Below are 115,343 nucleotides of genomic sequence, written 5' to 3' on the forward strand. Positions count from 1 at the left end.
GTGCCGGTCTGCGGGAGTTCAAAACTTCCGCCGAGTGCCAGATACAGATCAACGCGACGGCTCAGGCGTTCGCTCTGCAGCGTCAGCAACGCAACTTCCGCTGCGTGCACGGCCAGCTGACGCTGGTTGACCGCACGCAGGTCGGACTTGCCAACCCGGTAGGCAGTCTGTTCCAAACGCAGCGCTTCGCGGCTCGATGCCTCGGATACCTTGAGGATGCGTTCGCGTTCACCGAGGATCCGCTCGGAACTGAGCGCACCCTCGACTTCGCCCAGTGCGGTAAGCGCACGACGGGCGTAGTCGGCCACGGCCTGCTTCTGCTCGGCCGTGCGCAGCTCCACCTGGCCGGTGAGCGCCCCACCGCTGTACACCGGTACGGCGGCCGTACCGGTGATGCTGGATATGGTTTGTTCCAGGCCGCTGCGTGTTTCCAGCACCTCATTGCTGAGACGGCCATAGCCGGCGGACAGCGAAAGCGAAGGGAGCATCGCAGCCTTGGCTTCGCCAACCTTGTCGAAAGCGGCCGCCACACGGCGTTCGGCAGCCAGCATGTCGAGCCGACGATTGAGTACATCCATCGGAATGCCCGCCGGAACCGGGGCAGGCACGGCCGGCAGCGTCGCCGACGCCAGCATGCTGGCACTTGGGTATCGGCCAAGCAGCAGCTCGAGCGCACGCAGGGATTGAAGGTGTGCAAGTTCGATCTGTTGCCGGGCATTCTGGTAATCGCTGAGGCTGGCCCGCGCTGTGACCACATCACTTTCACCGCTGATGCCGATGCGACGCCGCTGCTCGGCCAGCTCGACCAGGGTCTGCGCTGCTGCGACCATCTCATCAGCCAGCGCCTGTTGTTGCCGGGTCTCGCTGGCGAGGAACCAGGCACGTGTGACCGCAGCGGCCAGTGACTGTTGCGCGTAGCGGAAATCGGCATCGCTCGCATCACGCGCGGCCATTGCTGCGTTGCGTCCGTAGCGCAGGCGGCCCCACAGGTCCACTTCCCAGGACATACGCAGCATCGCGCCGCTGAGCAGCGGCACGAGGTCGGCCACTGGCTTGGAGCCCGAGCGGCCCAGTATCCCGATGCTGGGCTTGAGCTGCGCCTGTGCGATGTCCAGCTGGGCGTTGGCCTGATCAAGACGCGCTGCGGCGATCTGCAGGTCGGGATTGTTGGCCAGCGCTTCGTGTACCAGCTGCGTGAGGGCAGGGTCATTGAAGCTGGTCAGCCAGCCGTCCACGACGTCTGCCGTACTGGCAGCGTCGCCCCAGCCAGCCGGAATGGTTGCATGGCCCAAAGCCTGTGCCTGCACCTGGGTACCCGTTGGCTCGGGCAGCACCGCGCAACCGGTCAGAGCGGTAAGCAGGCAGGCAGCAAGCGTGCGCGATGCGAGCTGGAACGAAGGTCGTAGTTGAATGTGCATTGTGGGCTCAGTGCAGTTTCAGGACGAGCCAGTCGAGCTTCGAACCGACGCGGATCATCACTTTGCGGACCATGTGAAGCAGCTTGCCGTGTTCGGTGTAAACGGCGCCCTGTCCCTGCGCTCCCATGGCCAGGAATGCATCCTTGTCCTTGCCGGCAGGGCGCAGGCGCACGGCGATGCGGCCGGTCGGGATGGGCTGTGCGCCAGGCTGCGGGACCATGCCACTGATCGGCATCTGCCCGGTGCCGGTCGCCCAGACAATGGAATCGACCTCGCACTTGATGATGCGGTTGGGATGCGTCTTCAGTGCGATTTCTGCTTCATTGCCGGGCTCGATGTTGCCGAGCTCGTTCTGCGCATACATGGCCAACACCCATTGTTCGTGTTCGACGAAACTCATCACCGGGGTGAGGGGCAGATTTGCTGCGTAGGACCCTTCGCGCAGCTGCAGATTGACGACCGTGCCATCGGATGGGGCGCGCACCGTGGTCTGATCGAGCTGCCAGCGGGCCTGCACGATCTGGGCCTGGAGCTGCTCCAGCGCGGCACGGGCCTGGGCTACTTCGGAGAGCTCGCCGTCGCTGGTGCGTGCCGACAGCTTCTGCTGTACCTGGGCCATCTGGGCCGAGGCCGAGACGAGTTCCGAGCGCAGGCTCGCCGCTTCGGCTTGTGCCTGCTCGTGGTCGAACTTCGGGCCGGCGCCGGTCTGCGCCAGCTCGCCAGTCTGGCGTTCGCGCAGTTCGGCAAGCCTTTGCCGCGAAGCCATCGCCGCATGCGCCGAGCGTGCCGACTTCAGCTGTTCACCGAGCTCGCGCTGGTAGGCCTGCGCACTGTCCAGCTTGGCGGAGAGCTCAGGCACTTTTGCTTCCAGTGCGGACAGCTCCTGCTGATACTGCACCGGGTCGATGCGGAACAGGACGTCGCCCTTCTTCACCGGGCGATTGGCTTCGACCGGAACTTCGATCACGCGTCCAGCCACGCGCGGGACGATCTGCACGACATAGTTGACGACGCGCACATCGGATGAAGAAGGGGCCACCACGTTGAGAATCAGGATCATCGCGGCCATGGCAAAGACCGGTAGAGAGATCACGATGATCTGCGTGACGAAGTTCCACGCTAGCAACTTGAACTTGAAGAAGATCAGCCAGACGAAGAACGAGTAGATGAGAAGAAGGATGATTTCCATTGCGTCACTCCCCGGCGTGGCCGGTGGTCTTGTCGTTGGTGGAATGCGTCGCGCCACCGGCCACGGCCAGTGCCATTTCCAACGACTGGATACGGCGTTTGAGCGCCTCGACGTCGGCCGGGGAATGTGGTTCCTCCACCGCCTGCGAGGCAGCTGCGCGGGCCGACTGATGATGGTGTTCGATGCCCGCGTCATGCAGTGGCGTGAGCGCCTCGCCGTGTTCGGGATGATCGGAGACGTCAGTGCCGTACGCGAACTTGTGGAAGACAGGTTTGGTATAGGCCCAGAGCCAGGCCAGCGGCCATAGCAGGCCACCGAAGAACAGCGACAGCAGGCACAGCACCTTGATGGCGGCAAGCTGAGGGTGGCGGCGCTCTTCGGCGATCTTCTCCGGCAGGATGTGGACAAGCCAGAAGACCGTGACCAGCACCACCGGGACAATGAACAATGCGAACCACGAAATCACGTTGGCGGCAGTGTCGAGGGTTTCGCCGCTGAGGAACGACGCATGCGCGGGAAAAGGTAGTGCCGCCGCACACGCCAGCATGGGCGCCAGCGTTGTTCGCAGCACGTGATTGAGTCGCCGATACCAGCAGTTGTGTTTCATCATCGAGGAATGGTCCGTGGTGTCATTCATGAGGACGTGCCTCCATTGCGGCGATAATTGCGCCGATCAGTACTTCATCGTTGACGGGCTTGGCGAGAAAGCTTGAAGCACCGTTCTGCAGTGCCTGCCTCCGGTTCGCAGCCGTGTCATCTCCGGTCAGAACGACCACCGGAAGAGGTGATGGGGTGTTGGCCAGCGACATCAGGACATCGAAGCCACTGTGGCCCTGCAGGTGCAGGTCGAGCACGAGGCAGTCCGGCCAGGCTTCGGTGCCCTGACGGAGGAATTCGATGCCCGAGCCGTATGTGCGCACGCCAAACCCGGCCGCCCGCAGCAGCCGCTGCAAGGCGACCCGGATGCCATCCTGGTCGTCCACGACGGCAATCAAGGGAGGGGGCGGGGTCGGGCGCATCGGCGGCATCTTAGGGAGCCGGGGCCGCCCCGCAAATTGGCCCTTGGGCCTACGTCCAGGGTCTGCGGCAGAAACTGAATGCGCGCTCCCGGCCGCGTCCGTTCGTCCTTGGGGATGCCCGCGATTCACCAGCCGATGTGCTAAAACCACCGCGAACGAAGACGGGGCAGGGGCTCAATGAATTGGATGCAACTCACCTGGCCCATGCTTGCGAGTGCAAGCCTGATCGTCGCCATCGCGCATGTGGTGATCTGGATTGCAAGGCCTTCACAGAAAGTGCACCTCGCCCTTTCACTCGCCGCCGCATCCGTGGCCGCATTGGCGTTGCTTGAACTCGCTGCCTACAGGTCGCTGGCGCCAGCTGAGCTGGCGTCGTATCTGCGTTGGATGCATCTGGCCATCGCGGTGATGGTGCTGTCCTTGCTGTACGTTCTGCATCATTGGTTCGGCTATGGATCCACGCGCATCGTTGTGGTGGCTGCTGTGCTCCGCCTGGTGGCGCTCGTACTGAACTTCACGGTCGGCGACAACCTCAACTTTCTGGCCGTGACGGAGGTTGGACGGTCCGTATGGCTGGGCGTCCCCATCTCGCACCCGATTGGCGAGACCAATCCGTCGGTACTGGCCGGACAGATCAGCAATGCCCTGGTTCTGGTCTATGTCGGCCAGACCATCGTGCGTGCGCTTCGGACGCCCTCAACGGAGAGCAGGGCCGCGTTGATCGTGGCCGGGAGTTGGTTTCTGTTGATCGCCATCATGGTTGCGTCGACGCTGCTGATGGTCTTCGGCTTGCCTCGGCCCCCATTGATCGCGGCCATGGGTTTTCTGCTGGTGGTGGTGACCACCAGCTATTGCCTGGTCAGTGAACTCATCCGTTCCCAGCGGATGGTGATGGAGCTGCAGGCGAGCGAGCTGAGCCGGTTGCGCTCGGAGCAGGAAGTGGCAACGGAGCGGGCCAGCCTTGCGCATCTATCGCGCGTCACAACGCTGGGTGAGTTGTCCGGCTCGTTGGTGCACGAGCTCAACCAGCCGTTGACCGCCATCCTGAGCAACGCGCAGGCCGCGCAGCGGATATTGCGGCGCGACCCGCAGGATATAGCCGAGATTCACGAGATCCTGGTCGACATCATCGACAATGACCGGCGCGCTGGCGAAGTGATTGGACGCATGCGCGGCTTTCTCAGGAAGGAAGCCTATGAGCATGCGCCGTTGGCCATCAACGAGATCGTGAGCGATTGCGTACGGATGATGCGAAGCGAGCTTCACGACCAGCGCGTGACGGTGCACCTCGATCTCGCCCCCGACCTTGCTCCTTGCCTGGGTGATCGTGTCCAGCTGCAGCAGGTGGTGGTGAACCTGATAATGAACGCTTGTGAGTCCATGCAGTCATCTGAACAAGGTCATGTTGTAAGCATCCGTACCCGTGCTTCACCGGATGGGGTGCTCACGGAAGTCATCGATGCCGGTGCGGGAATTCCCGAGGAGATGCTCGAACGGATATTCGCGCCGTTTGAAACCACCAAGGCGACGGGAATGGGGATGGGACTGGCCGTATGTCGCACCATCATCCGTGGGCATGGCGGCTCCATCCAGGCCGAGAACGTCGCACCACATGGCGCACGGTTCTTCTTCAATCTTCCGCAACATGGGTGAACGCATGGGATCTACCGTCTATGTCGTGGATGACGACCCGGATGTCTGCAAGGCGCTGAACCGCCTGCTGGCCAGTGAAGGGTTCATCGTGTCGGTGAGCCATTCCACGCAGGAGTTCCTGGGGTCCTATGACTCCACGGTACCGGCATGCATCATTCTTGATCTGTCCATGCCTGGTATGTCGGGGTTGGAGCTGCAGGCGCAGTTGCAGGCCAATGATGTCAGCTGCCCCGTGATCTTCCTCACTGGCTATGGCGATATCCCCAGCAGCGTGCGTGCGATGAAGGCCGGTGCGTTGGACTTCCTGACCAAACCTGTGGACGCCGACGCATTGCTTGAAGCGGTGAGGCAGGCGGTAGCCGTTGATGAAGCCATCCACCGCAGCGCCATGCAGAGCAAGGATGCACGCACCCTTTTTGACACGCTTACGCCGCGTGAGCGGGAGGTGGTCCCTTATTTGCTCACCGGGCGCCTCAACAAACAGATCGCAGCAGATCTGGGCGTTGCCGAGAAAACCATCAAGGTCCACCGCTCACGCGTGATGCAGAAGTTGGGCGTGCGCACGCCGATAGAATTGCTGGCCTTCCTGGAGCGATCCGGGCTTCAGAAAAAGTAGGGATGTCAGCGGCAGATTGAACCTCATGGAGCTTGGTTCCTGGCCGTGGGGTTTCTGGGACTCGTCGGCGTTTCAACGGCGGGTAGTTGCCGATCAGGCCATTGCCCGGGAACGGATCAGCCCCCTCCCAGCGCTGCAGCCGTCAGTGCATGCTCCAGCCTCTCAGGCGATGCTTGCGCTGTCCTTGGGTGAACGGTGCCCTTTGAACTGCGGCCGCACCCTGCTATCAATCACCAGCGCCGGACAGGGGCAGGCATTCCTATCGCAGCGCATGTGGCACCGATCTTCGATTCAGTGTCGGTCGAAACAGCAGGTGCTGTTCCAGGCAGTCTTAGCGGCCAGCTTCCGGGGGGCGGCGGCTGGCAGCAACCTGTTCCGGCATCGCGCGGAGGCACTTGGTGGTCAGACGTCCAACTTCAGCTCTCCACCCTCAATGCCGGTGTGACTGCGCAAGCCCGCTCCGCTCCTCAATTGCGGGAAGGGCAAACGCTGGACGGACTGACCTCAGGGATCTCCTCGTAGGAGAACGTTTCCTTGTTGAACACCAGTTTTATGCGCTGCACGGGGCTGCTCGTATCCCCAGGTGCGGCGCACTCACGGGTCGCGTCCAGGTCAGGCCAGGCAGCCTTCGTGGATTCCGGGGAAGCAACGCTCTTGAAGTCACCCTCGAGCACCTTGATGGAGGTGCCGTCACCACACTGGACGAATCCAAGGTAGTGGACGATGTCGGCATCGCCGTAGTTGCTTCCCAAGTACTTGGCCAACTGATCGGGCAGCCCGTCGCCATTCAGATCCGGCGTGCCGGCGCTGTAGGTCTGAGCCATTGTCAGGTTGTAGATGCAGTCTTCCTCAGCACCCGGTGGGCAGGCGCTGATCAGGCTGTTCTCGTAGTGCTTCAACTCGACAAGATCGTCGACCGGAACGGCAGCGCAGCGCTGCTGGAGCGAAACGGGTGCGGCGGCTGTCGAGCAGCCGATCGTGGACACGGCAAGGAATGCGACGCTCAGTCGGAGTTGATGCAATCTCATGTACTAGATTCCCGTGGTGTCCAGGTGGAAGCTGTTGCGACCATCACGAAGTGAACCCAGCTCGTCGTTGACGACATACCTGCGACCGGCGCGGCCGGCGTAGTTGGGCCAACTGGCAAGCTGGTTCTGTGTGGCGTTGATCGCCGCGGCATCGGTAAGCAGTTGGTTGGTGATGGCGCGCTCATGTGCGTCCGTCCATTGTGCCAACGGTAGTGACCAGTTCAGTCGCGCATTGCCGGCGATGGCGCTGCGTATGGAGTTGGGCACGCTTTGGCCGGTCACATGGCCCGGGCGGAAGATGTGCCAACGCAGCAGAATGGCGGCAGCCTTCTCGGAGGTGCAGATGTCGCCGAGCGTGCCAGTGACCCGTGTCTGCCCCGAGGTGATGTTGACGTTGATGGCACGAACATCGCGCAGGCGCAGGCGCACCATGTCCCACATGGCCGTCTGCACGCTGGACAGGGTTCTTCCGGCCATCGCAAAACGGTGGAACCAATGCCAGGTCTTGAAATAGTCGGCTTCCACGGGCGTGCGATTGACCATGGGCAGCAGGCGGTCGGCGTTGGCCGTCTGCGCAAGGGCTGCCACGGCCTGGTTCGGTTGGGTCTGCTCGTTATGCTGTCGAATCCAGCCTTCGTACTTGCGCGCGGTGCGGTTCCACAGTGTCCCGGCATTGGAAGACACCCATGTGCTGGACGGGAACAGCCCAAAGCTTCCGAAGGCACGGAGATAGTCGGCCTGATTGCTGTGCAGGAGATAGGCAAGGAATCCGGCCAGCTCCCCATTGTCGTAACCGTTCTGCGGCATCAGTCCCATGGTCCAGTGGCACGGGCCGAGGGAAATCAATGCATCGTCATAGGCATTGATGCCGTCGAACATGCCCATGCATTCCATCTCTGCGGTCGCGCGGACCACGCGATAGGTGGAGGCGGTAGCGCCCGTGGTATTGGCGGCGAGCGTGGCCAATGTGTTGCGTGGGCCGATGAGTCGCTCCGGCGTCATCTCCGCTTCGGCCCACGTATGTGTTGGAACCTCGCTTCGGGCGCCACCGTAGGTCATGTAGCTCGCGTAGCCTCCCAGGATCTGGTACGCGTCCTGGCTGCGCGTGGTGGGGTAGGTGTAGTAGCGGCTGAAGTCGCGGCTGAACATGCGGACGTACGCGGTGACGCGCCGTTGTGCGTCGCGGATGACGCCCTGGGTTATCTGGTTGTAGTTCCAGATGTTGATGCCGTTGGTGGCCGGGATTGTCCGCTGCCCGGTCGCCGCGGCAACCTGCCATGCCTCGATGACCACCGGGCAGCGATAGTTGTGCTGCAGCCAGTAGTCGATTGCATCGCGCGTACGCTGATTCACCACGCCGCTGATGGGGCCGGCGTATCTCGAAGCGTTGGCAACCCGGTCCAACGAACCGACGTGGAAGCTTTCGGGTGGATTTGAATTGGGACGAAGCCCCAGGGCCACGACTTCCGGCGTGGTTGTGCCGGCTTGCGGCCGCCAGCCGTGGAGGCGGGGCACATTGACCTGCGCAACATTGGCCATGCCTGCATAGATCTGGAACTCCCGCACTGCCCATTCGGTCGTGCGGCCGAAGTCACCGTCGGCACTGGCGATGAACAGAAAGCCGAGCGTTCGCAGATCGTTCTGCAATTGGCGCACATGCTGCGGTATCGCTACGGTTGCGCCGCCGCGATTCTGGGGCGTCTGTGCATTCGCGGCTGATGGTGGGCGTGGATTGTTTGTCCCACCCCAACGGGGCGCGCGATTGGCGGCCGGGCTTCCGTCGTTGTCTCCCCGCTGGAGATCGTGATTGCCGTATAGCATGTTGCATCCATCCTAGATGTCGTGTTCGTTCCCCAATGCACTCAGGCCGTCGAGGCTTGGGGTATCAACACCCGCGACGTCTGCTGCACGGTGAAAGCGTTGCAATGCCATACGGCTCATCGGGCCGAAGTCGCCATCGATGGCGCCATGGTAGAAGCCGAGATTCTTGAGCTTGGATTGAAGGCCAACATGCTCGGTGGTGGGCTTCTGGGCGGCCAGGTCGAGGGCCCACTCCCAGGGATGGTTCTCGGCGCCGAACGCGAACACCTTCAGGGTGCCCTTCTTCACGCCATCAGGCATGGGGTGGTTGAGGGAACCGTCCGAGCCGATCACTCCCTCGAAGGTTTCCCCGCCCAGCTCTAGTTGATAAGGCTTGCCGGCCAGGGCGGCGAGCTCGAACTGTTGCCCCACGCGGATGCCGAACTGTTGCAGCGGCAGGGTTGTTCCCTTCGGCAGGTGTTCCGGGATGGCGGGATTCGTCTGCGGCCCCATGAAGGGATGCTGGCTCGCCTTGACCTTGAACTCGCCTGGGCAACTGAAGGTGATGTCGCCGCCTTCCAAGGTAATCGCGCTGCTGCCGGCCTGCAGCACCACCTTGCTCTGGGCGAGCACGTCGATGCGCTTGTCGGTGGCAGTCACCGTGAGCGCCTGCTCGGCGAGCAGCTCCAGTTCGCCGTCATTGGCCTGCAGGCTGACCGGCCCTTGCGCGGCGATGACCCGCAATGGACCGGCCTGCGAGAACAGGGAAACATTGCCGCCGGATACCGAGGTCAATGTTTCGCCGGCGGAGGCATGCAGGTCCTGTTGGACGGTCAGCTCCAGGTTCTGGCCAGCGAAGGCCACGGCACTGGCCGGCGTGGTCCAGGCGACGTGATGCGGTGCTTCGGCCAGCAGGACCGGCTTGCCGAAGCGTTCGACCGGTGTGTCGCCGGGGGTGCGGCCGTCATCGGGCTTGAATGCCGATTGGCCGTTGACCTCGCCCTGGTAGCGGCCCTGTTGCTCGGGATCGATCAGTTCGCGCAGCTTGCCGGTCTGCTGCCAGGCACTGAGGCCGGGCACCTGCTGCTGGCCCAGCGTCTGCTGCATGGCCTCCAGGCTGCGCTCGGCGCCCTTGAGCTGGGAAACGACGCTGGCGTTTTCCATCACGGTGTTGGCCGCGCGCTCCTGCGCGCTTGCCGACAGCAGCATGCCTTCGGCAGCGTGGACATTGCCCCAGCCGGTGGTGGCCAGCTCGAACCCTTCACCGCGCAGGTTTCCGCGTGAAGTGTTCTGGTGTTCGATCAGGTAGCCAAGCTCCAGGCGGCTGTCAGCCAGCGAGCTGTGCAAGCGGGTACGCAGCTGCCCGGGGGTGTCGTCGATGACCCATTGCTGGCTGCCCCCGCCGTCATGCGAGGTGGTGTGCAGGCCACTCAGCACACCAGGATGCTTGGCGTCCTCGTCCACACCGCCACCGAAGGGTGGGGCGACATCACCGTTGTACAGCTGGCCGGTAACGCGCGGCTGGTCGATGTCGCCGTGAAGGAATTCAACGAGCACCTCGCTGCCGATGCGGGGCAGGAAGGCGGTGCCCCAGTTGGGGCCGGCAACCCATTCGGCAACAGGGATCCAACTGCCGGTGGTCTGGTCGCCCGGCGCATGCCCGGGCTGTGCACTACCCGTATCGCTGAAGCCTCCGCTGTTCGGTTGGGCGCCGCGCTGCCATCCAAACTGCACACGCACCTGGTGCTCGCGATTGGGGCTGAGCGCCGCATCTGCCACGCCGACGACGCGGGCTGATTGTGGCCCGTGCAGGGTAGGGCGGTCCTGCGGCAGTGCGCGGACCGGAACCTGTGCATCGGTCGCCAGAAACTGGTTGCGATAGCTGCCGCGCTCAAGTTCAGTGCCTCCGAGCAGCTCGGAGATGCCGTGATCCAGATTGTTGACGGCCGCGTGCCGCACCGACAGCAGATGGAAGGATTGCCCTTCGTGCTGCGGATGCTGGGTCAACGTCAGGCAGTTTCCTGCCGCAAGACGACGCTCGCTGCCGGCGCCGCTGAACAGCTGCTGCGGCACGCGCAGCGCATCCAGTCGAGCCTGCGCTTCATCCTCGGCCCACTGGGCTTCATTGAAGCGGCCCGCACGGGGCTGCACATACACTTCCAGTGGCGGCAGGTCACCTGCCTCGGCCTGCAGCTGCGCGGCAACGGCGGCTAGCTTCTCGCTGTGCCAACTCGAGGTTGTGCTGATGTTGGGGACGAGCTGCCGCCGCTCCGAGAACTGCGTGATGCCATCGGTGGCTTCGGTGGCATGCGTGCGATGAAACCGGATGGACCCAAGGTCGGTAAGCTCGCTGGTCGGTTCGTAGACCACCAGCTGGTGGTTGCCGTCGCCGTCCTGCGCTTGCTCGATGCGCCACGCCAGGCCGGCCTCGGAGAGCAGTCGGGTGATGAACTCCCAATCGGTTTCGCGGTACTGCGTGGTGATGGCACGACTGGGCAGCGCGGCCTTTACGTCGAAGCGGTAGGCCGCTTGTGGGTAGTCGGCGAAGATGGCCTCGCAGATCGCGCGCGTATCCGCGTTCTGGATGATCACCGCGTTGCGGCGAAGCTCCAGCAGGGCAGTCCAAGGCTCCATCACAAGCCGGTAGCGTGCCAGCCCGCCATCGCTGCCCAGCAAAGCGGCCGAGGTGCACAGGCCATGCCATTGGCGGGCCGCGCCGCTGGCCTGGCTGAGTTGCAGCGTGAAGGCCTGCTCCAGCCACGGATCGGTCTCAAGCGAGGCGTCGGTGGCCAGGCAGTCGATCAGGAAACGGGTACGGCCACAGACACTTTCCTCGCCCTCGAACCGCTCCACCACCAGTGCATCCGGCAGGCCTTGCAGACGGATCAGGCGATCGTGATGGGAGAGCCTGGAAAGCGATGCAAGGTGTGTGGAGCTTTGGATATCCATATCGACAGGCTCATGGGAGAGTGATCGTGATGTGGGCGGTGCGCTCGGGCATCTGCACCACGTCGTTGTACGCGGCGAGCTGCTTGCCGGTTTCATGCCCCATGTAGAAGCGCAGGCCGAAGAAGGCAAGTACACCGAAACACCCGACGAAAACGGCGGGCAGCCACAGCGGAATCACGCGGCGCAACTGGTGCCGGACGCTGTCCGGCGGCAGTGCATGCGGTGCGAAGCCGTGGCGCTTTCCCTTCAGGTAGACGATCTCATCGCCCAGGCGTGCGGTGAGATAGCCAAGCTTCTCGGTGCCTTCCAGCCGGTACTTGCCCTCGAAGCCCATCAACAGGCAGTAGTGGTAGACCTCCAGCGAAGGCAGGCGTGGTGCGCCCTGGCGTCGCAGTTCTTCCAAACGGTCGAAGAAGTGCTCACCAGCCAGGTGCTCGCCGAATAACCGCAACTGCAGCGGATTGCGCTCCCATACTTCATGCAGTGCCGACGGCTGGGACAAGATGGCTTCGTCGACCGCGGCGCAGAAGGCGTACTTGCCCGCGTAGACGTCCTCGGAAGAAATGCCCATGCGCATGGCGTTGCGTTCAACGCCATCGAGGAACTTCTGCACGGTCTGCACGAACGACTCGGCATCGTTCGGAAGCTGCCCGCGCTTGAGCAGCAACAACAGGTAGAAGCCGTCGGACATCAGGTCCAGCAGGCTTTGCGGTGTGGTGGCGCTGGGCGTCGCGTTGGCCATCGTGCCATTCGACGTAAGCGACGGCATCGGGCCCGGAGTCGGGGGAAGTTGCGAATTCATCATGAGGTCACCGCGACAAGTTCCATCTTCAGGTCAGTGATGCCGGCCGGCACATAGATCATCAACGACTGTGCCTTCAACATGCGCTCGTACAGTGCGCCGCGTGTATCCAGTTCGAAGTAATGGCTGCCCGGGCGCACAGGGATGGCTGCCGGGACCTGCGCTGCGTGCACCAGCTTCACGCCGGGCAGCGCTGACAGCACGCACTTTTCGACATCGTCGGGCGCACCGACCTTGAAACGCACCGGCACGCTCTGGATGAGTTCCTGCGCGGGCAGGGCGGAAGACACCGAGAGATAGAAGGATGCGTTGCCGTCGATGCGCTGCGAATCCAGCCGGCCAAGGTGATAGGACGGCTTCACTTCGCTCAGTGCGATCTTGAAGTAACGCGTGGAGATGACCGTATCCAGCAGGGCACGGACGATATCGAGCACCCTTCTGAAGGATTCTTCGGGCTGGTCGTGGCGGTACGCCGGCAGGTCGTTCAGCTGGTAGGCGTTGGAGAAGGTGAGCAGTGCGCCCGCCAAGCGCAGCAACTCCTGGTACAGGCGCTCGGGATGCAGCTGCGGATGATGCAGCAGGTGTGCCAGCGCACTGGACGACGAATTGATGGTGTGCAGCAGCCAGAACGAAGCGATGTCGCCGGAGCGGAACTCGATGATGTTCTGCGATGTCTGCCGATGCAGGCCGTACAGCGCATCGACCTTGGCCTGCAGGGCATCAAGCACCGAGCGCAGTTCACGGTGCAGATAGGGCGATGCCTGGACCTGCGCGCACGGCGGGATGAAATCATCATCCAGCTCGAAGCCACCGCTCGACGTGCGCCGTATGCGGGCGACGGCGACCGTGGCATAGGCATCGCGTGGCTGGTCATCGGTGAGCAGCTTCACCGCCTTGCTCAGGTACGCAAGTTCGGCTTCGGCCGCATCAGTGAACAGGTCGCCGGTGACATGGTTCGCCTGGTGATAGCGGGTGAGTATCGTGGCATCGGCGCCACCGCAGTTGTTGCCGTCATCCCGCAGCAAGGGCAGCGCGAGGTGGATGAGCGTGGACTGGATTCCCTGCGGCAACCCCTGCAGTGAAACCGCATCCGGGAGGCTGTCATGGGTAGGCGCGTCGTAGCTTTCGCCGTCTGGAAACACAACGGAAAGGTCAAGTGGGCGCAATGCTCCGCCACTGAGCGCATGTGTGTCGAATCGCACGCGCCTGACGCCCCAGCCGTAGGGGTGAAGTGTGTGCGAAAGGTCCTGCAGGCGTGCCTCGTAATAGGCATCCTGCCGCTGGAAATGCTGGGGGCGTAGAAACAGGCCTTCACCCCAGAGAACTTTGGACATCCTGCTTACGTAAGCCACATTTCAATCCTTGGAAATACCTGTTGAGTCGACGGCTCCGGTCCGTCGAGCGTCGCATGCGAATCCCTGTGCAATTCCTCCCGCCGACCTGGTTATGGCATCCAACGCAGCCATCCACGTGACGCATGGCCATGTCGGTGAACTACGCAGGGATACTAATCGCACGCGCTGGAAAAGTAATGCATCGCACTTTTCTGAATGAAATTCATGGGTGGACCCGTGACGGGAATAATGGGAAGCCGTTCTCCCGTTCAACGTGATGGCGCGCACCGAATGGAAGCAAGGCTATTGGGGTCGCCCGATACACGGGTGAGCAGGGCGGTACTGTCACTGGTCAGCGCACACGCATGAACCCCAATAGTCACACCGTCGTTCGGAAGGTCCTTGGATTTGGCATCAAAAGCAAAACGCCAACGATTTTCCGCAGGGGCGCGGAACAGCGCGACGACGCCAAGCACAGCGGTTCCATCACTCAATTGTTCGGACAACTCCTGTCGGACACCCGGTGTCAGAACGACTTCGTTGGCTGAAAGCAGGTCGGCGCCCAGTGCGGCCTGTTCGCCTGCCTGGTCAAGGAATGCATTGAATGGTGCCTGCTCGAAGCGCTGGCTGCTGCGCAGGTGATAGATCTTCACGACCGCAGCCGTTGCACGTTTGTCATTGGCTGCATTGAGATTGCTCCCTGCATACAGACGCAACGGAACAACAGGAGGTTCTGCTGGTTTCTTCTCGCGTAAGCCGACTGCCTGCAGGGTACTGTCTACCGCTTCACCAATCTTTCCGTTACTGGCACATCCCGATGTTGCCAGTAGAACTATCCCCATGAGGGTGGAGCTTGAAACTACGCGCAGAACATCTTTCATAGGCGTATTCATTATTGTGGTGATAGTGGGTTTATGTGCGCTACGGCACGAAATTGAGCATGCAGTACGACAGTGTCATCACCTGATGTATGTGATGGGGTGTATACGTCAGCAATTTCCGAGTAACTGAAAATCACTATACCGACGCGCGTTGGCGAATGTACACTCCGGCCGCAGGGATTGGATTCCCGTACGTTGTATCGGCGGTTGTCCGGTTCCCTTGAGGAACTTTTTCAACGAGGGATCACGATGGATGTGAAGGCAATAGGAGCGGCCGCATATCGGCCGATGGTGGCAATGGTGTTGTTGGTCGGTCTGGCTGCATGTGCATCCTCACCGAAGAAAACTGTCGCAGTGCCATTCGAAACAGTCATGGCAAATGCGGAAGCACAGGTCGTAACCGCAGGTGCGGATACTTCGATCAAAGCGTTTGAAGATGCAGCCAAGGCGGATCCTACCCGCAAGGAGCCTTGGGTTCGCATCGCCCAGCTGCAGTTCGACCAGGGCAACTACGCACGTGCGATTGTTGCCGCAGAGGAAGTGCTGCAGCGTGATCCCGATGATCTCGTGGCCGACGGTGTGCTCACCGTTGCCGGTTTCCGCGTAGCCAACCAATCGCTGCAGCGACTGCAGGGACGTGGTGCCCTGGCATCGGAAACGGCCCGCAAGGAGGCGCAGACTTTGGCAGACACCCTGCGTGCAACGATGGGTGATGCCGTACTCATAGCTGAAAAGCCCAAGCCGCGTGCACGCAGCTCGGCACGTACGACAGCACGTCGTGCTGGTCCGGCCCCCGCCGCAGCTCAGCCGGCCGCGCAACCGGCAGCACGGCAGACACGCAGCGACAACTCCGATCCCTTTCAGAATATCGGCAACTGAGCCGCCCAGCTCACAGTCAGGAGACACGTATGGCCAAGAAGGACAGTGTTCAGAAGCGGCTGCAGAAGATCCGCCCGCCTCGCGTCCAGCTCACGTATGACGTGGAGAAGGGGGACGCCATCGAACAGAAGGAGCTGCCATTCGTGGTCGGCGTGCTGGGTGACTTCAGCGGCAACCCGGAGCACCCGCTGGCGAAGGTGAAGGATCGCAAGTTTGTCAGCGTCGACCTGGACAACTTCGATGAAGTGATGGAGGGCCAAGCGCCGCGTGCGGTGTTCCGTGTTCCCAACAAGATCAGTGATTCGGGCGGGGAGTTCGGTGTCGAGCTGAAATTCAACTCGATCGATGACTTCCGTCCGGAAGCCGTGGTTGACCAGATCGAGCCGCTGCGCCGCCTGCTGGAATCGCGCACCAAGCTGGCAGACCTGCGCAACAAGTTGGCCGGCAATGAAAAGCTGGAGGACCTGTTGACGGACGTACTCAACAACACCGAGCAGCTCAAGCAGCTCGGCGCGGCCAAGGGGGAGTGATCCATGTCGGTTGAAGCCAGCCAGCTGGGTGCAGCAACAGCGGTTACCGAGGAGGTCGGCCTGCTCGACCAGATCGTCGAGAGGAGCAAGGTCGCCAAGTCGCAGACCGAGCATGAGCGTGCCAAAGACATCATTTCTGCATTGGCGCAGGAAGTGTTGGAGGGTACGGTCGTCGTGTCGGACAACCTCAACCTGACGCTTGACGCGCGTATCGCCGAGATCGACCGGATCATTTCAGAGCAGCTCAGCGCGGTGATGCATGCCAAGGAGTTCCAGCAGCTGGAGAGCAGCTGGCGCGGCCTGCATTACCTGTGCTCGCAGACATCCACCGGCCCGAACATGAAGATCAAGGTCTTCAATGCGCCGAAGAAGGACCTGGTCAAGGACTTCAAGTCCGCGATCGACTTCGACCAGAGCGCACTGTTCAAGAAGGTCTACGAAGAAGAGTTCGGCACCTTTGGTGGTGCGCCCTTCGGCGCGCTGATCGGTGACTACTTCCTCGGCCGCCAGCCGGAGGACATGTACTTCATCGAGCAGATGTCGCACGTGGCCGCAGCGGCGCATGCGCCGTTCATTTCGGCAGCGGACGAGGGCATGTTCGGCCTGGAGTCGTTCACCGACCTGGGCAAGCCGCGCGATCTGGCCAAGGTGTTCGACACCGTCGAGTACGCCAAGTGGAAGTCGTTCCGCGAGAGCGAGGACAGCCGTTACGTCGGCCTGACCATGCCGCGCTTCCTCGGCCGCCTGCCGTACAACCCAAAGGACGGAACCACCGTGGAGGGCTTCAATTTCGTCGAGGAAGTCGAGGCCGCCGACCACAGCAAGTTCCTGTGGTGCAACACCGCCTATGCCATGGGCGCGCGCCTGACCCAGGCGTTCGAGAACTACGGCTGGTGTGCGGCGATCCGTGGCGTGGAAGGCGGTGGCCTGGTCGAGGACCTGCCCACCCACACCTTCCGTACCGACGATGGAGAAGTGGCATTGAAGTGCCCGACCGAAGTGGCCATCACCGACCGCCGCGAGAAGGAGCTGAGCGACCTGGGCTTCATGCCGCTGGTGCATTGCAAGAACACCGATTACGCGGCGTTCTTTGGTGCCCAATCGGCACAGAAGGCCAAGAAGTACAACACCGACTCGGCCAACGCCAACGCGATCCTCTCCGCGCAGCTGCAGTACATCTTCGCGGTTTCGCGTATCGCCCATTACCTCAAGGCGATGATGCGCGAGAAGATCGGCAGCTTTGCCTCGGCCGGCAATGTCGAGGAGTTCCTCAACCGGTGGATCGCCCAGTACGTGTTGCTGGACGACAACGCCAACCAGGAAGCCAAGGCGCAGTTCCCGCTGCGCGAAGCTTCCGTGCAGGTTTCGGAAGTGCCGGGCAAGCCCGGTGTCTACCGCGCGGTGGCCTTCATCAGGCCGCATTTCCAGCTCGATGAGCTGTCTGTTTCGTTGCGTCTGGTTGCCGAGCTTCCGGCATCCGCGAAGAAGGCGTAACGGTTTTGCTGTTGCTGTAGCGTCAGGGGACTCCGGTCCCCGCTATTGCAGTGACGCTTCTATTAGAGGGTAAAGCCCCTTGAATCGCCGGGCCCCCGCCCGGCAACCCAATCTCACGGAAGAACGGAACTTAGGAGACCAGATATGCAGCACGCTTTTCTCTCGATTGACACCATCAAGGGCGAGTCGCACGACGACAAGCACAAGGACTGGATCGAGATCCAGTCGTTCTCGCAGGACCTGTTGCAGCCACGTTCGGCCACCGCGTCGACCTCCGGCGGCTCCACCGCAGCCCGCGTGAACCTGTCACCGATCGAAATCACCAAATCGATCGACCTCGCTTCCACGGCCCTGAACCAGGCCGCCGCCAACGGCACCACCTTCCCGAAGGCCCGCGTGGAGTTCATGCGCGCCGACAAGGACGGCAACGCGATCAATTACTACCTGGTCGAGTTGATGAATGTGCTGGTCCACCGCGTCACCACCACGGTGGACAAGGAGGGCATGCCACAGGAGGTTGTTCAGTTGAGCTTCGGTGCCATCAAGTGGACTTACCAGCAGCAGAAGCCGGAAGGCGGAGTTGGTGGCAAGACCGTGGCACAGTGGAGTGCAACCAAGAACATCCCGAACTACACCGTGTGATGTTGTGTCGCTGCGATGGCGCCTCGTGCGCCATCGCAGTCTGATCCTGCGGGGCCAAGGTTGGCCTTGTCTCGTTGCACCGCTGCCGCACGCACGGATGCCGAACCTGAGTGAATGGACCAATGAAGGGACTCGAACCCAGTCTGCTGGAAAAGCTGTTCGACGATACCCCGAAGCAGTCGGGTGGCGGGCCGGTGTTCAAGTCCGTCTCGCTGGAGCAGTACAAGGAGTCCATCGCACGTGATCTGGAAGGGCTGCTGAACTCCCGCGCCGCATTCCAGGAAAGCGACATGCAGGAGCTTCCCAATTGCCGGCAGTCGCTGTTGACCTACGGTCTTGCCGATTTCTCGGCCATGAGCCTGGCCAATGCCTATGACCGCGCGGCCATCTGCCGCTCGTTGGAGCAGGCCGTTGCGCGTCATGAACGCCGTCTCAAGAACATCAACGTGCAGCTGGATACCGGCAACCAGTTCGCCGGCGGCCTGCACTTCACCATTCATGGCCTGCTTGATCTGGAACCGGCACGCGAGCCGGTCAGCTTCGATGCGATGCTGCAACCTTCGACGCTGCAGTACCAGGTGACGCGCGCGCGTCGCACGCAGGCGGGCTGATGCAGGACCTTTTGCCTTATTACGAACGTGAACTGGCCTATCTGCGTCGATACGGCCGCGAGTTCGCCGAGCGCTACCCGAAGATCGCCGGCCGCCTGCAGTTGTCCCCGGAGGGCAGCCAGGACCCGCATGTCGAGCGCCTGATCGAGGCGTTCGCGCTGCTCAGTGCACGCGTGTCCAAGCGTATCGAGGACGACTACCCGGAGTTCACCGACGCGCTGCTGGACGTGCTGTACCCGCACTACCTGCGCCCGTTCCCGTCCTGCTCGATCGCCCATTTCGACATGGACGGCGTGGCATCAAAGCTCAGTGCGCCGGTCCGTGTCCCGCGGGGCACCGCGCTGCAGAGCCGGCCGGTACGTGGCGTGCCCTGCGACTTCCGCAGTGCGTATGACGTGGTGTTGGCGCCCATCGGCGTGCAGCAGGTGCTGTACCGCGCGGTGGCCGAGGCGCCGATGGCGACGACCCTGCCGGCCGGCGTGGGTGGGCAGATCTCGCTGGGCTTCCAGCTGCTTTCCGACCAGTTGGGGTTCGGTCAACTGGGTACGGACAAGTTGCGCCTGTTCCTGGATGGCGAACCTTCGGTGCGGGCCGCACTGCGTGATGCGCTGATGTATGGCGTGAAAGCAGCCTACGTCGAGTCGGATGGAGATGGCCGCTGGCGTCGCCTGGAAGAGGTGCCGCTCAGCCCGGTGGGCTTTGCCGATGACGAGGCGCTGATTGATTTCCCGGCACGCTCGCACCCCGCGTATCGGCTGCTGACAGAGCTGTTTGCCTACCCCGAGAAGTTTGGCTTCATCGACCTGCACCTGCCGGCGGTAACGGCTGGCGCCAGCCGCCGGTTCACCCTGCATCTGGTGTTGCAGGGCGCGGGCAATGACCGCAGCAACACGATGGTGCTGGAGGAACTGGGCCTCAACAACGTGCGCTTGGGCTGTACCCCCATCGTCAACCTGTTCAAGACCAACGGCGAGCCCATCCGGGTGACGCATCGAACGGTGAACTACCCGGTACTTGCCGATGCCCGTCGCGCGTTTGCGTACGAAGTGCACGCCATCGACTCGGTACACCGCATCCGGCAGACGCCGCAGGGTGAAGTGATCCAGGCGTTCCGGCCATTCTATTCGCTGCACCATGGTGAGGATCCGGAGCGGACCGGGCAGTACTGGGTCGTGCGCCGCGACGAAGACGTTGCCCGGCAGAGCCCCGGTTTCGAGATGGAGATCAGCTTCGTCGACCTGTCCTTCAACCCGGTGCTGCCACAGACCGATACGGTCAGCTTGGAGCTGACCTGCAGCAACCGCGACCTGCCCAACCAGCTGCCTTACGGCGCCGCCGGCGGCGACCTGAGCATGGAAGGGGGCAACCCGGCCCGCTCGATCGGCCTGCTGCGCAAGCCGACCAAGCCGCTGCGTTTCCGCCATGGGCGCAATGCGCAGTGGAGACTGATCTCGCACCTGTCCTTGAACCAGCTGTCGCTGACCGGCAGTGGCCTGCCGGCGCTGAAGGAGATGCTGCGCCTGTACGACCTGTCCGGTTCCAACGTCTCGGCGCGGCAGATCGACGGCATCCTCGGCCTGGAGCAGCACCCGGCTACCACGTGGATGTCGGGCCGACAGTTCGCTTCGGTGGTGCGTGGCCTGGAGATCCGACTGACCATCAATGAAGCCCATTTCGTGGGCACCGGTGTGGCTGCCTTCGCCCAGGTGATGGACCACTTCTTCGCACTGTACGTGCATGCCAATAGTTTCACCCGACTGGTGCTGGTTTCCGGCGACAGCGGGGAGGAGATCGTCCGATGCCCAGCGCGCAGCGGCGAATCGATCCTGGCGTAGCGCAGCAGCTGCTCGCCGAACCCCACCGCTTCCAGTTTTTCCAGGCGGTGCGGTTGCTCGAGCAGGTGTTTCTGCGCCAGGGCGTCACGCCCGGGCAGGCGGTGCCCATGCGGGTGCGCTTCCGCAACACGCTCTCGCTGGGCTTCCCAGCGACCGAGCTGTCCTCGGAAGGCACGGTGGTCTCGCTGAATGGCGAAACGCTGCAGGACGCGCAGGCCATCGAGCAGGCGCTGCACGACGAAACGCTGGGCGAAGTACACCTGACCCCGCAGTTCATGGGCCTGCTGGGTACGGCCGGTGCGTTGCCGCTGCACTACACCGAGACCCTGCAACTGCGTGAGCTGTACCAGCGCGACCGCACCGCGCGTGCGTTCCTGGACATCTTCTCCACGCGCGCGGTGTCGCTGCATTACGCCGCGTGGAAGAAACATCGCCTGGCCTTGCAGTACGAACTGGACCGGCGCGAGCGCTTCCTGCCGCTGGTGCTGTCGTTGCTCGGCATGGGCATGAGCGAACTGCGCGATCGCCTGCATGAAGGGCAGGGTGAAATATTCGACCAGGCCGTGGCCTACTACGCGGGAGCGATTCGACAGCGACCGGTTTCGGCGGCCTTGATGCAGCGTGTGCTGTCCGATTACTTCCAGGTAGCCATCGAACTGGAGCAGTTCGTCGGCGCCTGGTACCACGTTCCAACCGGGCAAGCCACTCGGCTTGGGCAAGCCAATGCCGTGCTGGGCGCCAGCGCGCTGGCCGGTGATCGTGTGTGGCAACGCGATCTTCGAATGCGGCTGCGTATTGGCCCTTTGCGTCGCGACCAGTTCGACGACTTCCTTCCCGGTGGAACTGCGGCCGAAGCACTGGCCAAGTGGCTCTCGCTGCTGACCGGCGGCACGTTGGAGTACGAGGTCAGGCTGGTGTTGCGCGCCGATGACGTACAGGGCAGCGCATTGGGTGAGGCGGGCGGAGCGCGGTTGGGCTGGGACAGCTACATGACTACCCGGCCACAGCAGGCCCCACGCGAGGACACGACGTATGGCATCCATACATTGCAATGACAGTGGGCCGGTGGCTGTGGACCAGCCGGCATCCAAACGAATCCAGCAAGGAGTGCGCGTTTCTGCATGAGCATCAACCTCAAGACCCTGATCAGCAAGTTGGACGACACCTGCCGGCAGGCCGCCGAGCGGGCGGCAAACCTGTGCATGTCGCGTGGCAACTACGAGGTGGACCTGGAGCACCTGTTCCTGGCCCTGCTGGAACAGCCGCAGTGTGACTTCGTGTTGATCGCCAGGCGCAGTGGCATCTCGCCCGAGTCGCTGGAGCGCGACCTCAACGACGAGATCAGCCAGTTCAAGACCGGCAACAGCCGCACGCCGGTGTTTTCGCAGCACATTCCCAAGCTGTTCGAGCATGCCTGGCTGATCGCGTCGCTGGACTCGGAAACCACCCGCATCCGCAGCGGCCACCTGCTGCTGGCGCTGCTGACCGAGCCGGACCTGGCGCAGCTGGCATATCGCGGTTCCAAGCTGTTCGTGCGCTTCAAGCGCGACGAGCTCAAGCACGACTTCGCCACGCTGACCGAGGGCTCGCAGGAGTCCGTGCAGACGATGCGCTTCGCCGATGCCGCTGCACCCGGCGCAGAAGGTGCGGACGCTGTCGATGCCATGCCCGGCGATGCCAAGGGCGGGCTGTCCAAGACGCCGGCGCTGGACCAGTTCACCACCAACCTCACCCAGCGTGCGCGCGAGGGCAAGATCGACCCGGTGATCGGCCGTGATACCGAGATCCGGCAGGTGATCGACATCCTGATGCGTCGCCGCCAGAACAACCCGATCCTCACCGGCGAGGCCGGCGTCGGCAAGACCGCGGTGGTCGAGGGCCTGGCCCGGCGCATCGCCGAAAAGGACGTGCCCGAGGTGTTGCAGGGCGTCGAGCTGCACACGCTGGACATGGGCCTTTTGCAGGCCGGTGCCAGCGTCAAGGGCGAGTTCGAGAACCGCCTGAAGAACGTGATCGACGAGGTCAAGAAGAGCCCGCACCCGATCATCCTGTTCATTGACGAAGCCCACACCATGATCGGTGCCGGCGGCGCCGCCGGGCAGAACGACGCGGCCAACCTGCTCAAGCCGGCATTGGCGCGCGGCGAGCTGCGCACCATCGCCGCCACCACCTGGGGCGAGTACAAGAAGTACTTCGAGAAGGACGCCGCGCTGGCCCGTCGTTTCCAGGTAGTGAAGGTGGAGGAGCCCAGCGAGACGCTTGCCGCCGCGATGCTGCGTGGCATGGTCGGCTTGATGGAGTCGCACTTCGGCATCCGCGTGCTGGACGAGGCCGTGACCGAGGCGGTGCGCCTGTCGCATCGCTACATCAGCGGCCGGCAGCTGCCGGACAAGGCGGTCAGCGTGCTCGACACCGCCTGCGCCAAGGTCGCCCTGGGGCAAAGCGCGACGCCGGCCATCATCGAGGACACCCGCAAGCACCTGGACCGCCTGCAGGCCGAGATCGATGCGCTGCAGCGCGAGACTGCCGGTGGCAACGACCAGCACGGTGAACGACTGGCCGAGCTGCATGCGCAGCAGGCCGAAGCGCAGGCCGTGCTGGCCAACAACGAAGAGCGCCTGGGCCGCGAGCGTGAGTTGGCCGGGCGCATTGCCCAGTTGCGGCAGCAGCTGGAGCAGGCGCCGCCTCAGCCGCAGGGCGAAGCCATCGAGGAAGGCGAGGGCGATGTCGCCGTCGCCAAGCCGGCTAGCAAGCGCAAGGCCGCCAAGCCGGCGCAGTCGCCGCAGCATGCCGAACTGGCGACGCTGCAGGCCGAGCTGAAGCAGCTGCAGGGTGAAACGCCGATGGTACCGCTGCAGGTGGATGGCACCGTGGTGGCGGAGATCGTGTCGGCCTGGACCGGCGTGCCGCTGGGGCGCATGGTCAAGGATGAGATCCGCACCATCCGCTCGCTGGGCAACCTGCTGGTGGAGCGCGTCATTGGCCAGGACCACGCGCTGGATGCCATCGCGCAGCGCGTGCGTACCGCCACCGCCAAGCTGGAAGACCCGAACAAGCCGCGTGGCGTCTTCATGTTCGTGGGCCCGTCCGGCGTGGGCAAGACCGAAACCGCGCTGGCGCTGGCCGACATCCTGTATGGCGGTGAGCGCAAGCTGGTCACCATCAACATGAGCGAGTACCAGGAAGCGCATAGCGTGTCGGGCCTGAAGGGTTCGCCGCCGGGCTACGTGGGCTACGGCGAAGGTGGCGTGCTCACCGAGGCGGTGCGCCGCAACCCCTACAGCGTGGTGCTGCTGGACGAGGTGGAGAAGGCCCACCCGGACGTGCTGGAGATGTTCTTCCAGGTGTTCGACAAGGGCGTGATGGACGATGCCGAAGGCCGCGAGATCGACTTCCGCAACACCCTGATCATCCTCACCTCCAACATCGGCTCCTCGCAGATCATGCAGGCCTGCCTCAACAAGCCGGCCGAGGAGATCCCGGCCGCCGATGCGCTGGCCGAGGCGCTGCGCCCGATCCTGATGCGCAGCTTCAAGCCCGCCTTCCTGGGCCGCCTGAAGGTGGTGCCGTACTACCCGATCAACGACGACGTGCTGGTGAAGATCATCACGTTGAAGCTGGGTCGCATCCGCGACCGTGTCGTGGCCAACCACAAGGCCACTTTCAGCTGGGACGACAGCCTGGTTGAAGCCGTGTTGGCGCGTTGCACCGAGGTGGATTCGGGCGCGCGCAATGTGGACCACATCCTCAACGGCACCCTGTTGCCGGAGATTGCCGAAAGTGTCCTGGCTGCGATGGCGGAAGGAAACCGCATCAACGCCATCAAGGTCACCGCCGGCAAGAAGGGTGATTTCAAGTACAAGGTTTCTTGATTACCAGCAAAGGAGAATGACGATGGAATTCTATGGATTTGACCGCGAAGCCGCCCTCAAGCATTGCGACAGCCTGGAGGTTGGCCTTGCACGTGACCTGGACCGCGTCCGCGCTTGGAACCGGGTGCGCCCGGAACACGTGATCGAACTGCTGGATACCGCTGCACCGGCCGCACGCTGGGAAGCACGCAACGTGGCCGCGCAGATCAGCCGCGGCTCCTGGCGCGTGCACATGGACGCGGCGGTGGTCGGCAAGCCGCAGCTGGTAAGCAACGCGCGCGAGGTGCAGATCACGGCCGGTGGCCGCGACTATCGGCTGAAGATCAGCGAAGGCGTGCGCCTGCAGCTGGAAGAGATCGTCCAGGGCGTGTGACCACTCCCGCGCGCACTGGCCGGTGCCGGCAATGCGCGGGGCAGGGGGATGCACGAATGCAGCGGTAGCGTGAACGAACGCATGCCTGAGGGGGCAGGCACGCGTACTGCAAGGCAGGGAATGACCATGGATCTGGCAAGCAACATACTGGCAGCGCTGGCGGGGCCGGCGCATGCACAACGCTTCCTGCGGCTGCATACCGCGCTGGGAAGCGAGGTGCTAGTGGCTGAAACCCTCGATGGCGTCGAGCAGGTCGATGGCCCGGGCTTCCAATGGACCATCACCGCGTTGTCCACCGATGCCGGGTTGGATCTGGGGCCGCTGGTCGGCCAGGCCGCACTGCTTCAACTGCAACAGGCCGACGGCAACCTGCGCCCGCTGCATGGCCGGATCACCGCCGCCGAGCGCATCGGCAGCAACGGCGGCCTTGCCCGCTACCGCCTGCGCCTGCAGCCATGGCTGGCGTTCCTGTCCCAGCGCGTGGACAGCTACGTATTCCACGACAAGACCATCGTGCAGATCGTGGAGGATGTATTCGCCGACTACGGCGTGTTGGCACCGGCGTGGCGCTGGTCGTTGCGTGATGCCAACCAGTACGCGCGGCGCAGTCTGACCACGCAGTACCAGGAGAGCGACCAGGCCTTCGTGCAACGCCTGCTCGCCGAAGAAGGCATCTATTACTGGTTCGAGCACGAGGGGCAACCTTCGGACGCGGACTTCGGCAAGCACACGCTGGTACTGGCCGACCACGGCCACGACGCCACCGATGCGGGCAGCGTGCGTTTCCATCGGCGCGATGAAAGCGAGCGCAGCGACACCGTGCAGCGCTGGGACGTGGCGCGGCGGTGGCGCACCCACCGCGTGGAGCGCGCGACCTGGGACCATCGCACCCTCGAGCGCCGGCAGGCCAGCGCCGCGGCGGAGAGTGCCAGCGACTTCGGCATCGTCGACCGCGACACCGGCGGTCCTTACGGTTGGCAGGACAATGCGCGCGGGCAACGCCGCGCCCAGCAGCACCTGGATGCGCCGCGCGTCCAGACCCACCAGATCGAAGGCGCCGGCCAGTGGCGGGCGCTCGCACCCGGCACCCGGTTTGGCCTGCAGCAGCATCCGCAGGTGCAGGGTGATGCCCGCTTCTTCTGCCTGTCGGTGCAGCACCAGGCACGCAACAACCTGGACGCCGACGTGTTCGATGCACTGGAGCAGTTGCTTGGGCCTGCGGCCATCGCGGTACCGTCGCTGCCTGCCGCACTGGCCGGCACCGCCCAAGCCGATGCAAGCCGCAGCGTGGAGACCGCCTTCTACGACAACCACTTCGTCGCCGTGCCGGCCGAGGTAAGTTACCGGCCGCAGACAGACGATGGCCATGGCGGGCGCCTGCATCCGCGCCCCACCATCACCGGTACGCTCAGCGCCATCGTGGTCAGTGACGGCGAGCCACTGCTGTCCGACCGTGACCACCGCATCAAGGTGCAGTTCCCGTGGCAGCGTGGTGGCAACGGCAGCAGCGGCCGCGATCATCCGGGGGGTGACAACAATGCCAGTGCCGACGGCAACGCCTGGACCTGGGTGCGGGTGATGACGCCCTGGGCCGGCGACAACTGGGGCGGCGTGGTGTTGCCACGGCGCGGCCAGGAAGTGCTGGTGGCCTTCCTGGAAGGCGACATCGACCGGCCCGTGGTGGTCGGCAGCCTTTACAACGGCCGCGGCCAGCAGGATGCACAGCACAACCAGATCAACGGCGGTGGCGCCAACGCCACCGGCAACGCGGCGGCCTGGTTCGAAGGCAACGACCACGCCGCGGTGTTCACCGGCTTCAAGAGCCAGGCGCTGGCCGAAAGCCAGTCGGGCACCGGCGGCTACCAGCAACTGCGCTTTGACGACACCCCCGGCCAAGGCCGCACCCAGCTGTCCACCACCCAGCATGAAAGTGCGCTCACCTTGGGCCATATCAAAGCGGGGCAGGACAACGTGCGTGGTGCCGAGCGCGGCTTCGGCGCCGAGCTTTCCACCCGCGCCCAGGGCAGCCTGCGTGCCGGCAAGGGCCTGCTACTGACCACCGAGCAGGGTGCACAGCAGCTCTCCGCGTCGCAGGCACTGTCGCAGCTGATGGAAGGCCAGAACCTGTTGAAGTCATTGGCCGACTCGGCGAAGGAGCAGAAGGCGCAGCTGCCCAAAGACCAGGACGAACTACCTGCAGACAGAATGCTGAGCGAGTTGCAGGAGCAGCTCAAGGCGACGCAGGGCGGCAGCAGCGGTGGCGCCATTGCCGGTGGCGGCGGTGAGGCGCCGGGTTGGAGTGCGCCGGCACTGCTGGGCAGCGGCGTGGCAGGCGTGCTCAGCCTGACGCCTGCCGACCAGGCCTGGGTGAGCGGCACGCACACCCTGCTGAGCGCGGGCGTGGCCCTGAACTGGATGACGCAGGGTGCGCTTACCCTGGCCGTCGCCAACGGCCTGGTCGTCTATACCGCTGGCCAGAAGGCACGGGGCGAAAGCCCCAACCAGGAGAGCGGCATCGCGTTGCACGCCGCGCAGGGCAAGGTCAGCGCCAGGGCGCACAAGAACCTGGCCAAGGTGGCCGCCAAGACCGACGTACGCATCGCCAGCACCGAAGCGGACGTGCAGTTGTCCGCACCCACCAAGCACCTGCTGGCCAATGCCGCTGGTGCGTACATCCGGATCGAGGGCGACAACATCGAGCTGGGCGCGCCGGGGAAGATCGAGTTCAGGGCGAGTCAGAGGGAGTGGGTTGGGCCGGCGAGTACAAGCGGCTCTCAATCCATTCCGGAAGCCGAGCTGAAAGCATGCCCCACCAAGGATGATGCGGCGGCAGCATCCGGCGCAGCATTTATTTGAAGACATGGATACAAACAGGAATAACAGGTCTATTCATAGGTTCCTAGCCGAGCGAGCTGCTCACTCAGACGACGGACTCGTCGTGATGCTGGACCGTTTTCTAGGCAACAGCGTTGATCTCGATGTATTCGCGGTTCGCGGCTGCGATTCGGCTGAGGTACGTCTAAGGCATCCTGCGTTCACGGATATCAGTCGTACGCCGCTACTGCTTCGTATAAGGCCAGAAGACTCGGATTTGATCGCTCTCGTCCTCGACTGGGCGATGCGTGAGCAGGCTTACCCATATCGGGAGGCGGCGGTCGGGCTGGCTGTGGCGGGGTGGATGGAGACCAGTGCCCCCCTGGAAACCTTGGTCAGACATCTTGCGGCTGCTATGGAGCAGCGCATTGATACATCCGGTCAACTCAGAGTGTTGCGACTCTCTGACCGGCGCGTACTCGAATACGTATGGGAACTGCTGGACTCCGCTCAGCAGGTTTCGTTGTTGGGACCGATCACTGCATGGCACTTCATTGATCGATGTGATGCGGTTCGGAGCATCGGCTGCACAAGTGCTGATCAAGATGATGGCATTCCTCCTGAGTCCCTGCGGCTTAGCCCTGGACAGTGGCTGCAGTTGGAGCAATGCCAGCAGATCCAGGAGATGGCCCGAGGTTGGAGAGGCATGGTTGACGTGCTTCCCCGGAATTATCTTCACCAGCTACGTGCAGCGCTTGCTGCAGCAAAACGTCTCGGCTTGGTTGCCAATCATGATGTTCAACTATTGGCCGCATACATTCTGCAGATTCATCCCTTGCTTGCCAGCCATCACAGGGTAGTTGAGTTGGTTGGACGCTCGATCGTCGAAGGATCCCCGTTGCAGGATGCTTTGGCTGTGATTCCCGATCCCGAGGGTTGGGAGCAGATAAAGAGCGAGTTGGAGTTAATCAAGCCCCAACAATACGCCTTCGATGCGGCGCACACTTAAGGAAAGCGGAAATGTTCGACGGAAACCAGCCAGTAATGACCTACAGCGCCAAGGCCGTCCAAGCCGCCAGCGCTGCAAGCCGGTGCGGCCAAGGCGGATGTCCGTCTTGTGTGAAAACAGGGCTGCCGATACTTGTGGTTAGGCCAGGAGTGGTTGCCAAGCCGTTTATGTCCAACATTCAGGGGCACCTCTCTCCGTTGCTGCAGGGCATTGGTATGCCCAAGCTCAAGTACCTCGACTACGCCGCGCGCACTTTGCGCGAAGGCTACCTGTACGCCTTCTACGAGACGGCGCATACACCGGAAATCAGGGCGCAAGGCGGTTGGCAGGTGAACCTTGTGGATGAAGGCGGTTATCTGACTCCAGTGCCGCTTTCGCCTATTCCACTGGTCGGGGTTGGTGAAGTGCCGCGGTTCTCGTGTGAGCGTACGGCCGGCTACGCTGCTGCGATGTTGTTTGTTATTCCCGATGCGAAGAACACGGGGAGAGTATGGGTGGCGTTCAGTGAGAGCCCTTGGGCTCCCAAGGTTTTGGAACGCTATGCAAAAGATGAGGGCTTGCGAAACAGGAGAATGGCCTGCATCAACGCTCCAGCAGCGTCATGCCCAGCGTCGCTACCGTTTACTGCAGGTTCTGCAGAGCAACTCATCTACGACTATTCGTACACGACCGTGGCATTGGCCGGCGATGCTGGGCCGTACCCGCGCTGGAGCCCACGCATGGCTAGCGGACTCTCCATGGAGCTGAAACTGCCTGGAACGACGCCTCCCCGGGTGCGTTCTGAAGGTGCGCAGGATGTTGTGGTTGCTGCCAAGGAAATGCTATCCCGAGGGCGCAATCAGTATTCCGAATCTGATCTGCTGATGGTCATGGTTGACGATATTGTAGGCATTGCTCATGAAACGGCGGTGCTGCGTACAACCTACTTCAAGAGTGCAAGTGACTACGTTCTTGGTCGTGCCGACGGAAACGCGGAGAAGGCTGACTGGATGCTCAAGTCGGCCCTGAGCATAGAAGGCTTGATGGGAAGCTTGAGGCAGGCAGGCCAACGTAAGCAGCAGGAATACGACGAGGCGGGGTATTCGCGCTATCACAATACGTCGATGATGTACGACGAGTTTGTGCAACTTCAACAGGGTCAGCAGCTTCCAGCTGAAGCGGAGTTTCTGCCAAGTAGGCGAGTGACGGTCTCTGCAGGCGGTCCATTGGCTTCAGGCTATTCTGCTCTCGACTATTCGGTTCCTGGAAGGGTAGTTCTGCCTTCCCCGGTCAACCAGGCGGAGGAACAGTGCGAAAAGCTCCGTAAGAAGCTTCGTGGACGGGGAGCGAAAGCGGACTATCGGAGTTTTCTCGACGCCTACGAGACGCATGCTCGAAGGGACGCGGAGGGAATTCTGGCAATGGAGGGGGATCATTTCGATTGCCTCGATTGCGCCCCGAGAAAATTCCTGTTCGAGTACGACTTCGACGAAGACGATAAGCTCAGCGGCTTCTTCTATGCGTGCACCGCTGCCCGCGTCCTTCATGGCGGCCATATCACCGGCAACACCGCACAGGAGCAGGGGGAGGCTGGCGCCGGCAATCTGGGGAAGGGCAAAGGCGGGGAGTGGTACGCGCGCTACCTTGGCGATGACCCGACCTTGAAGGAAAACATCCTGTTGAGAGCGTTGCTTGGCAATACCTCGCAGGGCTTCAAGGAGTGGCTCGACAAGCGGGACGGGCACTTCGGCATGATGGGCAACGTTCTCGATAATGTTGAGGAACTTTCGAGGAATCCTGCAGCTGCGGGCTGGGTGAGGTTCGGAGGGAAGCATTCAAATGCATTGCGCATGCTTGCTTCCGGGTACGTGTCCGGGTTGCTGCCGATTGTCGGGGGAGCGGCATGTCTGCTTCAGTTGGCAGGGCGCATGACGCCCGTTGCCCTGGCGCGGATGACGAGTTTGATTTCATTGGTAAGCAATGCCGGTGCCCGCCATGCTGGCGCCACTCTGGTCGGCGTCACCATGCCGCTGTACAAGGCGCTGCGCATATGGCGACGGATGATGATAAATGCGCAGGATGCGGCAATCGCCGCAGGACGTGTTACCGCAGCGAAAGGATCGGCGGTCGTCAATTTCAGCAGCATGCTGAAATCGATTGGCGCGACTGCGGCTGCGGATACGTTGGTTGAGGTCTACATGTGGGTGGATAAGGCTCCGCGTGAGATGGAAGCTTGGGCGCAGGCAAATGCGCTGAAGTCGGTTGCGCTGACAGGAGCCATTCGTCAAGGATCGAGAGCGGCCCAGTACGCCATTCGATTGATGCCAGGCGTAATGAGTGGAGCCTGGACTCAGGCGACCCGCCATATCAACGGGGCCACGCTTGCGCAGCTGACAGGGACAAGCGGAAAGGTATTGGCCAATGGAACGGCGATCATGTCCGGTGGTGCCGGGGTTCTTTCTGTTCTTTCGATAATGAAGAACTATGAGCAGTTTTCCAAGGGAAATGAGGCGGAACGGGCGGAGGCGACAATAGGAATTTTGACCGGTTCCCTTGCGTTCGCCGGCGCTGCATTGACGCTGCAGGAGCAGATATATAAGGCGAAGTCTTATGATCTGCGGGCAGCGAATATGAAAATGCTGGCGGGAAGGTTGGTGGCTACAGCGTCGTTTGTAGATGCCGTGGTCAGCGCCGTCAAATTTTTTCAAGCGAAATCGCGCGGAGACTATGCGGCTTCGGGAGTTTTGGCACTCCAGGCATTTGTGTTGGCCGGCGCCGGCGCCGCGGCATGGGCTGCAGCTGTTGGTTCGTCAGCAACGATCCTTGGAATTGGAATGACGGGCTGGGGCTTGATTTTGGCTCTGGTTGGCGTGGGTTTGACATTTGTCTACTATTATCTAAAAAATTCCCCGCTGGAGGATTGGGGAGCTAGGTCTATATGGGGGGCCAATTCTGGCGGCGGGTTTAAGGGTTTGGCGGATGAGCAGTTGAATTTGAATATGCTGCAGTCCGGCGCTAAGTTTGAGTTCGAGGATAGGCTGTTTACGGATATGAATACTCCTGGTGGTAAAGGGATATTCTCCAATATAACGCCATGGATGGTTCTTAAGAATATACTCGGCGATAAAGATCGCCTGAAGCGAGGAGGGGTTCGTGAGGGCTGGGTTAGGATCACTATGCCCAGTGAACTCAAGAGTACGGTCCGCATTTGCATAGGGGTATATGCAAGAAAGACTTTTAGTAGGCATATGGTGTTGGCCGGGGCATATTTGCCTGGTGATATGCCCTTGGGTGCTCTCATGGATGAGTACCCGGATGTTGTAGATATTCGCGGGGAAGTTATCGACACTGGAATTCAGAAGGATGAAAGCGGAGCTTTCGAGTTGGTGACGGCATACGGAATTCCTAATTTCAGGTACACAGACGCGCACGCAGTTATTTGGTTGCAAGAGATGGATGAAGATGCCGGTAACTTTGCGAAATCTTCGTTCAAGATAAGGTTGACGGACGGCGGGGATTCGTGATGCTCAGAGAGACAACAGTAGCGGTGTGGAAGAGCGCTGAGCCGGAAGTGGTATTTACACCGGAGCTTTTCAAAGAGAACGCTCATGCGCGGCGGACACCATTTCGCGTCCTGCCACCGGATCATAGTGTGTCATTGAGTGTCGATCCGGTTGCTTTTGATGCTGTGCTGCGAGTCCATCCCGATGCATTGGAAGTTGGGACCGTTCGTGGTGAGTACTCGAAAGATATCAAGTGGTCGAAATTTTCAGCGTTCTTTATGTGGGCATTTGGCATTTTTTCGCTCGCAATAATGCTTCTGTCGGTTGGGAGGGGGGGGGAGGTCAACCCTCTTTATGAACTGTACATTGTTGGTCTATTTGGCTTCATGTCATACTTTATGCTTTGCTTTGGTTCCTATTTTTGGCGATCGGCGAAAGTTAATTCTCTGGATGATCCTGTTATGTTCAACAGGAAGTCCAGGCTCGTTTATGTTCTTCCGTATTTGAAGGGGGGCTTCTTTAAGTTCTGGGTGAGCGGCTCTCATGGTGCGCCCGTCTCCTACAGGTGGGATGATCAGATCAGGGCGCGCATCTACAGCTACATCTATTTCCGGGGGGCGAACCTCGCTTCCGAAGGTTTCGAGCTGGGCTTGCTGGCGATCCGCGAGGGAACCGGTAACGAAGTCGAGCACCTGATTCAGCTGGGCGTCCAATCCAATGGCTTCGACAGCACACAGTTGGCGCTGTGGGAGCACATCCGCCAGTACATGGAGGAAGATGGTCCGCCGCTGCAGCCAGGCGACAAGCTGCGCGCAACGGATCTGTCGCGTGTCCCAGAATTTCCACCTGAAATTGTTGCTGCAGCCGGTGGCCCGGCATTGGATCAGGAAGCTATCGATCAACTGGTACAGCAGAAGGCAAGGCCATAGTCAGGCAGGCGGGGCGCATCATCCGTCCGTTCACTGTAATGCAAGGATGCATAGCGGCTTATGCTGGGTTCTTTGGAGGAGAGAGGCAGTGCTGATCGTTGAATATCCCCGGGAATCAGGCGGGGCGACGTCGCTCGCTAATGGATGCGATCCTTAATGCTCAGAGAGACAACAGTAGCGGAATGGAAGAGTGCTGAGCCGGAAGTGGTGTTTTCGTCCGAGCTTTTGAAGAATAATGCTCACGCACGACGCGCCCCATTTCGTATTCTTCCTTCGGATCACGGTGAGTCATTGAACGTCGATCCTGTCGCATTTGATGCTGTACTGAGGGTTCATCCCGATGCTTTGGAGGTGGGTACGATTCGTGGTGAGTATGCTAAAAATGTCATGTGGTCCAAGTTTTCGGCATTTTTCATGTGGGGTGGCGCACTATTTGTTTTCTCATGTGTGCTGTGGCTGAATATTACTTCGAGTTTTTCATTTTCAGGTGCCGCTCTATTTGTTTCGTCTTTGTTCTGTTTTACATCTTATTCTCTTTTTTGCTTTGGTTGCTATTTTTGGCGTCTGGTGAAGTTGAGTTCGCTAGATGATCCGGTAATGTTTAATCGTAGGTTGAGGTTGGTTTATATTCTTCCTTATGTGAAAGGTGGATTCTTTAAGTTCTGGGAGAAGGGCTCGCATGGAACGCCTATCTCCTATAAATGGGATGATCAGATTCGCGCGCGCATCTATAGCTACATCTACTTTCGAGGGGCGAACCTTGCTTCCGAAGGTTTCGAGCTGGGCTTGCTGGCGCTCCGCGAGGGAACCGGCAACGAAGTCGAGCATCTGATCCAGTTGGGTGTCCAATCCAATGGCTTCGATAGCACACAGTTGGCGCTGTGGGAGCACATCCGGCAGTACATGGAGGAAGACGGTCCGCCGCTGCAGGCAGGCGACAAGCTGCGCGCAACGGATCTATCGCGTGTTCCAGAGTTTCCACCTGAGATTGTTGCCGCAGCCGGTGGCCCGGCATTGGATCAGGAAGCTATCGATGAGCTGGTGCGGCAGAAGGCACGGGTATAGTTCGGTGGCTGGCTGCGCGATGAGTGCCTCAACGAATCCAGCTTCCCGACATTACGTCGTTCGCACACCAGTATCGGAAGTTGACAACGTGACTGCGCCGAAGAGCGATCCCAAACAGCACTCATCAGTATCGAAGTCCCTATCCCATCGCTACTCACCTGAGGGGCGTCGCCCAACCATGGCCGGTTTGATTCGAGAGATACACAGAAGGAGCCGTACAATGCGATGTTTCCTGCAGCAGGGTACCGCATGAGTCAGTTCGCAGGCTGGCTTGCCCAGCGATATCGCAACAACCGTACTCTTTCCGAGTATGAGAAGGCTGCCAATGTGCGGCAGTTCAACTCGTCCACCTTTGCACCTCTGGATCAGGGAATCATCGCAATTGACGATGGCTGCATAGAGTATGTCGATCGACATTTTCTCTATCGAGGTTGGGCGGCAATGGGCGGGAGCGTCTTTGTCGCTATGGCGTTGGTATTCATACTCGCTATTTTGCACGCAACGACTTTCCAGGCTCTGCCCGGGCAGCCGCTCGAGTCAGACGTTGTCTACACGATCGGTGGTTTGATCGCGCTGGTGCTTGCGTTCGCGGGTTTCATCTGCTGGAAGCTTCTGGGGCGGGATATCTTCCGATATCAGTACTACCCCATCCGCTTTGATCGGGATGCCAGACAGGTTCACGTATTTGTCGGTGGTCGCGACAAAGCTATTTCGGTGCCGTGGCAGGATGTAAATTTCGTCATCGGCAGAGACAAGCCGATGGGCGCCGGAGAAGGCTTCACATATGACCTCAGGGGTCTGGTGATGCGAGGCGATCAGGTGATCCATACATTCGCGGTCGGCTCGGATAGTGGTCCGAATCCGGCCATCTCGCTCGCGCATTGGGAAATGATCAGGCGTTTCATGGAGGAGGGACGTTCCGCGTTACCGTTTCCGCCGCTGCAGCTATACACGTCGTTGGAGCCCAGCTTTCGGAACGCCTTCATCATTCACGTATCCTCTGGCGGCGAAGGTCGTATTGGGATCGCGCTGCCGATCACATTGCCATGGGCGTTCTTCCGCTTCCTGGCGATGAAGCTATGCCGAAAGCCGATCTGGCCGAAGAGCATCGTCCACCGAGGGACGCCCGCTGGCCCCGCTCTTCGGGCGCCGTTGGTGTACGGCCGGGTCAATCATGCTGGCGGACGGGCCGATGAGATGGAGCGGTTCTGGAAAGAGTCGATCAACGCAGCCAAGGCCCGCAATGAGGAGGTGCGGGAGCAGCTTGAGCGGGCGTCAGCCAGCGCTTGAGGCGAGCACTTCGCGCCTGGCGATTCTAGTTCGAGGGACTGAGCAAGGAAGCGTGGTGTAGAAGGGTTCGACGCGTGGATTCCTATGGGCGGGTGCAATGGACCAGCGACGAGTTACGCAGACCCATGGATGCTCCTCCGATGAGCGCCCGCTTCAGCTCTTGAAGCAATGACCACGTCAAATCGCCATGCGATTGCTCGCGCATGGCCCATTTCGCTGTGTCGAACACGCAGCGCATTGGTCAGAGGATATGTAACCAATAGCGCGGCAACTTCATGCGGGGCCTGCTGGCCCCGCCTTCACATCGCAGGGCAGGCCGGGTCCTTTCCGGTGACGTTGGCGCATACGCGGCGGCGACACTCCAGGCCCTGCATGGTGTTGGCGCCCGGGCAGCGACGCAGCTGTGCCTGGATGCTGGATTCGGTCGAGGCCGACTTCTTGCTGGCGACCTGGTCGAAGGCGGTACGCTCGTCTTCGGCGTGCTGCTGCTGGTCAGCTTCGATCTTTGCGATCAGGTCATCCATGGTGCGCGGCTGCTGTGCTGCCGGCTTGGGCTTCTCGTCTTCCTTGATGATGCCCAGCAACGTCCCCAACAGGTTCTCGTCGCTTTTGTTCTTGGTACCAGCACCGGCAGCGCCTTGCGCACGACGCGCAGGGGTTGCCTGCCTCGTCGCCGGCGCCCCGGTAGCCGGGCCTGCAGGGGCAGCCGCCGTTGAAGCAGTCGAATCGGCTGAGAGCGCGTCCAGTGGATTGCCTTGGGCTGGCGCTGCATCGTCGGCGTTGACGATCATTGCTGCACCATCATTTGGGGACGCAACCGGCGCAACAGGGTGGCCACTGGGCGCATGGCTTTCAGGCGTCAGCGAGTAGTCGTCGCGATCGGTCTGCGTGCCAACACTGATCAGCACCCATGCAAGCAGCGCCGTAGCGACAATCGCAATGCCTGCGATGAGCGGCCATCTTCTGCGTGGGCCAACATGCACCCGCGTGCTCTGCGCACGCGGAGATGCAGGCGCCTGCCTGCCTTCCATGTCAGCCAGGATCCGGCCCGAGTTCGGGGCTTGCGCCTTTGCCTGCTCTCCGCCTGAGAGAAGACTTGGCCGATTGATTCCGCCATTATTCAAGTGCATCCAGCCCTTGGTTTGAGTCGACTTCTGCCGAAGCGAGTGGGTGCATTCTTAGGGGATGCTTTTCGTCGCGTCAACCTATCGGCCTTCATGGAGGAACTAGTGTCAGTAGTTGCCGGTGCAGCCATTGCGGCTTTTCTGTTGGTGGTCGTGGTCTGTTGGGCCTTGCTATTCCCCGATGCAGTGGCCTCATTGCATGAGCGTTTCATCGGCAGACGGACCAACTCCCGCAAAGAAAGAGTTGCATATCAAGGAGACGATGAGAAACCCATCACTAAAACGCCTATTCCGTTTCGTGAGGGCGGCGAGGTAGGGCGTGGATGGTTAGGCCGACATTGGCATGTTTTGACCGTTGCAATTGCATTGTTGGCAGTTCCACCGGTAGTCATTCTGATGACGCGCCAGACGGTCGTGCTGGCGGACTTTCGCGACGATGATCTTTCCCAATCTGGAACGATGGTCGCGCAGTTGTTGCGCGGCGAGCGGCTCACACCACCGCCGCCACCGCCGCCGGAGGTTTTCACTACGCAGGAGGTGCGGCGCCTACACCCGGAGATCGTTACAGCTGATCGCAAATGGGACCAGATCGATCGGGATCTGCAGCAACGCGTGCTTGCCATCTATGAAGTCATGCGTCGGCAATATGGCTACGAGATGGTCCTGATCGAGGGCTACCGAAGCCCGGAGCGGCAGGCGGAGTTGATGGCAGGTGGCAAGGCAACACGCGCCGGAGCCTGGCAAAGCTGCCATCAATATGGACTTGGCGTGGACAGCGCACCGATACGCGATGGCAAGCTGCAGTGGGATATGAACGATGATTGGACCCGGCGTGGGTATTATCTGTACGGTGAGCTGGCGGCACAGGCCGGGCTGGAGTGGGGCGGCAATTGGCGGAGCATCAAGGACTACGTTCACGTAGAGATGTCTGACAGATGCAGGGTCGCTCGTGCTGCCAAGCGCATGGAATTGTCGCAACGAGGGTGATAAGAACCCCTGACTGCTGGTATCGTTTTGGAATGATGGCCCGGGTTGCTGCAGATGCAGCGATGGAAAGACCGGTTCACACAGGATCATGGAGCGTGATGTATGGCACGACCGTTCATAGTTGTCGGTGACAAACTGTCGCACGGCGGGAACGTGGTTTCCGGTGCGGAACAAACCGATATTGCAGGAAAGCCCGTATCACGGGTCGGGGATCGTGCCGTTTGTTCTATGCATGGTTCGACAACCATCGTCAGCGGCGACAGTACCGTCGTGATAGATGGGCAAGCGGCAGCGCGTGAAGGTGATCGCACCGCGTGCGGGGCAACATTGATTTCCTCACAGACCACGACCGGACTGGGTTGAACCGGGCGGTCTCACAGGAGCGCGCATGGAGCAGAGCGACTGATGGCGGGATGGACAGGCAAGGCCGCTTCGGTGGTTCTGGTGTTTCTTGCAACCTGGGGTGGCGCCATCATGTACTGGCGCGGCAGCGGTGCCGTGCCCAGCGGTATGGACATGCTGTTGTATCTCGGCCTGTTGCCTGCCGGCGTGAGCAGCGCAGGCTTCGCGGTGAACGGCCTCGTTCGCCAGGGCGTGGGCAAAGCGCTTGATATGACCAGTGCGAATCCGGCCGAAGCGGCGCCCGCCACTTCGACAGGCGCCGCTCATGCAGAAGCACCGGGTTCCATCGCGGTGTTGGCTGGCGAAATCAATCTTGGCGTGGGAATGGACGCGGCCACATTGCTGGCGACCAGCGTGGCGCCGCCACGCCCGGTGTTGAGCAGCCGTTTTCGTGATGCGCAGAACCTTCCCATTCGCGTGAGTGCGGCCGACGGGCTTGATGAGTTCGACGTGCTTGGTGAGCGTGAGAATGGCATCGATACAACTGCGCGTGAGCGCCGTGCATTGGCATTGCTGGCGCCGGTGCTGGATGAATTGTCCAGCCGTGTAGCCAGCCTGCTTCCGCAGGTCGCGGCCAGCGAGGAAGTGGTGGTAGCCGGCTTGCGGCGCAGTGATGAGCGGCGCCTTGACTGCGTGTTGACCGTTGAACTGCTGCTCGAGCCTGGCTGGTCAGACGCGTTGCTGCACTGGGTGCGCGACTGGCTCACCCATCGGTTGGTGGAGACGGGAATCGATACGCGGCGCTTCGAGGTGAACATCAACCTCGTCAGCGATGGAGTTGATGTCTGGCGGCATGTCCAGCAACTGGCGGGAACGCTTTCGAACACAACGGAACGTTGGCATCTGCTGCTCGCGTGCGGGTCTTCCATTGATCTGGATGTCATCCAATCCTGGCTGGCGAATGGCCAGTTGGCGACCTCGCGAAACCCCGGGGGCAGGGTGCCGGGCGAGGGCGCAGCGGGTGTTCTGTTTGCCAGCCCGGATCTTGCCCAGCAGGATGGCGCGAAGCTCTGGAAGCCGCGAGCGCTTGATGACGGAGGCACGTCTTCGGCACGCGCGGGCGAGCGTCGGCGCCAGCTTGTCGGGGCTGCGGAACAGTGGAAGCAATCGCTGGAACCAGAGGCCACTGCCATCCAGTTCGTTATCCACGACGCAGCTCCTGGTGACGACAGTGTGGTGGACGCGGCGCTGCTGACGGCCGCGTTGAACCCGGATCTGGATTTTGGTGCTGGAAGCCTCGCCCTGGTGGCAAGCGCAGGCGAACTTGGCTCGGTGCTGCCCGTCGTGCAGCTGGCGCTCGCCTTCGAGCAGGTCCGCCGCAGCACGGAACCGGCGTTGGTGTTGGCGGGCAGTGGGTCACTGTCGCGTCTATTGGCTTTGATGAGCGCTTCTTCATCACATCAGGCGGCTGATCTGCCGTCAGTCACTTGAACCTTGGATTCCCCCGCATGAGTTTGAGCAATTTCAGTTATTACCTGCGCGACTACCGGCTATGGATGGTGCTGGGCCTGATCGGTGCCAGCGGACTGGCCTGGTATGGCGAAGCCGAGGCCAGGGAGATCGGGACCTGGGCGGCAATCGCGCTTGCTGCGTTGCTGCTGCTGGCATTGATCATATGGTCGATCAAGCGCCTGTTGGCACGACGCGCAGCCAGGAAAGTGGAGGCGTTGGTCCAGGGCGAGGCCGATCGTGCGGTAGCCAATGCGCAGCCTGCACAACGTGCTGATACGGAGGCTCTGCGCCAGCGGATGCTGGAGGCGGTCAAGCAGATCAAGTCCTCGCGCATGGGGATGCTCAAGGGCAACGCCGCGCTGTATGAGCTGCCCTGGTACGTGATCATCGGCAACCCTGCGGCAGGCAAGAGTTCGGCAATCCTCAACTCGGGGCTGCAGTTCCCCTTCGAGGACAACCGCAGCAACGTCGTGCAGGGCATCGGCGGAACCCGCAACTGCGACTGGTACTTCACGACCAATGGCATCGTGTTGGATACCGCCGGGCGTTACTCGGTGAGCTCTGAAGACCGCATGGAGTGGCTGACCTTCCTGGGGCTGCTGAAGAAGAACCGTCCGCGTGCACCGATCAATGGCGTGATCATCGCCGCCAGCATCGCCGAGCTGTCCGGCGGCAAGCCTGAGTTCGCGATGGAGCTGGCCAAGAATCTGCGTCAGCGCGTGCAGGAAATCACCGAGCAGCTGGAAGTGTTCGCACCGGTGTACGTGTTGTTCACCAAGGCGGACCTGATCGCGGGCTTCAGCGAGTTCTTCCGCAATCTGGATCCCGGTGAGCGCGAACACGTATGGGGCGCCACGTTGCCGTTCGACGCACACCAGCAGACGGACGCGCTTGCAGCATTCGATGCGCACTTCGACGATCTGGCCGAGGGCATGAAGGAGATGAGCCTGACCCACATGGCGATGCAGCGGGGCCGTGAAGTGTCCCCCGGTCTGCTGTCATTGCCACTGGAGTTCGTGGGCATCAAACCGGCGCTGCGAACGTTCATCGCCACGCTGTTCGAGGACAACCCGTATCAGTTCAAGCCGGTGTTCCGTGGCTTCTACTTCAGCAGTGCACTGCAGGAAGGCCGTTCGGTCCACCATGCGTCAGAGCGGGTGGGGCGGCAGTTCGGGCTGCAGCGAGGCTCCAACGAGGACATTGCGCCGACCGGACAGACAGCCTTCTTCCTCAAGGATCTGTTTCGCAAGGTGATCTTCGCCGACCGCGAACTGGTCCGGCAGTACTCCAGCCCACATCAGAACCGTCTGCGTTACGGCGTGTTCCTTGGCGCCGTGGGCGTGCTGGCGCTGGCTCTGGGCATGTGGACCTGGTCGTACACCACCAATGCGCAGCTGGTGGAGAACGCCACCAAGGACCTGCAGCAGGCTGTGCAGGTGCAGAAGGACCGCCTGGACCTGAAATCGCGCATCGATGCCCTGTTGTTGCTGCAGGATCGCATGGAACAGCTGGACCGTTACCGCAAGGAAGGCGGCATCACCACCAGCCTTGGCCTGTATCAGGGCGACGCCATCCGCGAGAAGCTGCTGCGTGAGTACAACCACGGCATGCAGCAGGTGATGCTGGCACCGACGGTGTCCAACCTTGAGAACTACCTGGGCCAGGTGGTCGCCCAACGCGACACGCTCGGCCAGGCGGGCCCGGCGGTAGCCGATGGCGAGGTGCTTTACCAGAACGCCTCGCCGACCAACACCAACGATGCCTACAACGCACTCAAGACCTACCTCATGCTCGGCAATCCGAAGTATGTGGAAAGCGCACACCTGTCGCAGCAGCTGACGTTGTTCTGGCGCAACTGGCTCGATGCCAACCGCGGCCAGATGAGCCGCGAGGAAATGGTGCGTTCGGCCGAGAAGTTGATGACGTTCTACGTGGCGCAGGCAGGCCAGCCAGGCTGGCCGCATGTCCAGAACAAGGTGACGCTGGTATCGGACAGCCGCGAGGCGCTGGGCCGCGTGATGAAGGGCCAACCGGCCATGGAGCGGGTGTTCGCGCAGATCAAGGCGCGCGCCGGCGCGCGTTTTGGCACGGTTACCGTAGACGGGTTGATTGGTGAGGAGCGCAATGGGCGCCTGATCAACGGCAATTACGCCATCTCGGGTGCCTTCACCCGCAAGGCGTGGGAAGACTACGTGCAGGACGCCATCAAGGAAGCGGCCAACACGCAGCTCAGTACCACCGACTGGGTGCTGGGTACCACCGAACAGAGCGATCTTTCCCTTGCTGGCAGCCCGGAGCATGTTTCGCGTGAACTGGTTGGCCTGTACAAGCAGGAATATGCGCGTGAATGGGGCAAGTTCGTGAAGGGCTTGAGTGTTGCCGAATTCACGACTTTCGACCAGGCCGCGGCCAGCATCAACCGGCTGGGTGATGCCAGCACCTCGCCGTTGCGGGCACTGCTGGAGCGCATCAACGAAGAGACGGTGTGGGACAACCCAGCGGCACAGGCGCAGTCGGGCAAGGCCCGCAAGGGCTTCGTTGCCTGGTTCCAACGCACCATCCTGCGCAAGGATCCAGCCGCTGCGGCAGCCGCGCAACCGGTCGGCCCGGTAGGCAAGGCGTTCGAGGGTATCGCGCGACTGACCACCGAGCGTGGTGACCAGCCTGCGGTGATCAAGGTGTACTTCGATGCACTGGGCAAACTGCGGGCCCGCCTCAACGCGATCAAGAGCCAGGGCGACGTCGGTGTTGGCGCGCGCAAGCTGATGCAGGACACCCTGAGCAACGATGGCTCGGACCTGAGCGTTGCACTGGCGCTGGTGGACGAGCAGGTGCTGACCGGACTGGATGATGGTCAGCGCGAAGCGCTGCGTCCGCTGCTGTTGCGCCCGTTGACGCAGACCTTCAGCGCGCTGGTGGCGCCAACGGAAGCGGAGGTCAACAAGACCTGGAAGGCGCAGGTATACGACCCCTTCAAGGCACGCATAGGCCAGCAATACCCGTTCAACCTGAACTCCGACGTGGATGCGGCCGCTAGCGACATCGCCACGATCTTCGGCGCCAGCGGCAGCATCGCCAACTTCAACAAGGAAGCGCTTGGCACGCTGGTCATCCAGCGCGGACCGCTGCTTGAGGCGCGTCGCTGGGCGGGCATGGGCATCAACCTGTCAGCGGAGCTGGTGGCCAACTACGGCAACTGGGTGGGCGGGGCCGCTAGCGGCGCCGCGCAGGACACGACGATCTTCGAGATCCTGCCGTCACCCGCGGCCGGTGCTGTTGAATACACCATCGAGATTGATGGCCAATCCCTGCGCTACCGCAACACGCCGCCACAATGGACCACCATGCAGTATCCGAACGTCGGGCAGATTCCGGGGGTGAAGATATCCGCGGTGACCGGTGACGGGCGAGCCGTGGAGGTGTTCAACGCACCGGGTACCAACGGATTCAAGCGTCTGATGTCCGAAGGCAAGTACGAGCGCATGGATGATTCCAGCCGCATCACCTGGGAGAACGATGGCGTAGCGGTGACGGTTGAAATGCGCATCGTTCGCCGTGCGGGCGCCGGTTCCGATGGCGGCGATTGGCAGCGCGGCCAGCAGTTGCCCGAGACAGTGGCCGGTGGTGCACCGGTAGCGCAGCAACCGCAGGCGCAGCCGGCGGTCTCGGCCGCCGCACAACAGGGAGGTGTGCAATGAATCGAGCGGTGAACGCCGGGGTGTCGTACTTCGGCAAGGTGCCTTCGCGCGGCGATTTCGTGCGTACCAGCGACAACCATCAGCTGCTCGGGTGGCTGGACCGCTGGGCCGGCGAAAGCCTGGAGCTGTTGAGCCAGCACCCCGACTGGAAGCAGCGTTACGACGCAGCGCCGGATATCCACTACGCTTTCCTCGGCTCCCGCAGCAAGGCAGTGCTGTGTGGGCACCTGCTGGCCAGCCGTGATGCCTCCCAACGCCGCTTCCCCTTGCTGTCGGTCGTTCGTCTCGACGCCACGGATCCGTTGCCGTTCATCGGGCGCAGCCCCTTGGCCATGTCCAATGCATGGTCGGGCCTGGCGCGTCTGGCACGCCAGGCGTACCAGGACACCGATGCAACCGATGCCCTGTCGCGCTTGGGTGATGCGCGTTTCAGCATCAGCACCGAGGCCGACGATTACAACGGCAGCTTCCAGGACTTCATGGAAGGCTGCACGGTGGGCGAGCTTGAGCAGCGCCTGCGCGACGCTGGCCATGGCGACGTGTCGTTGAAACACATGCTGCCAGCGATGGGCATGCTGCTGCAGCCGGTGCTCAGTGGTGGCGATGTGCACATCGACAAGGCTCTGGTGCTGCCGCTCGTCAGGGATGCCGTTTACCGGCCACTGATCGCCGCATTCTGGCTGGACATGATTTCCAGTTTCGTGGCACGTGGGGATTTCGAACTGTCGGTGTTGCTGCGCAACGACGCCACGCCGTCGATGGTGGTCGGCTTCAACGGTGCTGACCGGCAGGTGCTGCGTGCGGTGCTGGACCCGGCCGACGACAGCGGCTTCCTGATCCATCTCAAGCATGCCGATTGGGTGGAGGAGTACCTCGGCAGCGACTACAACCTCAATCGGCTTGGCAGCTTCCTGGATCGCGATGATCTGGCGCTGGCTACCGCACGCAAGCTGTTCGGCGAGACTTTCCTGGGAACATGATGATGGCTTTCTTCAGAAAAACCGGCATGACGATGTTCCTGCTGCTCGCGGCTGCTCCGGCGCTGGCGCAGAACACGGCTTCGTCAGCAGCAGCGGGCGAGCGTCCGGTCGTCATTGAAGGCGTGGTGCCGGACCAGGCCACCAAGGCGAAGCTGCTGACCAACCTGCGGGCCGTCTACGGCGCGGATCGCGTGGTCGACCGCGTCCAGGTGGAGAGCATCGCAACTCCGCCGAACTGGGGCGATTACGTCGCCGGCATGATCAATCCGGGGCTGAAGCGCGTTTCACCTGGGAAGCTCGAGGTGAACGGCCAAGCCGTGCGGATCAGCGGCGAGGTGGGCAACGAAGCACTGCGGCAGCAGGTGGTCAGCGACCTTAGCCTGGCCAGCAACACCTCGTACACGGTGACCAACGGCCTGAAGGTGGGCTCACAACAGAGCGTGCTCGACCAGACGCTGGCCAACCGCATCATCGAGTTCCAGAGCGGCAGTGCGAAGCTCACGCCGTTCGGCATGAGCATCCTGGATGAGATGGTGGCCAAGATGGCGCAGATGCCCGACAGCCGTTTCCTGATCATCGGCCACACCGACAACGTGGGGCAGCGGGAATCCAATCTGTCGTTGAGCCACGCGCGTGCGCTGGCAGTGAAGAACTACATGATGGCCAAGGGCATCCCGGCCAGCCACATGGATGTACTCGGCAAGGGGCCGGATGAGCCGGTTGCCGACAACACAAGCAACGACGGCCGCGCCCGCAACCGCCGTATCGAGTTTAAGATCCAGTAACGCCGAAGCGACGGAACGGAGGGCTTAGTAGCCCTCCGTGTCCTGGTTCACGTCCAGCATTTCTTCCATCTGGTCCAGCGTGGACTGGTCCTTGACGACGCGCTTGAGCCAGACGTGCAGCGGCATCTCGCCCCAGCGCGCTGCCTTCTCCGCGAGATAGGCAACCGGGCTGTGTGGCTCGGTGCGGCGGAAGAACTCGGCCACCTGGCGCAGTTGCTGCAGCGCCTCCTTGCGTGAAGCCGGCGCACCGCCAGTGCCGCGCGGCGCATTGCTGGCCGGCGCATCAGACATCGCCATGCTGGCCGCGAAGGGGATGTTATCAGTGGCTGCCACGTCTTGGATTTCGCCGTCGAGCAACATTCCGGCTTCACGCGCAAAACGGTGGGCAGTACGTTGGATGTGATCCAGCTGTTCACGCACCGCGCTGAAGCTGGGGCCGTCCATTCCAAGCCGGTTGTCGACAGCATTCTGCAGTTCGGTCAAGGCCGCGCTGCAATCGGGAAGAGCCTCGAACAACTGCCGATAGAAATCGTGGCTGGTATCACGACGAGCCGCTTCCAACAGGTCCAGCCCGGGGCGACCGTCATCCGGCTCGCCGCTGTTCGCACGTGCATGGGCATGTTCGAAGTCAGCAATGCTGAATCGGCCCTGCGGTGCAGCAACGATGTGGACATTGCGTAGCCATTGCAGCGAGTTGGTCAGCAGCCAGCTCAAGTTGCCAATGCGCTCTTCCTGGTCGCCGTCATAGGCCAGCGGATGCACTTGCTCCCAGTAGCTGTCGCACAACCCGGCGATCGTGCGGTAACCACCGGAAAGGCCGGTGAATCCATTCAACTGGGTGTTGGCTTCACATAACCAGCCGGCCAAACGCAGGTCCTTTGTGCGGGACTGCAGCAGGTCGGTGCAGTCGCGCAATACGCCTTGCCAGTCAGCGTATTTGATGTCCGTCTGCCATGCGCCCTGATCCAAAGTGGGATCGTCGGCACGTCGTTTTTCGATGATGCGGTCAAATTCAGCGGAGAACGAAAGGTCTTCGCCTGTAGGCGCGTTGTCCGAAATCGGGGCCAGCAGGGCTTCCTGATCCAGCATGGCAAATCTCACTAGGGGTTGTCCGGCGATTCTAGCGTGGTGCAATGCATCCGGTGTTCATCGGGTGCGCGCTTGTTATTTCATCGCGTGATTAATGCGAACAGCTTTCTGTTCACCCATTCATCCGGCTGGCGTGCCCGTGAAGCCGAGTGGACATTTGCGGTAATGGTTTTCTGGTAAGTTCCAGTTCTGGAAAATCGACAAAATGCCGCGTTTCGAGCGGATCGTCACATTATCTGGGAATGGCATGGATCAGCTGAATGACCTGATGGCGCAGGTAGCGGCATTGAGCGGCGCGCAGCGTTTGTATCGCCTAGAGAGCGAGTTTCTTGGTGATGGCGTGGTGGAGCGTTGGTGGGGGCACGATGCGTTGGGCACACATGCCCTGACCGAAGTGGATGTGCTCTCCACCGATCAGGCGGTGGACCTGGAAGCATTGCTGGGCACGCCGGCCAAGCTGTTGGCACGCACGGCCGATGGCGGTGAGTGGGCACGCAGTGGCCTGGTGTCCGAAGCACGCCGTCTGGGCAGTGATGGCGGCCTGGTGCGTTATCGCCTGTCGCTGTCGTCGTGGACGTGGTGGTTGCAGCATGCGCGCAACAGCCGGGTGTTCCAGGACAAGAGCGTGCGGCAGATCGTCGATGAGGTGCTGCAGGCGCACGAGGAACTGGCACGCTGGCAATGGGCCGAAGGCTGCGATGCCCTGTTGGGCGAGCGTGTGCGCAGTTACTGCGTGCAGTACCGCGAGAGTGATCTGGATTTCATGCAGCGGTTGCTGGCCGAGGAAGGACTGGGCTGGCGATTGCTGGACGATGCGCAGGCCCGATGCGGCAACGGCATGGAGATCTTCGCCGACAGCCAGCACCTGCCCGAAGCGGCCAGCAGCACGGGGGCGGGCGTGCGTTTCCACCGCAGCGATGCCACCGAGTCCAGCGACAGCCTTCAGCAACTTGGTCGCCAGCGCCAGCTGACCAGCACCCGCGTCAGCGTGCTGAGTGATGACTACCGACGCGTGGCCAGCCTTGCCCGGCAACTGCCGGTGGAGGGCGGTGGCACGCAGTCGCAGCGCGAGCATTACGATCCGGCCGGCGCCTATGCCTTTGCCGATGGCGCTACGGCCGATCATTACGCCCGGTTGCAGGCGCAGGTGCTGGAAGCACACAGCCGCGGTTGGAACGGGCAGGGCAGCGTGCGTGGCTTCCAGTCCGGCACCTGGCTGCGGGTACAGCAGGCGCCGTTTGCCACGCCACCGGAGTTGTTGCTGGTGGAGGTGGAACACACCGGCATCAACAACCTGCCCACGGACCTGCGCAAGGCTGTGGAGGACAACACGCTGGGCACGCGACCGATGCACGGCGGCAGTGCGGCCAGCTGGCAGCTGGCCGAGCAGGTGGGTTACGGCAATGCCTTCAAGGCGGTGGAGCGCAACCTGCCGTGGCGCCCGCAGCTGCACGATGCCACCGGTGCGCGCCTGAACCCGCGCCCGACCGCACCGGGTTACCAGACCGCCATCGTCGTGGCCGGCCACGCAGGCGGTGGTCAGGATGTATATGCCGACAGCCTGGGACGGATCCGCGTGCGCTTCCATTTCCAGGACGCGCAGGGCGACACCACCTGGCTGCGTGTGGCCCAGCGTTACGCCGGCCCCGGCGTTGGCAGCCAGTTCCTGCCGCGCGTGGGGCAGGAAGTGGTGGTGGGGTTTCTGGAAGGCGACATTGATCGTCCCATCGTGCTGGGCGCGCTCTACAACGGGCGTGGCGAAGCCGGCGTGGCCCCCACCCCGGCCGGGGCCGAAGGGGAGAGCGATCGCACGATGTATGGACAGGCCAACGACCAGCGCGGCAGCGCGCAGGGCAACCTGAGCGGCGGCCATGCGCCGGCCTGGCATGCCGCTGGCGGCGGGGATGATGCCCATCGTCACGCCGGCGCGCTGTGGGGCATCCGCTCGCGCGAGTGGGAAGGCGGCCAAGGCAGCAATCATCTGCTGTTCGACGATTCGGACCAGCAGCTGCGCGTGCAGCTGGCCAGCAGCCAGCAGACTTCGCAGTTGACCCTGGGCCACCTGCGGCATCAGTCCGACAACTTCCTGGGCAGCCTGCGCGGGACCGGCTTCGAGCTGCGCAGCGATGGCTGGGGCGCGGTGCGGGCGACGGCGGGCAGTTGGTTCACGGCGTATGCGCATGACGGGGCCAGCCCGGCCGGTGAAGCGATGCAGCCGGTGGCGCTGCTCAAGCAGGTGACCCAGTTGGGCCAGCGCTTCAGTGATGCCGCCCGTACCCATCTGACCAGTCCACTGGCGCTGCAGGAAGGCGCCGGCGGCCAGAAGCGCTCCCGTCTGATTGCCGACCAGGCGCCGCTGGCCGCGCTGTTGGCCAGCACCAGCACCACTGTCAGCGGTGCTGCCTTTGACGAGGCGCGCGGGCAAGCCCGTGAACGGCAGGCGCAACCGGGCGAGGGGCGCGTGCCACACAGCGGTGATCCGCTGCTGGGGCTGGCGGCACCGGCGGGCGTTTTGCAGGTGGCCGGGCAGGCCTTGCACTGGACGGCGGGCGAGGGCCTGTTGCTGGCCAGCGGCGGCGACAGCGACATGACGGTGATGGGCGATGCGCGGCTGCATGCGGCGCAGGCCATCGGCGTGCTGGCAGCGGCGGTCGAAGGCGGCGTGAAGGACGGCAATGCGCTGAGCGTGGTCACCGGTACCGGCGAGCTGGACGTGCAGGCGCAGAATGACAAGGTGACGATCCAGGCCCGGCAGGCACTGCGTGCGGCCAGCGCACAGGGCGTGGTGGAACTGGCCGCCGGCAAGACGATCCATATCGCCACCGCTGGCGGTGCCAGCGTGACGATCGAGGGCGGCAACATCACTTTCAACTGCCCGGGCACGATCCGGGTGCATGCAAGCAGGAAGTCGTTCGTCGGGCCGACGCATCTCTCCACCGAAATGAATACCTGGCCCGATGCCCGGTTTGATGACGTCTACGTGGTGAGGCACCGGGCGACGGGCGAACCGATGGCCAACACGCGCGTGGAGATAGCCCGTGGCGATGGCGGGCGGACGGAAGCCATCACCGATGCGCAGGGGCGTTTGCCACGGCAGCGCGGGCAGGGCATCGACGAAGTGATCATCAAGATTCTGGGGAAGGCCTAGTGCATGGATGAGAAACAGGAAGTGATACTTCCCGGTGGAAGTTGGGATGCGGATGGAAGGCCGATCGCGCGTGCGCGGCTGACCCAGCTGAAGGACCAGCGCGACAAGGTTGTCGAGGCCGATACGGACGCGGTGATTCCGGTCATCTTCCTGCCCGGCATCATGGGGACCAACCTGAAGTCGAAGATCACCGGTGACCCGGTCTGGCGTCCACCGAACCTTGATGGTGTCGGCGCGGTGCTTGGGGCACTGGGGCAGATGTTCGTGTTCCTGTTCAGAGGCGCGGCCACGCGGCAACGCCTGTTGAACCCATTGACCGCCGAAGTGGATGAGCGCGGCTCGGTCGATGCGGAAGACACCATCCCTGAAGCGCTCGCCCGTGAGCGTGGTTGGGGCTCGTTGATGCGCTCGGCCTACAACCCGGTGATGGCCGAGATGCATCGCAAGCTCAATGACGTCATGTCCGCAGGCAAGCTGCAGCAATGGTGGGCAGACGAGGGAGCACGTGCACCCGCCGAATACGGTGAGGTGGTGGGCGGCAACGCTGCGCTGACGATGGAGCAGTGCCGGCATGCAGCCCATTACCGGTTCGAAGTCTGGTCCGGCGGCTACAACTGGCTGCAAAGCAATCGCAGTTCGGCGCAGGACATCGTCAAGCGCATCGACGAGGTGATCCTGCCGTACTACGCCAAGCGTGGTATCCGCGCGGGTAAGGTGATATTGGTGACCCACTCGATGGGTGGCCTGGTGTCACGTGCGGTTGCGCATCTGGAGAACTACGGCAAATTGCTGGGCGTCTCCAACGGCGTCATGCCGGCGACAGGCGCTGCAGCGACCTATCATCACTGCCGGGCAGGCTACAGCGGTGTTTCCAGCATCATTCTTGGCCGCAATGCCGGTGAGGTGGTGGCGATCCTGGCCAGGGCGCCTGGCGGCCTGGAGTTGCTGCCCACTGCCGACTACAACGAAGGGAAACCATGGCTGCAACTGGGCGACAACGGTCCGCGCCTTCCCGTCGGTGGTGACCCCTACAACGAGATATACCTCAACACGAAATGGTATGGCCTGGTTCCGGAAGAGAACACGGAGCTGCTCGACCCTTCCGCACCGGAGCCTGCGGCAGCATCTGCCCGCGAAGAAGAAGATGGTCCGGCGCTCTCGGCGCGCACGCTTTTCCAGATCAACATCGAGGGCGTGGCCGCATTTCATTCGGATATCGAGCGCAAGTACTACAAACCAACCTTCGTGCATTACGGCGATGACGCAAAACAGTTGAGTTGGGGTTCGTTGGCCTGGAGCGGTGGCAGCATGACCGGCGTGGACATGATGCAGCCGGTATCGGACAACCGTAACGGCAAGATCAAGCTGAAGGGCGCGACCGGCGTGGTGAAGCTGGAAATAGCGGATCCGGCAGACCCGGGCGACGGGACGGTCCCGGCATGTTCAGGAGCTGCACCGAAAGCTGAGGTGGCGGGGTGTTTCCGCCAGGGCAGTTTCGGTGCGGGCCAATATGCGGTGAAGGGCAAGAAGGGCTATGAACATCAAAGCAGCTATAACGACGAACGTACGCGCTGGGCAACGCTTTATGCCGCGGTCCGGCTTGCGCAGGCAGCAGACTGGGCATGAGCCATGCAGCGGAATGGCTCTGATGGGGCCCGCGCTGTGCACTCTGCTAGGGATGGCGTTGGTGGCGCTAGCCTGGACCAGCACCGCCATGGCCGCCCCGATTCAACGGAATAATCAGATGAAGACACTATGCGTTGGGCGGTTTTTGATTGATGTTCCTGCTGGCACCGCGGTCAGTCCCGGCTACGTTTATGCTCGGAAGAAGGTACAGACCACGCTGGGCGTATCCAGCGATGCGTTCCACCGGCGAATCAATGAGCGTGGAGCCGCATTGAGTGCGGCACGCCACCGGATGGGTGGCAGCATGGCGGTCAGCCAGACGCGGATCGATGACGACGCGGTGCTGGTTACCTCATGGGTTGCCGACAGCAGTCGCGCGGGTCATCGGCAGGAGTTGTACGTGCTGGATCGCACGCATGATGTGCAATACCTGGTCAGCGGGGAAACCGAAGCGGCCAGGTTGCCGGCGGCTATCGAAAATTACCGGGCATTGCGTCCCCGTATCAGCTATCGGCGCCCGGACTCCATTCCCACTACTGCCGGGTTCTGCATTGATTCGGGTTTCATTGCCGGCAACCGCATCAACAGCGAGGAAATGACGGTCGGCCTGCGTCCGCGCGAATACCCGGGAGCACGGATGACGTTGATGTCCTATGTGACGGGAAAGCCGGATCGGCCGCTGCTGCAGCGCAGCTCCAATGTCCCGCCCGAATATGCCGCCGCCCAAGCGCAGATGCGTAATCTCCGCCGCGGCGAGCGCGATGTCGGCCCCATTCAAGGCCAGGAGATTCTTGCGCATGGCCAAAGCGATGGAAACCAGATGTATGCGTTTCTATGGGAATCGCAGGGGCGTGCCGAGTCACTGCAGTTCCCGTTCCTGTCACTGCAGTTGTTGGCTGAAGAGAAAGGCACCCAAGCATTTCGTGATGACGCCCAGGCACTGGGTGCCTGGGATCAGGTACTTGGCAGCTTGCGCCTGAGGCCTGGTGCGATCTGATGGCTACTTTCAGGAACGGCCACAAGTTTCCTGAATGGGCGCCGGCAATTCGTTAATTCTTTGTGATTGAAATCTGGCGACGGCCCGCGTCTCGAACCTCAAAATGTGCGCCACTTCCGGATTTGATGCCAGGTTGTTCGTTTGCCTGAAACGGCCATGGGAAATGGAGTTCCGGCTTTCTGATAAATTCGGGCGCAGGAATCCGATCAATGTTTGTTGATTGAAAGGATAGTCACAACATCTGGAAATAGCATGGATCAGCTGAATGACCTGATGGCGCAGGTAGCGGCATTGAGCGGCGCGCAGCGTTTGTATCGCCTGGAGAGCGAGTTTCTTGGTGATGGCGTGGTGGAGCGTTGGTGGGGACGCGATGCGTTGGGCACACATGCCCTGACCGAAGTGGATGTGCTCTCCACCGATCAGGCGGTGGACCTGGAAGCATTGCTGGGCACGCCGGCCAAGCTGTTGGCACGCACGGCCGATGGCGGTGAGTGGGCACGCAGTGGCCTGGTGTCCGAAGCACGCCGTCTGGGCAGTGATGGCGGCCTGGTGCGTTATCGCCTGTCGCTGTCGTCGTGGACGTGGTGGTTGCAGCATGCGCGCAACAGCCGGGTGTTCCAGGACAAGAGCGTGCGGCAGATCGTCGATGAGGTGCTGCAGGCGCACGAGGAACTGGCACGCTGGCAATGGGCCGAAGGCTGCGATGCCCTGTTGGGCGAGCGTGTGCGCAGTTACTGCGTGCAGTACCGCGAGAGTGATCTGGATTTCATGCAGCGGTTGCTGGCCGAGGAAGGACTGGGCTGGCGATTGCTGGACGATGCGCAGGCCCGATGCGGCAACGGCATGGAGATCTTCGCCGACAGCCAGCACCTGCCCGAAGCGGCCAGCAGCACGGGGGCGGGCGTGCGTTTCCACCGCAGCGATGCCACCGAGTCCAGCGACAGCCTTCAGCAACTTGGTCGCCAGCGCCAGCTGACCAGCACCCGCGTCAGCGTGCTGAGTGATGACTACCGACGCGTGGCCAGCCTTGCCCGGCAACTGCCGGTGGAGGGCGGTGGCACGCAGTCGCAGCGCGAGCATTACGATCCGGCCGGCGCCTATGCCTTTGCCGATGGCGCTACGGCCGATCATTACGCCCGGTTGCAGGCGCAGGTGCTGGAAGCACACAGCCGCGGTTGGAACGGGCAGGGCAGCGTGCGTGGCTTCCAGTCCGGCACCTGGCTGCGGGTACAGCAGGCGCCGTTTGCCACGCCACCGGAGTTGTTGCTGGTGGAGGTGGAACACACCGGCATCAACAACCTGCCCACGGACCTGCGCAAGGCTGTGGAGGACAACACGCTGGGCACGCGACCGATGCACGGCGGCAGTGCGGCCAGCTGGCAGCTGGCCGAGCAGGTGGGTTACGGCAATGCCTTCAAGGCGGTGGAGCGCAACCTGCCGTGGCGCCCGCAGCTGCACGATGCCACCGGTGCGCGCCTGAACCCGCGCCCGACCGCACCGGGTTACCAGACCGCCATCGTCGTGGCCGGCCACGCAGGCGGTGGTCAGGATGTATATGCCGACAGCCTGGGACGGATCCGCGTGCGCTTCCATTTCCAGGACGCGCAGGGCGACACCACCTGGCTGCGTGTGGCCCAGCGTTACGCCGGCCCCGGCGTTGGCAGCCAGTTCCTGCCGCGCGTGGGGCAGGAAGTGGTGGTGGGGTTTCTGGAAGGCGACATTGATCGTCCCATCGTGCTGGGCGCGCTCTACAACGGGCGTGGCGAAGCCGGCGTGGCCCCCACCCCGGCCGGGGCCGAAGGGGAGAGCGATCGCACGATGTATGGACAGGCCAACGACCAGCGCGGCAGCGCGCAGGGCAACCTGAGCGGCGGCCATGCGCCGGCCTGGCATGCCGCTGGCGGCGGGGATGATGCCCATCGTCACGCCGGCGCGCTGTGGGGCATCCGCTCGCGCGAGTGGGAAGGCGGCCAAGGCAGCAATCATCTGCTGTTCGACGATTCGGACCAGCAGCTGCGCGTGCAGCTGGCCAGCAGCCAGCAGACTTCGCAGTTGACCCTGGGCCACCTGCGGCATCAGTCCGACAACTTCCTGGGCAGCCTGCGCGGGACCGGCTTCGAGCTGCGCAGCGATGGCTGGGGCGCGGTGCGGGCGACGGCGGGCAGTTGGTTCACGGCGTATGCGCATGACGGGGCCAGCCCGGCCGGTGAAGCGATGCAGCCGGTGGCGCTGCTCAAGCAGGTGACCCAGTTGGGCCAGCGCTTCAGTGATGCCGCCCGTACCCATCTGACCAGTCCACTGGCGCTGCAGGAAGGCGCCGGCGGCCAGAAGCGCTCCCGTCTGATTGCCGACCAGGCGCCGCTGGCCGCGCTGTTGGCCAGCACCAGCACCACTGTCAGCGGTGCTGCCTTTGACGAGGCGCGCGGGCAAGCCCGTGAACGGCAGGCGCAACCGGGCGAGGGGCGCGTGCCACACAGCGGTGATCCGCTGCTGGGGCTGGCGGCACCGGCGGGCGTTTTGCAGGTGGCCGGGCAGGCCTTGCACTGGACGGCGGGCGAGGGCCTGTTGCTGGCCAGCGGCGGCGACAGCGACATGACGGTGATGGGCGATGCGCGGCTGCATGCGGCGCAGGCCATCGGCGTGCTGGCAGCGGCGGTCGAAGGCGGCGTGAAGGACGGCAATGCGCTGAGCGTGGTCACCGGTACCGGCGAGCTGGACGTGCAGGCGCAGAATGACAAGGTGACGATCCAGGCCCGGCAGGCACTGCGTGCGGCCAGCGCACAGGGCGTGGTGGAACTGGCCGCCGGCAAGACGATCCATATCGCCACCGCTGGCGGTGCCAGCGTGACGATCGAGGGCGGCAACATCACTTTCAACTGCCCAGGCACGATCCGGGTGCATGCAAGCAGGAAGTCGTTCGTCGGGCCGACGCAGGGTGATTACCCGCTGCCGTTGTTCCCTAAATCCATCTGCGTTGAATGCATGTTGAAGGCAGCTGCCTCGGGTGCTCCATTCGCGGCATTGCAGTGAGGAGGAGCAGCGTGTCCTCCCTGTACGCAAACAATGCCTTGCCATCGACCGGGTTGCCGATCCTGGCAGCGACCATCGCCAGCAGCGAAAGCCCGGCTCGTTGGGCGTTGATCGATGCAGCCCTGGTCGATGCAGACAGGGTGCGGGCGGCATGTGCCCGCCATGGCATGAGCGCGGTAGCCGCGTATGCAGGTTCGGAGCTGAGCGCCTACGGTGACGTGGGTGTACTGCTGGTTTACCTTGCCGATGATCACAATCTTCGTGCCAAGCAAGTCCTGACCTTGCTTGAGCTGGCAGTGCCTTCGACGGCCCTGAGCTGGGTGCACAGCAGCGTCGATGTAAAGCAGTTGCAGCGGCTTTTTGCCTATCTGGGCATGGCGCGTGTCGAGGATCGCACTCAGCCCATTCATTGCCGCTTCGCCGATACCCGCGTGTTGCCGGCGCTGTTGACCGAACTCACCACCGCCCAGCTCGCTCGCGTGGGCCAGTGCATCGATGGTTGGTCGTGGGTGGCTCGGCAGGGACAGTATGTGCAGTGGCAACCATCATCGCGGGAGACCGGCGAAAGTGCGGATACGCACGAGCATCTGCATCTGACGGTTGCGCAGTTCCGTGCCATGCGCACGGCCGCCGAGCCCGATGCGATCTTCATGATGTTGTGCGAACAAACGCCGAGCCTGGTGCCGGAGGCGGACGAGCGCGGTGATTTTTATCTGCAGATTGAACGCATTCTGCAGGTGGCCTCCCGCTTCAATGTCCATGATCTCAAGAGTCGCCTGCAGTTCGTGGTCCTGAGCCTGAGCTGCGGAGAAGACTTCCATACTCTGCCGGAGCTGCAAGCCACCTGGGACGGCGTTCGTGCCGGGGAATTTCAGCTGGTGGACAAGATGCCGCTGTGGGGCAACGGTATCTGGGAGAAGCTGGAATATCGGCGCCCGGAAGAAGAACGCGGGGTGCTGCCATGAGCAGTATGCAGACCGTCTTTCGAGTGATCGACTCGCAGCAACTCGGTGCATCAAGGAAAAGCCGAATGAAGAGTTTCAGCATGCATCTCCATGGACGTCACAGAGACTCTGCCGTGCCGCTGTTTCGTTGGCGGCTGTTTCTGGGTGCCTGCCTGCTGTCGATGCTGAGCGCATGCGGGGCGAAGTCCGAAGAGGACAACATGGCCACGGCGACCATCGATGGCTACAACTCCACGGATCAGGCCATCACGCCGTTTTATGTGAATGAGTATGGGGGGGTAACGATAGGTGCGTATTCCGATGGCGGCTCGGTCTGCTGCGTGGTGTACCCGAAAAAGTGGCATCCCGGCCTGACCGCCAAGGTCAAGTGGGCGACCAGCAGCGGCAAATCCGAAGGCGATCCGACGCTGACCTGGCATGAGGCGGAAGTCCCCATTGAGCCTTATGACATCTCGGGCACGATGAACGTCCATTTCCTGCCGGATAACAAGGTACGGATACTGATCTTCAACGGAACGCCGGGAGCCGATGGCTACAAGGGGCCACCCTATCCGGAAGCTCCGCCGGGATGGTCAGTGCGATCGACCGACGACGATGCTGATCTGCCTCCCGTCCCTGCTGTCCCACAGAGAGAATCCCAATGAGCAAGTTCGAGGCAGGCTGGTCGGTGGTTGATCGTCGCGATGATGGCTCGACGGAAGCACAGTTTGTAGCCGACGAGAAGCATGTCACCGCGGCGGCGTTGCCCACCAGTGACGGCGAACTCGTCACGGATCGTCATGAACGTCGCAGGCCTTCGGTACGCACGGGGAAGCGCTGGCGGGTAATTTTCGCTGCCTGCCTGCTGTCGCTGCTGAGCGCATGTGGGGCGAAGTCCGAAGAGGACAACACGGCCATGGGCAGCATTAATGGATACAACTCCACCGACCAGGCCATCACACCGTTCTATGTGAACAGTTATGGCGGCGTCAAGATGAACGCCTATTCTGGTGGCGGCTCGGTCTGCTGCGTGATCTACCCGAAGAAGTGGCATCCGGGCCTGACCGCCAAGGTCAAATGGGCGACCAGCAGCGGCAAATCCGACGGCGATCCGACGCTGACCTGGCATGAGGCGGAAGTCCCCATTGAGCCCTATGACATCTCAGGCAGGATGAACGTCCATTTCCTGCCGGATAACAAGGTGCGGATATTGATCTTCAACGGGACGCCGCGAGCGGAGGGCTACAAGGGTCCGCCCTACCCGGAAGCTCCGCCGGACTGGTCTGTGCGATCGAGCAGCGACGATGCTGATATGCCTCCTGTGCCGGCGGCCCCGAAGGGAGAATCCCAATGAGCAAGTTCGAGGCAGGCTGGTGGGCGGTTGATCGGCGCGATGATGGGTCGACGGAAGCCTGGTTCTTCGCCGACGAAAAGCACGTCACCGGGACGGCGCTGTTGCTGTCCAATGGCGACCAGTTGTTGTACTTCCGGCCCACCAAGGAAAAGCCGTTCCTGCTGCGCGACTGGAACGCCAGTTACGAGCGACTGGGTAGCGCGCCGACAGGGGATACCTGGGACAACGACAAGTACGGCGCAAGGGCGAATGCAAGCATGCAGACGCCGAAGGACTTCCCTCGCGCCAGCCGCAAGCCCAGTGCACAGGAGCTGTCCGGCCGTGCAGGAAAGGCTGACCTGTGCAAGGCCGATGGGTTGGACTGCGTACGCGAGCTGCACGTCGGGGTGTTCTTCGATGGCACCAACAACAATATGGTGCGTGATCGGAGCAATGTGGGTCATTCAAATATTGTCACGCTGTATGACGCACATCGGCTCGATGAAGTGGAGTACTTCAAGTTCTATCTGCCTGGGGTAGGCACGCCGTTTCCCGAGATCGGTGAGAAGGGGGAAGACAGCAAGGGCAAGAGCATGGCACGCGGTGGTGAGGCTCGCATCCACTACGCGATGATCATGCTGTACAACGCTGTCGCGAGCTCGGTGACCGGTACCGATCTGGTATTGGAGGATGAAGCCAAGACCTTGGTCACCGACATCTGGAAAGGGCTGAAGACGGTTTACCGTGGCGGCAACGGGAAGATGATCCAGGTGTTCGAAGACATCGACAAGCGCCTGCTGGAGAGGGTGAAGGAGAAACGCCCGACCATCGCCCGCCTGCACCTGACAGTATTCGGGTTCTCGCGCGGTGCGGCGGAGGCGCGCACATTCGCGAACTGGGTGAAGTTGGCCACCAAGGGAAAGGTGGGGCCAGCGGAGCTGAACATCCGTTTTCTTGGCCTGTACGACACCGTAGCTTCCGTGCTGCTGGCCGACTCTTCGCCGGTGGGTAGCGGCTTCCTGGACTGGGCCAATGGCAGCATGGGTGTCCCTACGGGTATCGAACAGACCGTGCATTACTGCGCTGGGCATGAGATCCGCCGTTCGTTCCCGCTGTCCACGTTGCGGATGGGTGGGGATTGGCCGTCTCCGGCCAAGGAGTTTGTCTACCCCGGTGTGCATTCGGATATTGGTGGTGGCTACGCACCTGGCGACCAGGGCAAGGGCCGCGCGGGACGCGCTGACATGCTGTCGCAGATTCCCCTGAGCGACATGTACTTCGAGGGTGTGAATAGCGGTGTGAAGCTGATTCCCCTCAACGAGCTGAGCGGCGATATCAACAGCGATTTCAAGATTGAGCCTGCGCTGCAGAGTGCATTCTCGGCCTATCTGCAATGGACGCCCACGAACGAACAGGGCGAGAACGTCAGCGACAGCAAGCGCGGCCATATGGAAGGGCGCATGCAGACGCAGATGCAGCACTATTGGCGCTGGCGCGGGAAGTACACCAGCGACGCCGATTTGAAGACGCTCAAGAGCTGGGCCGCCGCCAGTGCCCAGGACAAGGCGGACCTGGAGGAGGGCAACAAGGACTGGCAGGTTGATCTGCAGCGTGCGCGTGACGCACACCAGCCGCAGACGATCACGGTGCCCGTCGGCTTGGTGGGCGTCCCGATCAAGCTGTCGGCATCGCCGTCGCAGGTCCAGAAGGACGTGGTCAAGGCAGTGGATGCGCCGGTGACTATCCCGGCCGATGTCGACCGTTTCTTTGATGACTACGTGCACGATTCGCATGCCGGCTTCTGGATGCTCGGGCCAATCACCCGCATCGACAAGGCGATTTTCGTCAACGAGATACGCAGACGGAATGCATTGAGGAAACATCATCTCGCGCTGGCCAAACAGTACAGCGAGCTGCGCAACCACGACCAGGCCGGTCGCGAATACATGCGGGCGCGGTCCTATGAGCTGAACCGGTTCGAGCAGCAGGTGCTTGCCGCCAATCCCAAGGACGTGGATATCGACGATGAGAACAGCTCGGCGAACGTGCCCCTGATGCGCGACTCCGATGCAAAGGACCTGCGCGGCAACATGGGCGCTGAAGGCTGGATCGTGAAGAACGTGGTGGGCACGGGTACCCGCCGCGAGCCCAATGGTGTGGGGCAATACCGCCACATCATGGACCGCGACCACGAGCGTTTCCTGCAGCCGGTCCAGGAAGTGGAATACCAGCGGGATCGCGCGATCGACGCAGCCAAGGAAAAGGTGCAGGAAGGGGTAAACGGTGCGCGGCAGAAGGCCGAGGAGATCAAGGATGGCGCCGTGCGTGCGGTGGACCGCGCGGTAGACAACGCGATCGATGCCAGCAAGGACGCGGTAAAGGATGCAGTCGGGGAGGGGATCAAGCGCATCCTGCCAAGCGGATTGCCTCGCTTCTGATAGGCCACGTTCGACTGCGGTGGCCGGGACTGCCCGAATGATTACCGTCCACGATCCTTTTCATCCGGCCGCCGCGAGGTTGCTTAACTTTGACTTATTGGCTCGGGCGATTCAGTCACAAAAATAGGGTCAACCTGCTCGCCCCAGCTTGATGTAACTCGTCACGATGGGCCTTCGATGCCGTTATCCCATTGCATGCGATAATTTAGTGATTCGTCACTTAAATCAACATGGTGAGTTTGGAATGTCGCGCCAGCCACCTTCGATTCGCTCTAGGCGCCGGCCCTGAATGCAGCGCTGTCCGGCGCGTAGTGGCTCTTTCGCCGGCTGCCAATCGCGCGGGGCTACCGTGATGCGGCGGCGCACCTGGTTGAGCAGCTCGGCATCTTCGCGTTCTGATCTTTTGATCTCAGCGTCAAGCGCGGCTTGCTGTTCGGGAGTGAGTGTCAGGGCCCGTTCCAGTGCTGCCACCTGGCGCCGTGCGTTCCATTCGATCAATCCCATGGCGATGAGTACAGCTGCGGCCAACAAAACAACTGCCCTTATCCAAAACTTCGATTCATCTGGCGGACCATGATTTCCGGAAGATTGCGGACCATGCTTGTGACGAGGTCGGAAGTTCACTTCGCTAAGGTCAGCTTTACCCAGCGTCGGTTCCTGACGTTCTCGTTCCATGAATTCCCCCGGATTTCGTCCTGGGCGGATTGTAGCCGGGCTGTAAGGGCCGTGCCCCTACGGTGACGCTGCTATCCAGCACGGGTATCGAAGTAGCATTCGCGCCAGTCGCCCAGGTCCACGACAACGACTTTCACCATGGACCGCTGCCCCGCTTTTCGCGCCGCACTCCTTTTTCGTGTCGCGTCACGTAAATCTGAGGCGTCCGCACGCCAAAGCAGGCCGCGCAGCCTGCGTTCTGGGATTCTTTCGCCACTTGGGGCCACCAGATCTTGCCCAGCCAGGCGCCAGCCTGCTCACGGGCCATTGAGCTCAACATGGTTCTCGGTGATGCGGCGATGGAGAACAGCTGCGCAGTCGTTGGGGCATTGGCCGCCACTGGGCCAGCATGGTGGGCGTATCAGCTCGTGGGTGTCGGTATACGTGCCGGCTTCGTTTGGCTTTCTCATGCTTGGATCTAATCCTTGCGGGGCTTTCGCTGGGGGAGGCAAGAATTGATCCTGTCGATTTTTCTGATTAATGTCTCTACGCAAGCTATTGATCTGAAATGAGTCGCACAGACAGCTTGCAACTCGTGCATGGTCCCACTTCAGCTAGGGACACGATCCGGCAAGAAACATCAGTCCAGGGATACGATCAGGCGAAAGCCGATTTGGCATTCCTCATGCGACATGCCGACTTGGCCGGCAAGGGGCGGGAATAATAGTTTATAAACTATAAAAACCCTTGTATATCAATCAGTTGCGATTGCACGATTGTGATCGTCGTGCTAATCCTGACCGGTCACACTTCGTGGCAAATGCCGATCGGCGGAGACTCAACTATGGCCTGACGGACACAGGTGCCTATGGCTAGAACGACGAAAGGCCAGGGCTGCAACCCTGACCTTTCTGAACAACCGGAATAGTCCGCCGATTGGGGCTAGCCTTTCATGCTTCTCTTCCCGTGTCAACACAGGGAGCGGGCATCTGTTGCCTCGGGTCCAAGGACCCACTTATGAGTTCAACAATGAGAGCTGCTCGCCCAATCAAAGACCTGGTGATAAAGCCGGGTGAGCTAGTTATGTGTGGAGGCAGGCTGTCCCGTGTTCTGAACTGCGTTAGCTCCGAGAAGATCCACATCCAGATAGAGGGCACATGCGACTTTCAGTGGGTTGGCGTCGGAGACCTTTCGTCGTATAGCCCGCAAGTGTCGCCTGGCAGAGTGCGTCACATCGCTAACATTGACCCTGACCAAGAGGCAGCCGCACATAGATGGACACGAACGCTTGCGATAGCGATTCGGAAACATGGCTCGCGGCTTTCTAAGCAGACGTGCGATCAGCTCGCTGATCAGCTCGGCGTTTGCAGCAAAACCGTAAGGCGTCGTTGGCGGTTGTACTGTGACAATCCGCTACCTTCAGCTCAGCTGCCCACTCTGCCTGGACCGCCGCCCAGAGCACGACTCCTACCACCGTTGGTCGAGAGTCTGATCGCATCTGCGATAGATGAGATCTACATGGTGCGCGAAGCCAGCACAGTTGCAGCAGTCGTCCGCAGGTGTGCGCAGCTCGCCCATCAGGCCAACGTTCCTGCTCCGAGCTACGCGGCCGTGAAAGTGCGGATCAAGGCGCGCGATCCCATGCATGTGGCCACAAAGCGGCATGGGAGCCATGAGGCTCTTGCAAAGCAGGCTCCTTCCATTAGAGGGCTGGAGGCAACATATCCACTCGAGATCATCCAGATAGATCATGCGATCATCGATCTAATGGTGGTTAGCCCATTGACCCGACAGGTGATTGGTCGCCCGTGGATAACGCTAGCCATCGACGTATTCACGCGTTGTGTCGTTGGCTACTACATGAGTTTTGATCCTCCTGATCAAACCTCTGTTGCGCTCACGTTGGAGCACAGCTGCCTCCCCAAGGATAAGTGGCTGAGATCCCTCGGTCTCGAAGAAAAGATCAAGTATCCGATCTTCGGAAAGATGTCACGAATTGCGTGGGATAACGCAAAGACCTTCAAGACGAAGTCACTTCTCGCGCAGTGTGAACGATATGGAATTGAAGTACGGCCCAGGCCGGTGCGAAAGCCGCACTACGGCGCGTACATCGAACGCTACATCGGAACGATGATGGGAGCTATACACCTCCTTCCTGGAACGACGTTCTCCAACTCGAAGCAACGGGGAGACTATCCCTCAGAGAAGAAGGCCATCCTTAGTATCTCTGAGCTCGAACAATGGCTCGCGCTAGAAGTTGCTGGCGTGTATCACAACTCTCCTCACCGCGGTCTTGGCGGAATTACGCCCTTGCAGATGTGGGAACAGTCATGGACCGATAAAGAGGGAGTTACACGATTCCCCCCTCTCATCGGGGATCAACGTGAATTCACGATCGGTTTTCTGCCAGCTGTCGAACGCAGAATCGGCCGTGGAGGGATCCAGCTGAACTCGCTTAACTATTGGGATCCGGCACTAACACCGTTCATAAATGACGGGATAAACCACAGGGTACACTTCAGCCAACGCGATCTTAGTAAGGTTTTCCTGTACACAGCTGGTGACTACATTGATGTCCCACTGCTGGATCGCTCCAGAGGGGCATTCTCCTTTTGGGAGCTGCGCGACATACGCTCCCATCTTAGAGAGCAGGGGAAGAAGGCCGCATCGGAGAGTGAATTGCTCGATGCGATCGAGCATCAACGTGAGGTGCTTTTTCAAGCAGCGAACAGGTCTAAGAAGGCGCGTCGTAAGATCGCTAGGCTGCCGGAGGTAAAGCCGATTAAGCCTTCGGGTGAAGTTGACTACAGCGCGCCAGTCTTTCCGCTCCCTCCCATCGAGGGGGTAATTGAATGAAGATCACCCAGAATTGCGCGGGCTCCGCCTCCTATCTAGAAGGAGATCTGCCGTTTGTACTGAGCTCTCACTCCGTGCGAATCCTCAAAGTCCTGAGTCAGCTTCGCGCTGGCGAGTATCGGCGGAGTCGACCTGTCTGTCTGCACATCGCTGCTGCAGCGGGGAGTGGGAAAAGCAGGTTGCTCAATCACTACATGTCTCAAGTATCGGCCGACCGTGAAACTAGTGGCTCGCGATATCGCGAGGCGATCTTGATTGAAGCGCCATACGACGGGAACTGCATGAAGATGTGCCGTTCCATCATTAATTCCTGTCTACCAGGCTTTCCTATCCGGAAGACTCAGAACATCCACGAGCAGGTTGCCGATGTACTGCAGGCCTCAGGCGTAAAACAGCTTCTTATCGATGAGGCAGGGCATATCCTCAATGCGGGAAAGTCCGGTCAGCAGTACACCCTTGCACTCATCAAGTCCATCTGCAATTTAGGAATCACAGTCTGCATCGCTACGACGAAGAATATGGTTAACGTGCTGGCGGCAGACGAGCAGCTTGCATCGCGCTTCAAGAAGGTCGAACTACCAGTTTGGTCTGAGTCGAACGACTTTCGTCAGTTCTTGGCAGGAATAGAACTCGAATTGGGGTTGCCTGAGCCATCACATCTAGACAGCAAAGTAGTAGTCCGCTGGCTAACAACACATGACTGCTGCATCACGTTTCGGCTCCTTGAAGTAGTCCTAGGAGCTGCCCGACTAGCACATCAGCGCGGGGAAAGGCATCTAACCATCGAACTGCTCGAGGAGTTTTGGAAGTCTGGATTTGGTATGGAGGAGAAGGGCCTTGAGAATTGAGGACCTACCCGTTGCAGCTGTCCCTTATCCGGACGAGAGCATCTATTCCTGGCTGGACGCCACTCGGGAGATGCTGAGACTAGGATCTTCCGATTGGCGGCAATGGTGTCAATTCTCAGCTGAAGAACCAGAGCGTCGCTTGGCCGGCACGGATTGGGGAGCCATTCCTCCTGAGTTAGGTCGCGTCGATCGTATCCCCGTCTCATGGCGTGTTGGACCCGAATGGCGTGGCATGAAGTGCCCACATTGTTATGTCGAGATTCCCGGCGGCCGCCGATACCCCGTCGCAGTGGATTGGCTTGACGTTCGAACCATCGCTTGCCGCCAGCATCGTCTTTTGCTCACCTATCAACCCGCAGAAGGAGCTATGTCAGTCGATACCAATGAAGAGATCTTGGCTCTATGGAGTTGGCTCGAAATGTGGCGTCACAGGTGTATAGAACGATGGGACGCGAAGCTCCGCCGTGATTTGGTACTTGCGGCTGGGCGCAACTGGGACACTCAGTTCGGCAACATTGCGAGTGCGGAGCTTACTTGGTCGATCGAGGGTGCGGGCTGGATTCTACCCAATCCTCAGCGGCAGTACCGATCCTACGGACCGCCTCGAATCGGCAGTCTCGGGCCTATGGATAGAGCAGCCGCTTTGCTGGGCGCGTACAGAGCTTGGAAGGCATTAACTGATCCGCAATCACCAACGCTTCCTAGGTGGCCTGCTCCCGCTTGGTTGTGGCTGGCGCGGCGATGGCGCTTATACGGAGATGGGCAGATTGGAGCGATGCTTGCCGGTATTGTCTTGGCGAGTCATGGGAGGGGGCGATCCTGAGCTATCTGGATGCGCTCATAAGTACGGCTGATCTCTAACGCTTTGGGGCTGGGCTGGCGGGGGGCGCGGGTTCTCGAGCCGGCGCTGGTTGCAAATTGAAGCGCTGTGAGGATTAGAGAACGCATCCAAGGACCCACTTAGGGGGAAGATAGCGCTGAACATGCCAGCACCCGAGCGGGCTCGGATGGACGGGTAATCGCTAACGCCTCGGAATTGGAGGCAATCGCACTCGGTCGAGAGACAGTGGTCAGTGGAGACGGACAGCGACGAATGAGTTAGGCCAGACCGCTGTCTGGCCGTCGCGGCTCCTCTCCATGTCAGCTAAAGGTGGCTCGATGCTGTTATTTTTTCCATGCCTTGAAGCAACGGTAGACGTTCCGATTAGGGCACGTTATCGGGGGTAAGGGAGGGTTGCTCTCGACCCAAAGCGGTGGTCGCAGATCAATATAATTCAACCTTATTGGTGGAAGGGGCCGCTTAAAGCCACAGAGGGCATTGCGATGCCGAACCGCGGACATGGGTGATTCCCGGGACGTCCAGCAGCTATCTGTGATCTCAGCGTCCGGCCAGCGCACATGGAACGCAGTGTGAGAAATTGCGAGCGGCCCTTCCTGATGCTCCGATGTTTCCCAAGACCAGGATAGCCGATGCTTCTGATACTCGATGATCCTGCTTTTGCATGGATCCGAAAGATTCGCGCGCAAACCAGAAGGAAAACTTAACAACCGAAAAGGCGGCCTAACTCACGCTGGCGAACGCAAGTTGGTTTTTCTCCTGATTTATATTCGGTACGGCAGGGTCATCGCGCGGGTAATTCCCTGCATATTTCCCGTGAGAGGCGCTCTGCCGCACCAGCTTGTGTTGGCCTGCGCACCGTCGAAAGTAATACGAACGACAAGGGCTTCTAACAGAGGGGATCGAAGCCCATCATAGAACTACTATCCAGCGGCCAGGGGATCGCGCCTTTTGTCAAGTTCACGCGAATACCCACGGCACAAGACGCAGCGGCATCGCTCAACCTAAGGGACCTAGGCCAAAAGCCATGTGGGCAATAGCGAGTACGCCCAATGCCCACAACAGAAGAGCTGCAACCAGTGCCATCGAAACCGGAAATACGCTTTGATCATGGATGAGCGCCGGCTCTCCCATGTCGCTGCGCTTCCTTCGCAGTTCGAGCATCGCTCGAGCGTGGTATACGATGCCCATCGTCAGAAGTACAAGACCCGTCGCCACAAGGGCCAACCCGAAGTTGCGCGGCGCATGACTGGAGACGATCATGAGCTGGGACTCTTTCAGATGGTTGAAGAATTGGAAGATCGTGAATCCAAATCCGATAAGCGATAAGGCGGTGCGAATAACAGACATGGTCGTTCGTTCGATACTCAAATGAGTACGCTGAAACGACATGTCCGTTCGTTGGGTGGACATTTCCGTTCGGTCCGACGACAGATCTGTACGGTACTCGGAAAGCGAGGTGCGATGCTCGGACAAGGATGTACGGTGGTTGGAAAGACCCGTTCGATAGCGCGAATACTCCGTCGAAGCGATGTCTCCTTCCAGCTTACTGACATCGGGAATGGGAGGGACAGGGGTCTCTTGCAAACGGGCTGGTCTAGTGGGAGTAGTCACAGATGTACGAGCCTTCATTTGATTCGCTCCAGACATTAAGGCCCCGGTCATTCCGGTGCAAAAAGGTTATGAGGCTGCGAAACCCAAGATGCCGTGCGTACAAATCTGACGGCATCGGCCTAATAGTTGCACGTCGAAACACAGGATTCCAGACAGTCAGGAAGCAGATTTCCGTCTGCGCTCCAGTTTGCTCTTTCCATTCCAGGCGACGCCGTCATGATCTTATCCGGTTCCTACCCGTACATGCCCCTGTGGTTGCTAACTTTGCTGTTCTTCGTCGCATTAATGGCGGCGCGTGAGGTCGGGCTTCGTCTGCGTCTACGCCGGCAACAGGCCTCGCGCGGACTCGCAGGGCCAACAAGTTCAAGCAAGCCGATGGACCCCGGGGGTGCCAAAGAGGATGGATTCGCTATGACGTCGGTCATGGGGCTGCTTGCGTTGCTGATCGGCTTTACGTTCTCACTCACTTTGGGCCGATACGACGAACGACGTGACCTGGTGCTCAAAGAAGCGAACGCAATTGGAACCACTTGGCTGCGCACGGATCTGCTTGATCCAAAGGATGGTGAGAGAATGCGAGAAGTTCTGCGCCGGTATGTTGATGCGCGTGTCGATTTCGCCAACGCCAGAGATGCCGGCGACGAGACCCAACAGTTCGCGCAGACGGTGTCGTTGCAGAATGAACTTTGGAGTGTAATGCGGCAGGGAATCGCTACATTCCGGGATAACCCTCGCGCTTCGCTCATCGTCAGTACCACCAACGAGGCAATTGACCTCGCTGCGGAGCGCTACGCCGCACGTCAAGACCATATCCCACCACGGATCCTGCGCCTATTACTCATCTTTGCCGTGCTATCTGCCGGGCTGGTTGGTTACGAGCGGTATCAGCAGCGCAAGGCTACAGCTTTGCTGTTGCTGTTGTTCTCGCTCGCCGTCGGCCTCGTTTTGGATCTTGATCTTCCCAGTACAGGGGCGACCAGCGTGCCGCAGGACCCGATGCTGGATCTGCAGCGAAGTCTTCATCAGGTCACGCCGCCCCCAACGCCGCAAATGCCAGTGGTCAGTCGAGCCCCATGAAGAACGAGTTCCAATCAACTTCTTCGCGCCGGCCTGATGCCGCTTCGGAACTGACCCGCCGCCAGGGAGGAAGCTGCGAAAGAGTAGATAACGCGCATGTCTGATTTCTGAGCCGGGGGCAAATCCGAGGGGTGGTCATGTCTGTGAAAGAAATTGCCTGCGCCGCGCAACAAGAACTTCAAGCCAAGACTGGGCTTCCGTTCAAACGCGCGCACATTTACGAGTTGTTTGCCGCAGCCTACGGACATATAGCTCATGCTGCTTTCAGCGCAAGCGCAGTCTTTACTTGCGTCCACATGCTATCGAACGCATTAAAGCCTGACGTCAGTTCCGTTAGGGATCGCTTGCTATCGCTGGGCTACGATGCGTCGGTGTCGGGTTTTGCAGCATCGGAACTGACCATGTTCATGAAAAGAAGATCGTTCGGAGCCATACCTTTGGTCAAACTGGTGGGTATGCTGCTACCCAAGGGTGGCTCGTTTGAGCGGGTGGATTCCGAGTCCCTTCTTAAGGATGCCATTTTGATCGAGGGCCTGGAGGCGGGAGCAGCTAGGGGAAATGCGCTGGCACACTATGCTCTAGCTCTTCTCTATGTGCCGGACAATGAGCAGGGCGACTCAGGTAACACCTACTGGCAAAACCAACGGTTACCCGGCCAGCAATTGTTTGGTTCCGCTAGAGACCGGGCCGATGCCCATGCCGAGCGGCTCGCCACTGAAGACAAGTACGTCCGGCATCTCCAACAGGCCTTTTTGCTCGGGCTACCAGAAGCGCACCTTGATCTCGCCGATAGGTTTGGGTTTATAGATCCGACATCCTTCGAAATGGGTCCTGTTAGCGCCGATGCTGATTCCACCTGGGTGGCCCAGGTGGCCGCGCGACTTTGCCGCATCGAGGATACGCAAGGGTTGTTGCGTATCGCAGCCGAGAACGGGGATGTCGATGCCATGCTCACGCTCATCGATAGCTACGACCGAACCGATTCGATACGCTGCTGGACGTGGGTGTATCTGGCCCAACATCTTGGGACCGACCTTACCCGCGATGATCACAAAGCCATTAACGAAGATGGCTCTCCCGACGACGAATGCATCGGAGGTCCGTGCTTTGTCGGAGGACGTGACGCCATTGAGCTGAAGCCACTCGACTCCAAGGATGATGCTAAGGCACGCCGAATGGCCAGGAAACTCATCGACCGGATGGCGGCACTAAACGTATCTGACATCGAGTCGAGCAATCGACGCTAATTGGTACGCATTGAGAACCGTGTCGTGCTGCATTGCGTCTTACGCGCACAGAAGAAGATCAATGCTCGTGCCAGAGTGGTCGGAACCGAGTCTGAGACGACTTGAGTTACGCCTTCGAACTTACTCACCTGGCTGGCGATGATGTCTTCCGTACTAGATAGTTCCATCCAGATGCGTGGCAGTATGCAACCCCGACAACGCCGGTGCCAAGTAAGCCTCTTGCTTGTGCACCACCTCTCAGACGGTGTGGTATACGAATACCACCTACATCCACACCTTTCGAGCGCCGGCAGTGATGGCCTGTGTTCCGCACAGAACACAGGCGAGGCAATAGTTTCGCCGATCTTTGGTACATCAGGCGTTGGTGGCAGCCACGTCGGTGCGGCGCTCAAGGCCGGGGTGAGGTCCCAATCGTTGCGGTCTGTCAGGTCTGATCGGGCCGGGACCAAAGTGCAGATTGAGTGTAGGTGCTTCTGCAAGTTCGCCTGACCCCTTGGCCAACGATTCAAGGGACCCGTCTACTCGCGGCGTATAGTGATGTCCACATCGCGCGCCGTGCTGCTAAGTAACTCCAGTCCGAAGTCGCCCGTCCCATGACGGGCTTTCACCAGCACGTCCTCTCCGTCGTCAACTTCGACATGAAACCCTTCGCCTAATTGGTCACGCAATGCATTACGCGTGGTCGAGGCAATACGGTTCTCTGACTCGCCCTCGGTGACGGCAACGTCTACCTGGAACGGGGCATCATTCGCCGGCCAAATCCGGAAGCTGATGGTACCGCTGGACTTTGCACGTTCGTCAAACGCGATTCGCCACTTGTTGGAGGCGCGCGGACGCTCGGCCTGCGAGGAGGTCGTCCCCGTAGCGCCGGTGGCAATCGGGTCCTGCGCACGGACGAGCGGCGTGGTCGCCAGGACGAGCGCAGGAAAAGCTAATAACAGGGTGATACGCCGGGGGGAAACTCGCATTGCCAGACTCCTCAGCTGGTGAATAGCCAGACTGCTGTCAGGCCACCCAGTAGCAGTAGCCCGATGGTGAATACAGTGGTGGCGCGGTGCCGTGGGTTGATTACACCACGCTCGATGTCAGCGGTCACGAGTCGATACCGAACCAACGACCACACCAATAGCGCGAGTCCGAGCAAGACCATTCCAAAGCCGGCGTTGCCGGCGTCATGCAGCAGCAATCGCCCCTTCTGTGGTGCTTGATCGTTCTGGATCAGGTACGTGCTGAACCGGTTAATGGTGATCCCGAATCCGATCAAGGATACCGTGGTACGCAGGTAGGCCAGATGAGTGCGCTCGTTACCCAAATGGGTGCGCCCACGCGCCAGATCGTTGGCCAATGATGATTGCGGCTTGTCAGTCGGTGGCATATCACTCATGAGTCCTCCATCGGCCGTGGCGGTAGGCACGGCAAAAGTCTGTTATGCATTGACTCAGAATGCATGCGTGTCAATGCGCAACGACAGCCAGTAAATCTACTGAACGAGGGGTGGTCGTATACCGTTGCGCCATGAAAAAGCATACAACCAGTAGAACTACTGGCATGGGAGGCGGAGAACTACGGATGCAACCGGAGGGGCCAGCGCCGAGGATTGAAGCCAATCCAGTATGCACCAGGCGGCAGGAGTGCATTGTGACTAGAAGCAGGGCTACCCCAAGCAAGGATTTCACCTTGGAGAAGAGCAGCAATGCTAAGCGTGAAGTGGACCTGCTCATCGCGGTCGTGCGCTGCAAGCCGGACGTCGACGACATTCAGCCATTGTTGGCGCGCTCTGTTCACGCTGACGTGTCCGTTGGTGGTTACAGACTCAACTGGCAGGCAGGCGATATGCCTACAACCGCTACGGCCTGATGCTAGCGTGCAGGCAACCATCCTAAAAACAAGGTGACGACAACTTTCGTCAATGACCTGAACTTCCTGGGCAGACCATAGACCCAGCCATCTGCTTATAACGAGCCCATCGAGAGAATGGAATGCGCATGACAGCAACCCACAAAGCAAGCAAATCCGGCTTAGTCCATGCGTGTCATCGGTCCTGGCGAAGGACTGCGTCGTATGCTTGGCGTAAAGTGTGCAAGTCGCGGCTATGGATCTGCACTTCGTTGCTCGTACCGTGCCTGCCTGTCACGGCGGATGCGCAGGAACACGACGCCGACGCCCTTGCTAAGGCGCTATCTAACCCGGTGGCGGCACTTGTCAGCGTACCGATCCAGTACAACTACGACGAAACCTTCGGCGAAGAAGGCTATCGCAACCTTGTGAACATCCAGCCCGTTGTTCCGGTGTCGATATCGGAACACTGGAACATGATCTCGCGCACGATCCTGCCAGTGATTTACCAGCAGGACGTGATTCCGGGCAGCGACCAGGCGGGCATCGGAGACATTACTCAGAGCCTCTTCTTCTCGCCCAAGGAGCCAACGCCGTCCGGGTTGATCTGGGGTGTTGGCCCTGCATTGCTATTGCCGACCGGTACCGACAACCTCGGCGCCGATACTTGGGGCGCGGGTCCGACAGCGGTGGTGCTCGTGCAGAAGGATGCGTGGACTTATGGGGCTTTGGCAAATCACATTGTTGACGTGGCTGGTAGCGATCGCCGCGCTGACATCAGCTCCACCTTCCTGCAGCCGTTCCTGACGAAGGGGCTGGGTCATGGGCGAACCCTCGGTGCCAACATCGAGTCGACCTACGACTGGAAAGGAGGGCAGTGGACCGTGCCGCTCAATCTGTTCTACAGCAAGGTCTCGAAGATAGGCAGCCAGATGGTCAGCTATCAAGGCGGCGTGCGCACCTACTTGGATAAGCCAGAGGGCGGGCCAGAATGGGGCGTACGCTTCACGTTTAGCCTACTGTTCCCGAAGTAGAATGCTGGTAATTGCGCTATGGCTGACGGTGGTTGTACACGCACTTGCTTGCATAGTCTGGCCAAAGAGGTCCTGCTGTTCTTCATCCTGATAGGACCGATCATGGCTATTGGATCCCTTGTGACCGAGACCCCATGGTCGCAGCTCGCAAAGTTGCGGTCACTGGCATGTTTCGTGTTCTGACCCGATGCATCAAGGTCTTTAGCTTGCGGATGGCCGGTTTTTTTGCACGGCGCTGAAGCCGATCCAGTAAGCACCTAGAGCAATGGCAACCGACTGCGGGATACACACCTAACGGTTCGCCTGGTGCTTCCGGCTATGCTGCTGCGTTATCGCATCGCCTCGAATACTGCCCTGATGGCAATGACTGGATAAATCACTCTTTCCGGCGTGAGCATGCCACCGTCTTTGGCGAGGGCTGCTCCCTAGAGCGGTTCGCGGACCAGAATTCTCAAAATCTGTAGCGCAAGCACGGCGGACCTTTGGTTCCGCCGTGCTCCATAACGATGCCTGTCAGATCAGTTTCCGGTCGGCAATCCGAGTTGGAATCCTTCCTTGCCCAGCTGGTCCCTGATGTGCTTGAACCGCTCATACTGCGTAAGCGTGATGGGGCCAGAGTAGCCCTCGCTCTGTACCTTGCGCGGCGGGTACTTGATATAGGTCTGCATCAGCTCCTTGATCGCTGCATTGATAGTCACCAGCGTCCAAGTGTGCTCCGTATAGTTGTTCATGAAGATGTCGTAGCGCTCCTGCGGGTCCTGCCACAAGTCGAAGACCTGTGGAACGGTCGCGACATAGGCATTGGGACCCTTCCAACCGAGATTGGTGTCGACCGCCAGCCCGCCGGTCGATGCGCCATTGTCACCGCGGACGTTGAAGCAGGCCTTGTAGTGGCCGACGCGTGCTGCGCCGGGGGTCAGCTCGTCCTCAGTGAAGTAGAACCAATTCTTGCGCTCGGACTTACCCTTGCCCAGGAGGACAGGCGACATGTCGTAACTGTCGAAGATGATCGGCTCACCTTCCCGATCCTTCTCTGGAAGCTTGATCCCCGCCAGCGAAGCGAACGTGGCCATGTAGTCGAGGCCACCGACGATGTCAGAGTTCTTTGTGCCGCCCTTGATGCCAGGCCCCTTGGCCAGCGAAGGAACGCGGTTACCGCCTTCGCGTACCGTGCCTTTGGTGCCACGGAACGGAGTGTAGCCAGCATCGGGATAGACGTCTTGCCAGGCGCCGTTATCGGTAGTCCAGAAGATGTACGTGTTGTCCTCCAAACCCAACTCACGCACCTTATCGAGGATGGCACCGATGCGCGCGTCGTTCTCGCAGATCGAATCGGCGAACTTCGATTTTGACATCGACTTGCCCTGGAAGTCAGGGTGCGGCATGTTTGGCTGATGGACCTTCATGAAGTTCACGTGCATGAAGAAGGGCTCTTTCGAAGCTTTGACGCTGTCCAGGTACTCCAGCGAGGCTTTCTCGACGTACTCGTCATAGTACGGAATGCCAACCACGCCCTTCTCTGGTGTGTTCACGTACTGGCCGTTGACCTTGAAGTCTTCCTTGGGCTTCTTGCCTGCAGTACCGGACAAGGCACCTTGGGTCACTTTCTCGAACATGTCGCGCAGCTCTTGGTCCATGTCCGGGAACCACGTCGGGTCGGCGTAGGTGTAGGCGTTGAGGTGATAAAGGCCGCAGTACTTCATCACGTCGTAACCATGCGCGGTGGGGAGCGCGTAATCGGACTCGCCCAAGTGCCACTTACCAGCAAAGAAGGTCTTGTATCCTGCGGTCTTTAGCACCGATGCCAGCGTCCATTCGGCAGCCGGCAAGCCGCCCCCCTGGCCCTGGAAGGCTACAGTGGTCATGCCGCTGCGATTTGGGATTCGCCCCGTCAGCACCGCAGCGCGACCGGGCGTACAACTTGGCTGCGCGTAGAACGACATGAACTGGATACCATCAGCCGCCAGTTGATCGAGGTTGGGCGTCGCCATGCCTCGGTTCTCACCCCCGCCGTAGCATCCGGCATCGCCGTATCCGAAGTCATCCGACAAAATCAGGATGATATTGGGCTTGCGTGAATCTGCCATTGTGATCTCCTAATCAAGTTGAGTGGTGCCCTGCTTCACTGGCATACGAGGCGGGATGGCAATCCGACAATGCACAGCGTCCGGGTATTGTCCGGTGGACCAGTGAAATACCGATGAAATCGGTGCCAAGGACTGCAACCGCACTCTTTGATTGCAGCCGCAGTTGCTGCCATGGTGTAGCTTGTCACCTGGTCAATGCGCAGGCACCCTTTGGTTGCCTATCCTGCGGTAGATTGCCCACAACGACGGCTAACGAGCGCCGGGTTCGCTGCGTTGTTGCATTGTTTGTCAGCATTCCGTAAGAGCGTAAGATCCGCAGTCGACCCCCTTGTTATCCACTTGTGAGGCAGAGGCAAGATGAATCAGGAAGTCGTCCAGACACTGAAGCTCGAGGGCATGATCCACCTACCCGGTGGCACGTTCACCATGGGCTCGGACAACCACTATCCGGAAGAGAAGCCAGCGCATAAGGTGAGCGTGGCACCCTTCTGGATAGACCGCCACGCTGTGACCAATCGCCAGTTTGCCGAGTTCGTGGCGGCGACCGGGCATGTGACTTTGGCCGAAAAGCCAGCCGATCCGGCCGACTATCCCGGCGCAGATCCCGAATTGCTGGTGCCAGCGTCGCTGGTGTTAGTGCCGCCACCAGGGCCGGTTGACAAGAGCAATATGTATAACTGGTGGCAGTATGTTGCCGGCGCAAACTGGCGCCATCCGCGCGGAGCCAACAGTTCGATTGAAGACTTGCAGGAACACCCTGTTGTCCATGTTGCGTTCGCGGACGCCTTGGCTTTTGCGGTCTGGGCAGGTAAGGAACTGCCGAGCGAAGCGGAGTGGGAGTATGCCTCCAAGGGTGGCAACGACAATACAGAGTTCGCCTGGGGGGACGAGCTCGTACCGGAAGGTCGCTACATGGCCAATACTTGGCAGGGCGAGTTTCCGTGGGAGAACCATAAGCTGGACGGCTACGAGTTCACCGCTCCGGTTGGTTCATTCCCAGCCAATGGTTTCGACCTATACGACATGATCGGAAATGTGTGGGAATGGACTACCGATTGGTATCAGGACCACGGGCGCATCCAGAAGGCCTGCTGTACGCTGGACAACCCTCGCGGCGGTGAGCGTGACGCCAGCGTCGACCCTAACGACACAGCACACATTCCACGCCGAGTCACCAAAGGGGGCTCGCATGCCTGCGCGCCCAGCTACTGCCGCCGTTATCGCCCTGCCGCGCGCATGGCGCAACCCGTGGATACTTCCACCAGCCACGTTGGGTTCCGTTGTATCGTCAGGGCAAACACAGGTGCGTGATCGCGATGTTTTCAGGCAGAAGTGGCAGGATGCCATGCATGCTGCCCTAGGTTTCAAGGCCCTTTAAATACACGGATTCTCGTTTTGAATGGACAGGTCGAACCCACCGATGTGGATCTGTCAAGGAATCTTGAGGATTGCATGGGCGTGATTGTCCGTGCGAGGTTGGTAATGAAGGCGCTGACTACGTAGCTGTCGTGTTGTCGCGCTCATGGACATCCTCATCAGGGCGATCACGTGCAAATAGCGAAAGTCCCTGTTGTGCCGATGCGCGCATCCCTACAACGCAAGGCGCTCCTTTCATCGGTTGTGTAACGCGAACAACTTCCACACCTAGCCGCCACTCGGCTTGAATGTTCAGGTCGACTTGCAAGGAGCGTGCGAGGAGGCGGCTTACTGTCGGCAGTCAGGGCCTAGTTCACTTTGTTGCTGCGGTTGTACTGGCCACGCAAAGGCCTCTTCGAAGGCAACCGGGCATCAATGCCACTGCTGGACCACGCAGCCATTGCTGCTTGTTAACTTCATAGTGGCTCAGTCCTGACCAACTTCCATTTCCGAATGACTCGAAGAGAAGAATGCCCATCAGAACTCACATGACCCTCACGCATTTGGCGGCATTTTTCGTGCAAGTCATGGCCTAGCCGGCATCCGGTGCGTTCGTTTGGTCAGGAGAGGCTTTACGCCAAGTGGGGGAGGATGATGGGGATCTCACAGTCGGTCAGTGCACCATTCCGCAAAGTCGTGGTTGTCGACGACCACAAGGTTGTTGCGCAAGGCATCGAACTTCTGTTGATGGACTCGTTTGAGGTGGTAACTCTCACCACGTCAGGCGAGGAACTGATGGAACTGGTGCGGCGTGACCCACCAGACATAGTGGTATCTGATATCAGCATGCCGGGCATGAGCGGTATCGATACGATGCGGCTCATGCGCAAGGAGGGCATTGATCTTCCTGTAGTATTCTTGACGATGCATGATGAGCCGTCCATTGCCGCAGAAGCTATCCGTGCTGGAGCATGCGGCTACGTGCTAAAAACATCTGCCGGGGATGAGCTTGTGGATGCGCTCAACAGCGTGATGAGTGGCTGCACGTATATCACTCCGACGCTTGCGGCAAGAGCCATCAAGAGTAGTGAGCGTTGTAGCCGATATGTTCTTACTAGCAGACAGTTGCGGATCTTGGAATACTCGCAGCAAGGCATGCGTTCCAAACAGATTGCCCATGAATTGGGTCTGTCCGTGAGAACGATAGATTCGCACAAGTATGCAGTCATGCAGATGATGGGTGTTCACAGCACCTTAGAATTGATTTGCAAGGCAGTACAGGAAGGATTGATTCGGCGCTGATTTCTGACGATGCTTGGGGTTTTCTCTTGCCCCGAATCTGGACGTTGTTCAATCGCCATTTTCTTCCGATTTTCATTGCCGTGCTATGGCGCGTGGGAATTTCGCGTAGAAAGGAAGACCCGTTAAATAGCGCTTGCGGCAAAGGCTACGGGGGCAAGGAGCTGAGGCCTGGCGGTTAAAAGGGCGCGTTCTAACAATTCACTCAAGCCGAAGCTGATCAGCGTATTCAAATGCCTGCCGGCCTTCCCATTGCATCGAAAAGGTGGCAGCCCTCCGCGCCATTAGACTGATTCGGTCGAGAACCCCCGGAGCCCCCGCTTCGGCAGGCTTACCGAAGCCGCCTGCATGCACCCCTAGTCTGCAAAAAGGGCCCCGCGGTCAAGGATACGCATTGTGGCGTAGCCGGTCTCCACAATTTCCGCTTCGGTCCAGCGCTTCAACAATCGATGGACCTTCAGTCGCGACACGCCGATGAGATTGACCAGAGTGCTCTGCAGGAGCCTTGTCTCGGTGTCGTACGCTTCAATGACTAAGGTGGGGTTCGCCCCGTTTTCACGGACACTTACGAGAAGGCCGACCGGGGCCTTGAGGAGTGTTCATGTCGAAGCGAAGGAAATTCAGTGCTGAGTGTCAGCTCGACAACGAGCGCTTGCTCAGTCGCATCCGCGAACTGCACGAAGATAGTCGCTGCGTGCTGGGCGCAGGCAAGATGCGTGAAGACCTGGTTAAGGTGAGACCGCCAGCCTTAATCGCGTGGCTCGATTAATGGCGGCCGATGGCTTGCAGGTCTGGCCTCGGCCCAAACGTCGCGGCCAGCGCAGCCGGCCTGCGCTGGCACCCCTTGGCGTGCGTAACTGGCTGCAACGGGACTTCACTGCGCTGGAACCAGAAACCAAGTGGGTCACCGATATCACCGAGATCAAAACGCAGCAGGGCAAGCTGTATCTGTGCATCGTCCTGGACCTGTTTGACCAGCGTGTTGTGGGCTGGTCAATGCATCACAGACAAGACCGGCAAATGGTGACTCGAGCCGCGCAGATGGCTGTCTGGCAGCGCCAGGGCCGCGATCTGGTAATCCTACATTCCGATCGTGGCAGTCATTCCGAAGTGGCGACTATCAGAGCTGCCTGAAAGCCAATACATTGGTATCTTCGATGAGTGCGGCGGGACATTGCGGGGACAACGCTGCATGCGAAGGATTCTTCGGAATGCTCAAACGCGAGCGGATATACCGGATGAGCTACCCAACACTCGATGCGGCAAGGGCTGATGTGTTTGAATACATTGAGCGGTTCCGCAACCGTCGGATGCGGCGGCGGATCGCCAAGCGCGATTCGAAGTTCTCAACTCTTTCAGAACCGTCCGCGATTTCGGGGTAGAACCCCTTGCGATCCTCTGTGACTATGTGAGCATTGATAGAGCGCTTTCAACGCTTTCGTCTTTGCTCACAAGCATCCAGTTTCTTCGGGAGCAGCTGCGCTCTGGCGCAGCTCTCCACGGCCTACCAGGAGAAGTTGCTACTTCTGCTGGGGCTTGCCCCCTTCCTGGGGCTTGCCTTCCTTGGTCTCCGCATCCTTGCGGTCAAGGTCATTATGTTGCGGCGCAACCGGCGCTCGCTTTGAATCATTGTCTTGCGGGCCCTGGGTGCTGGTTGTCTCGTTGACGCTGGTCATCTTTTGCTCCATTGCGATGAGGTCATCGCCAACGAATGATGCGCCGTCTCGTGTTAGCACAGGGTGCTATTGAAGGGACTTAGATGAATAGCTGGTTGAGCTAGGAGCTCCGTTGAGTCGGGTCCAGCATAGCGTGGCGATCAGCGTAGTGATTCCAGCGCTGTGCGTGGATGCTGGAGTGGGAAGATGCATGTAAAGGTCTTCAATCCAAGTGTTGTGCGTGCCGTGCGGATCTCGCAGGTAGATGTCGCAAGCGAGTTTTATCACTGGAGCGCAGTCATCCCGGAACGAGCTTCCGATCATTGATCCACGATTGAATCGTTCTTGCCAATACGAGAGTTCGCTGATGACATCGACGAAATCCCTATCCCTTAGGCTGGCCATGTTCTGAATCCTGATGCTGCTAGCTCGCACAGTAGCTGCATTGTGAGTTGTACCTCGCGCGAAGGATTATTGAGGAGCAACTGATTGATAGTTGCGCCATGAGCTGCAGCATGATGTGCCTGTAGCCAACTGAAGCTGCGGTCGTTGGATAGATAGACCCTGAATGAGTCTCTGGAGAGATTCGGTGTTCTCGTGCCGGAATGGCGAAGGCCGCGTAAAGCGCCCATGGTTAGTTAGCACCATAGGCTCTTATGGAGATTGAGATGTGACGACGAGGGGGAATGCGCCAGTGCGATTGATGGGGGATGGCGGCGTTCACACAAGCCGATCTATAGTCCGCGCCGTGAAGCCGCATGGGGCGGCTTAGTTGGGAGAACGCCTTATGAAAGCCGGAATTATGCTTGGCGTAACACTGGCGGCCGCCATGTCGCTGGCCACTGCGCCAGCTTTAGCCGACCCGCCTCACCACGCGCGAGGCAATGGCCCGCCGCCGCATGCGGGCGGGCCTCACAAGCGGGATGCACCCCCGCCGGGTTGGCAGAAGAAAGCGTGGCACCGTGGCGACCGTTTGCCTTGGGCTGAGGTTGATCGGCGCTACTGGGTGGATGACTACGCGCATTACGACCTGCGCGATCCGGGGCGCGGCCATCGTTGGGTTCGACAGTCTGATGCCGAGTATCTCCTCGTCGAGATTGCCACTGGTCTGATCATCGACGCCCTGCATCGCTGAGCGGCCTCCTGAGACGACTTGATGCCCACCTTCGAGGCCGTTGCCGCTCGGTGGGAGCCGGATGAAGCCGCTTGAGCTGCACCCTATCGCCGCGTAACCCGTTGATACGCAAAGGCATGGTGTGGCCCATTTTACCCGCACCTACAACACCATATTTCCCAGCGATTCCAATGGGTTGGCTAGGTCAGTGCCAATGCCTGTCAGATAGCCTGCCACTTGTCTATCGCTACTATTGCGACCAAAACAAGCTCGAACCGGCTTCAGCATGCGCCCCAAACCCCAAGCTTGGAGTGCATACCCGGCTTTCAAGGGCGGGCAGGGTCGCGCGGCACAGAGGGTCCCGAGCCGTGTCCGAGTGGCGCGGGACTCTTCCAACGCAGTTTGGCAAAGCGGGCACGCTCTAATTCTGGCCGTAAACGGAAATTGAGCGGGTAGGGGGATTAGGGATGTTTATCGGGGGTAGGGAAGGGCGGCTGCCGACCCGAAGCGGACATGCCCCCTCGCTGGGTTAGTCAGGAATACGCGCGATCACCTTGATCTCGAAATCGAACCCCGCGAGCCAGTTGACGCCAATTGCCGTCCAGTTCGGATAGGGCGCGGTCGAGAAGATTTCGCTTTTGATCTTCATGATCGTGTCGAACTGATGCTCGGGATCGGTATGGAAGGACGTCAAGTCGACGATGTCGTCCAGCCCGCATCCGCCGGCTTTCAGGGTGGCCTTGAGATTGGCGAACGCCAGGCGGACCTGCGCTTCAAAGTCCGGTTCGGGCGAGCCGTCGCTGCGGCTGCCGACTTGGCCGGATACGAACAGCAGGTCTCCTGAGCGAATCGCGGCGGAATAGGCGTGCGCGGCATAGAGGTCATGCCGATCGGCGGGGAAAACGGCGTTGCGGGGGGCCATATGGATGCTCCTGTCGTGGGTGGGGTCATGCTGTCCCGCGCACGGCGGCAGGCAGCTTGCGATGCCGTGGCTCGGGACACGCCGATCACTCTAGGGAGCGATCCGAGGGGGGATAAACACACCTGCTGCGGTATCACTGTTTGTAAAATCCAAACAATCCCGCCCATCTCTGGAGCCCACATGGACCGTATCGATGCGATGCAGGCATTTGCCCGCGTGGTGGAAACCGGCAGCTTCACCAAGGCCGCCGAGACGCTGCAGTCCAGTAAAACCCGCGTCACCCAGCTGGTCCAGCAACTGGAAACGCACCTGCGGGTGAAGCTGCTCCATCGCACCACCCGCAAAGTCAACGTCACCGCCGATGGCGCCGCCTACTACGAGCGCGTCGTACGCTTGCTGGCTGACCTGGACGACGCCGAAACCAGCCTGTCGGCCGCCTCCGCGTCGCCGCGTGGCCGGCTGCGCGTGGACGTACCTGCGCCGCTGGCCAGTCTGGTTCTGGTGCCCGCGCTGCCCGATTTCAATGCGCGCTATCCCGACATCCAGCTCGATCTCGGCGCCAGTGATCGCAAGGTGGACCTGATCGACGAGAACGTGGACTGCGTGGTGCGAGGTGGCGAACTCACCGATTTATCTTTGCGCGCACGCCACGTCGCCGACCTTCCGCTGGGTGTCTACGCCGCGCCCGCCTATTTGGCGCGCACCGGGATGCCGGCGCATCCACTGGCACTGGAAGATGCTGCGCACCGTATCGTCGGCTACCGCAATTCGCGGACCGGCAGCCCCCTGATGTCGCCTCTGCGCCGCGGTGATGAGGAACTGCTCGTGCAGGGCCGACATGTGCTGTCGGTGGATGACGGCAATGCCTATCTGGCGGCAGGCATCGCTGGTCTCGGCGCGCTGTGGTTACCGCAGTACATGGCACACCAACCACTGGCGCGCGGTGAGTTGATACCGTTGTTTGAGGACTGGCAGCTCGATCCCATGCCGATGTACGTAGCCTTCCCGCCCAGCCGGCATGTAAGCGCAAAGCTACGCGTGTTCATTGACTGGATCGTGGAATTGATGGCACAGCACGCGCCGGCCATCCAGCCACCGCGATGATCCGCCTCCTGTCGCGAAACATCGGCGCAGATGGGGTTCGTGGGTCAATCGCAACATGTCCGCTTCTGGCCGTAGGGCGTCATGCGACCAAAATCGGACATCTCCGCGTCTATCGGCGCGAGTTTGGAGCGAGCGCAGGGCGTGCTACTAGTTCGTGACATGCGCTGGCTTGTTGGCAGAACTCGCTGGCCCTAAGATCAAGCTGTACCGAGGGAAATGCGCGTCATACGGTGCTTCTGGGATAGCCATTTACGCGGCCCTCTGAGTTCGTCTATTAGGCAGTTTTGCCTGCATGGAGAGATCATGAATCACTCAAACATGAAGTACCTCATTGACCGCTACTTGGCTTCCTACAACGCATTCGATGTTGATGGAATGCTTTCGCTTCTCTCCAAAGATGTTCGCTTCGAAAACTACTCGGGCGATCAACTCACTACGGCAACAACCGGAATTGCTGAGTTCAGGCAACTCGCTGAGCAGTCGAAGTTGTTGTTCTCTGAGCGTGAGCAACGCATAACAGGCTTGGAGTTCGGCCACGACTCTGCCATTGCAACCATTGCGTACCGTGGAACGCTAGCCGCAGACGTTCCTAACGGCCTACTCGCCGGTACTGTTCTTGACCTTCAAGGAAAATCAGAGTTCTCATTCGGCAACGGGCAGATCACCAGAATTGTTGACCGTAGCTGAGTGCACACCTAGTAGACCATTCAGGCCGAGCCGATGCAGTCTGGCGAAGGCCCAGCTGCTGTGAGCCGCCACCTTTGGCTTCTGGCCCTGTGCGCCCCAGAACGGACATCGTCGATCGCCAACACTGCGATTGCTCGACCATCGGTACCTCCAACCGGATAACCCGCGTGGGATTAGCGTTGCGGGTCTTCGACTGCAGGAGCCCATGCGTTGTCTTCAGCGAGGTCGCTACCGGCTGGACAGTTCCGATTCCAATAGCAGAAGTGATCTTTCTTTCGGAACAGAATATTGGCATCAGCAACCGAGATGCTCGGCGTTCAAATCACCGTGTCACTGTACGCGGCCTGTTCCTTCAGCCAGGTGATGACCGTCGATGCTCCACTGCGCACATTGCGGTGCAGTGGAAGCACGATCCAGTACGCTGCTGCGAGTTCTACGACGGCATCTTCAATCGGTCTTACGAGTGCGCCCGAGGCGATGTCATCGAGTGCAAGCCGATGACGCGCCAGCGCGACGCCCTGACCCTGCACCGCGGCCCGAAGCACGAGGTCCGAGGATGAGAAGCGGGGACCGGCCGAAACATCCAGCGACGCAGGGCCATGCAATTGCCGCCATATCTCCCACGATGCATGCGGATCACGGTCGTGCACTAGCCGCGTGCCGAGAAGATCGGAAAGTTGCGTGGGCTGGCCGGACGCCTCGAACAGCGCAGGGCTCATGACCGGATAGAGGATTTCGTCCATGAGCGGCTCGCATTGCACGTCGGGCCAAGGCCCGCGGCCCATGCGGATCGCCAGGTCAATGTCGCTGGTCTGCAGGTTGTCGATCTTCTGATCTACGACCACGGACACTTCGAGGTGCGGATGCGACTGTTCGAGCCGCGGCAGGCGCGGAAGCAACCACCGCGCCGCGAACGATGGAGCGGTCGATATGGTCACCGAGCGCCCGGACCGCGACTCCCGCACTGCGGTGACCGCGCGCTCGATATCGCGGAAGCTCGCCATCGTAGCTCGGCCCAACGTCTCGCCTTGGGGTGTGAATGTGATACCGCGCCGGCCAGCGGCCTCGCTGATCAGACGCACGCCGAGCCAGGCTTCCAGTTCCGCGAGGTGGCGGCTCACCGACGAGTGGACGATTTCGAGCTCGCGCGCGGCCGAGCGAATCCCGCCATGGGCGTAGACCGTGGCGAACGCACGAAGTGCATTGATGGGCATCTTCATAATGGACTCGATAATAGACCATTAGTCGCGCTGCCGAGACCAGCCGGGCGACCCACAATTGCGCATCAGGTTCATGCCAATGCAGGGAGCAATATGGGAATGTTGATCGATGGCCAATGGGTGGACGCCGACTCGACAATTGTCGATGGTCGCTTCGTAAGACCGGACAGTGTGTTCAGCGAAGATATTGGCGACGTTGCAGAACGGCTGCGCGCACAACCAGGCCGTTATTGGCTCATCGTCTCGTCAAGTTGCCCGTGGTCGCATCGTACCCTGCTGATGCGTGCGCTCAAGCGGCTCGAGAGCGCTGTGCCGGTGCAGATCGCTGGCGGCGAGCGGACGCAGGGCTACGCGGTCGCCGGTGGTGCGCCATGGATCGTCCCGGGCTTGGCTTCGCGGATCCGGCACCTACATGAGCTTTATCGCCTGTCGGCGCCGGGCTACACCGGCCGGGCAACAGTGCCGGTGCTCTGGGATAGCCACGCCTGCAGAATCGTCAGCAACGAATCAGCCCGCATCGTCCGCGCGCTCGACGCGGCTGATACTGGGGGCGCGTCCGCCTTCACGCTCACTCCGCCATCGTTCCGCGACCGGATCGATTCCCTCAACGCCGATCTCCAGGTCGGCCTGTTCAACGCCGTCTATCGCGCCGGGTTCGCACAACGACAGGATGCCTACGAAGAGGCCGTCGAGAGCGTGTTCGCCACGCTCGACCGATTGGAACGGCGCCTTGCGAACGCACGCTATCTGTTCGGCGCGATCATCACAGAGACGGACTGGCGACTGTTCCCGACACTGGTCCGGTTCGACGCCGGCTATCACGGCCATTTCAAATGCGCACGCCGCCGACTGATTGACTATCCGCACCTTTGGGCATACGCGAGAGACCTGTACTCGTGGTGCGGTGTCGCGGCCACGGTCGATATGGACGTGATCCGCGAGGGGTATTACCAGCACGACCGAAACCTCAACCCGTTCGGCATCGTCGCCGCCGCACCCGACGCAGACTGGTCGGCTGCACACGGTCGCGAGCGCTTCGGGCCAGCGCGGATGGCGCTTGCCTCTGGACAGGAGGTTCAGATCGATCCTTTGACGTTTCAACGTGGAGAGCCAGACCGATGAGCGCTCTCATGATCGGTGCAGGTCTAATCGCAGTCGCCACCATCACTCCTGGTCCCAACAATTTACTGGTCATGCGCATCGCCGCACGATCCGGGTTCATGAGTGCGCTGCCAGCGATGGCCGGTGTCGTCACCGGTGGGTTGGCCATGTGGGCGCTGGTGATGGCTGGAGCGAGCGCCGCTTTCCAAGCCCTGCCGCACCTATACAACGTAATCACCATCGGCGGCGGTGCGTACCTGTGCTGGATGGGTGTCCGCCTGATCGTGGAAACGTTCGCCGCTTCAGGCAGGTCGCAGCCTGCAGAGACCAGTGTCCGGCCCAACATCGCCGTTGCCTTGTTCGGCTTCCAGTTTCTCAATCCCAAGGGCTGGGTGCTAGTGCTGACTGTAACCGCTGCCGTAGGAAACGGCGCCGACCCCCTCCAGACCTCTCTTATGCTGGCGGTGCTGTTCACGGTGATCCCCGTGCTTTGCCTGACGCTCTGGTGCGCGATGGGCATCCTGATGATGCGCTACTTAGACACACTCACGGCGCGCAACTGGATTGATCGGTTAATGGGCGCACTCCTCTTCGCATCGGCACTGTTGCTCGTGCTCGTTCCGGTCGACATGTCGCATCGTTAATCGCAATCCGGGCCAGGTGATACTCCCGGTTTTCCTCAAGGAGATTCAGCAATGCATGATGCGTACGCGCCCATTGATCGCACCCCGCCGGTGCTGCCCGATAAACGGATCTTGGCTATCGCAGGCAGCCTTCGCCGGTCCTCATGGAATCTACTACTGCTCGAAGCCGCTACCGCCTGTACACCCCCCGGGATGACCGTGAGCGTCTATCGTGACCTGGGCGCAGTCCCGCTGTTCAACGAGGATCTGGAGCAGGAAGCCGGTGGCGCACCTGATGCGGTCAAGCGCCTTCGACGCGAAGTCAGCGCCGCCGACGGTGTGTTGTTCGCAACTCCTGAATACAACCAGTCGTTGCCAGGAGTTCTAAAAAACGCGATCGATTGGGTGTCCCGGGGCGCGCCCGAAGACGTGCTGGCTGGAAAGCCGGTTGCCATCATGGGGGCGACATCTGGGCGCTGGGGCACCCGCCTCGCGCAGCATGCACTGCGCCAGACGCTACATGCGACCGAGTGCATGATCATGCCGGCGCCGGCTCTCTATGTCAGCAGTGCGGCCCAGCTCTTCGACAGTTCAGGCCGGTTGAGCGATGTGGCCACGGGCAATGCACTACAAGCGGTGCTGGCGTCTTTGGGGCAGTGGATCGATCTCGTGCGATCGCCGTAGCCAGGATCACCATCTTCTTGTGCGAGATCGTGTCGTCTGCATGACCCCGAAAGGCGCCACGCCCGATGCTCGGCCGCAGTCCAATCCCTTCACTATTGAATGAGGTTTCGCATGTCCAGACTTGCCGCCATGTATAGGGCTTTACAAGCTATTGCGCTGTTGTGCATCCCGCCGATGCTTCACGCTGAAGCGTTGAAAGAGGTGAAGCGGCCTTCCCTCGAAACGATACAGAGCATCATCCTCGACGATGACCCGCAGATACGCGTCGATATGATCGACCATGAACGTATAACCGCAAAGCGAATAGATATCGTAGGTGACGATGGCACCATCCGGATGACGCTTTCAGCCAACACACCACCACCAATCATCGACGGCACCCAATACAAGCGCGCCTTCGGAGTCGCCGGGATGATCTTGTATGACGCTGAAGGAAGTGAGCGCGGTGGCTTCGGTGTTGCAGATACGCCGGGCGGGACCACAGCTGTACTAGCTTTGGACCACCCGGCGATGGATGCAGCGGGTTGGCGCGTTTCGCCAGATGGCTCGGTGATGTTCGTCATCAATCAAGCTCCCGCGCTGATCCGCGAGCCGGGTATTGGCAATCGACTCGTACCAGGCGTGGAGGCTCCCACGCGCGTCAAGCTAAGTGTCGGCTCCGATGGCACGCCGGCAATCGCTCTTGCAGATGGCGACAACCAGCCCAGAGTACGGATCACCGTGACAGAGGAGGGACATGGCGCCATCGAATTCCTGGACGCTGCTGGGGAAGTTATCCATGTATTGGCGCCGGAACGTGATGTGAAGCGATAAATGCTTGTCGGATCGCTTGGGGTGTATCGGTGCTGAGTTTCCACGCGGTGTGACGAACAGCATGTTGATCAGCACAGCAAGCAACCCACCGATCAGCAGCGTGAACATGCCAATGCTTTTTGGAGGCGGAAGGTGCTCTTTTGACTTTAATATGCTTGGATGCAGTCAAGTTGCTGTTGGCTTGGGGATTGAGCTCAAAGCCAAAGACCCACCAATATCCGCAGCTTGGAAGTATCAGATGTTGGCCGAGGCAGCTTGGGCGATTTGGGATTAGGGAGATTTACCAAGGGTAGTGAGGGGCGCCATTCGACTCAAAGCGGACTCAGGCACGCAGCGCATCGACCACCAACCGGAAGGCAGGTGATGGCTGCCTCCGACTGGGGTAGTACAGGTGGTATCCAGGGAATGGCGGGCACCACCGCGCAAGCACCCTTACGAGTTCGCCTGATTCGAGATGCGGCGCGAACTCGTCTTCGGGCAGGTAGGCGATGCCCAAGCCCTCCAGCGCAGCCGCGACGATATGGTGGCTGGCGTTGAAGGTGACCTGTCCTTCCACCCGCACGTTATGTTGCCGACCAGCTCGCTCGAATTCCCACGCGTAGAGTCCGCCATGGGTCGGGAACCGGATGTTGATGCAGCGATGCGCGACCAGGTCCCGTGGCGTCTTCGGCGGAGGATGCTTTTCCCAGTATGCGGGCGATGCGACCGCCGCCATGCGTAACCTGGGCCCGATCGGCATGGCGATCATGTCCTTGTCGATCTCCTCGCCCATCCGCACGCCGGCATCGAAACGATCCGCCACGATGTTCCGTAAGCCATAGGAGACATCGAACTCGATATGGATGTCGGGGTACTGAAGCATCAGCGGCGCGAGCTTCGGCAACAACGTGGTGCGCAGCACGTGGTCGCCGCAGGTGATGCGTACCGTCCCGGCGGGTTTCTCGCGCAGTTCGGTAATGGCATCGAGCTCGGCCTCGATTTCGTCAAAGCGATGCCCAATCGCCCGCATCAGGCGCTCGCCGGCCGGCGTTGGCGCCACGCTGCGCGTGGTGCGGGTCAGCAGGCGGATCTGCATCCGCGCCTCCAGGCCGCTGACCGCCTGGCTGACGCCCGATTGGGTGACCCCCAATTGGGCGGCAGCACGCGTGAAGCTGCCCTCGCGTGCGACGGTGACGAAGGCAAGCAAATCGTTGAGGTTGCTCCTAGCCATGGAAGCCAGTGTGCCACACACATAAATTAGCAGAGCTAATAGATGCATTCAGTAATCAGTACCTAGTCGCTGAAGCGACGCGGCGCCAGACTGGCCAGGAAATGGTGGTCTCCCGACCACGGCAAGGAGATTCAAATGAAGGCATTCGCACTGTCCGCCGCACTGATATTGGCCTTGTCGCCCCTTGCCGCCAGCGCCCAAGACGTCCCAACCTCAGGAGGAAACACCATGACGCTGACGCAGGACTGGGACAAGGTGTTCCCGAGAAGCGACAAGGTCGACCACCGGAAGGTGACGTTCAAGAACCGCTACGGGATCACCCTGGCGGCCGACCTGTACCAGCCGAAGAACGCCAGCGGCAAGCTGGCAGCGATCGCGGTGGGTGGCCCGTTCGGAGCGGTGAAGGAACAATCGTCAGGTCTGTATGCGCAAACGATGGCCGAGCGCGGTTTCGTCACCCTGGCGTTCGATCCGTCATATACCGGCGAAAGCGGCGGCGAGCCGCGCAATGTCGCATCTCCCGACATCAATACCGAAGATTTCAGCGCCGCCGTCGATTTCCTCGGGCTGCAAGCCAACGTCGACCGCGAACGCATCGGCATCCTCGGCATCTGTGGCTGGGGCGGCATGGCACTCAATGCGGCCGCCGTCGACAAGCGCGTCAAGGCCATCGCGACCAGCACCATGTACGACATGACGCGCGTCATGTCTAAGGGCTATAACGACGGCGTGACCCTCGAGCAGCGCACGCAAATCCTGGAGCAACTGAGCCGGCAACGTTGGCAGGATGCAGAGAAGGGCGCTCCCGCGCATGGCCCGGCCATGAACGAATTGAAGGGAGGCGAAGCGCAATTTCTGGTGGACTACCACGACTACTACAAGACGCCGCGCGGCTTCCATCCGCGGTCCGTCAACTCGAACGGCTCGTGGAGGCTCACCAATCCGCTGTCGTTCATGAACATGCCGCTGCTGACCTACATCAAGGAGATCGCGCCGCGCCCCATCCTGTTCATCCATGGCGAAAAGGCGCATTCGCGCTACTTCAGCGAAACCGCCTACGCGGCCGCGGTGCAGCCGAAGGAGCTGATGATCATCCCGGGCGCGAACCACACGGATCTGTACGACCGCGTGGACGTGATTCCGTTTGACAAGCTGACGGCCTTCTTCCGGCAGAACCTGGCCGCGCAATGACCACCTTGATGGACGTTCCGGCAGTCACCGGCCAATACGAGGCCACGGCGCGCCCCGCCCACTGGGGCGGTGTGCTCGCCATGACGCTGTGCGTGTTCGCGCTGATCGCGTCGGAGTTCATGCCCGTGAGCCTGCTGACGCCGATGGCCGCCGACCTGCATGTCAGCGAAGGGCTGGCAGGCTACCCACAGCGTCACTAGGTCGCAGGCGCGGATCTTGGAATCGATCGCCAGGTTGAACAGGGCAAGGTCACGGACCTTGTTGCCGAGTTGAAGCCCGATTCGGATGGCCCAGATGTCTTTCAGCTTGAGCGGGGCCTTCTGACCGATCAGCTTTCCCTTGTTTCAAGGTTTGTGGGCCTGTGATGTCCGAAAAATTACCATGACCAACTCCAGTTGAAGGGTTGGTCAGGTTTCTCCTTCGCCAAGAAGCAAGGCGTGATGCGATCCATTGCGGACATCCCGTGTGTGTGAAAGGCAGGACGATTCAATGGAAGGCTAGAGAAAACACGCGTAATGCTTCGCGCGTCCGTCGGTCGGTCAGGTTGCTATAGAGCATCACCTCCTGCGAACGAATGCGGGGCAGCGAAAGCACTCCCGTCATGTCGACTACACCCGAAGGCGCCGCGCGACACGCCAGTACCGCAACCGCGAGACCCGCAACTGCGGCGGCACCGAGGATCGCAGCACCTTTTCCGACAAAAACTTCGCGCCATTCAATGCCGGCCCGGTCAAGCGCACGCACTGCCTCGGTTCGAATGCTGCATGCCTCGCCTTGGGTCGCCAGCAGCAGCGGTTGGCCAGCTGGCTGCTTCCAGTCATGCGCGCCGAACCATGAAAAGGTTTCCGTAAATGCCAACTTTCCGCGCTTTTCATTACCCTCTGGGCGCAGCACCAACGCAGCGTCGAGATGTCCTTGTTCTAGGCTTTGCAAGAGCTCCTTGGTACCGGCAATACGCATCTCCACCAAGAGACCAGGATCATGATCCCGCATCTGCCGCAATAGGGTTGGTAACTCGCCGCCGACCAGTAGTTGGTTGATACCGATCGCCAATCGGCGCTGTTCAGTGGTGAAGGCAGCGGCTGCGCGGTCGTGTGACGATACCAACTCGCGAGCTGCACCCTGAAAGGCCAAGCCCTCAGCGGATAAGCGCACATGGCGTGGCGTGCGTTCCAGCAGCCGACGCCCGAGTTGATCTTCCAGGCGCCGCAATTTGAGACTTACTGCGGACTGCGTGGTCCCCAGCACATTGGCTGCCTGGGTGAAGCTTTTTAAGTCTGCCGCGAGCAGGAATGCCCTGACAGCATCCACATCAATGGCCTTCATCTTGGAAGATTCGATTTCGAAATGACAGATATATTTGTAGATGCATTTTTCGAATCATTCAAGCGCCTTAGGATGGGCAGGCAAGACGCCAACCATAAGGAATACCATTGTGAGCAAAATGACCTGCGCGCTTGTCGCAGTGCTGGCAGGGTTCGCTGCGCGAGATGTGCAAGCAGCTACGCGTGTATTTCCACTTCAAGGCGTCTGGACTTTGGTTGCCGCCGATAAAGTTTTACAGACGGGAGAGACAACGCGGGACTATGGCGAAAGACCCAAGGGCAGACTCATCGTCGATGCCACGGGGCGGTACTCGTTGCAGATCTTCAAATCCGAGCGCGTGCGTTTCGCCAGTGAAAACAAATCCGATGGCAGCGCCGACGAAATGAGGTCTGCAGTCATGGGCAGCAGTACCCACTACGGCACTATGACAATCGACGACCGGGCCGGGATATTGGTGTTTTCGATCGAAGGCTCGTCATTTCCCAATTGGGAAGGGACGATTCAGAGACGTCAGTACACCCTGGATGGCAGTGAGCTGCGTTACAAAGTTCCGCCCCGACAGGATGGGAGCATTCCAATTTCTGTCTGGCACAGGGTCGAGTAATCCGAATCGCTCAGTAGCTCACCGGCCAAAACGGTCTGCTTCGCGTCGCATGCATCCCTACAGTCGGTTGAGGTTGTTCGGAGCCTACTGACCCCAAGGCGAATCACAGCGCCTAAGTTTCATTAACCGCCCATCAGGTCACCGAGTGGCGGTAACTAGGAATTGTGCCGGACGAGAGTTCGGCTGTGCACTTGAACCCAGAGTGGGAAACATCAGAGGAGTGACTGAATAATGGCTACGATCTACAGTGAGCAAACGCTGGACGTACCGGCGGAAGTGGCTTGGGATGCGCTGCGTCGGGTGGGCCAGGCACATGAGCTGTTTGCGCCTGTGCTGGTTGATGGGCAACTGGACGGAGATGTTCGGCAATTGCAGTTCAGCAATGGGATGACGGTCCGCGAGCGGATCATCTGCATTGATGAGCGCCGTCGTCGCGTTGCATACACGGTGTTGGATGAGATGTTCGAGCATCACTCCGCGTCGATGCAGATTGTTGCAGAGGGCTCAACAACGTGTCGCCTTGTGTGGATCAGTGACTTCCTGCCGGATGCGATGGAGGAGGCAATTTCGCCGTTGGTCTCGGAAGGGACCAGAGCGTTTGTGGCCAATATTACCCGCGCGAACGCGCAAGGGTTTTCACACAACCTCTGTTGCGAGTAGATCTCGGTGGGTTGGGAACAGCAGCTTTTGGCCGGAAGTGGACATCGACGGGGCAGGGGATTAGGTGGATTTATCGGGGGTAGGGAAGATCTGCCCGCCAAGAGCAGATTGCCCCACGGGGCGTTTAGGTATCTGCGATCCTTGGCGCATGAGGGCAAATCCTACGCGTCGTCCTTAGCGCGACAACGCGCTCGGCCGAGCCAGATTGCCCTGGATAACCAGCACGCAGATCGACACTTCGCCACTGGCTACGGTGCGGATGTCCAGTAGCATCTCGGGCGGCACCGGCGCCGTCTTCTTGCTGCTGCTGTCGAGCACGCACAATATCGCCGTGCGCTTGGACTTGGCGACGGCATAGCTGCCAGTTTGGGCGAAGAACGGTTCGCACTGGTCGATAGAGCTGATCAGCTTGTCGACGGCCTTGAGTTCGATCGGTAATCCGCGCAATGACAAATCGGTGATGCCGCCGGCGGCATGGGCGTGTTCGTCCAGCTCCGCGCCTATCGGTGGGTGGCGACGTAACTCTGCGCGCACGTGGCGTTGAAACATAGCTTCGTCCCATCGCCCGCTAAACTCGGCGTCCTGAACCGCGCGGCCAGCCAAATTGCAGAGCGTGGCGAGCACGAGTAGTGCATCGGTAGTTTCCGCTTGCGGTACGCCTGGGCGGCGACGCAGCGCCTCCCGAAGTGCGAACAGCGTTTTGTCCAGCCCTGGGTAACCGCAGATCTGTAGCTTCGTGACGTCGGCACCGTCAACGATCAGCGTGCGGTGCCCCACGACGGCCACCGGTTGATCCCCCCGTTCGGGGATGAACTCGGCCGTGTATTTGAACTCGAAGGGGCGCGCCTGCATGCCTTGGGGTAGGAGCAAGGCGGCGCGACCACTTTGCCGCATCGTGTACGGCGCCTCGCCGGCAGGCTTTTCGAACTGAAAGCTGGGGAAGTCATAGGTCGACTTCGGCTCGACGGAGATGGGCGTAAGCCGTAGCTCTCGCTTGTCTTGCGGCCAGCGCGACACACGCACTTCGATCTCGAGATCGTGAACTTCCCGCGCCGCCAGCTGGTGTACTTCCGCGGCAGGCTGGCCGTCGAACTGGAACTTCAAGAACGCCACGGTCAGGTCGACCTGCGGTTCCTCTTTCGGCGCAGCCAAGTCCGCATTGATGGCCCAGTCCGGTCGTACCGGCTGCGCGAAGATGCCGATGGGTAGCGGCACGGCGGTCAGCGCCCGGGCGATGTCGGCGACCTGATTAATCGATTCCAGACTTGCCAGGCCTTCTGCGGCCGCACACAGATCCGCCGCGGCATCGCTGTGGCCGTAGTCGTCCAACCACAGGCGGTGACGCTCGTGGGCGCTGCGCAGATACCGATCGGCATCCGGCTCGGCGTCGAGGACGGCTCGGCGCCAATGCGCCAGCATATCGACGATGCGCACGATGCCGCCGAAGGCGTTGTATGCCGTTGCGGCCGCCGCGCTAGACAAGGCCACCGACACCGAGTCCAGGGCCACAGCCAGCGCCTTCAGATCATGGGGCGGCCACTTACCCTGGGCGATCGCCGCCAAGGCCTCCACGGCCTGTAGGCGCGGCTGCAAGGATTCAGAAGAGAGGGAATTTTTCATCGTTCTCGAACAGTTGTGCCAACTCGGCGTGGGTCTGCAGCCAGGCTTGACCCAGAGCCAAGGCCTCTTCCAGTTGGCGCTCGCTGATCAAGTATTCGAAGCGGATTCGGCGCTCGAGCTGCTGCGCCCGCAGTCGGCGCACGCGTTCGCGCACGGTGTTGGGGAAGGCGGCCACATGTAACGCGGCGACCTTCGTAGCGCCCAGCCAGGCACGATCGCGCGAGAGCAGCTCCACGAATGTACAGCACAGCTGGAGGTCGGTCGGGTCGGTCGCTACCGCCTCCAGAATCGCCGGGACGTGGGGCGCGCACGCGCCTAGGGGAAGATCCGTCGCCAGTTCCAGCGCATGCTCGAGTTCGTAGTCTTCCCGACATTGGGCGACCCAACCCAACACCAACGCCGCCCATCCGTCGAGGTGCTGAAGCTGCCTGAGGGAGTAACGGTGTCCGCTACGCAAGAGCACCGACGGCTCCAGCTCCGCGATCAGGGCCAGCAGGACCTGGCCCTGCTCCTGGGGTACAGTGCCTTCGCCTCGGTACGTCGCCACCTTCGCCTCAATGCACTTGAGCAGGAACTCGGAATCATTGCCATGTCGATAGGCGACGATGAGGTTATCCAGGGCGGCGCCCACCAAGCGATGGAAGTGGGCCGGAAGCCGAAGTCGCCCCAGCGCTTGCACCGCCGCCTTGTGCACGACAACGTAAGGATCGAAGAGCATCAGAACTAGGCTGTCGGCGACCAGGTCTGGCAGATCGGCGAATCGCTGGCTGCCGATGTCCTTGAGTGCGTCGGCGGCCGCGGCGCGGCCGCCGACCGAGGCACCGACCATCGCGCCGTACAAGTAAGGCAGCATGGCCTTAAGCCCTGCGCTGGTCGCGAGCAGCGGAGCGATCTCGCGCACGATCGCCGCCTCGAACGAATCGCCTAGGAGGCCGCGCTGGCTGAGAAACGCCTCAAAGCGGGCCAGTCCCTCGGCATCGGCGAGCGCGCCGTGGACGGCCAACCCGAGCAGTGCAGCACGCAGATACCACAGATTCGAGCGGCGGTTGGCTTTCTCCATTCCCGCCAGCGGATGGGGCGGCGTGAGGACGCTGGGCTCTGGCTCTGGCGCCTGCAGCTTGGAATCGAGTAATGCGGCAGTGCCCAGCAGCAAATCCATCGCAGCCTTTGCGGCCTGTGCGAGCGTGGCACTCGGATGTCGAAACGCACTCAGGACCTGCTGGGTAACGTCGCTGTTTTCCGAGGTCGCCGACAGCACAGCCAGCCGTCGAATCGCCACGACGAGCGCATGGGTGTGGGCTGGCCCCACAACGAGCGGTGTGTCACGAGTGCGATGCGCAAAATGCAGCACGTGCTCGTAGACTCCCGCCACGCGGCCTTCGCCTTCGTCCGAGGCACTCTCGAACTGGCGCATTAGTTCCTCATCGGTCAAGTCGGGCGCGGCCAAGAAAGCACTGGCCAAAGCCACCTGGAGGTCATGGGCGATATTGCGCAGCTCGGAATCGCGCTCGATCTCGACCAGGACGTCCAGCCGGGACAGGTGCCCAGCCAACGGACGCAGAAAGGGCCGGATCCAACGCTCGCTTCGAGCGATCAGCAGACCCATGGCCCGGGTGGTCACGCCCACCCGGAGTTGATCGCGGCGCGTGAGCAAGGCGAGCAGGCCGCGCTCGACGGCCTCGGGAAAGCGCTCCGCCAATTGGTTCAACGGTCTCGGATCGCCGTCGTCGCGGTGCGGGTGGCCGAACTCCGAGCGGGGTGGCGTCGCGACGTACGCCAGACCGATGACCGCCCCGGGGACGTCGGCTGCATCGATGTGGTCCAGTCGCTGCATCACCGTCGCAGCGGCGAGGTCGAGTACATACCCCTCTCGCAGGCACTTCATCGCGCAGCGGATCAGTCGAGGTTGGTCGGGTGTGTCGGCCAGAAGGGTCAGTCCGGGCGCGTCGAGCCAGTGGTCGTCGCCTTCCAGTACCGAGAACAGATACTCGGTAAGCGCTGGCACGAGGATTTCCGGCGCCAGTCGGGCGCTCTCGATAACACGGGTCGCCGCTTGTTCGTCGCGATCAGTATCGAGACGGTCTAGATCGTCCATGAAGGTCTTGGCCAGGACCGGCAAGATCGTCCCCAGCTCCGCGCGGACGGTCGCGCGAGCCTGCAGGGCCGCCTCCTTGGCGCGTTGTGCTTCCTGCGCACGCGCCTGTGCGTCTTCGCGATCGGCGTCGCGTTGCGCCACCAGCATAGCGAGGTTGGGCAGCGCGACCGGCACGCGATGCGAGCAACCCACGCAATGGGCGTCATGGAAGCGCACTGCGGATTCTTCCAGCAACCAGGTCGCCATTCCCGAAGCCGTGGCGAAATCGCACACCATGGAGTGGTGTCCGATGGGTAGGCCGGTTTCCATCTCGATCAGGCCCGTGCCGCCGAACTTCTCCACACGGGCATGACGGCACCAGTTGTGGATCAGGTGTTTGGCATCCTGGTTGCGTTCGCCGTCCCTGATCGTGCGCTCGATATCCCGATCCCGACTCACCCAATCGCTCCTGTCACGATTGCCTGTCTCCCCGGCAGAGTATACCGGCCGAATGTAGGCCCTCTAAGGGCCGGGTGACTTTCTGTGGCGGAGTAGCGAATGCGATAGTGGCGCCTGCCGCCACCTGGACGAGAATCTGTGCCTTATCGTGGATGCGTGCTTGTTTCGTTCACGGGGTTTACTTGTCATATTGCAGATCTAACGACTCCCCGGGTCTGGCACACATCGGCTAACAAAAACTACTTCAGCAATCGTGCCGCAGGGTTGTCCTCGGCCGCACCGGCTTGAAAATACCCGATCACGCTCGCTACCGACCGATGCTCCGTCATCGCCATCACCGCCGGCAATGGCACGCCCTGCCTGCCGGCCTCGGTGACAAACCCCGAGCGCAAACTGTGCGCCCCGAAGTCCCCCTCCAGCCCGGCCAAACGCGCGCGCCGCTTCACGATTGAGGCCACCGAGCCCGGGAGCAGGGCAGGCCCCACCCGGTCCTTCCAGATACGCCGAAAGATAGCCCCGTCATTGATCCCAGCGGCTTCGAGCCAGGCTGCCAGAGCCTCAGCGCTGCGACCGAGAATTGGCTTGTCCGGCGTTGAGTCCACTGTGACCCCGGCCTGCTGGGTTTTCGAATACTCAAGCCGATAGATGTAGCCGTCTTCGCCGACCTTGCGCAGGTCGCGCATGTCCGCAGCGGCGATTTCGCTACGGCGGCGTCCACCACTGGCAAAGCCAAAGCAGAGTAGGGCACGGTCACGCAGTCCTTCCAAAGTGCAATCACAAGTCGCCAGCATGGCCTCGAGCTCGGGACGCGTAATGGCGGTCTTCTTGGTCGGCCGCTCACCGCGTTTGACTGAGGCTCGGCGCGCGCGGCTCAGCAGCGTCCTAACACTGGGCAGCTCGCACGGATTAGTCAGTCGCTTGAGTTTGTGGGCCGTGGACAGCACGGCCACACGCTGGACTACCGTTGAGAGCTTCAGCGACCCGATTCTGGCCTTGAGCCCAGCGGCGACCAAGGCCTGATCCAGCGCCGGCGGTAGCTCGCTGACGAGCTCTGTCTTGCTTCTACGCTGGATATGGTCGACCAGAAACTGGATCACCACAGCCTCGCTGACCGGTAGCACCAGCTCGAGTCCGTAGCGCCCTTGGTGCCAGCCGGCCCAGTACCGCAGAGCGGTGGCGTAGCTGCGGGTGGTGTTAGCGGCAGCCGCCTCGGCCAGCAGCTCCCGCACCGCGTCTGCGGCCTGCTGCGCCAATTGCTCGGGCAGTACCAAGCTGGTGGCGGTAGCAGGTACGGCCAGAGATGTGATATTTCGCTTCATAATATGTAATGTACATTATGAAAAAGTGTCCGCACTAGCGATAATCATCACTTATCACGAGTACGGAAACAACAGAGTAGGGCGCCGATCTAGGAGACATCAGCATGGCCCGCGGCATCACCGAATCCGATGTTCACACCGCCGCCGACGCACTGGTGGCCAATGGCGAGCGGCCCACGGTGGAGCGCATCCGTGCCCATCTGGGTACCGGCTCGCCTAACACTGTGACGCGCTGGCTCGAGACCTGGTGGAAAAATCTGGGCCTCCGGCTGCAGCCGAAGCGGCCAGATTTGAAGGACGCGCCAGCAGCATTGGCCGAGTTGGCCGGGCAGTGGTGGGCATTGGCATTACAGCATGCCCGCGAGTCGATTCTCGAGGAGCTCACCGATGCCAGGCAAACGCTTGCCGTCGAGTACGACGAGCTGCGGGCGCAACAGCAGACTTTTGCCGAGGAGGCTTCCGAGCTCCACGCCAAAGCAACTGCCTCGGCCCAGTCAGAGCGTCTGGCAGTGACCCAGGTGGCGGAACTTCGCCAGCTCGTGGATCAGTTGCAGTCCCAACTGGCAGCGTCACTTCAACAGCGGTCTAAAACAGAACAACGGCTTGAGCAAATGGAAGCCGCCAGACAAGCGCTTGATACCCGTCTACATGAGCTACAAGAATTGGCCAGATCTGAGCGGGAAAGTCTCATAGAACACGCCAGATCTGTTGAGGATCGTGCGCTGCGGGAGATCGACCAGATCCGCCAGGACGCGAAGGACCTGAAAGCCAAGCTGGCATCCTCTGAAAAGCTCTTCGTGGCCACAGAGGAATCGCTTACCGCGGGCTTGAAGGCTGCTCAGAAGGCAGCAGCTGAGGCATCTAAGGAAGCGGACAAGCAACGTGCAAGGTCTGACGTCCTTGAAGAACAGCTAGCCAAATTGCCCGCAGCGATCGAAGCCGCTCTTCGGAGGAAGCTGAAGCCCGCAATCTCCAGGGAAAAGAAGTCAAAGAGCTAGCGTTTACTTAGGATCGTGTCCATGAACGGTGGAAAATACCTAATTAAATCAATGGGGGGGCGCGATCCAACGCAAAAAGGACACGAACTAAAAAAACTGACAGGTGGTTACGCCGCTTGCAGATAAGGGCCGCGGTGCTTCCGACGACGCCTCTTCAATTTCGCATAATGTATATTATGTAAAGCGCACGCCGGCGGCAGATCTCTCACTCGGCTCCGACTCCCGGCTTCCAGCCACTGTCTGCCAGGAACTTCTTGGCATCGCTCATCGTGATGATTTCCTTGAGCGCCTGGCGTTTGTCCGCAGCGTTGGAATAGTAGGACTTGGCGATCCGATACCCGACCCAGTAACCGATATCCCCAGGATCGGAAGCAGTTGAGTTGTACAGCCAGTTCGACAGATCGGTGGAATTCATCTCTGCCTGAAATCCAGTCTCGATCTCCAGCTCTCGTCCCTTCACCAGATCGGCCATGTACGCGTAGGCAACATCGCCGGTGAGTAGTTCGGTCACGAATTCGGCCACACCTTCGGCAAGCGATAGATCGAGAACCGTCGGGTTCGTCTTGTCGGTCAGCTCGGGTTTTTGCTGGACATGGATGAACTCATGGACCATGACACGCACGAAACGGTCTTCGACGTTCGGGTTGATGAAGGTCGTTGCGCACAATGCCTCCAAGCCGATGTTGATGCCGTCGCTTGGACCAGCGACCGCCACGGGGCGCCCGCGCCCCACCGAAATCGTCACAGGAGGGAACTGAGCGGCTGAATACAGTTCCGAGAATCGATTCAATGCATCGCCCACCCGGACCTTGGCTGCCGGCAGCACCACAGCGCATTCGCGTGCCCGCACGTATATCTCGGGTCTGTCGAGGATGGCCTTGGCGATGCGCTCGCCAGTGATCTTGCGGATGCGCGCAAAGTGCTTCAGGCCATCAGAGCCCTGATCCAGATACTCGCGCTGGAGTTGCTCGGCAGTTGGTTTGCCGTCAGTGGCTTCGTATATCTCGTAGAAACGCTCTACGTCGCTCGTACTCACCAACGGCTCGGCGCCCGCAGGAACGGCCAGCATCCAAAGCGCTGCACCAAGCCCCAACACCTTGAGGCTGCTCAACGCCGTGCCTGATGGGCAGTGGCGAGCCAGGCCAGGGAAGACAGCTGAGGTTGCGTGCTGGGAAGACGACATGGGAAGCCTCTCGGTAGATCCATTCAGGCTCGATCGCGGTGCGAACGAGTGTTCACTGCAGGGACGTTGATGCGTACTCACGCCTGGAGTCGGCTGTTGTCTTCAATCCGAGTCCGCCATGGATCTCTTTTACCTGAAAAACCGCCATGAAAGCCCGTTGCAACGATTCCAGCCGGTTACGAAGCAACGCAAGCCAGGCGGTTGCCGGAATTGCGCTGGTGGCGATCGAACACGTCGAAGATCGTCAGCTGCCCCGCACGTCCCTTGCGCGACATCGGGTCCCAATCACGCAGGCCCGCGTAGATGGGCTTGTAGGTGAGCTGCAGCACTGCCTGCGCGGCGGTCTGGAACACGATGGTGGCTGGATGCAGCAGCACCTGCCATGCCAGCGAACCGGGGCCGAAAACACCGTCGTCCACGGTCCCGTCACTTGCGGCCGGGGTTGGCTCGCCATGGCGCCGCCAGCGGCTTTCGCTACCCAGCAATCGCTCCTTGGTCACAACCCGGTTGGGTTGCGGCACAGGCTTGCCTGGATTGACGTTCACTTCGCTTCCTCCGAGACTTTATTCCCGCTAGGGAATATGTTTCGGCGGAAGCTATTCCTGTTCTTTTCCAAGGTCAAGTGCCGCCGCAACAAGGCTGCAACCGGCGCAGGCCGGAGATCCAGCCGCCGCCGCGCCTTCGCTGTACCCGTCGCCAGTCGGTAGTGGCGGGGTACAGTTGGAGCCCCCCTTCCCTTCAACGAGACACGCCAGAATCCATGCCCAGAACCGCCAAGCCCACGACGCCCGCACAGCGCAAGCCTGGCAAACGCGCCGGGCTTGATCTGCAGTTGATTGTCGAAGCCGCGCGCCGTCTCGACGCAAACGCGCTTTCGATGCAGTCATTGGCCGACAGCCTGAGCGTGGACAGGAAGGCGCTGAACTACCACGTCAAGGACAAGCAGACGCTGCTCGGCCTGGTGGCGATGGATGCGTTCTCCGCGCGCTTCTCGGCGAGCGACGTGGCCGAAGCAGGCAGTTGGGAAGATGCCTGCAGAATCTACGGAATGGGCTTCTACGAAGGTGTGCGCGGCGTTGGCGGCCTGGCCGAGTATCTCTGGTTCGGCGGTTCGGTCGCGGCCTGGGCGCTGGCGCCGAGCGAGGTTCTGTTCGAACGTTTGAACGCTGCCGGCTTTACCGACGAGGCGGCAACACGGTTGGTGGCAACACTCATTTCAATGTCCTTGAGCCACGCGCGCGATGCCGCACAGGCCGCTGCCGAAGCGGATCGCCCGCGCACGCGCGCCCTGAAGCAGGCATTGCTCGAAGCCGATCCCAACGCCTATGCAAACCTGCGCAGGATCGCCGAACTGGGTGTCGATACGTACGGCACCAGCCAGATGGAACTGATGCTGGACATGTTGATCGCCGGCGCACGCGCGCTACTGCCGAACAAATCCCCGGCCCGGCGTCAACGCTGAGACGTAGGCCGGTTCACTCGCCTTGAGCCAGTGCCCGCCGCAGAGCTTCCACATGCGCTTGCTCGGTCTGCAGCCAATCGCTTTCCAAACCGAGCAGTGCCGGATTCTGGAAGCGCATGGCAGAGTGGCGCACGGCCTTGGCCGAGGCATGCAGCTGGCGGCAGCCACTGCGCGTGGCAACGCTGGCGATGTTGTCAGCCGTCAGGCCGGCACCGGCCATCAATGCAATCCGTGAACCGGCCTGTTGCACCAGGCCCGCCAGCACTGCCCCGCCTTCCAGTGCGGTGGCGCATCCACCCGAACTGAGAATGCGCTGGCAGCCCAGGCTCACCACCTGCTCCAGCGCTGTTGGCAGGTCGCGTGCAGCATCGAATGCGCGATGGAAGGTGATGCCCATCGGGCCGGCGGCCGACACCAGTTCGCGGCACACCGGCAGGTCGATCTCGCCGTCGGCATTCAACGCACCGATCACCACGCCATCGCAGCCCAGCTGCCGGCAATGCGCGATGTCGCGCAGCATGATTTCGGCTTCGAGCGCGTCGTAATGAAAATCGCCGGCACGCGGTCGGATCAGCACAAACAACGGAATCCGCAGCCGCTCCCGGGCCACTGCAACGGTGCCATATGACGGCGTGGTGCCGCCCTGCTCCAGGTTCTCGAACAACTCCACCCGGTCAGCACCGCCGGCCTGCGCGGCCACGGCCGAAGCGGCGGAATTGCAGGCGATTTCCAGCAGGTACGGCGCACTCACGTCTGCGTGCTCGTGTACACCGAGGATGATTCGAGCAACGCGTCCTGCCGCTTCGCATCACACACCGCGTAGACGAAACCGCGATGCAACGCGTACGCGCCCACTTCACCGCTGCGATTCATCGCCAGGAAGCACACCTGCAACGTGCGACTGGCCTCCGGGCGCTTGCGCACCACACGGGCGATCGCCTCGCGGCAGGCATCGGCCGGCGACAACCCCTGCCGCATCAGTTCGACCACCAGGAACGAGGCCGCATTGCGGATCATCTCCTCGCCCATGCCCGACGCCGTGGCCGCGCCGACTTCGTTGTCCACGTATAGGCCGGCGCCGATGATCGGGCTGTCACCCACGCGGCCGTGCATCTTGAACGCCATGCCGCTGGTCGTGCAGGCACCGGCCATCTGCCCGGCACTGTCGATGGCCAGCATGCCCAACGTGTCGTGATTATTCTTGTCGCCCGGTAGCCCACGCCGTTCGGCGTTGATCTGCGGTGCGTAATGTTCTGTCTTGAGCCACTCACGCCACGCCTTTTCGGCTTCCGGCGTGAGCAGGTGCTGGCGTTCGAAGCCCTGTTGTACAGCGAATTGCTGCGCGCCCTCGCCCACCAGCATCACATGCGGCGTCTGTTCCATCACCCGGCGAGCGACGGACACCGGGTGCAGGATGTCGGTCAACGCCGCCACCGACCCGCAACGCCCCTCGCCAGTCATGATGCTGGCGTCCAGGCTGAGCACGCCATCGCGGTCCGGGTTGCCACAGCGGCCGACAGTCGGATTGCACAGCTCGCTTTCCGCCCAGCGCGCACCGGCCTCCACCGCGTCCAGCGCGTTGCCACCGGCCGACAGCACCTTCCATGCGGCCTGGTTGGCGCCAACACCAAAATCCCAGGTCGAAACCACCCGGGCGCCATTGGCTGCCATCGGTGAAGCGCGCAACGCTGGCGCTGCACCAGCGGCGCCGAGCAACAACGAGGTCTGGATGAACTGCCTGCGTGTACCCATGATCGGTTTCCTGTCAGGTTGCGTTGTCGGGCAAGCGGTCGGCGTGCCAGGCCAGCGCACCCAGCACGCCCAGTTCGCCGTGCTCGACACGGTATACCGGCACCTGCCGCAACGCTGGCGCCAGGCCACCCTTGGCCAGGAAACGTTGCTGGAAATCACCCTGGCTCAACTCGGCGGCCAGATGGCCGGTAACACCGCCGGTGAGATACACCGCACGCGCACCGAAGGTCAGTGCCAGGTCACCGGCAAGACTGCCCAGCCACGCACAGAAGGTGGTGAGGCTTTCCCTGGCCAGCAGGTCACCGTTGCGACCCGCGTCCACCAGCTCGGCCGGGCTGCGCCAGCGCACCGAAGCGCCGCGCAGTTCGCACAGGCACGCATACAAGGCCATCAGCCCCGGCCCGGACAGCACGCGTTCGTTGTCCACGTGCGTGTGCTGTTGCGAGAGCAGGCGCAGCACATCCTGCTCCAGCGGCGTACCCGCAGCCAGCGCTGCATGGCCGGCTTCGCTGGGCAGCACGGCCGACGGACTTCCCCCCAGGCGCACCGCCACACCCAGCCCGGTGCCCGGGCCCAGCACCAGCGCCGGGCTGGCGACAGTGGTCGATTCGTCGCCGCAGAGCAGGTGCAGGTCGGTCGCCGCCACGTGGGGCATGGCCTGGGCGACGGCGGCAAAGTCGTTGATCAGTTCCAGCGTCTCCAACCCGGTCTGCTGCCGGAGCGCACTGAGCGACACCGGCCAGGCCAGGTTGGCATTCAGCAGTTCATCGCCATCGAGCAACCCGGCGATGGCCACGACCGCGTGCTGCACGGCAGGCACAGCGGCGCCCTCGCGCAGGCCCTGCAGGTAATCGCACAGGATCGCGGCCAGGCTCGGATGGTCGGCGCAGATGTACTTGCGGAAGCCCTGCACACGCAACGGCTGCCCTGGACGCAGTTCAGCCCAGCCCAACCGAGCGTATGTGCCCCCGACATCGGCGCCGATGACCACGCCCGGTGCCATCGCCGTGCCGGCGGCGCCTGAGTTGCTCAAAGCCACTGGCTTGCCTTTCCCTGTGCCTGTTGCTGCCGCATCTTGCTCAAACGCTCCGCCAAAGGTGGGCGCATGATGCGCCATGGCTTCGACGTTTGGAAACCCGCGTCATTGCAGCACCCGCCAGCTCCACCAGCCCAGCGCCGTCATCGACAGCGAACCGCCCAGATGCAGGCCGATGGTGACCAGGCTCCAGCCCAACTGTCCGCGTTGCAGCAGGTCCACCACTTCGGCGGAGAACGTGGAAAAGGTGGTCAGCCCGCCGAGCAGGCCGGTCACGATGAACAATCGCCATTCCGGCGCCAGGTCCGGCCGTGCCGCCAACCAGGCCAAGGCCAGCCCAATGGCGTAACCGCCCAGCAGGTTGGCCACCAAGGTCCCCATGGGGATCGCGTTGTGGCTGGCGTTCAACCACACGCTCAAACCAAACCGCAGCCACGCACCCAGCGCTGCGCCCACTCCGATGGCCAGGAACGAAAGCCACATGGACTCAGCCGCCCGCAGCCGGAAGCATCAGGATCATTCGCCACCCGGCTTGCGTTGTGCCCGCGCCTGCTCGCGTGCGGCGCGTAGGCGATCGAGCTTTTCCTTGAGCTTGATTTCCAGCCCACGATCGACCGGCTGGTAATAGACGCGCTCGCCCATCGCATCGGGAAATGCTGTCTGGTCCAGGGCGATGCCGCCTTCGACATCGTGGTCGTACTGGTAGCCCTGCCCGTAACCGAGCGTTTTCATCAGCCGCGTGGGCGCGTTGCGCAGGTGCATCGGCACCGGCTGCGTGCCGGTCGTCGCGATATCGGCACGGGCAGCTTTCAACGACATGTAGGCCGCATTGGATTTGGCGGTACTGGCCAGATAAACAACCAAGTTCGACAGCGCGATATCGCCTTCCGGCGCGCCGATGCGGTCATAGGCGTTCCACACGTTGATCGCCATTTCCAGCGCACGCGGGTCGGCCAGGCCCACGTCCTCGACCGCCATGATGGTCAGCCGGCGAAGGATGTAGGACGGGTCACAACCGCCATCGAGCATCCGTGCCAGCCAATAGATCGCGCCATCCGGGTTGGAGCTGCGCACCGACTTGTGCAGTGCCGAGATCTGGTCATAGAACTGCTCGCCACCCTTGTCGAAACGACGCGTGCGGTCGGCCAGCACCTGCAGCAGCGTTTCCGGGGTGATCTCACCGCCTTCATCGGCCGCCAGTTCAGCGGCGATTTCCAGCAGGGTCAAGGCGCGGCGCACATCGCCATCGGCCGCACGGGCAATTTCCAGCAACGACTCCGGCGACACCTTGATGGCCTGCCCGCCCAGCCCGCGCTCACTGTCGCCAAGCGCACGCTGCAGGGCTTCGACCACGTCCTCCGGCGACACGGATTCGAGCACGTGCACGCGGCAGCGCGACAGCAGCGCCGAGTTCAGCTCGAAGGATGGGTTTTCGGTGGTCGCACCGACAAAGATGATGGTGCCGCGTTCGATATGCGGCAGGAACGCGTCCTGCTGGCTCTTGTTGAACCGGTGCACCTCGTCCACGAACAGCACTGTGCGGCGCCCGCTGGCGAAGCGCTGTGCGGCTTCGGCCAACACCACGCGCACTTCCGGCAGGCCGGAAAGCACGGCCGATATCGCTTTGAACTCGGCGTCGGCGTATTGCGCCAGCAACAACGCCAGGGTGGTTTTGCCGCACCCCGGCGGTCCCCACAGGATCATGGAATGCACGCGTCCGGATTCAACCGCGCGCCGTAGCGCCGTGTTGGCGGCGAGCAGACGCTTCTGCCCCACCATTTCATCCAGCGTGCGGGGGCGCATGCGCTCGGCGAGCGGGCGCATGCTGTCCCTGTCCGCGCTCAGCAGGTCGGCAGGGGCGTCGTCAATGAAGATGTTTCGGGATCTGGCCACGCCGGCATTCTAACGCGGCGGCCATTGAGCCTTGTATTCGTGGCGGGCGTTTCAGCGCTCGCCGATCACGTCCACGTCCTTGCCCGGCTCGAAACGGAAGGTGCCGGCGGCAAAGCCCGGGTTCTTCTTCCAGCCGCTGAAATCGATGACGGTCCGCTGGCCCACCGCGTCCACCACTTCCATGCGCGACAGCCCACCCTGCGCAAAGCCCAACGCGGCGAACTGGAAGCTGGCTTCGGTCTCACGCTTGGGCGTCAGCGACAGCCACTGCATGCCGTCACGCGGTGCGGCCTCCTCACTGATGTCGTACTGGCGCTCCAGCAATGCCGGGTTGATCAGTGCGGTCAGCGGGCTGTTCTGCTCCTCGGCGCCCTGCTCGCGAACGGTGGCCTGCTCCAGGTCCGGCTCGTACACCCACACCTTGCGGCCATCGGCGACGATCAGCTGCGGATGCGGGCGGGTGTATTCCCAGCGGAACAGACGCGGCGCAGACAACGCCACCCGACCGCTGGAGGTTTCCTTCAGCTTGCCGCGGGCATCGAACACCTGCTGGGCGAACTGGCCATCCAGGCCGCGCAGGCCGGTGGTGAAGGCCTTCAGGTCATCCCGGGCACCTGCGTGGGCATCCGCGGCAACACCGGCACAGGCCAGGGCGACGGCAAGGAACGAGTGGCGCAGGAAAGCATTCATGGCGGCGTAGTGTCTGGATGGGTTGGAGTGAGGCAAAGTCTGCCCCTTGCAAACTGAATGGGCGGCAATCGTTGAATGAATGCCGCCCGGCGATTATTTCGGCGGCGGCGGCGCCAATACCGCGCGGTCGCCGTTGTGTTCGGGCGGGCTGACCACGCCGGCCGCTTCCATCGCTTCGATAAGGCGCGCGGCGCGGTTGTAGCCGATCTTGAGACGACGCTGCACTCCGGAGATCGACGCACGGCGGGTTTCGGTAACGATGCGCAGCGCTTCGTCGTACAGCGGATCGGATTCATCGCCACCGCCGTTGCTGGTCTCCGGCAGGCCGGTCGCACCGACCACCACGCCATCGCCCATCATCTGCACTTCGTCGAGCACGCCGCTGATGTAGTCGGCCGGGCCGCTGGCCTTGAGGTGCTCGACCACGCGGTGCACTTCCTCGTCCGAGACGAACGCGCCGTGTACGCGATCCGGCAGCGCGGTACCGGGCGGCAGGTACAGCATGTCACCGTTGCCCAGCAGCGCTTCAGCGCCGGACTGGTCGAGGATGGTGCGCGAATCGATCTTGGAACTGACCTGGAACGCGATGCGGGTCGGGATGTTGGCCTTGATCAAACCGGTGATCACGTCCACCGACGGACGCTGCGTGGCCAGGATCAGGTGGATGCCGGCCGCACGCGCCTTCTGCGCCAGGCGCGCGATCAGCTCTTCGACCTTCTTGCCGACGATCATCATCATGTCGGCAAATTCGTCGATGAAGATCACGATGAACGGCAGCGGCTCCAGCGGACGCGGCGCTTCGCCCATTTCCGGGTTCGGCTTGAACAGCGGGTCCATCAGCGGCTGGCCGGCGTCGATGGCGTCCTTGATCTTCTTGTTGAAGCCGGCCAGGTTGCGCACGCCCACCGCGCTCATCAGCTTGTAGCGGCGCTCCATCTCGGCCACGCACCAGCGCAGGCCGTTGGCGGCCTCCTTCATGTCGGTGACCACCGGCGCCAGCAGATGCGGAATGCCTTGGTAGACACTCAGCTCGAGCATCTTCGGGTCGATCATCAGCATGCGCAGGTCTTTCGGGCTGGCCTTGTACAGCAGGCTCAACACCATCGCATTGACCGCCACCGACTTGCCCGAGCCGGTGGTGCCGGCCACCAGCAGGTGCGGCATGCGGGCCAGGTCGGCCACCGTCGGGCGGCCGGCAATGTCCTTGCCCAGCGCCAGGGTCAGCACGCTGGCCGACTTGTCGTATTCCTTCGAGCGCAGCAGCTCGGACAGGAAGATCATCTCGCGGGTGACGTTGGGAATTTCCAGGCCGACCACTGACTTGCCCGGAATCACGTCAACCACGCGCACCGACTTGACCGACAGACCGCGCGCGATGTCCTTGTCCAGCGAGCTGATCTGGCTGACCTTGATGCCCGGCGCCGGTTCGATCTCGAAGCGGGTGATCACCGGGCCCGGATAGGCACCGACCACCTGCGCGTCAATGCGGAAATCCTTGAGCTTGAATTCGATCTGGCGCGACAGCGTTTCCAGCGTCTGCTCGTCATAGCCCTTGGGCTGCGGCTTGGGGTCGTCCAGCAAGGCCAGCGGCGGAATGTCCGAGCCGTCGCCATTGACGCCCTGGAACATCGGAATCTGCGTCTCGCGCTTGGCGCGGTCGCTCTTCTCGATCACCGGCACAGGGCGCGGTTCGATCTTCACCGGCTCGCGCTTGGCCCGCACCTCGGCATCGACCTTGCGCACTTCCTCGCGCTCCTCGCGCAGGGCGCGGGTCTGCTGCCATTCGTTGGCCTGCTCTTTCTTCTTGTTGAGCAAGGGCCCCAACGACAGCACCCACTTGCCGATCTTCTCCATCACCACGAACCAGGACAGCCCCGTCGCCAAGGTGATCGAGGTCAGCAACAGCACCAGCAGGAACAGATTGCTGCCGACCGGGCCGAAGCCACTCTGCAGCGACTTGCCAACCAGCACGCCCAGACCGCCACCGGCACGGGCGACATCGCCCGGCGCCATGCGCAGGTACAGGAAACCGGTGGCGCCGATCAGGAAGCCGACAATGCCCACCAGCCGCAGCGCCGGACCGAGATCATCCTGGCCACGGTCTTCGCGGTTGAGGCCGAACATGGCGATCCAGGCAACAGCAGCCAGCATCAGTGGAATCAGATAGGCGACATAGCCGAACAACTGGCGCATCACATCGGCGATGTACGCACCTACCCTGCCACCCATGTTGTGCACCGGCGCCACCACGGACCCGGACTGCGACCAGCCCGGATCAGCGGGCGAGTAGGTAAACAGGCTCGCCAGCAGATACAGCAGCGCCGGCGCGATGGCGATCAGCGCAAGGTCACGCCAAAGCTTCTGCCGGCGCGGATTGTCCGCTGCGGCGGCGGCCGGCTTGCGCGCGGCATTGCCCGCGCTGGAATTCTTGCCACGTTCCGGGACCTGTTTCGCCACCTTTGACCAGACCTTAGAAATGCACGGTTAGTGATTGATATTAAACGACAGATCGCTGTGTTTCACTCAATTCGCAGACAGTATCGTACGGCGCCTATACAGAAAGCACGGAAAACCGCCGCGCAAGGGCGAACCGATCGGAAGAAGGTTGGGTGACTGCATTGGACGGGCTACGTCTTTCCATTCACGCGCCTTGATTCACCGGGAGCCGACCGCCACTCTATGGGCTTGCCCGGACAGTTGCAGAACACCGCCAGCGGGCCGCCAATCCTGAACTTTCGCGAGTATACATGAGCACTTCCAGCCATCCGTCCCTGCCCACCCGCCACCAGAAGCTCATCATCCTCGGCTCCGGCCCGGCCGGCTGGACCTCGGCCGTCTACGCCGCCCGCGCCAACCTCAAGCCGCTGGTGATCACCGGTCTGCAGCAGGGCGGCCAGCTGATGACCACCACCGAAGTGGACAACTGGCCGGGCGATGCGCACGGGCTGATGGGGCCGGACCTGATGGCACGCATGCAGGCGCACGCCGAGCGCTTCGACACCGAAGTGGTGTTCGACCACATCCACACCGCCGACCTGTCCAAGCGCCCGTTCACCCTGATCGGTGACAACGCGCAGTACACCGCTGACGCGGTGATCATCGCCACCGGCGCGACCGCCAAGTACCTGGGCATTCCGTCCGAGGAAGCCTTCAAGGGCCGTGGCGTTTCGGCCTGTGCCACCTGCGACGGCTTCTTCTACAAGGACCAGGACGTGGTCGTGGTCGGCGGCGGCAACACCGCCGTGGAAGAGGCGCTGTACCTGTCCAACATCGCCCGCAAGGTTTACCTGGTGCACCGCCGCGACACCTTGAAGGCGGAAAAGATCATGCAGGACAAGCTGTTCGCCAAGGTTGCCGCAGGCAAGATCGAGACCGTCTGGCATCACCAGGTCGACGAAGTGCTGGGCAATGAGATGGGCGTGACCGGCGTGCGCGTGAAGTCCACCCAGGACGGCAGCACCCGCGACATCGAGGCGCACGGCTTCTTCGTGGCCATCGGTCACCAGCCCAACACCGACCTGTTCAAGGGCCAGCTGGCGATGAACAACGGCTACCTGGAAATCCGCTCGGGCCTGGGCGGCAACGCCACCCAGACTTCGGTGGAAGGCGTGTACGCCGCCGGTGACGTGGCCGACCAGCACTACCGCCAGGCCATCACCTCGGCCGGCTTCGGTTGCATGGCCGCCTTGGACGCAGAGCGCTTCCTGGACGCGCAGGGCGTCTGATTCCAAACCGTCGCAACCGCCAGCATGGACAAGGTATTGATCAAGCAGCTGTTGTTTCACGGCAGCTGGCTGGTCTTTCCTGCCATCGCCTGGCTGTTGTGGCGCTGGCGCGGCGGCCAGCATCGCTGGCTGCTCGCGCTGTTGCTGCTCACCTGCACGCTGTTTGCCTGGGCACGTTTCATTGAGCCGCAGATCATCCAGGTCAACCAGACGGTCTTGCGCGGCACCGGGACCAGCGCCCGCATCGCGCTGATCAGCGACATCCATCTGGGCGTGTACAAGAACCGCCAGTTCCTCGAACGCGTGGTTGATCGCATCAACACCTTGCCAGCGGATGCGGTGGTGATTGCAGGGGATCTGACGTATGAAGCGAAGGCCAGCGAGTTGCATGAGCTGTTCGCGCCACTTGCGCGCCTGCAGGTGCCGGTCTACGCCGTCCTCGGCAATCACGACCAGGAACCACCCGGTCGCGATCTGGACAAGGAATTGCGCGGAGCCCTGCGGACTCACGGCGTGAAGGTCATCGAAGGCCAGATCATCACCGATGCACAAGGCCGACAATGGGCCGGACTTGGAGACCGCTGGGCTGGCAAGGACGACCCCGGATTCCTGCGCGCAGCCGGTGCCATCAATGGCCCCGCCATTGTGATCGCCCACAACCCCGACAGCGTCATGCAACTGCATCCATCCGATGCCACCATCGTGTTGGCTGGCCATACGCACGGCGGGCAGATCCGTATTCCGTGGTTGTATCGCATGGCCATCCCCACCGAATACGACTTTGATCGCGGCGAGCAGATCGCACAGACAGCGCAGGGGCCGGTGCGTGTGTTCACTGCCCGCGGCGTGGGCGAGATCGGCCTGCCGTTGCGGCTGTTCAACCCGCCCACGATCGATCTGTTGCAGTTGCAGCCATGACTGCGCAACTGAAACTGATCTCCTCACTGGCACAGGTCACGGCCACGGACTGGGATGCGCTGCATGGCAGCGATAACCCGTTCCTCAGCCACGCCTTCCTGAGCGGCCTGGAGTTGCACAACTGCCTGCGCCCGGACTGGGGCTGGCAACCGCAGCACCTGACGTTGTGGCGCGACGAGGTACTGGTCGCCGCCGCACCGGGCTACCTCAAGCACAACTCGCACGGCGAGTTCGTGTTCGACCATGCCTGGGCCAACGCCTATGCGCGCAACGGGCTGGATTACTTCCCAAAGTGGCTCGGCGGGGTGCCCTACTCGCCCGTCACCGGCCCGCGCCTACTTGCCCGCAACGACGAGGACCGGCGTGCGCTGCTGGCAGCCATCGTTGCGCACGTCGATGAGGCGCAGTTGTCCTCGGCCCACATCAATTTCCACCTGGCCGATGAAACCCCGCTGTTCGATCAGGACTGGCTGTTGCGCACCGACGTGCAGTTCCAGTGGCAACGCGAACCGCAATGGCAGAACTTCGACGACTTTCTCGCGGCGATGGACCACAAGCGCCGCAAGAACATCCGCCAGGAACGCGCCAAGGTCGCGCGCGCCGGCATTGAATTTGTGACGCGTCACGGTAGTGACGTCAGCGCCGACGAACTTCGCGCGATGCACGGCTTCTACCTGCAGACCTTCGCCGAGTACGGCAACGCACCGGCACTCACCCTGTCTTTCCTGCCCCATCTGGCCGAACAGATGCCCCGGCAGCTGGTGCTGTTCCTGGCCCTGCAGGACGGGCAACCGATTGCCGGCGCACTGTGCCTGCGCAGCGCCGACACGCTGTATGGCCGCTACTGGGGCGGCGCCACCCTGCCCGGCCTGCATTTTGAAGCCTGCTACTACCAGGGCATCGAATACTGCCTGCGTGAAGGCCTGCAACGCTTCGAACCCGGAGCGCAAGGCGAGCACAAACTCGCACGCGGCTTCCTGCCAACGGAGGTACGCAGCCACCACTGGATCGCGCACCCGCAGTTTCGTCATGCGCTGCGCGACTGGTGCGCACGCGAACGCGAGGACGTTGCCCGCTACGCGCTGGCCCTGCAGCGGCATTCGCCGTTCAAACCGGCGCCCGACACGCCATGAACAACAAGGGCCCGTACCTGCTCGCCGACGCCAGCGATGCGCCGTTCCCGCCGGCCGAACTGGCCCTGCGCGAGCCCGACGGCCTGCTCGCCGTGGGCGGCGATCTGAGCCCGGTGCGCCTGCTCAATGCTTACGCCGGTGGCATCTTTCCGTGGTTCTCCGAGGGCCAGCCGTTGCTTTGGTGGTCGCCGGACCCGCGCATGGTTTTCCGCACCGACCGCGTCCACCTGTCCTCACGCTTCCGCCGGACGCTGCGCTCCTCACCCTGGCGGGTACGCGCGGACACCGCCTTTTCGGAGGTGATGCAAGCCTGTGCACAAGCCCCGCGTCCCGGCCAGGATGGCACCTGGATCACCGACGACATGCATCGCGCCTATGTGGAGCTGCATCGGCTTGGCTACGCGCACTCGGTCGAAGTGTTCGACGAGGATCAGCTGGTCGGCGGCATCTACGGCGTGGCCATAGGCCGTATGTTCTTCGGCGAGAGCATGTTCAGCGGGCGCAGCGGTGGCTCCAAGGTCGCCCTCGCCGCGCTGGCCCGGACCTTGGCCAGTTGGGGCTGGCCGTTGATCGATGCGCAGGTGGAGAACTCCCATCTGCTGCGGCTTGGCGCGGAGCAGATGGCGCGCCCCCTGTTCCTGGAACAGGTGCGCCAACTGGTCCCTCAAAACGGGGAAGTTGGCCCGTGGACCCGCGTTTTTGGCGAGTTTTCAGCAGCGGCGCTGGCTGAACCGGCAGTCACTTAACGCAAACTTTGCATGATTGGGCGCGGAAGCGTAAAATGCCCGCCCTTAGGCCCAATGGGCCGTCCGCAGAACTGCACAGGACTACATGTCGAAAGACGACTCCATCGAGTTCGAAGGCACCGTCAGTGAGACGCTGCCGAACACCACTTTCCGCGTTCGTCTGGAAAATGGGCATGAAATCATCGCCCACATCTCCGGTCGCATGCGCAAGAACTACATCCGCATCCTGACCGGCGATCGCGTCAAGGTCGAGATGACGCCCTACGACCTGACCAAGGGTCGTATCACCTACCGCATGAAGTAATGCGGTAAGCGTGGCGTTTGCCAGAAAGGCCAGCCTGGGTGCTGGCCTTTTTGCGTGGGTGAAATCCAGTCGCAGGAGCCGCCCCGGCCGCCAAGCCGGGAGCAATGCTGCGCCTGCCCGATCCAGCCCGCCCCCAGAAAGCGCCGGCACCATCGGCCTGCCGGGCGCTCCTTGATCGATGCATCCGTGGTTTCGCGGCCGAGGCCGCTCCTGCGGATAAGAAAATGCCCGCATCGTTGGATGCGGGCATTGGCTTTACCGCGTAAGCGTCCGGTTTACTCGACCGTGGCCGGCAGCAGGTGCTCCGGCTCGGACTCGGTATCCACCACCAGCTCGCCATCGCGCACGTCGACGCTGACCTTGCCGCCACCAACCAGCTTGCCGAACAACAGCTCGTCGGCCAGCGGGCGCTTGATCTTGTCCTGGATCACGCGACTCATCGGGCGAGCGCCCATGTCCGGATCGAAACCGTGATGGGCCAGCCAATCGCGCGCGGCCGGAGTGGCCGACAGCGAAACGTGCTTGTCCTGCAGCAGCATTTCCAGCTCGATCAGGAACTTGTCCACCACCCGCAGGATGTGGTCGAAGCCCAGCGGCTGGAACTGCACCACCGCATCCAGGCGGTTGCGGAACTCCGGCGTGAAGCTTTTGCGGATGATCTCCATCGCGTCGGTGGCGTGGTCCTGCTTGGTGAAGCCTATCGAACGACGCGCGGCCTGCGCGGCACCCGCATTGGTGGTCATCACCAGGATCACGTTCTTGAAGTTGGCTTCACGGCCGTTGGTGTCGGTGAGGATGCCGCGATCCATGACCTGCAACAGGATGTTGAAGATGTCCGGATGCGCCTTCTCCACTTCGTCCAGCAGCAGCACGCAGTGCGGCGTCTTGACGATCTTTTCGGTCAGCAGGCCACCCTGGTCGAAGCCGACATAGCCCGGGGGCGCACCGATCAGGCGGCTGACCGAATGCGGCTCCATGTACTCGCTCATGTCGAAGCGCACCAGCTCGATGCCCAACTGCATGGCCAGCTGCCGGGTGACCTCGGTCTTGCCCACGCCGGTGGGGCCGGCGAACAGGAAGTTGCCGATCGGCTTTTCCGGGTTGCCCAACCCCGAGCGCGACAGCTTGATGGCCGAAGCCAGGCTGTCGATGGCCGGGTCCTGGCCGAAGATCACCATCTTCAGGTTGCGCTCCAGATGCTTGAGCACGTCCTTGTCGGTGGCGGTGACCTGCTTGGCCGGGATGCGCGCCATCTTGGCAACGATGGTTTCGATTTCCTCGATATCGATATGCGTCTTGCGCTGCCCTTCCGGCAGCAGCTGCTGGCGAGCGCCAGCCTCGTCGATCACGTCGATGGCCTTGTCCGGCAGCAGCCGGTCGCCGATGTGCTTGACCGACAGGTCCACCGCCGCCTGCAGCGCGTCGTCGCCATAAGTGACGCCGTGATGCGCCTCGTACTTCGGACGCAGGCCCTTGAGGATTTCATACGCCTCGCCGACGGTCGGCTCGACGATGTCGATCTTCTGGAAGCGCCGGGCCAGCGCACGGTCCTTCTCGAAGATGCCGCGGTATTCCTGGAACGTGGTCGAGCCGATGCAGCGCAGCTCGCCCGACGCCAACGCCGGCTTGATCAGGTTGGAGGCGTCCATGGTGCCGCCCGACGCCGAACCGGCACCAATGATGGTGTGGATCTCATCGATGAACAGCACCGCGTTGGGGATCTTCTTCAGCGCGCTGATCACGCCTTTCAGGCGCTTCTCGAAATCGCCGCGGTACTTGGTGCCGGCAACCAGCGCACCGAGGTCCAGCGAATAGATCACCGAGTCGGCCAGTACGTCCGGTACCTCGCCATCGACGATGCGCTTGGCCAGGCCCTCGGCGATGGCGGTCTTGCCGACGCCGGCCTCGCCGACGTACAGCGGGTTGTTCTTGCGCCGGCGGCACAGAACCTGGATGGTGCGCTCGATCTCGTCACGCCGGCCAACCAACGGATCGATGCGCCCCGCCTTGGCCTGCTCGTTGAGATTGCTGGCGAACTCGGCCAGCGAGTCGCCCTTGGGCTCACCGTCACCACCTTCCGCCCGTGGCTCACCGTCGAGCGAGGCCGAGCCATCGGCTTCCTCACCATTCTTGGCCACGCCATGGGACAGGTAATTGACCACGTCCAGCCGGGTCACGTCCTGCTGGTTGAGGTAATAGACCGCGTGCGATTCCTTCTCGCCGAAGATGGCGACCAGCACATTGGCGCCGGTCACCTCCTTCTTGCCCGAGGACTGCACGTGGTAGACCGCGCGCTGCAGCACCCGCTGGAAGCCCAGCGTGGGCTGGGTGTCGCGGCCATCGTCCTCGGCCAACAGCGAGACCGAGGTGTTGATCGCCTTCTCCAGCTCGGCATGCAGCCGCTCCAGGTCGGCGCCACAGGCCTTCAGGACGGCTTGCGCGGAGGCGTTTTCAAGCAATGCCAACAGCAGATGTTCAACCGTCATGTATTCGTGACGGGCCTCGCGGGCGCGCTTGTAGCACTGACCAATGGTCTGCTCGAGGTCTTTACTGAACATGGGGCACTCCGATTCCGGTTGGAGACAATATGCGGCCTTGCTTCACGTTTTCCAGCACCCTAGCGACGCCGATGTACACGCTGCGTCAGCAAAAACCAGCAAACCGGAGCCCTGTGAATCCTGCATTCAGCTTTGAAGGCCCGGCAGCACGTGCATCACAGGACAAGGGCAGGACATTCAACGCCCCGGCGGGATACTGTTTCCCATACTGACAGCCTCGCCGGAGAGACCGCAAAGGCCTGCCCCATGGGCACAGCCACAGGGCT

At 61.4% G+C, this 115,343-nt stretch carries 92 protein-coding genes and 2 pseudogenes (2 of these 94 cut by a window edge); 58 read left to right on the plus strand and 36 right to left on the minus strand.

Annotated features, from left to right (window positions below; genetic code table 11):
• The 4 genes in view from LR961_RS09660 to LR961_RS09675 are tightly spaced (at most 7 nt apart) and all read right to left on the minus strand, a layout consistent with a single transcriptional unit that may run on beyond the window.
• A protein-coding gene (locus LR961_RS09660) for an efflux transporter outer membrane subunit (RefSeq protein ID WP_232148628.1) crosses the window boundary here: on the minus strand, positions 1 to 1,418 show its 5' portion. 31 nt of this gene lie to the left of the window's left edge; only the first 1,418 of its 1,449 coding nucleotides appear in the window; the start codon lies at positions 1,416 to 1,418; its stop codon lies beyond the left edge, outside the window.
• 7 nt (positions 1,419 to 1,425) lie between these two features.
• Complete coding sequence (locus LR961_RS09665) at positions 1,426 to 2,607, minus strand: HlyD family secretion protein (RefSeq protein WP_232148629.1); 1,182 nt, start codon at positions 2,605 to 2,607, stop codon at positions 1,426 to 1,428.
• A 4-nt stretch (positions 2,608 to 2,611) separates the two neighbouring features.
• Complete coding sequence (locus LR961_RS09670; protein WP_232148630.1) at positions 2,612 to 3,244, minus strand: DUF3302 domain-containing protein; 633 nt, start codon at positions 3,242 to 3,244, stop codon at positions 2,612 to 2,614.
• Complete coding sequence (locus LR961_RS09675; RefSeq protein WP_232148631.1) at positions 3,237 to 3,590, minus strand: response regulator; 354 nt, start codon at positions 3,588 to 3,590, stop codon at positions 3,237 to 3,239. Before LR961_RS09675 ends, LR961_RS09670 begins: the two co-directional genes overlap by 8 nt.
• Positions 3,591 to 3,812: 222 nt before the next feature.
• Between LR961_RS09675 and LR961_RS09680 the strand changes: the two genes are divergently transcribed.
• Entirely contained in the window at positions 3,813 to 5,279 is a 1,467-nt protein-coding gene (locus tag LR961_RS09680; RefSeq protein WP_232148632.1) for an ATP-binding protein, read from the plus strand.
• Positions 5,272 to 5,895 carry a response regulator gene (locus LR961_RS09685; protein ID WP_232148633.1) on the plus strand — a complete coding sequence of 208 codons (624 nt, stop codon included), beginning with the start codon at positions 5,272 to 5,274 and terminating at the stop codon, positions 5,893 to 5,895. The genes LR961_RS09680 and LR961_RS09685 overlap by 8 nt, the downstream gene beginning before the upstream one ends.
• Before the next feature lie 467 nt (positions 5,896 to 6,362).
• Here the strand turns inward: LR961_RS09685 and LR961_RS09690 are convergent, their stop codons facing one another.
• From LR961_RS09690 to tssJ, 6 genes are all read right to left on the minus strand, one after another.
• Complete coding sequence (locus tag LR961_RS09690) at positions 6,363 to 6,923, minus strand: hypothetical protein (protein ID WP_232148634.1); 561 nt, start codon at positions 6,921 to 6,923, stop codon at positions 6,363 to 6,365.
• 3 nt (positions 6,924 to 6,926) lie between these two features.
• Positions 6,927 to 8,744 carry a peptidoglycan-binding domain-containing protein gene (locus tag LR961_RS09695; RefSeq protein WP_232148635.1) on the minus strand — a complete coding sequence of 606 codons (1,818 nt, stop codon included), beginning with the start codon at positions 8,742 to 8,744 and terminating at the stop codon, positions 6,927 to 6,929.
• 12 nt (positions 8,745 to 8,756) lie between these two features.
• Positions 8,757 to 11,672 (minus strand): type VI secretion system tip protein TssI/VgrG, encoded by a 2,916-nt coding sequence (gene tssI / locus LR961_RS09700; RefSeq protein ID WP_232148639.1) that lies wholly within the window; start codon positions 11,670 to 11,672, stop codon positions 8,757 to 8,759.
• Between the two features lie 10 nt (positions 11,673 to 11,682).
• The gene (locus LR961_RS09705; RefSeq protein WP_332311024.1) at positions 11,683 to 12,477 is read right to left on the minus strand and encodes a DotU family type IV/VI secretion system protein; all 795 of its coding nucleotides are present in this window, start codon (positions 12,475 to 12,477) and stop codon (positions 11,683 to 11,685) included.
• Positions 12,474 to 13,808: a type VI secretion system baseplate subunit TssK gene (gene tssK / locus LR961_RS09710; RefSeq protein WP_232148642.1), complete on the minus strand. Its 1,335-nt coding sequence runs from the start codon at positions 13,806 to 13,808 to the stop codon at positions 12,474 to 12,476. The genes LR961_RS09705 and tssK overlap by 4 nt, the downstream gene beginning before the upstream one ends.
• Before the next feature lie 269 nt (positions 13,809 to 14,077).
• On the minus strand, positions 14,078 to 14,689 hold the full coding sequence (tssJ, locus tag LR961_RS09715; RefSeq protein ID WP_232148643.1) for a type VI secretion system lipoprotein TssJ: 612 nt from the start codon (positions 14,687 to 14,689) through the stop codon (positions 14,078 to 14,080).
• Positions 14,690 to 14,938: 249 nt separating this feature from the next.
• Here tssJ and LR961_RS09720 point away from each other — a divergent pair, with 249 nt between their 5' ends.
• The 15 genes from LR961_RS09720 (at position 14,939) to LR961_RS09790 (ending at position 35,514) form a co-directional block, all read left to right on the plus strand.
• Entirely contained in the window at positions 14,939 to 15,568 is a 630-nt protein-coding gene (locus tag LR961_RS09720; RefSeq protein ID WP_232148644.1) for a tetratricopeptide repeat protein, read from the plus strand.
• Between the two features lie 29 nt (positions 15,569 to 15,597).
• Complete coding sequence (gene tssB / locus LR961_RS09725; RefSeq protein ID WP_232148645.1) at positions 15,598 to 16,098, plus strand: type VI secretion system contractile sheath small subunit; 501 nt, start codon at positions 15,598 to 15,600, stop codon at positions 16,096 to 16,098.
• A 3-nt stretch (positions 16,099 to 16,101) separates the two neighbouring features.
• Entirely contained in the window at positions 16,102 to 17,592 is a 1,491-nt protein-coding gene (tssC, locus tag LR961_RS09730) for a type VI secretion system contractile sheath large subunit (protein ID WP_232148649.1), read from the plus strand.
• A gap of 144 nt (positions 17,593 to 17,736) precedes the next feature.
• Positions 17,737 to 18,234 carry a type VI secretion system tube protein Hcp gene (locus LR961_RS09735; protein ID WP_232148650.1) on the plus strand — a complete coding sequence of 166 codons (498 nt, stop codon included), beginning with the start codon at positions 17,737 to 17,739 and terminating at the stop codon, positions 18,232 to 18,234.
• 122 nt (positions 18,235 to 18,356) lie between these two features.
• Entirely contained in the window at positions 18,357 to 18,845 is a 489-nt protein-coding gene (gene tssE / locus LR961_RS09740; RefSeq protein ID WP_232148651.1) for a type VI secretion system baseplate subunit TssE, read from the plus strand.
• On the plus strand, positions 18,845 to 20,680 hold the full coding sequence (tssF, locus tag LR961_RS09745; protein WP_232148652.1) for a type VI secretion system baseplate subunit TssF: 1,836 nt from the start codon (positions 18,845 to 18,847) through the stop codon (positions 20,678 to 20,680). Before tssE ends, tssF begins: the two co-directional genes overlap by 1 nt.
• Positions 20,644 to 21,735 carry a type VI secretion system baseplate subunit TssG gene (gene tssG / locus LR961_RS09750; protein WP_232148653.1) on the plus strand — a complete coding sequence of 364 codons (1,092 nt, stop codon included), beginning with the start codon at positions 20,644 to 20,646 and terminating at the stop codon, positions 21,733 to 21,735. Before tssF ends, tssG begins: the two co-directional genes overlap by 37 nt.
• 66 nt (positions 21,736 to 21,801) lie before the next feature.
• Entirely contained in the window at positions 21,802 to 24,552 is a 2,751-nt protein-coding gene (tssH, locus tag LR961_RS09755; protein WP_232148654.1) for a type VI secretion system ATPase TssH, read from the plus strand.
• A 22-nt stretch (positions 24,553 to 24,574) separates the two neighbouring features.
• A complete protein-coding gene (locus tag LR961_RS09760; protein WP_192288492.1) occupies positions 24,575 to 24,925 on the plus strand; it encodes a hypothetical protein in 351 nt (116 codons plus the stop codon).
• A 126-nt stretch (positions 24,926 to 25,051) separates the two neighbouring features.
• The gene (locus tag LR961_RS09765) at positions 25,052 to 27,781 is read left to right on the plus strand and encodes a type VI secretion system Vgr family protein (protein WP_232148655.1); all 2,730 of its coding nucleotides are present in this window, start codon (positions 25,052 to 25,054) and stop codon (positions 27,779 to 27,781) included.
• An 85-nt stretch (positions 27,782 to 27,866) separates the two neighbouring features.
• The gene (locus tag LR961_RS09770) at positions 27,867 to 28,748 is read left to right on the plus strand and encodes a DUF4123 domain-containing protein (protein ID WP_232149302.1); all 882 of its coding nucleotides are present in this window, start codon (positions 27,867 to 27,869) and stop codon (positions 28,746 to 28,748) included.
• Positions 28,749 to 28,759: 11 nt separating this feature from the next.
• Positions 28,760 to 32,251, plus strand: a complete 3,492-nt coding sequence (locus LR961_RS09775; RefSeq protein WP_232148657.1) for a T6SS effector BTH_I2691 family protein — start codon at positions 28,760 to 28,762, stop codon at positions 32,249 to 32,251.
• Positions 32,251 to 33,159 (plus strand): DUF6708 domain-containing protein, encoded by a 909-nt coding sequence (locus LR961_RS09780; protein WP_232148658.1) that lies wholly within the window; start codon positions 32,251 to 32,253, stop codon positions 33,157 to 33,159. The genes LR961_RS09775 and LR961_RS09780 overlap by 1 nt, the downstream gene beginning before the upstream one ends.
• A gap of 156 nt (positions 33,160 to 33,315) precedes the next feature.
• A complete protein-coding gene (locus LR961_RS09785; RefSeq protein ID WP_232148659.1) occupies positions 33,316 to 34,224 on the plus strand; it encodes a DUF6708 domain-containing protein in 909 nt (302 codons plus the stop codon).
• Between the two features lie 249 nt (positions 34,225 to 34,473).
• Positions 34,474 to 35,514, plus strand: coding sequence for a DUF6708 domain-containing protein (locus LR961_RS09790; protein WP_232148662.1), 1,041 nt, complete (start codon positions 34,474 to 34,476; stop codon positions 35,512 to 35,514).
• Positions 35,515 to 35,813: 299 nt separating this feature from the next.
• On the opposite strand, the gene LR961_RS09795 is transcribed toward LR961_RS09790, so the two are convergent.
• A complete protein-coding gene (locus tag LR961_RS09795; protein WP_232148663.1) occupies positions 35,814 to 36,305 on the minus strand; it encodes a hypothetical protein in 492 nt (163 codons plus the stop codon).
• A 438-nt stretch (positions 36,306 to 36,743) separates the two neighbouring features.
• Between LR961_RS09795 and LR961_RS09800 the strand changes: the two genes are divergently transcribed.
• From LR961_RS09800 to LR961_RS09825, 6 genes are all read left to right on the plus strand, one after another.
• The gene (locus tag LR961_RS09800) at positions 36,744 to 37,625 is read left to right on the plus strand and encodes a M15 family metallopeptidase (protein ID WP_232148664.1); all 882 of its coding nucleotides are present in this window, start codon (positions 36,744 to 36,746) and stop codon (positions 37,623 to 37,625) included.
• A 102-nt stretch (positions 37,626 to 37,727) separates the two neighbouring features.
• Complete coding sequence (locus LR961_RS09805; protein WP_232148665.1) at positions 37,728 to 37,988, plus strand: PAAR domain-containing protein; 261 nt, start codon at positions 37,728 to 37,730, stop codon at positions 37,986 to 37,988.
• A gap of 42 nt (positions 37,989 to 38,030) precedes the next feature.
• Entirely contained in the window at positions 38,031 to 39,458 is a 1,428-nt protein-coding gene (locus LR961_RS09810) for a hypothetical protein (RefSeq protein ID WP_232148666.1), read from the plus strand.
• A 17-nt stretch (positions 39,459 to 39,475) separates the two neighbouring features.
• Positions 39,476 to 43,177: a type VI secretion system membrane subunit TssM gene (tssM, locus tag LR961_RS09815; protein ID WP_232148667.1), complete on the plus strand. Its 3,702-nt coding sequence runs from the start codon at positions 39,476 to 39,478 to the stop codon at positions 43,175 to 43,177.
• Positions 43,174 to 44,157 carry a type VI secretion system-associated protein TagF gene (gene tagF / locus LR961_RS09820; protein WP_232148668.1) on the plus strand — a complete coding sequence of 328 codons (984 nt, stop codon included), beginning with the start codon at positions 43,174 to 43,176 and terminating at the stop codon, positions 44,155 to 44,157. Before tssM ends, tagF begins: the two co-directional genes overlap by 4 nt.
• Before the next feature lie 26 nt (positions 44,158 to 44,183).
• Positions 44,184 to 44,942, plus strand: a complete 759-nt coding sequence (locus tag LR961_RS09825) for an OmpA family protein (protein WP_232148670.1) — start codon at positions 44,184 to 44,186, stop codon at positions 44,940 to 44,942.
• A gap of 24 nt (positions 44,943 to 44,966) precedes the next feature.
• Here the strand turns inward: LR961_RS09825 and tssA are convergent, their stop codons facing one another.
• Positions 44,967 to 46,031 carry a type VI secretion system protein TssA gene (tssA, locus tag LR961_RS09830; protein ID WP_232148671.1) on the minus strand — a complete coding sequence of 355 codons (1,065 nt, stop codon included), beginning with the start codon at positions 46,029 to 46,031 and terminating at the stop codon, positions 44,967 to 44,969.
• Between the two features lie 247 nt (positions 46,032 to 46,278).
• Here tssA and tssI (LR961_RS09835) point away from each other — a divergent pair, with 247 nt between their 5' ends.
• From tssI (LR961_RS09835) to LR961_RS09870, 8 genes are all read left to right on the plus strand, one after another.
• Positions 46,279 to 49,179 (plus strand): type VI secretion system tip protein TssI/VgrG, encoded by a 2,901-nt coding sequence (gene tssI, locus LR961_RS09835; protein WP_232148672.1) that lies wholly within the window; start codon positions 46,279 to 46,281, stop codon positions 49,177 to 49,179.
• A 3-nt stretch (positions 49,180 to 49,182) separates the two neighbouring features.
• Complete coding sequence (locus tag LR961_RS09840) at positions 49,183 to 50,805, plus strand: GPI inositol-deacylase (RefSeq protein ID WP_232148674.1); 1,623 nt, start codon at positions 49,183 to 49,185, stop codon at positions 50,803 to 50,805.
• Positions 50,806 to 50,893: 88 nt separating this feature from the next.
• Entirely contained in the window at positions 50,894 to 51,802 is a 909-nt protein-coding gene (locus tag LR961_RS09845; protein WP_232148676.1) for a T6SS immunity protein Tli4 family protein, read from the plus strand.
• A 252-nt stretch (positions 51,803 to 52,054) separates the two neighbouring features.
• A complete protein-coding gene (locus LR961_RS09850; RefSeq protein WP_232148679.1) occupies positions 52,055 to 54,832 on the plus strand; it encodes a type VI secretion system Vgr family protein in 2,778 nt (925 codons plus the stop codon).
• Between the two features lie 11 nt (positions 54,833 to 54,843).
• Positions 54,844 to 55,797 carry a DUF4123 domain-containing protein gene (locus LR961_RS09855; RefSeq protein WP_232148680.1) on the plus strand — a complete coding sequence of 318 codons (954 nt, stop codon included), beginning with the start codon at positions 54,844 to 54,846 and terminating at the stop codon, positions 55,795 to 55,797.
• Positions 55,794 to 56,441 carry a DUF3304 domain-containing protein gene (locus LR961_RS09860; protein ID WP_232148681.1) on the plus strand — a complete coding sequence of 216 codons (648 nt, stop codon included), beginning with the start codon at positions 55,794 to 55,796 and terminating at the stop codon, positions 56,439 to 56,441. The genes LR961_RS09855 and LR961_RS09860 overlap by 4 nt, the downstream gene beginning before the upstream one ends.
• Positions 56,438 to 57,130 (plus strand): DUF3304 domain-containing protein, encoded by a 693-nt coding sequence (locus LR961_RS09865; RefSeq protein WP_232148682.1) that lies wholly within the window; start codon positions 56,438 to 56,440, stop codon positions 57,128 to 57,130. The genes LR961_RS09860 and LR961_RS09865 overlap by 4 nt, the downstream gene beginning before the upstream one ends.
• A complete protein-coding gene (locus LR961_RS09870; RefSeq protein ID WP_232148683.1) occupies positions 57,127 to 59,547 on the plus strand; it encodes a DUF2235 domain-containing protein in 2,421 nt (806 codons plus the stop codon). Before LR961_RS09865 ends, LR961_RS09870 begins: the two co-directional genes overlap by 4 nt.
• Positions 59,548 to 59,772: 225 nt before the next feature.
• Here the strand turns inward: LR961_RS09870 and LR961_RS09875 are convergent, their stop codons facing one another.
• Positions 59,773 to 60,222 (minus strand): hypothetical protein, encoded by a 450-nt coding sequence (locus tag LR961_RS09875; protein WP_232148684.1) that lies wholly within the window; start codon positions 60,220 to 60,222, stop codon positions 59,773 to 59,775.
• Positions 60,223 to 61,719: 1,497 nt separating this feature from the next.
• Between LR961_RS09875 and LR961_RS09880 the strand changes: the two genes are divergently transcribed.
• A complete protein-coding gene (locus LR961_RS09880) occupies positions 61,720 to 63,057 on the plus strand; it encodes a Mu transposase C-terminal domain-containing protein (RefSeq protein WP_232148686.1) in 1,338 nt (445 codons plus the stop codon).
• Positions 63,054 to 63,905, plus strand: a complete 852-nt coding sequence (locus LR961_RS09885) for a TniB family NTP-binding protein (RefSeq protein ID WP_232148687.1) — start codon at positions 63,054 to 63,056, stop codon at positions 63,903 to 63,905. Before LR961_RS09880 ends, LR961_RS09885 begins: the two co-directional genes overlap by 4 nt.
• A 1,837-nt stretch (positions 63,906 to 65,742) precedes the next feature.
• Here LR961_RS09885 and LR961_RS19325 read toward each other — a convergent pair.
• Positions 65,743 to 66,408 carry a DUF202 domain-containing protein gene (locus LR961_RS19325; protein WP_332311025.1) on the minus strand — a complete coding sequence of 222 codons (666 nt, stop codon included), beginning with the start codon at positions 66,406 to 66,408 and terminating at the stop codon, positions 65,743 to 65,745.
• 192 nt (positions 66,409 to 66,600) lie between these two features.
• On the opposite strand from LR961_RS19325, the gene LR961_RS09895 reads away from it, so the two are divergent.
• Together LR961_RS09895 and LR961_RS09900 are read left to right on the plus strand one after the other, a co-directional pair.
• Positions 66,601 to 67,434 carry a hypothetical protein gene (locus LR961_RS09895; protein ID WP_232148689.1) on the plus strand — a complete coding sequence of 278 codons (834 nt, stop codon included), beginning with the start codon at positions 66,601 to 66,603 and terminating at the stop codon, positions 67,432 to 67,434.
• A gap of 137 nt (positions 67,435 to 67,571) precedes the next feature.
• On the plus strand, positions 67,572 to 68,681 hold the full coding sequence (locus LR961_RS09900) for a hypothetical protein (protein WP_232148690.1): 1,110 nt from the start codon (positions 67,572 to 67,574) through the stop codon (positions 68,679 to 68,681).
• 518 nt (positions 68,682 to 69,199) lie between these two features.
• Here the strand turns inward: LR961_RS09900 and LR961_RS09905 are convergent.
• Together LR961_RS09905 and LR961_RS09910 are read right to left on the minus strand one after the other, a co-directional pair.
• Positions 69,200 to 69,649 (minus strand): hypothetical protein, encoded by a 450-nt coding sequence (locus LR961_RS09905; protein WP_232148691.1) that lies wholly within the window; start codon positions 69,647 to 69,649, stop codon positions 69,200 to 69,202.
• An 11-nt stretch (positions 69,650 to 69,660) separates the two neighbouring features.
• Complete coding sequence (locus LR961_RS09910) at positions 69,661 to 70,065, minus strand: DUF202 domain-containing protein (protein ID WP_232148693.1); 405 nt, start codon at positions 70,063 to 70,065, stop codon at positions 69,661 to 69,663.
• 293 nt (positions 70,066 to 70,358) lie between these two features.
• On the opposite strand from LR961_RS09910, the gene LR961_RS09915 reads away from it, so the two are divergent.
• Positions 70,359 to 70,538 carry a hypothetical protein gene (locus tag LR961_RS09915; RefSeq protein ID WP_232148695.1) on the plus strand — a complete coding sequence of 60 codons (180 nt, stop codon included), beginning with the start codon at positions 70,359 to 70,361 and terminating at the stop codon, positions 70,536 to 70,538.
• 128 nt (positions 70,539 to 70,666) lie between these two features.
• Positions 70,667 to 71,551 carry a transporter gene (locus LR961_RS09920; protein WP_232148696.1) on the plus strand — a complete coding sequence of 295 codons (885 nt, stop codon included), beginning with the start codon at positions 70,667 to 70,669 and terminating at the stop codon, positions 71,549 to 71,551.
• Positions 71,552 to 72,069: 518 nt separating this feature from the next.
• Here LR961_RS09920 and LR961_RS09925 read toward each other — a convergent pair.
• A complete protein-coding gene (locus tag LR961_RS09925) occupies positions 72,070 to 73,638 on the minus strand; it encodes an arylsulfatase (RefSeq protein WP_232148698.1) in 1,569 nt (522 codons plus the stop codon).
• A 357-nt stretch (positions 73,639 to 73,995) separates the two neighbouring features.
• Between LR961_RS09925 and LR961_RS09930 the strand changes: the two genes are divergently transcribed.
• The 3 genes and pseudogenes from LR961_RS09930 to LR961_RS09940 form a co-directional block, all read left to right on the plus strand.
• Positions 73,996 to 74,949 (plus strand): formylglycine-generating enzyme family protein, encoded by a 954-nt coding sequence (locus LR961_RS09930; RefSeq protein ID WP_232148699.1) that lies wholly within the window; start codon positions 73,996 to 73,998, stop codon positions 74,947 to 74,949.
• Positions 74,950 to 75,648: 699 nt separating this feature from the next.
• A complete protein-coding gene (locus tag LR961_RS09935; protein ID WP_232148700.1) occupies positions 75,649 to 76,296 on the plus strand; it encodes a response regulator transcription factor in 648 nt (215 codons plus the stop codon).
• Positions 76,297 to 76,903: 607 nt separating this feature from the next.
• Positions 76,904 to 77,675: pseudogene (locus LR961_RS09940) on the plus strand (IS3 family transposase); the annotation flags it as partial.
• 138 nt (positions 77,676 to 77,813) lie between these two features.
• On the opposite strand, the gene LR961_RS09945 reads toward LR961_RS09940, so the two are convergent.
• Positions 77,814 to 77,969, minus strand: coding sequence for a hypothetical protein (locus tag LR961_RS09945; protein WP_232148701.1), 156 nt, complete (start codon positions 77,967 to 77,969; stop codon positions 77,814 to 77,816).
• A gap of 766 nt (positions 77,970 to 78,735) precedes the next feature.
• Between LR961_RS09945 and LR961_RS09950 the strand changes: the two genes are divergently transcribed.
• Positions 78,736 to 79,083 (plus strand): RcnB family protein, encoded by a 348-nt coding sequence (locus tag LR961_RS09950; RefSeq protein ID WP_332311026.1) that lies wholly within the window; start codon positions 78,736 to 78,738, stop codon positions 79,081 to 79,083.
• Positions 79,084 to 79,591: 508 nt separating this feature from the next.
• Here LR961_RS09950 and LR961_RS09955 read toward each other — a convergent pair.
• Positions 79,592 to 79,984 carry a RidA family protein gene (locus LR961_RS09955; RefSeq protein ID WP_232148703.1) on the minus strand — a complete coding sequence of 131 codons (393 nt, stop codon included), beginning with the start codon at positions 79,982 to 79,984 and terminating at the stop codon, positions 79,592 to 79,594.
• A 180-nt stretch (positions 79,985 to 80,164) separates the two neighbouring features.
• On the opposite strand from LR961_RS09955, the gene LR961_RS09960 reads away from it, so the two are divergent.
• Both LR961_RS09960 and LR961_RS09965 read left to right on the plus strand, forming a co-directional pair.
• Positions 80,165 to 81,088 carry a LysR family transcriptional regulator gene (locus LR961_RS09960; RefSeq protein ID WP_232148706.1) on the plus strand — a complete coding sequence of 308 codons (924 nt, stop codon included), beginning with the start codon at positions 80,165 to 80,167 and terminating at the stop codon, positions 81,086 to 81,088.
• 303 nt (positions 81,089 to 81,391) lie between these two features.
• On the plus strand, positions 81,392 to 81,775 hold the full coding sequence (locus LR961_RS09965) for a nuclear transport factor 2 family protein (RefSeq protein ID WP_232148707.1): 384 nt from the start codon (positions 81,392 to 81,394) through the stop codon (positions 81,773 to 81,775).
• Positions 81,776 to 82,092: 317 nt separating this feature from the next.
• Here the strand turns inward: LR961_RS09965 and LR961_RS09970 are convergent, their stop codons facing one another.
• The gene (locus LR961_RS09970) at positions 82,093 to 82,995 is read right to left on the minus strand and encodes a LysR substrate-binding domain-containing protein (protein WP_232148708.1); all 903 of its coding nucleotides are present in this window, start codon (positions 82,993 to 82,995) and stop codon (positions 82,093 to 82,095) included.
• 99 nt (positions 82,996 to 83,094) lie between these two features.
• On the opposite strand from LR961_RS09970, the gene LR961_RS09975 reads away from it, so the two are divergent.
• From LR961_RS09975 to LR961_RS09990, 4 genes are all read left to right on the plus strand, one after another.
• The gene (locus LR961_RS09975) at positions 83,095 to 84,117 is read left to right on the plus strand and encodes a glutathione S-transferase C-terminal domain-containing protein (RefSeq protein WP_232148709.1); all 1,023 of its coding nucleotides are present in this window, start codon (positions 83,095 to 83,097) and stop codon (positions 84,115 to 84,117) included.
• Positions 84,114 to 84,740, plus strand: a complete 627-nt coding sequence (locus LR961_RS09980; protein ID WP_232148710.1) for a LysE family translocator — start codon at positions 84,114 to 84,116, stop codon at positions 84,738 to 84,740. Before LR961_RS09975 ends, LR961_RS09980 begins: the two co-directional genes overlap by 4 nt.
• Before the next feature lie 51 nt (positions 84,741 to 84,791).
• Positions 84,792 to 85,403 (plus strand): NAD(P)H-dependent oxidoreductase, encoded by a 612-nt coding sequence (locus LR961_RS09985; protein ID WP_232148711.1) that lies wholly within the window; start codon positions 84,792 to 84,794, stop codon positions 85,401 to 85,403.
• Between the two features lie 111 nt (positions 85,404 to 85,514).
• A complete protein-coding gene (locus LR961_RS09990; RefSeq protein ID WP_232148712.1) occupies positions 85,515 to 86,216 on the plus strand; it encodes a hypothetical protein in 702 nt (233 codons plus the stop codon).
• A gap of 322 nt (positions 86,217 to 86,538) precedes the next feature.
• Here the strand turns inward: LR961_RS09990 and LR961_RS09995 are convergent, their stop codons facing one another.
• Complete coding sequence (locus LR961_RS09995; protein ID WP_232148713.1) at positions 86,539 to 87,426, minus strand: LysR family transcriptional regulator; 888 nt, start codon at positions 87,424 to 87,426, stop codon at positions 86,539 to 86,541.
• 135 nt (positions 87,427 to 87,561) lie between these two features.
• Between LR961_RS09995 and LR961_RS10000 the strand changes: the two genes are divergently transcribed.
• Together LR961_RS10000 and LR961_RS10005 are read left to right on the plus strand one after the other, a co-directional pair.
• Positions 87,562 to 88,617: an alpha/beta hydrolase gene (locus LR961_RS10000; RefSeq protein WP_232148714.1), complete on the plus strand. Its 1,056-nt coding sequence runs from the start codon at positions 87,562 to 87,564 to the stop codon at positions 88,615 to 88,617.
• A pseudogene (locus tag LR961_RS10005) lies at positions 88,614 to 88,799 on the plus strand (MFS transporter); the annotation flags it as partial. The gene LR961_RS10000 and the pseudogene LR961_RS10005, both read left to right, overlap by 4 nt.
• Positions 88,800 to 89,103: 304 nt before the next feature.
• Here the strand turns inward: LR961_RS10005 and LR961_RS10010 are convergent.
• Positions 89,104 to 89,943, minus strand: coding sequence for a LysR family transcriptional regulator (locus LR961_RS10010; RefSeq protein WP_232148715.1), 840 nt, complete (start codon positions 89,941 to 89,943; stop codon positions 89,104 to 89,106).
• Positions 89,944 to 90,061: 118 nt separating this feature from the next.
• Here LR961_RS10010 and LR961_RS10015 point away from each other — a divergent pair, with 118 nt between their 5' ends.
• Together LR961_RS10015 and LR961_RS10020 are read left to right on the plus strand one after the other, a co-directional pair.
• Positions 90,062 to 90,547 (plus strand): lipocalin-like domain-containing protein, encoded by a 486-nt coding sequence (locus LR961_RS10015; RefSeq protein ID WP_232149303.1) that lies wholly within the window; start codon positions 90,062 to 90,064, stop codon positions 90,545 to 90,547.
• Between the two features lie 231 nt (positions 90,548 to 90,778).
• Positions 90,779 to 91,207 carry an SRPBCC family protein gene (locus LR961_RS10020; protein WP_232148717.1) on the plus strand — a complete coding sequence of 143 codons (429 nt, stop codon included), beginning with the start codon at positions 90,779 to 90,781 and terminating at the stop codon, positions 91,205 to 91,207.
• Between the two features lie 174 nt (positions 91,208 to 91,381).
• Here the strand turns inward: LR961_RS10020 and LR961_RS10025 are convergent, their stop codons facing one another.
• The 3 genes from LR961_RS10025 to LR961_RS10035 all read right to left on the minus strand — a co-directional run bounded on the left by LR961_RS10025 (position 91,382) and on the right by LR961_RS10035 (position 96,679).
• Positions 91,382 to 92,827: a hypothetical protein gene (locus LR961_RS10025; RefSeq protein ID WP_232148719.1), complete on the minus strand. Its 1,446-nt coding sequence runs from the start codon at positions 92,825 to 92,827 to the stop codon at positions 91,382 to 91,384.
• Entirely contained in the window at positions 92,805 to 95,360 is a 2,556-nt protein-coding gene (locus LR961_RS10030) for a hypothetical protein (RefSeq protein WP_232148721.1), read from the minus strand. Before LR961_RS10030 ends, LR961_RS10025 begins: the two co-directional genes overlap by 23 nt.
• Positions 95,361 to 95,599: 239 nt before the next feature.
• Positions 95,600 to 96,679: a site-specific integrase gene (locus LR961_RS10035; protein ID WP_232148722.1), complete on the minus strand. Its 1,080-nt coding sequence runs from the start codon at positions 96,677 to 96,679 to the stop codon at positions 95,600 to 95,602.
• A gap of 104 nt (positions 96,680 to 96,783) precedes the next feature.
• On the opposite strand from LR961_RS10035, the gene LR961_RS10040 reads away from it, so the two are divergent.
• Complete coding sequence (locus LR961_RS10040; RefSeq protein ID WP_232148723.1) at positions 96,784 to 97,677, plus strand: DNA-binding protein; 894 nt, start codon at positions 96,784 to 96,786, stop codon at positions 97,675 to 97,677.
• Positions 97,678 to 97,882: 205 nt separating this feature from the next.
• On the opposite strand, the gene LR961_RS10045 is transcribed toward LR961_RS10040, so the two are convergent.
• Both LR961_RS10045 and LR961_RS10050 read right to left on the minus strand, forming a co-directional pair.
• Positions 97,883 to 98,788, minus strand: coding sequence for a DUF2268 domain-containing putative Zn-dependent protease (locus tag LR961_RS10045; protein WP_232148724.1), 906 nt, complete (start codon positions 98,786 to 98,788; stop codon positions 97,883 to 97,885).
• Between the two features lie 248 nt (positions 98,789 to 99,036).
• Complete coding sequence (locus tag LR961_RS10050) at positions 99,037 to 99,405, minus strand: hypothetical protein (protein ID WP_232148725.1); 369 nt, start codon at positions 99,403 to 99,405, stop codon at positions 99,037 to 99,039.
• A 215-nt stretch (positions 99,406 to 99,620) separates the two neighbouring features.
• On the opposite strand from LR961_RS10050, the gene LR961_RS10055 reads away from it, so the two are divergent.
• Positions 99,621 to 100,322, plus strand: a complete 702-nt coding sequence (locus tag LR961_RS10055; RefSeq protein WP_232148726.1) for a hypothetical protein — start codon at positions 99,621 to 99,623, stop codon at positions 100,320 to 100,322.
• A gap of 13 nt (positions 100,323 to 100,335) precedes the next feature.
• On the opposite strand, the gene LR961_RS10060 is transcribed toward LR961_RS10055, so the two are convergent.
• The 7 genes from LR961_RS10060 to LR961_RS10090 all read right to left on the minus strand — a co-directional run bounded on the left by LR961_RS10060 (position 100,336) and on the right by LR961_RS10090 (position 108,150).
• Positions 100,336 to 101,073, minus strand: a complete 738-nt coding sequence (locus tag LR961_RS10060; protein WP_232148727.1) for a copper homeostasis protein CutC — start codon at positions 101,071 to 101,073, stop codon at positions 100,336 to 100,338.
• Complete coding sequence (locus tag LR961_RS10065; RefSeq protein WP_232148728.1) at positions 101,070 to 102,074, minus strand: N(4)-(beta-N-acetylglucosaminyl)-L-asparaginase; 1,005 nt, start codon at positions 102,072 to 102,074, stop codon at positions 101,070 to 101,072. The genes LR961_RS10060 and LR961_RS10065 overlap by 4 nt, the downstream gene beginning before the upstream one ends.
• A gap of 13 nt (positions 102,075 to 102,087) precedes the next feature.
• Positions 102,088 to 103,077, minus strand: coding sequence for a glucokinase (locus tag LR961_RS10070; RefSeq protein ID WP_269670703.1), 990 nt, complete (start codon positions 103,075 to 103,077; stop codon positions 102,088 to 102,090).
• Between the two features lie 138 nt (positions 103,078 to 103,215).
• Positions 103,216 to 103,593: a fluoride efflux transporter CrcB gene (gene crcB / locus LR961_RS10075; RefSeq protein ID WP_232148731.1), complete on the minus strand. Its 378-nt coding sequence runs from the start codon at positions 103,591 to 103,593 to the stop codon at positions 103,216 to 103,218.
• Positions 103,594 to 103,626: 33 nt separating this feature from the next.
• Complete coding sequence (locus LR961_RS10080; protein WP_232149304.1) at positions 103,627 to 104,934, minus strand: replication-associated recombination protein A; 1,308 nt, start codon at positions 104,932 to 104,934, stop codon at positions 103,627 to 103,629.
• A 120-nt stretch (positions 104,935 to 105,054) separates the two neighbouring features.
• Positions 105,055 to 105,693, minus strand: a complete 639-nt coding sequence (gene lolA, locus LR961_RS10085; protein ID WP_232148732.1) for an outer membrane lipoprotein chaperone LolA — start codon at positions 105,691 to 105,693, stop codon at positions 105,055 to 105,057.
• 93 nt (positions 105,694 to 105,786) lie between these two features.
• Positions 105,787 to 108,150: a DNA translocase FtsK gene (locus tag LR961_RS10090; protein ID WP_232148733.1), complete on the minus strand. Its 2,364-nt coding sequence runs from the start codon at positions 108,148 to 108,150 to the stop codon at positions 105,787 to 105,789.
• 290 nt (positions 108,151 to 108,440) lie between these two features.
• Between LR961_RS10090 and trxB the strand changes: the two genes are divergently transcribed.
• The 5 genes from trxB (at position 108,441) to infA (ending at position 112,519) form a co-directional block, all read left to right on the plus strand.
• Positions 108,441 to 109,418 (plus strand): thioredoxin-disulfide reductase, encoded by a 978-nt coding sequence (gene trxB, locus LR961_RS10095; RefSeq protein WP_232148734.1) that lies wholly within the window; start codon positions 108,441 to 108,443, stop codon positions 109,416 to 109,418.
• Between the two features lie 24 nt (positions 109,419 to 109,442).
• Positions 109,443 to 110,336, plus strand: coding sequence for a metallophosphoesterase (locus LR961_RS10100; RefSeq protein ID WP_232148735.1), 894 nt, complete (start codon positions 109,443 to 109,445; stop codon positions 110,334 to 110,336).
• Positions 110,333 to 111,469: a GNAT family N-acetyltransferase gene (locus LR961_RS10105; RefSeq protein WP_232148736.1), complete on the plus strand. Its 1,137-nt coding sequence runs from the start codon at positions 110,333 to 110,335 to the stop codon at positions 111,467 to 111,469. The genes LR961_RS10100 and LR961_RS10105 overlap by 4 nt, the downstream gene beginning before the upstream one ends.
• Positions 111,466 to 112,215, plus strand: coding sequence for a leucyl/phenylalanyl-tRNA--protein transferase (gene aat, locus LR961_RS10110; RefSeq protein WP_232148737.1), 750 nt, complete (start codon positions 111,466 to 111,468; stop codon positions 112,213 to 112,215). Before LR961_RS10105 ends, aat begins: the two co-directional genes overlap by 4 nt.
• Positions 112,216 to 112,300: 85 nt before the next feature.
• Entirely contained in the window at positions 112,301 to 112,519 is a 219-nt protein-coding gene (infA, locus tag LR961_RS10115; RefSeq protein WP_005409596.1) for a translation initiation factor IF-1, read from the plus strand.
• A gap of 275 nt (positions 112,520 to 112,794) precedes the next feature.
• Here the strand turns inward: infA and clpA are convergent, their stop codons facing one another.
• Complete coding sequence (clpA, locus tag LR961_RS10120) at positions 112,795 to 115,077, minus strand: ATP-dependent Clp protease ATP-binding subunit ClpA (RefSeq protein ID WP_232148738.1); 2,283 nt, start codon at positions 115,075 to 115,077, stop codon at positions 112,795 to 112,797.
• 265 nt (positions 115,078 to 115,342) lie between these two features.
• A protein-coding gene (gene clpS, locus LR961_RS10125) for an ATP-dependent Clp protease adapter ClpS (protein ID WP_232148739.1) crosses the window boundary here: on the minus strand, position 115,343 shows a 1-nt sliver of it. Its footprint extends 320 nt past the window's final position; only 1 of the gene's 321 nt is visible here; its start codon lies beyond the right edge, outside the window — the gene reads right to left on this strand; the stop codon is cut by the window's right edge — 1 of its three bases falls inside, at position 115,343.

Source organism: Stenotrophomonas sp. SY1, from assembly GCF_021202945.1.
GTDB lineage: Bacteria > Pseudomonadota > Gammaproteobacteria > Xanthomonadales > Xanthomonadaceae > Stenotrophomonas.

What these genes read in the sequence shown, in the direction of transcription:
- LR961_RS09825 (WP_232148670.1), top strand. Translation starts at nt 44,184, where the DNA reads ATGACGATGTTCCTGCTGCTCGCGGCTGCTCCGGCGCTGGCGCAGAAC.
- tssK (WP_232148642.1), bottom strand. Translation starts at nt 13,808, where the DNA reads ATGTCCAAAGTTCTCTGGGGTGAAGGCCTGTTTCTACGCCCCCAGCAT.
- LR961_RS10025 (WP_232148719.1), bottom strand. Translation starts at nt 92,827, where the DNA reads ATGAAAAATTCCCTCTCTTCTGAATCCTTGCAGCCGCGCCTACAGGCC.
- LR961_RS19325 (WP_332311025.1), bottom strand. Translation starts at nt 66,408, where the DNA reads ATGACCGGGGCCTTAATGTCTGGAGCGAATCAAATGAAGGCTCGTACA.
- LR961_RS09895 (WP_232148689.1), top strand. Translation starts at nt 66,601, where the DNA reads ATGCCCCTGTGGTTGCTAACTTTGCTGTTCTTCGTCGCATTAATGGCG.
- LR961_RS09970 (WP_232148708.1), bottom strand. Translation starts at nt 82,995, where the DNA reads ATGAAGATGCCCATCAATGCACTTCGTGCGTTCGCCACGGTCTACGCC.
- LR961_RS09965 (WP_232148707.1), top strand. Translation starts at nt 81,392, where the DNA reads ATGAATCACTCAAACATGAAGTACCTCATTGACCGCTACTTGGCTTCC.
- LR961_RS09690 (WP_232148634.1), bottom strand. Translation starts at nt 6,923, where the DNA reads ATGAGATTGCATCAACTCCGACTGAGCGTCGCATTCCTTGCCGTGTCC.
- LR961_RS09720 (WP_232148644.1), top strand. Translation starts at nt 14,939, where the DNA reads ATGGATGTGAAGGCAATAGGAGCGGCCGCATATCGGCCGATGGTGGCA.
- LR961_RS09920 (WP_232148696.1), top strand. Translation starts at nt 70,667, where the DNA reads ATGACAGCAACCCACAAAGCAAGCAAATCCGGCTTAGTCCATGCGTGT.
- tssG (WP_232148653.1), top strand. Translation starts at nt 20,644, where the DNA reads ATGCCCAGCGCGCAGCGGCGAATCGATCCTGGCGTAGCGCAGCAGCTG.
- LR961_RS09850 (WP_232148679.1), top strand. Translation starts at nt 52,055, where the DNA reads ATGGATCAGCTGAATGACCTGATGGCGCAGGTAGCGGCATTGAGCGGC.
- LR961_RS10055 (WP_232148726.1), top strand. Translation starts at nt 99,621, where the DNA reads ATGCCCAGAACCGCCAAGCCCACGACGCCCGCACAGCGCAAGCCTGGC.
- tssM (WP_232148667.1), top strand. Translation starts at nt 39,476, where the DNA reads ATGAGTTTGAGCAATTTCAGTTATTACCTGCGCGACTACCGGCTATGG.
- LR961_RS09760 (WP_192288492.1), top strand. Translation starts at nt 24,575, where the DNA reads ATGGAATTCTATGGATTTGACCGCGAAGCCGCCCTCAAGCATTGCGAC.
- tssC (WP_232148649.1), top strand. Translation starts at nt 16,102, where the DNA reads ATGTCGGTTGAAGCCAGCCAGCTGGGTGCAGCAACAGCGGTTACCGAG.
- LR961_RS09980 (WP_232148710.1), top strand. Translation starts at nt 84,114, where the DNA reads ATGAGCGCTCTCATGATCGGTGCAGGTCTAATCGCAGTCGCCACCATC.
- LR961_RS09985 (WP_232148711.1), top strand. Translation starts at nt 84,792, where the DNA reads ATGCATGATGCGTACGCGCCCATTGATCGCACCCCGCCGGTGCTGCCC.
- LR961_RS09795 (WP_232148663.1), bottom strand. Translation starts at nt 36,305, where the DNA reads ATGATCGTCAACGCCGACGATGCAGCGCCAGCCCAAGGCAATCCACTG.
- LR961_RS09780 (WP_232148658.1), top strand. Translation starts at nt 32,251, where the DNA reads ATGCTCAGAGAGACAACAGTAGCGGTGTGGAAGAGCGCTGAGCCGGAA.
- LR961_RS09885 (WP_232148687.1), top strand. Translation starts at nt 63,054, where the DNA reads ATGAAGATCACCCAGAATTGCGCGGGCTCCGCCTCCTATCTAGAAGGA.
- LR961_RS09955 (WP_232148703.1), bottom strand. Translation starts at nt 79,984, where the DNA reads ATGGCCCCCCGCAACGCCGTTTTCCCCGCCGATCGGCATGACCTCTAT.
- LR961_RS10040 (WP_232148723.1), top strand. Translation starts at nt 96,784, where the DNA reads ATGGCCCGCGGCATCACCGAATCCGATGTTCACACCGCCGCCGACGCA.
- tssJ (WP_232148643.1), bottom strand. Translation starts at nt 14,689, where the DNA reads ATGAAAGATGTTCTGCGCGTAGTTTCAAGCTCCACCCTCATGGGGATA.
- clpA (WP_232148738.1), bottom strand. Translation starts at nt 115,077, where the DNA reads ATGTTCAGTAAAGACCTCGAGCAGACCATTGGTCAGTGCTACAAGCGC.
- LR961_RS10010 (WP_232148715.1), bottom strand. Translation starts at nt 89,943, where the DNA reads ATGAAGGCCATTGATGTGGATGCTGTCAGGGCATTCCTGCTCGCGGCA.
- trxB (WP_232148734.1), top strand. Translation starts at nt 108,441, where the DNA reads ATGAGCACTTCCAGCCATCCGTCCCTGCCCACCCGCCACCAGAAGCTC.
- LR961_RS09860 (WP_232148681.1), top strand. Translation starts at nt 55,794, where the DNA reads ATGAGCAGTATGCAGACCGTCTTTCGAGTGATCGACTCGCAGCAACTC.
- LR961_RS10015 (WP_232149303.1), top strand. Translation starts at nt 90,062, where the DNA reads ATGACCTGCGCGCTTGTCGCAGTGCTGGCAGGGTTCGCTGCGCGAGAT.
- aat (WP_232148737.1), top strand. Translation starts at nt 111,466, where the DNA reads ATGAACAACAAGGGCCCGTACCTGCTCGCCGACGCCAGCGATGCGCCG.
- LR961_RS09865 (WP_232148682.1), top strand. Translation starts at nt 56,438, where the DNA reads ATGAGCAAGTTCGAGGCAGGCTGGTCGGTGGTTGATCGTCGCGATGAT.
- LR961_RS09670 (WP_232148630.1), bottom strand. Translation starts at nt 3,244, where the DNA reads ATGAATGACACCACGGACCATTCCTCGATGATGAAACACAACTGCTGG.
- LR961_RS09805 (WP_232148665.1), top strand. Translation starts at nt 37,728, where the DNA reads ATGGCACGACCGTTCATAGTTGTCGGTGACAAACTGTCGCACGGCGGG.
- LR961_RS09935 (WP_232148700.1), top strand. Translation starts at nt 75,649, where the DNA reads ATGGGGATCTCACAGTCGGTCAGTGCACCATTCCGCAAAGTCGTGGTT.
- infA (WP_005409596.1), top strand. Translation starts at nt 112,301, where the DNA reads ATGTCGAAAGACGACTCCATCGAGTTCGAAGGCACCGTCAGTGAGACG.
- LR961_RS09775 (WP_232148657.1), top strand. Translation starts at nt 28,760, where the DNA reads ATGTTCGACGGAAACCAGCCAGTAATGACCTACAGCGCCAAGGCCGTC.
- LR961_RS09810 (WP_232148666.1), top strand. Translation starts at nt 38,031, where the DNA reads ATGGCGGGATGGACAGGCAAGGCCGCTTCGGTGGTTCTGGTGTTTCTT.
- LR961_RS09950 (WP_332311026.1), top strand. Translation starts at nt 78,736, where the DNA reads ATGAAAGCCGGAATTATGCTTGGCGTAACACTGGCGGCCGCCATGTCG.
- LR961_RS09905 (WP_232148691.1), bottom strand. Translation starts at nt 69,649, where the DNA reads ATGCGAGTTTCCCCCCGGCGTATCACCCTGTTATTAGCTTTTCCTGCG.
- LR961_RS09925 (WP_232148698.1), bottom strand. Translation starts at nt 73,638, where the DNA reads ATGGCAGATTCACGCAAGCCCAATATCATCCTGATTTTGTCGGATGAC.
- LR961_RS09680 (WP_232148632.1), top strand. Translation starts at nt 3,813, where the DNA reads ATGCAACTCACCTGGCCCATGCTTGCGAGTGCAAGCCTGATCGTCGCC.
- LR961_RS10020 (WP_232148717.1), top strand. Translation starts at nt 90,779, where the DNA reads ATGGCTACGATCTACAGTGAGCAAACGCTGGACGTACCGGCGGAAGTG.
- tagF (WP_232148668.1), top strand. Translation starts at nt 43,174, where the DNA reads ATGAATCGAGCGGTGAACGCCGGGGTGTCGTACTTCGGCAAGGTGCCT.
- tssA (WP_232148671.1), bottom strand. Translation starts at nt 46,031, where the DNA reads ATGCTGGATCAGGAAGCCCTGCTGGCCCCGATTTCGGACAACGCGCCT.
- LR961_RS10065 (WP_232148728.1), bottom strand. Translation starts at nt 102,074, where the DNA reads ATGGGTACACGCAGGCAGTTCATCCAGACCTCGTTGTTGCTCGGCGCC.
- LR961_RS09785 (WP_232148659.1), top strand. Translation starts at nt 33,316, where the DNA reads ATGCTCAGAGAGACAACAGTAGCGGAATGGAAGAGTGCTGAGCCGGAA.
- tssF (WP_232148652.1), top strand. Translation starts at nt 18,845, where the DNA reads ATGCAGGACCTTTTGCCTTATTACGAACGTGAACTGGCCTATCTGCGT.
- LR961_RS09790 (WP_232148662.1), top strand. Translation starts at nt 34,474, where the DNA reads ATGAGTCAGTTCGCAGGCTGGCTTGCCCAGCGATATCGCAACAACCGT.
- LR961_RS09695 (WP_232148635.1), bottom strand. Translation starts at nt 8,744, where the DNA reads ATGCTATACGGCAATCACGATCTCCAGCGGGGAGACAACGACGGAAGC.
- tssI (WP_232148672.1), top strand. Translation starts at nt 46,279, where the DNA reads ATGGATCAGCTGAATGACCTGATGGCGCAGGTAGCGGCATTGAGCGGC.
- LR961_RS09845 (WP_232148676.1), top strand. Translation starts at nt 50,894, where the DNA reads ATGGCCGCCCCGATTCAACGGAATAATCAGATGAAGACACTATGCGTT.
- LR961_RS10035 (WP_232148722.1), bottom strand. Translation starts at nt 96,679, where the DNA reads ATGAAGCGAAATATCACATCTCTGGCCGTACCTGCTACCGCCACCAGC.
- LR961_RS09960 (WP_232148706.1), top strand. Translation starts at nt 80,165, where the DNA reads ATGGACCGTATCGATGCGATGCAGGCATTTGCCCGCGTGGTGGAAACC.
- LR961_RS09900 (WP_232148690.1), top strand. Translation starts at nt 67,572, where the DNA reads ATGTCTGTGAAAGAAATTGCCTGCGCCGCGCAACAAGAACTTCAAGCC.
- LR961_RS10105 (WP_232148736.1), top strand. Translation starts at nt 110,333, where the DNA reads ATGACTGCGCAACTGAAACTGATCTCCTCACTGGCACAGGTCACGGCC.
- LR961_RS09665 (WP_232148629.1), bottom strand. Translation starts at nt 2,607, where the DNA reads ATGGAAATCATCCTTCTTCTCATCTACTCGTTCTTCGTCTGGCTGATC.
- tssE (WP_232148651.1), top strand. Translation starts at nt 18,357, where the DNA reads ATGAAGGGACTCGAACCCAGTCTGCTGGAAAAGCTGTTCGACGATACC.
- LR961_RS09685 (WP_232148633.1), top strand. Translation starts at nt 5,272, where the DNA reads ATGGGTGAACGCATGGGATCTACCGTCTATGTCGTGGATGACGACCCG.
- LR961_RS10000 (WP_232148714.1), top strand. Translation starts at nt 87,562, where the DNA reads ATGAAGGCATTCGCACTGTCCGCCGCACTGATATTGGCCTTGTCGCCC.
- tssH (WP_232148654.1), top strand. Translation starts at nt 21,802, where the DNA reads ATGAGCATCAACCTCAAGACCCTGATCAGCAAGTTGGACGACACCTGC.
- LR961_RS09770 (WP_232149302.1), top strand. Translation starts at nt 27,867, where the DNA reads ATGCTGGACCGTTTTCTAGGCAACAGCGTTGATCTCGATGTATTCGCG.
- LR961_RS09875 (WP_232148684.1), bottom strand. Translation starts at nt 60,222, where the DNA reads ATGGAACGAGAACGTCAGGAACCGACGCTGGGTAAAGCTGACCTTAGC.
- LR961_RS09735 (WP_232148650.1), top strand. Translation starts at nt 17,737, where the DNA reads ATGCAGCACGCTTTTCTCTCGATTGACACCATCAAGGGCGAGTCGCAC.
- crcB (WP_232148731.1), bottom strand. Translation starts at nt 103,593, where the DNA reads ATGTGGCTTTCGTTCCTGGCCATCGGAGTGGGCGCAGCGCTGGGTGCG.
- lolA (WP_232148732.1), bottom strand. Translation starts at nt 105,693, where the DNA reads ATGAATGCTTTCCTGCGCCACTCGTTCCTTGCCGTCGCCCTGGCCTGT.
- LR961_RS09945 (WP_232148701.1), bottom strand. Translation starts at nt 77,969, where the DNA reads ATGACCAGCGTCAACGAGACAACCAGCACCCAGGGCCCGCAAGACAAT.
- tssB (WP_232148645.1), top strand. Translation starts at nt 15,598, where the DNA reads ATGGCCAAGAAGGACAGTGTTCAGAAGCGGCTGCAGAAGATCCGCCCG.
- LR961_RS09705 (WP_332311024.1), bottom strand. Translation starts at nt 12,477, where the DNA reads ATGATGAATTCGCAACTTCCCCCGACTCCGGGCCCGATGCCGTCGCTT.
- LR961_RS09880 (WP_232148686.1), top strand. Translation starts at nt 61,720, where the DNA reads ATGGTGCGCGAAGCCAGCACAGTTGCAGCAGTCGTCCGCAGGTGTGCG.
- LR961_RS09870 (WP_232148683.1), top strand. Translation starts at nt 57,127, where the DNA reads ATGAGCAAGTTCGAGGCAGGCTGGTGGGCGGTTGATCGGCGCGATGAT.
- LR961_RS10100 (WP_232148735.1), top strand. Translation starts at nt 109,443, where the DNA reads ATGGACAAGGTATTGATCAAGCAGCTGTTGTTTCACGGCAGCTGGCTG.
- LR961_RS09910 (WP_232148693.1), bottom strand. Translation starts at nt 70,065, where the DNA reads ATGAGTGATATGCCACCGACTGACAAGCCGCAATCATCATTGGCCAAC.
- LR961_RS09995 (WP_232148713.1), bottom strand. Translation starts at nt 87,426, where the DNA reads ATGGCTAGGAGCAACCTCAACGATTTGCTTGCCTTCGTCACCGTCGCA.
- LR961_RS10070 (WP_269670703.1), bottom strand. Translation starts at nt 103,077, where the DNA reads ATGGCACCGGGCGTGGTCATCGGCGCCGATGTCGGGGGCACATACGCT.
- LR961_RS10080 (WP_232149304.1), bottom strand. Translation starts at nt 104,934, where the DNA reads ATGCGCCCGCTCGCCGAGCGCATGCGCCCCCGCACGCTGGATGAAATG.
- LR961_RS09975 (WP_232148709.1), top strand. Translation starts at nt 83,095, where the DNA reads ATGTTGATCGATGGCCAATGGGTGGACGCCGACTCGACAATTGTCGAT.
- LR961_RS09990 (WP_232148712.1), top strand. Translation starts at nt 85,515, where the DNA reads ATGTCCAGACTTGCCGCCATGTATAGGGCTTTACAAGCTATTGCGCTG.
- tssI (WP_232148639.1), bottom strand. Translation starts at nt 11,672, where the DNA reads ATGGATATCCAAAGCTCCACACACCTTGCATCGCTTTCCAGGCTCTCC.
- LR961_RS09840 (WP_232148674.1), top strand. Translation starts at nt 49,183, where the DNA reads ATGGATGAGAAACAGGAAGTGATACTTCCCGGTGGAAGTTGGGATGCG.
- LR961_RS09930 (WP_232148699.1), top strand. Translation starts at nt 73,996, where the DNA reads ATGAATCAGGAAGTCGTCCAGACACTGAAGCTCGAGGGCATGATCCAC.
- LR961_RS09765 (WP_232148655.1), top strand. Translation starts at nt 25,052, where the DNA reads ATGGATCTGGCAAGCAACATACTGGCAGCGCTGGCGGGGCCGGCGCAT.